Origin of the sequence: Microvirga lotononidis, from assembly GCF_034627025.1 — a bacterium.
Taxonomy (GTDB): domain Bacteria; phylum Pseudomonadota; class Alphaproteobacteria; order Rhizobiales; family Beijerinckiaceae; genus Microvirga; species Microvirga lotononidis.
This window is the reverse complement of record NZ_CP141048.1, coordinates 3,820,001-3,933,892: the sequence shown is the minus strand read 5'-3', so window position 1 is coordinate 3,933,892 and position 113,892 is coordinate 3,820,001. Positions and strand designations below refer to the sequence as shown.

Sequence of the window (113,892 nt, the reverse complement as noted above, 5' to 3'; positions counted from 1 at the left end):
CGGATGTCATCCGCGACTACCATCGTCTTCTGTCGATCTTCGAGCCGAAAGCCGTGCTCACCGACAACATCTGGGGCTATCTCTGGGGCAAGCTCGGCTACGGCTCGCTGCTGTTCGCCACGGCACTGACCAACGCGTCGATGTCGGAGAACCTCGCCTCCGAGCGTCATTTCCCTGTCTACCACCGTCTCGGCCAGGAGGTCATGGCTGTCGCGAAGGCTCGTGGCGTGGAGCCGTTGGGCTTCAATGGGTTCGATCCCGACGCCTTCATGCCCGGAGCCGACGAGGCGGCCGCGCGCCGTTCCGTCGCCGACATGGCCGAGTTCAACCGGCACACGGCGAAGACCCATTCCGGCATCTGGCGCGATCTTGCGGTCCGCAAGCGCAAGACCGAAGTGGATGCGCAGATCGCCATCATCGCAACCCTCGGCCAGGAAGCCGGCATTCCCACGCCTGCCATCAGCAGGCTCGTCGCGCTGATCCACGACATCGAGGACGGACGGCGCGAACAATCCTGGTCCACCCTCGACGAGATGCTGACGCCATGATCCTGGATTTCACCAATCGCCGTGTCGCCGTGACCGGAGCGGCCCAGGGGATCGGGCGAAGCATCGTCCAATGCCTCGCGGCCGAGGGCGCCCATGTCTGGGCGCTCGACATGGATGAGGCCGGCCTGCGCGTGGCCGCGGAGGCCGGAGCCAAGGCGACCCGCACCCTCGACCTCGCCGATCGCGCTGCGGTCGGCCGCGTCTTCGACGAGATGGCGGAAAGCCTCGGCGGCATCGACATCCTCGTCAACTGCGCCGGCGGTGTTCGCGGGCAGGTCGCAAAGCCCATCGAAGAAGTGAGCGAGCAGGATTGGCTCGTGCTCTTCGAAGCCAATGTGCATGGCGCCTTCTGGTGCTCGCAGGCCGTAGCGCCACACATGAAGCGCCAGAAGTCCGGCCGCATCGTCAACATCTCGTCCGGCGCCGGCCTTCGCCCGAGCCTGACCGGCATCCAGGCCTATACGGCCTCGAAGCATGCCCTTGTCGGACTGACGAAGCAGCTCAGCTTCGAACTCGGTCCGCACGGGATCACCGTCAACAGCGTGGCTCCGGGCTTCGTGCTGTCGAATCCGGCAACGCAGCGCCAGTGGGAGAGCTACGGACCGGAGGGCCAAGCTCGCCTGGTGGAGAGCATCCACACACGGCGCCTGGGCTATCCGCAGGACATCGCCAACGCGGTGATGTTCCTGGTTTCCGACGCGGCCTCCTGGATTTCGGGTCAGATCATCTCCGCCGACGGCGGACGCTCCTGAGCCGGGACCAGCGAATAGATTTCGAACGAAAGAATTTAAGGAAGAATCATGGACGATATCAGCAGCCAGCCATGGGGTTGGGACGAGCAGACGTGGCGCAGCAAGGTGGATCATGTGCGCGCCGGCCGCTCCATGAAACCCGCCAAGTGGAAAAACGGTGCCCGCTGCGCCGTCGCGTTCTCCTTCGATTCGGATCACGAGACGAACGAACTGCGCGATGGCGGTAAGTCCATCGGCCGCATGTCACAAGGTCAATACGGCAATCGGCAGGGCGTCCCGCGCATCCTTAACGCGCTCGCCAAATACGACGCTAAGGCGACCTTCTTCGTTCCGGCCGTCGCAGCCCTCCTGTACGAGGACGAGCAGCGCCGGGTCGTCGCGGAAGGCCATGAAATCGGCATTCATGGCTGGATCCACGAACTCAACAGTCAGCTTCCTTACGAGATCGAGCGGGACCTGATGTTCCGCGCGGCGGACACCCTGGAGAAGGTCACCGGCGTGCGGCCCGTGGGCCTGCGCACCCCGTCCTGGGATTTCAGCCCCACCACGTTGCGCATCGAACGGGAGCTCGGGCTCCTCTACGATTCGTCGCTCATGGCCGACGACGACCCTTATGAGCTTGTGGAACAGGGCGAGCCCACGGGCATCGTGGAGCTGCCCGTGGAATGGATCCGCGACGACGCGGTGTATTTCAACATGCACCGCTTCAACGGCCTGCGGCCGCACACGCCGCCGACCGCCGTCTTCGACATCTTCTTCCGCGAGTTCGAACGGGCCTACGAGGAAGGCGGGCTGTTCCTGCTGACCATGCATCCGCACGTCACCGGCTACCGCTCGCGCATCTGGATCCTCGAAAAGCTCCTGGAGGAGGTCACGCGCCGCTCCGACGTGTGGGTCGCCACCCACGCGGAGATTGCAGCCTTCGTTAAGGCGGAATGCGCCTGATGAGCGCCGCCCCCCGCGCTCGGGACCTCGGCTTCGCCTGCGGCAACCTGCCTGCCGGTGCGCTCAACAGCATTGCCGATGTCCCGGGCGTGCTCGTCGGACATCGGACGCTGATCGATGGCGACATTCGCACCGGGGTGACGGCTATCGTGCCCCATGGCGGCAATCTCTATCGGGAGAAGCCTATCGCGGCCGTTCACGTCCTGAACGGTTTCGGCAAAAGCGCCGGCCTCGTTCAGGTGGAGGAGTTGGGCACCCTCGAGACGCCCATTCTCCTCACCAACACCCTGTCGGTCGGCACATGCTGCACCGCCCTCGTGCGCCATGCCATCGAGCAGAACCCGGATATCGGCCGCGAGACCGCCACCGTGAACCCGGTCGTGTTCGAGTGCAATGACGGCTATCTGAACGACATTCAGGCTCTGGCCGTCACCGAGGCCCACGCGCGCGCGGCACTGGCGAATGCGTCATCGCAGTTCGCCGTCGGCTCCGTCGGGGCCGGCTGCGGGATGAGCACGTTCGGGTTCAAGGGAGGAATCGGCACGTCCTCCCGCCGTCTGGACCTCGACGGCCGGCACTATCATCTCGGCGTGCTCGTTCTGTCGAATTTCGGTCGCTCCGGAGACCTTCGATTGCCCGACGGCAGGAGCGTTTCGCCGTCTACCCTCGATGGAAGGTCGACGGAGAAGGGCTCCATCATCATCGTCGCCGCCACGGATATTCCGCTGAGCGATCGACAGATCAAGCGCGTCATCCGCCGCTCCGGCGTCGGGCTGGCGCGCCTGGGATCCTTCTGGGGACATGGCAGCGGCGACATCGCCCTCGGCTTCACCACGGCCAACATCCTGTCCCACGACGAGAAGGCGGCTCTCGTTGGCCTCCATGTTCTCAACGAGGATCGCATCGATCTCCTCTTCGAAGCCATGGCCGATGCGACGCAGGAGGCCGTGCTCGACGCACTCCTCGCCGCGGGCTCCATGACCGGCCGCTCGGGCCATCAGCGTCCGGGTCTCTTCGACACTTTGAAATCCCTCTCACCCGAAGCGTGAACACCATGACCGGCAGCACGACCTCCGACAACGATTTCGCCCTCGCGATCCATGGCGGCGCGGGAACGATCCTTCGCAGCAAGATGACGCCGGAACGGGAGGCCGCCTATCATGCAGGCCTGCGCCGCGCCCTGGACGCCGGCCGCACCGTTCTAGCCGATGGTGGCGCAGCGCTCGATGCCGTCTCGGCCGCCGTCATGGCGCTCGAGGACGAGCCGCTCTTCAATGCCGGGCGCGGGGCCGTCTATACCTCGGCCGGCAAGCAGGAGATGGACGCCGCCGTCATGGACGGCCGAGACCGGTCGGCCGGTGCCGTCGCGGGCATCTGCGGTCCGCGCAACCCGGTTCTCGCCGCCCGCGCCGTGATGGAGCATTCCGGCCACGTGATCCTCATCGGCGAAAGCGCCATGGAGTTCTGCCGCAAGCAGGGCCTTGCCTTCGAGGAACCTTCCTATTTCTTCACCGAGCAGCGCTGGAATGCGCTGCAGGAAACGCTCGCCATGCGCAACAGCGGCGCTGACGACCAGGACGAGTCGCGCAAGCACGGCACGGTCGGCGCGGTTGCCCGTGATCGCCACGGGAACCTTGCTGCAGCGACCTCCACCGGAGGCATGACCGCGAAGGCGCCGGGGCGCGTCGGCGACAGCCCGGTGATCGGCGCCGGAACCTGGGCGGACAACGAGACCTGTGCCATTTCGGCGACGGGCCACGGCGAGATCTTCATCCGCTATGCGGCGGCTCATGAGATCGCCTCCCGCATGCGTTATGCGGGCCAGTCCCTCGAAAAAGCGTCCCACGCCGTGGTGATCGACATGCTGGCGCCGGCGGGAGGTTCTGGCGGCATCGTCGCGGTCGATCACGCGGGCAATGTGTCCCTGCCCTTCAACTGCTCCGGCATGTATCGCGGCATGGTCAAGGGCGACGGTAGGCTGCTGACGGCGATATACGACGAGCCCCTCGTCGATTTCGGACGGATATGAGCACGAGGACCGCGTCGACGCGACGGGAACCGTGGGGTTCCCCTGCCCTGGGAAGCGCCTATATCTCCCCCGTCGCGAACCTGCCCTGAAGAGGAATGTCCCATGCCGCTCAACGAGAATCCCGTCTGGTTCATCACGGGCTGCTCCACCGGATTCGGGCGTGAACTAGCCCAGCTGGTCCTCAAGCGGGGCTGGCGCGCGGTCGTGACCGCACGCGACGTTGGACGGGTCCAGGACCTGACCCAGGGCTACGAGGAGAGGGCGCTCGCCCTGTCGCTCGACGTCACGAGCAATGACGACATCGCTCCCGCCGTCAAAGCAGCCGAAGAGCGTTTCGGCGCCATCGATGTCCTCGTAAACAATGCCGGCTATGGCTATCAGGCCTCCATCGAAGAAGGCGACGACGCGGAGATCCGCGCGCAATTCGAGACGAACGTCTTCGGCCTTGCCGCCATGACTCGTGCAGTGCTTCCCGGCATGCGCGCCCGCCGGCACGGACACATCGTCAACATTTCGTCGCAGGCGGGCTTCATCGGCTATTCGGGCTCCGGCTATTATGCCGCCACCAAGCATGCGGTCGAGGGCCTGTCGGATGCACTCTCCAAGGAAGTCGCTCCGCTCGGGATCAAGGTGACCTGCGTCGAGCCAGGGCCTTTCCGCACCGATTGGGCGGGCCGTTCCCTTCAGCAGCGGCGCCCGACGATTTCCGACTACCAGGACACCGTCGGTGCCCGCCTCGAAACCACGGCGGACTACAGTGGCAAGCAGCCGGGCGATCCCGTCCGCGCGGCACAAGCCATCATCAAGGCCGTCGAAGCTCAGAATCCGCCCAAGCATCTGGTCCTGGGCGCTATCGCGCTCGACGGAGTGCGGGAGAAGCTGAAGGAAACGCTCGCGGAGGTCGAGGCCTGGGCGGAGACGAGCCGCGGCGCCGATTATCCCGAAAGCGAACGCTAGAACTGCTTCTCCTCACGTGGGATCACCTCTCCTCTTTGCGTGGCGGCGGAGCGGCGGCGATCCTGACGTTGTCGCGTCGGGCGCTCACTCATGGTATGTCGCCCGCTCCAGCCTTTCAGCAAAGGAGCCTCTCGACCATGAGCCTTGAATCGGTTCGCGCCTTCCTCGCCCAAAACGCACCGGATATCGAGATCATCGAGATGGAGACCAGCACCGCCACGGTCACTCAGGCGGCGGAAGCCCATGGGGTCGGACCGGAAAAGATCGCCAAGACGCTCTCACTGCGTGTGGGAGAGAAGAGCTTTCTGGTGGTCACGAGCGGCACGGCCCGCCTCGACAATCGCAAGGTCAAGGCGACATTCGGTGGCAAGGCCTCGATGCTGGATGCAGAACAGGTTCAGGCGCTTACGGGACACCCTGTCGGCGGCGTATGCCCCTTCGGATTGGCAACGCCGCTCCCGGTCTATTGCGACATTTCCCTGAAGGCCTTCGACGAAGTGGTCCCGGCGGCAGGCTCGATCCACACGGCCGTGCGGATTCACCCGGAAAGGATGGCAAAGCTCGTGGGCGCCGATTGGGTCGATGTCTGCCAGTAAGCGTAAGGGACGTCCGCTCAACGGACACGCCTGCACCAATCGGGTTTAAAGCCGGCGTTCTAAATGATGTAAAAATCCTTGTCCGTCATGGCGAGACCGGATTTCAGCTTGGAGAAGACGACGGCTTTGGACTTGGATCCGGAGCCGTCAGCATCGTAATACAGGTACCCGGTCTTCTTGTTGTAGATCAGGTAATCGTTCTTGTCCTGTGCCTTGCTGGCAATGGTGAAGAAGTCCGGTTTCAGCTTTCCGGCCTTCCCCAGCTTCTTGAAGATGCCGTTCTCCAGGCGGATCGTATCGTCCTTGACGTCGAAGTCCTTGATCGTATCGACATTGGTTTTGGCGTTCAGCTTGTCTTTGAATATGAAGACATCGCGCCCCCAGCCGCCGTTCAGCGTGTCGTTGCCCGGTCCGCCATCGAGAGAATCATTTCCGACGTCCCCGTAAAGACTGTCGTTGCCATCGCCACCCAGCAGGGTATCGGCGTGCATGCCCCCATACAGCGTGTCGTTGCCGCCCAGCCCCAGCAGGAGATTCCGTCCTGTCCCGCCATAGAGGGCGTCATTGCCGTCGCCGCCGTCGAGCGTATCGTTGCCGACATCGCCGAAGAGATGATCGTTTCCTTCCCCCCCGGAGAGGAGATCGTCGCCCATGCCCCCATAGAGGACATCCTGCCCGCTTCCTCCGGAGATGACATCATTGCCGCCGTCGCCGTAGAGCCGATCATCCCCATCGCGGCCGTCAATGACGTTCGCGCCTGCGTTGCCGAAGATCTCGTTCGAGAGCGCATTTCCGGTGAGGCTGATGGGGAGGTCACCCCCGGCTGCTTTCAGGACTTCGATGTTGTCGCCCAACGCATACGACGCATAGGCAATGACCGTGTCATAGCCCTGACCAGCCTCCTCCACGACGACATCGAAGAAAGAATCGACGAAATAAAGATCGTCGCCGGCGCCACCGATCAGGATATCGACACCTCCCTTGCCATCGAGCGAGTCGTTGCCTGACGTTCCAACAATAAGATTCGAGAAATCGTTGCCGATCAGCGAAAGAGGATTGGCCCCGCTGGCAGCTCTCAGTTCCTCGACCTCGGAATCGGCAGCCAAAGCGAAATTGACGCTCGTCAGGATAACGTCATAGCCGCCGCCGACGGCTTCGAGGACGCGATCATCCGTATTATCAACGATGTAGGTATCGTTCCCCGCCCCGCCGTCCAGCGTATCCGCACCCGGGCCGCCGTTAAGATAATCGTTTCCGGCATGCCCCTCAAGATAGTCGCCATTCGCGGAGCCGTTGAGCTGATCGCTCCCCCACATGATCGAAGCCGCGGCCGCTGCGCCACCTGCATGGAATTCCTTCAGCCCGCCATCGTAGGCGAACAACACCGAGCCGCTCGCATAAGTGAGCAGTGTTTCACCACTGCGCCGCACTTCCAGAGAAGAGACACGCCCCGAAGTCTCGCCGATGGACGGACCCCGATAGACGATGTCGAGGATCGTGTGATCGACGTTGACTTGGAACGTCGCCATCTTCAGCTCGTCCTCCTCTCCATAGGAGATCGAGCCCACGACCGCCGTAAAGAAGTCCTGCAGGCGGAGGCCTTGCCGCATATTGTCGGTGAAGGTGACGAGAGCCATCGGCGCTACCGGAAACTTTCAGGCTAGGTCGGTAAGATTGCCGACTGAACGGAAGAGGCACGGATCGCCTGCTCTCCTCTTCGGAGAAGGCGATCGGCCAAGAAAGATGAAACAAGATTTCATTAATTGATCCTTCTATTTAATCCTAACGCGCGGACAATGCAATAACGGGCAGCCACTTTTCTCCAATCGCTTTCGCCGATCAGGGCACATCCGAGAACAGGCATTGCCGGCACAATGCTGCTATCTATCCGGCGCAGCATAATAGGGGCGCGGGGATGAATTTTTCTGTGAGAAATACTCTTTTGCCCCTAAGTAACTAGCAAAGTAAGCTTGACATTTATTATCCCGACTGATGCGATTTGCATTCACGGAATATCTTCGCGTTGAGACAGTGGAGGGTGTGTGATGGGTCGCATCATGAAAGAGGACGATATCTTCATCTCAGGATTATTCGACCTCATGAATCTTCGCTTCGGCCCCTCTCAAGGCTCGGATGAAGCCTTCGGCGGCATCGAGGAGATGAGGATCCTTCAAAAGGAGTTCCAGATCTTTCGGAAAGGACGCTCCTTCAGGGATTGCGTTGCCGTCCTCAACCTCGGAGGCTTCTGGAATGCCCGGGCGCGCAACCGATGGCTCAAACTGATCGGCGAGCTGGATCAGTACGAGTCCGATGAGCCCCGCATGAACGGCAACGACCGGATCATGAACATGATGGTCGAGAATCTGGAATCCGATCGACCTCTTCCCGTCCTCTTCCAGGCTCACGATTCCCGCAGCGAGGAAGGGCGCAGGGTCGTCGTGAGGGATTCCAGGACGGGCTTCTTCTATATGGAGCAGCCCTACATCATCGTGTCCCTGCCGATGCTGCCGAAGACGGCTCCTCGCATGGCCCGGCAAGCATCGAAGACGGCCCGCAAGGCTCCCGCCAAGTCCGCAAAGACAGCGAAGTCAGCCAAGGCCGCTTCCAAGACCGCGCGGAAGACACCGCGGGGACGGTAAGCTCTCAATCAGGATGGCCAATTTTCGCTTCGGTGAGCTCGACGAGGCCTATCGGCAGGTCGAGCATTACTACACGCAGAAGCTTCGTCGGCATGGTGCCAGCCCCCTGGGCGTGGACTGGAGCTGCATGCCGACGCAAGCTCTCCGTTTCCGAAAGCTTCTGACGCTCTGCGATTTCGCGAGTCCCTTCTCCCTCAACGACCTGGGTTGCGGATACGGTGCCCTTCTCGATTATCTGGCACTCTACCATCCGCAAACCCCCGTCGATTATCTCGGTGTCGACCTGTCGCCCGCAATGGTCCGCAGCGCGAAGAAGCGCTGGGTCGGAGAGCGGATCCGCTTTCTTCAGGGAGTCGAGAGCCCGCGCCCGGCAGATTACAGTATCGCGAGCGGCATCTTCAACGTCATGCTCGATCAGCCGATCCCGCTTTGGGAACAACTCATTGAGACGACATTAACTCATCTCCGGAGCACAAGCCGGAAGGGCTTTGCCGTGAACTTCGTTCATTTGCCCGCATCCGGACTCATCATGACGGCGGGGCTCTATTGCACTCGTCCGGAGCGATGGAGCGCATTCTGCGAAACTCGTTTGAACTCTCGCGTCCGCATCGTCGATGATTACGGGATGCGCGAATTTACCCTGCTCGTCGAGCCTCGCAACCACTGAGCGATCATCGGGAGGTGCTCCCGAAAATGGTTTCCTCCAAGGAGCCACTGATGAGCAGCCTGTCCCGCGCGGCTCGCAGCCGGGGTTCGAGAACGGTCGCTCCTGTCACTCGAATCAGGGCCTCCGCCTGTTCAAAGAGATGAAGGGCGTCCTGTCTGCTCTCCTTTCCACGCCATACGATCATGGCCTCCCCTGCAACGATCAAGGCACGGCACTCGGGGAGACGGGTCGCCCGATCCCGGGACAAGCTAATCGTACGCTCGGCGGTCAGAAGAGCCTCGCCATATTGACCCGCTTGTGCCTGGCATTCGGCCAAACCGGCCATCATGTCCGGTTCGTAATCCAGCGCCGCCCTTGCGGAATGCATGAAGTTCACCCCCTCTTCGAACTCGTGGATGGCTCCCAGAGCGTCGCCTGCGAGACCTTTGGCCATCGCGCCGCAGGCATAAGCGAAGACTTTCAGGTAAGGGGTGCCATGGCGCTCTGCGAGTTGGCTCACGCGCGTCGCGTGCCGTAGAGCGAGGTCCGGATCGCCCGAGAGCCAAGCGAGGTCCACATAGCCGAGATGGCTGATGAACTGAACGGTCGGGTCGATCCGCCCATCCTCGATCCCGAGCATATGGTCGAGCCATGCCCGCCCCTCGTCGATCCGATTGAGATGGATCAGGATCCTCGCTCGCAGGCTGAGCGTCCAATGCTCGACGCTGTAACCCAGGAACCGGTTCTCGAAATCCTGCACATGCTGCAGCAGGGAAAGGGCACGGTCGTTGGCCTCGAGTGCCTCCTTGAAAAGGCCCGCCCAGCCATAGGCCTGGCTCAGCGAGGCATAGAGGGTCGCCGCCCGGCTTTGATCGGCCGCATTGTCCAGTATCGCCAGAGCATCCGTGACACGAGCGACGTAATGATCCGCCGCTCCGCCGCTCGCACCGCTGATCCTGGCTTCCACGAACAGAAGCAAGGGAACCATCGTGTCATCGGTTTTTTTCGCGACAGATAGAGCTTCCTGGATGTAAGGAGCGGCGTCCTTGGCCCCCATTCCCTCCCGCCATCCGAGCCATGCGATTTGAGCGCTCGCAAGGATGAGCAGGGCATTATCCCTCACGGATCGGCTTTGGGCATGGACGAGGCGGCGCACGACCTGCCATTGCCTGATCGCCTGAGCCGGATGCATCGAGCCAATCCATTCGGCCGCCTTGCGGGCATATTCCGCAGCCTTCGAGAGGATGCCCGCCGCCTCGTAGTGAAAGCTGATGAGGCCCGCCACCTCGTCGTGTCGCTCCGCATAATAGTCGGCCAGAGCAGGAGCCACGAAGGCGTGAAGCCTGCTCCGGCGGGACTTCAACTGGCTCGAATAGGCCACTTCCTGAATGAGCGGATGGCGAAAGGAATAATAGCGCCCATCCGGCCTGTCCTGGTCCTGCAGCAACTCGACCGCACATAACCTGATAAGCGCCGGCTCGATTTCAGCGGTCAATTCCTGCGCGCTGACGGCTCCCAAGACGGCATACGGCACCTCTTTTCCGATAACGGATGCCATCTGCAGGATCGTTCGTTCGAAGGGAGAAAGCCTGTCGATGCGCTCGCCGATGACGGCCTGGAGGGTGACTGGAAGCGGATTGTCCTTGATCTCGCCCCCGAGACGGTAATCTCCGGCTTTGCCGATCAGGACTTCGCCTTCGATCAAGGAATGAATGATCTCCTCGGCAAAAAAGGGATTCCCGCCCGACCGTTCGGCAATGCGGTTTCGGATCTCCGCCAAATCCGCATGGCTCCCGATCACCGAAGAAATGAACTGGTCGATCTGAGAGCGATCGAGATCGTTCAGCTCCAGGCGATGAAAATCGTCCCTTCGCATCCATGAAGCCTGGTACGTAGGCCTGAAGTTGACGACCATGAGGGCATGGGATCCCGCAATAGAACCGCAGAGGGCCTCCAGGAAACTCTCGCTCGCTTCGTCCAGCCAATGAAGGTCTTCCAGGATGATGACAATCGGCTCGGAGGCCCGGCTGCGGACCAACCAGGAGATGATATCCAGAAGCGCGGCATGGCGCATCTTCGGGGTCACGGCCTGTTCCGGACCGCCTTCGGCGATGCCCAGAAAATCGTACAGGATCGGCAGCGCGTCCTCGGGAGGAGAGCCAAGATTCTCCAGTCGATCCTCCACCAATCTCCGGGCCAGAGCGGGCTCATCACTCGAGGAAACTCCGAGCAGAAGCCGCACGACTTCGAGAATGGTCTGGATCGGCGCCGACTTGCCATAGGGCTGAGCCCTGACCTCGACGACCGGGATCCGATCCCTTCGGCATCGCTGGGCGAATTCGTAGCAAAGTCTCGACTTTCCGCTGCCGGCCGATCCGCATATCCCCACGATGTGGCTTTCGCCACGCAAGGCAGCCTGGAAGGACGCTTCCAGCTCCGTCATCTCGCGCTCGCGGGCCTGGAAGAGCGTCAGATTGGGGTCCTTGAAGAGCGTCTCGGACGACGAAGGCTGAAAGCCCAGGAGTTCATAGACGCTTATGTCGCCCGGCAAGCCCCGGAGAGAGCGGCGCCCGACCGGTTTGGCCGAGCAGAACCGGTCGACGAGCTGGTAGCAATCCTCGCTGAGATAGATCGTCCCCGGCTCTGCCAGGGATTGCACCCGACTGGCGATATGAATCGCGACGCCGTACGCCTCCCGTTCGTTGACCGGCCAGGAAAATCTCGTCTCGGACACGATCAGGCCGGAGTGCAGGCCGAGCCGGACCGCCGTCGCTCCGAGCAGGCCTTTGATCTCGGCCTGGATGGCCAGGGCAGCCTGACACGCCAGCAAGGCATGCCCCTCCTGGACATGCGGCGCACCGAAGAGCGCCATGATGCCGTCGCCCAGGCTGTGGATGAGGGTTCCACCGAAGCGCTCCGCCTCTCGCCGCATGAGCATGACGGCCGGCGCCAGACGCCTCATCGCCTGCTCGGGATCGAGCTTCGACACCAGCTCCGTGGAAGCGACGATATCCGCAAAGAGAATCGTGACCGGCTTGAACTCTTCCGTGCCGGTTGGTTCCGACGCATGAACGCTTGCCGTAGGCGCATGCGGCGCGAGAGGCGCTCCACACTGGCTGCAGAACCGCGCATTGGCCGGAGCAGGTTGCGCACAGCGTGGACAATTCATCGATAGCCCTCAGTCCCGCACCGCCTCACCATCGCAACGTCTCGCTATTAAACGAGATATCCCAGAGACATTGCAAGCCGGGCGTGCGTTTTCGCCGGGGACACAATGCACCGCTTCAAGACAATAACCTCATCCTGTAACGGATATTGTTTCAATCACGTCGACGAATTCATGCATCCACTTCAGGACCTGAGCGCGAGGAGAACGCTCTGCGCACCAGAACCCGGAGATCACATCGAGAAACGATGTTTCTATTACACTAATTTGACCGCGAGCGTTGGAAGGCGCAGGGCCCTGCATCAAATCGCGCCGGCAGACGTCGGCCTATTGTTTTCCCGTGTCTTGCATCTGCCCAATTCTCCACCCACATTAGCCGGGCCTAGGGGTCCGGGACCCTCTGGCGGGCGGGTCGCCGCTCGCGATGTCGGACACCTCATTTTGCTCATGCGCCGACGAGCGCTCCCGCATTTGGAGGATCCATCGTGGAATACGTTGTTTTCCGCTCACGGCCGACGCCCCCGCGTAGCAGCGGCTTCCTAACCCTTCTCGTGAGGCTGCTGGCCCTGGCAGCGGCAGGCATCGCCATGCTGGCGATCGTACTGGTCGGCCTTTTCGTCGTGCTTCCTGTCCTGTTCGTGGGCGGCGCGGCCCTGTATTTCTACCTCCGGCGCCAGATGCGCCGTGCTCAGTCGCGCCCTCAGGACGATATCATCGACGCCGAATACACAATCGTCGAGCGCCGGGACCCTTGAACGCTGACTGCAACGGCCGTTTGTTGCAACTTATAATGCATTATTAAGGGCATCGGTCGAGACTGACCGGATCGGCGGGCTTCACGCGGAGCCTGCCCGGGTCGGACCCTGCCCATGATTCTTCCCACCGATGCGAAAGACCGGCACGTCGCCAACCGACAGGGGGCGGCCTTTGCCTTCGCCGATATGGTGCTGGTCGTCATCGCGATGGGCGTGATCAAGCAGGCCGGCGCGACGTTTCCCGCGATTCAGCTCGTCTTCTTTCGCGCCATCGTCGGGCTTCTGCTCATAGCCCCGCTCATCTGGCGCTATCGGTCGGACGTGTTCAACAGCCGGCAGATGAAAGGTCATATCGGACGGGTCCTTTGCAGCACCGTGTCCCTGAGCTGCAACTATGCCGCCACGGCCGCCCTGCCCCTGACCCTGGTCACCGTGATCGGCTTCACCCGCCCCTTCGTCATTCTTGGATTTGCCGCCGTTCTGTTGGGTGAGCGCATTCTCCGACGGCATTGGATATCGTCCGCCGTCTGCTTCGCGAGCGTGCTGTTCATCGTGAAGCCGGGTTCGATGAGCTGGGATTGGGGCCTTCTGGCGGCTCTGGGGATGGTCCTGTTCGGCTCCTTCAGCGTTATCCAGACCCGTCGGCTCACCGGAGAGCACGCCGTCGTCCTCATGGTGTTCTATACCATCGGCCTCGCCGTCCTGACGGCCGTCCCGGCAGCGTTCGTCTGGGTGTCCCCTGGCCTGAATGACCTGCCCACCTTCCTCGTCATCGGCGCACTGGCCCAGGTCGGCCAGTTCTGCTTCCTCCGCTCTCACCAGCTGGCAGAAGCGAGCATCCTGGCTCCGCTCAGCTATGTGGTGATCGTGTTCTCTTCGATCGCCGATTATCTCTATTTCGGAATCGTCCCGACGCTGTCTCTTGTTGCTGGCAGCCTGGTGATCGTCGTAGCAGCGTTCATGGGAACCAAGGTCGCCGGGTTTAGACGCTAAGAAACTGAATCTTTTGGAAGATTTCTTGGCACAATCGGCATGTCGTCCACGCAAATGTATCAGCCAATAATGCAAAAATTTGCATTTGCGTGAGGATTGCAACTCTCGCCCCTCTGCGCAACAAATTCATGCAACGAGAAAAGGTGGGAGGATATGACGAGAGTGAGCCTCAGCCGACGTCCGCGCCAGACGGATATCGCCCGCTTCGCCGGTGTCTCGGTGAGCACCGTCTCCCGCGTTCTTGCGAACGAGCCGGGCATCAGCACGAATGTCCGCGATCAGGTGATCCGGATCGCGTCCGAACTCGGCTACAGCATCCGCCCGGTGCCGGCGGTCCAGCCGCAGAACCAGCGGTCGGTGGCGCTCATCCCGGTCGATCATGCGACCGGAGGCCTCGGGGTCTTCTATGAGGGCATTCTCAGCGGCCTCCGGGGCGCGGCGGCCCGTTCGGGCGCCACTCTCCTGCCCCGGCTGGTCCGCTCCTCCTCTCTCAAAGTTTCCGAGCTCGAGCAGACCCTGTCGGAGACCGACGCCACCGGGATTTTCCTGGTCGGCATCGACCCGCCGGAGGATCTGTGCGACTGGCTCCTCGGGTCCAGGCTCCCGGCGGTCTGGGTCAACGGCAACGACCCGAACCTGCAGTTCGATTGCGTATCTCCGGCCAATTTCTACGGCGCCCGACTGGCGACCCAGCATCTCATCGATGCAGGCCATCGCCGGATCCTGCATTTCACCATGTCCCACCGGCATACCATCCGCGAGCGCGTCCGGGGCTTCGAGGCGGCGGCTGCGAAGAATGGCGTAACCGCGCGCATCGTCCAGCTGCCCTCCGCGTCCCGGACCAGCACGGAGGCCTGCGAGGCCATGGAGGCGGTCCTCCTCGAGGACCAGGGCTTTACGGCGGTCTTCTGCATGAACGACATGATGGCGGTCGGCGTCATGGAGGCGCTCACCAACCATCACCTGTCCATCCCCCAGGATTTCGCCGTGATGGGCTTCGACGACCTGCCCTGCGCGGCCATGACCATGCCGCGCCTGACCACCATGCATGTGGACCGGGAGGCGATCGGACAGGAGGCCTATTACCTCATGCAGCGGCGGATCGCCGACCCGAGCGCGGAGCCGCGCAAGGTGGAGCTGGCCGTCAGACTGGTCGAAGGGGCGACCTTGCAGTCTCGCGGCAAGAAGCCCGAAGGCAGGGAGATCTCGGCATGACCTACGTCCCCGTTCATGCCTCTCCCCTGACCGGCAACCCGCTCCGGACTAGAGCCGACGTCGAGAAGGCGCTTCTGGACCTCTTCGCCCCGCTCCTGCCCGCCTTCTCGGAAGGCGGCGCCCGGGTGAGCCTCAGCGCCACGGCGGCGCATTTCGATCAGGCGGCCGCGGATCTCGAAGGTTTCGCGCGGCCGCTCTGGGGCTTGGCGCCCTACGCCGCGGGCGGCGGAGACTTTCCCCATTGGCCGCTCTACGCGAAGGGGCTCGCCAACGGGACGGATCCGGAGCATCCCGAATACTGGGGCAAGGTCACCGACCGCGATCAGCGGATGGTCGAGCTGGCAGCCCTGGGCTTTGCGCTTCGCCTCGTTCCCCAGCATCTCTGGGAGCCCCTGGACGAACGGGCGAAGAAGAACGTCGCGATCTACCTGCTGGAGGCGCGGCCGCACGAATTCGCCGACAACAACTGGAAATTCTTCCGGGTCATGATCGATCTCGGCCTGGAACAGGCCGGGGTCGAGTTCGACCGTTCCATCACCGAGCAATACCTCCGGGAGCTGGAATCCTTCTATCTCGGGGACGGGTGGTACCGCGACGGCAACGTGCCCCGAGTCGATCACTACATCCCCTTCGCGATGCACTTCTACGGGCTGATCTATGCGGCCCTTGCGACCTCCGACGAGGAGCGCAAGCGCCGGTTCCGGGACTGGGCGCGCCTGTTCGCGCCGAACATCCGGCACTGGTTCGCGGAGGACGGCGGCGCGCTCGTCTTCGGCCGCAGCATGACGTATCGTTTCGCCTGCGCGGGTTTCTGGGCCGCGCTCGCCTTCGCCGACGAGGAGGCTCTGCCCTGGGGCGAGGTGAAGGGCTATTATCTCCGGCACCTGCGCTGGTGGGCGAAGCTCCCCATCACGGACAGGAGCGGCGTGCTCACGGTCGGGTTCGGCTATGCCAACCTGCTCATGTCGGAAAACTACAACTCGGCGGGTTCGCCCTATTGGGCCTTCAAGGCCTTCCTCCCGCTGGCGCTGCCGGCTTCGCATCCGTTCTGGACCGCCGAGGAAGCGCCCGCGCCGGCGTTCCCCGAGCCGTCGCCGCAGCCGCAGCCCGGCATGGTGATGATGCACACGCCCGGGAACGTGATCGCGCTGTCGTCCGGTCAGGAAAACCTCCAGATGCGGTTCGGGAGCGAGAAATACGCCAAGTTCGCCTATTCCTCCCGCTATGCCTTCAGCGTCGAGAGCGACGAGCGGATCTTCGAGGGCGCTGCCCTGGACGGGATGCTCGCCTTCAGCGACGACGGCCGGCATTTCCGGGTACGCGAGACGAACGAGGACGCCCGCATCGCCGGGAATGTGCTCTATGCCCGCTGGCGTCCTTGGTCCGACGTCGAGGTCGAGACCTGGCTCCTGCCCGCGTCCCCCTGGCATGTCCGGGTCCACCGGATCAGGACGCCGCGTCCCTTGAGCACCGCCGAGGGGGGCTTCGCGATCCCGCGCGCCGATGCCTACCGGAAGCTGGAACGGATCGACGAACGGAACGGAACCGCACTGGTGATCGGCGCGGAGGATTTCAGCGGAATCGCGGATCTCGGCTCGACGATCGAGAGGCGTGGTATCGGGTTGAAAGCCCCTCCCAACACGAATCTTCTCCACCCGAAGACCTTCGTGCCGCAGCTGCGGGGCGATATCCCAAGCGGCGAAACGATTCTGCTGACGGCTGCCGTTGCGTTGACCGATCGGTTCGATGCGGCGCGGATTTGGAAGGACCTTCCACCCGCACCGGCAATCGAAGAGCTGGAGGCTGCCATAAGGCGGGACGGCCGTCGGGTCGGCGCCCTGGCCTGGAGAATGGGCGAATGACCGGCTTGCAAAAAATTGCATTCGCCATGGACCCTGTCCGTACGGAAGGCGTCCTCACCCCGCCCCTGCTGGACCGGCTGGCCCGCTCGGGCACGATCCTGTCGCCGGAGCCGCTGCGGACATTTACGCAAGGTCACGCCCTGGAGATCCTCCGGCAGACGGAGATCCTGGTCACCGGCTGGGGCTGCCCGGCCATCGGTCGCGACATTCTGGAGCTGGCGCCGAATCTGCGGCTGATCGCTCATGCGGCCGGGACGGTGAAGGGGTTCCTGTCGGCGGATGTGATCGAGGCAGGGATCGCGGTCACGCACGCGGCCGAGGCCAATGCCGTCCCGGTGGCCGAGTTCACCCTGGCGGCGATCCTCTTCGCCAACAAGCAGGTGTTCCGCTTCCGCGACATCTACTGCGCGGACCGCAACCGCTCGCGCACATTCCCCATGACCGCACAGCCGCTCGGGAATTTCCACCGCACCATCGGCATCGTCGGCGCCTCGCGCATCGGACGACGCGTCATCGAGCTCCTGAAGCCGTTCGCGTTCCGCGTTCTTCTTCACGATCCTTATGTCGACGCGTCCGAGGCCGCCGCGCTCAGGGTCGAGAGCGTTTCGCTCGACGACCTGATGCGGCGCTCGGACGTGGTGTCGATTCATGCCCCCGCCCTTCCGTCGACGCAGGGCATGATCGACCGCAGGCACCTGGCGCTCATGCGCGACGGCGCCACGTTCATCAACACGGCCCGCGGCATCATCGTCGAACAGGACGATCTCATCGACGAACTGCGCACCGGCCGCATCGATGCGATCATCGACGTCACCTTTCCGGAAGTGCCGGAGAAATCCTCCGCGCTCTACGACCTGCCGAACGTGTTCCTCACGCCTCACATCGCCGGCGCCATCGGCAACGAGCGCGAGCGTCTCGGCGAGTACATCGTCGAGGAGATCGAGCGGTTCATGGACGGGCGCCCGCTTCGCTCGGCCATCACGGCAAAGGCCCTGGAGACGATGGCATGACGTCGTTCAGACCCGGCCTGTGCTCCGTCACGTTCCGCAAACTTGCGCCGAGGACCATCGTCAGGCTCGCGGCCGAATGCGGCATCGAGGGGATCGAATGGGCGGGCGACGTGCACGTTCTTCCCGGTCAATTCGACCTTGCTCGCCATGTTCGACGGCTCACCGAGAGCGCCGGTCTCGCGGTCGTGTCATACGGCTCCTATATCGCGCCGCCCAGCGACGATGACGAAGCCTTCGCGACGGTCCTCGAAACCGCGCAGGCTCTCGGCGCACCGAACATTCGCATCTGGCCCGGTGTCCGCAACCGGGATTCCGCGACCTATTCGGCGGACGAGCGGAAGCACACCGCCGCGTTGATCCGGCGCATGGCACGGCGGGCGGCGGAGGCCTCGGTCACGCTCGGCCTCGAATACCATCCCAATTCCCTCACCGACGATCTCGCCTCCGCGCAGGCGCTCATGGCGGAGATCGACGATCCGAACGTGTTCCTCTACTGGCAGCCGCGCCCCGGCCTGCCCCTCGCTGAAGCGCTCGACGAGCTTCGCGCCATCGGCCACGAGACATCGCATGTGCATGTCTTCGCGTGGGACAAGGACAAGGCGCGCTATCCTTTGTCGGACCAGAGAGCGTACTGGATCGATATCCTGTCCAACGCCCCGGCGACGCGCTGGCCGGGAGACCGTTTTGCCATGCTGGAATTCGTGCGGGACGACAGCCCCGAGCAGTTCCGCGCCGATGCCGCCGTGTTTCACCGAATGTTGGAAGAGGCAGGGGAGCGCCCGTCCGGCGCCGCCCGATCTCTATAACGACACCCGTCGAGGAGCGCGCTTCTCGCTCCCTCGCCGAAGAACGACCTGAGAAGCGAATGGGAGGAAGCCATGAAGACTGAACTCGATCGTCGTACGTTATTGAAATCGGCCTTGGCGCTGGGTGGCGCCGCAGCCATCGGCGCTCCCGGCGCGAGCTGGGCGCAGACGGAAGGCGGAAGGCTGCGCGCGACCTGGTGGGGATCGCCGGACCGCGCGAAGCGCACCACGGAGGTGGGCAAGCTCTTCACGGAGCGCACCGGCATCGAGATCGCCGGCGAGCCCGTCGGCGCCGATTACTGGACGAAGATCGGCACGCAGATGGCCGGTCGCAACATCGCCGACGTGTTCCAGCTGGAACCGAGCAGCCTCGCCGATTATGCCGGACGCGGCGCGGCGAAGGCCATGGACGAATATGTCGGCAAGCAGCTCGACATTTCGAGCTTCGGCGACAAGATGGTCGATCTCTGCCGGGCGAACGGCAAGCTTTGGGGCGTCGCGCTCGGCCTCAACTCGTTCTCTCTCTTCTATGACCAGACGGTGTTCGAGAAGGCCGGCATCGCGCCCCCGACCCACGAGACCACCTGGAAGCAGTTCGCCGACATGGCGGTCGATCTCACCAAGGCGGTGGGCCGTCCCGATTACTGGGGCGCTCCCTACGGCGCGCGCTATCACTACGTGTTCGACGTGTGGCTGCGCCAGCGCGGCAAGCGGCTTTACACGGAAGACGCCAAGCTCGGTTTCACGGTGGACGACGCGAAGGAGTGGTTCAGCTACTGGGAAGACCTGCGCAAGCGCAACGGCTGCGTACCGGCGGACGTGCAGACGCTCGACCAGTCGCAGATCGAGCGCAACGCGCTTGCGCTGGGCAAATCAGCCATGGGCCTCACCTATTCGAACCAGCTCATCGGCTACCAGCTTCTCACCAAGAACAAGCTCGGGATCACCATGGTGCCGACGAACGGCCCCGGCACGAAATCCGGCCATTACTATCGGCCGGCCCTGATCTGGAGCATCGGCGCGACCAGCAAGAACCCCGACAAGGCCGCGGCCTTCATCAGCTTCTTCGTCAACGACGTCGAAGCGGGCAAGATCCTCGGCGTCGAACGCGGCGTGCCCATGTCGCCCAAGGTGCGCGAGGCCATCCTGCCGAACCTGAATGAGGTCGAGCGCGCGACGGTCGATTACGTCAACCTCCTGGCCGACAAGGTGAGCGACTACCCGCCGCCGGTCCCGGTCGGAGCCGTCGAGTTCGACAACAACGTCATGCGCAAGGTCGCCGACCAGGTCGCCTTCGGACAGATGTCGATCGCCGACGCAGCCCAGCACCTGCTCGACGACGGCAACGCCGTGCTGCGGAAGGTGAATTAGGACACCTTCCGAGTAAGGTGGAGCAGACCCGCTCCACCATGCTCCACGTCATCACCGGCCCTGTGCCGGTGATCTCGATGGATTGATGCGCCGAGCCTCACCGGATCGGGATGGCCGGCACAAGGCCGGCCATGACGCGGGAGGAAGATCAGGCGTTCAGCTCTTCATAGAGATCACGCCAAGTCGGGTTCATCTCAAGGATCAAGTTCGTCTTCCAAACCCGTGGCCAACGCTTGATCGATGTCTCGCGTTGAATGGCATCTGCAATGCTCGGATAGCTTTCGTAATAAACGAGCCGATCAATCCTGTAACGCCGAGCATGATCGCTGCCGTGTCCGGTTTTATGCTCCCATATACGCCGCGCGAGATCATTGGTAACACCCACATAGAGAGCGCCACCGGGTCGGCTTGCGAGGATATAGACGTAATACACTTTCACAAGCTGAAATTGAGCTACTTTCTCGAAAGACACAAGCGGTCATCATCCCCACCACGTCATGGCCGGCCTTGTGCCGGCCATCCCGATGCTGAAGAGCGCCGCGCCTTTCCAATCGGGATCACCGGCACAAGGCCGGTGATGACGTCGCGGGTTGGATTGCGGAGGTGGATCACTGTCACCCCTGACCATCCTCCAACCGCGCCTCGGCACGCTCCTCCAACGCGCCGCAGAGTTCATAGACGCGGACCTTCGCCTCGAAACCCTTCGGTTGAATCGTATCGACCATCCGGAACGCGAAGCGGTCCGCGACATGCTCGCGGACGGCGTCGCTGACCAGGATCTCGGTGCCGTAATCCTTGTTCAGCGGCTCGAGCCGCGCGGCGAGGTTCACGGCTGCGCCGAGGACGGTGTAGGCCATGCGGTCGGCGGATCCGATGGTGCCGACGACGGCCTCTCCGGTATGGAGGCCGTAGCGTGTCCGATAGGCGGGCCAGCCTTCCTTTTCGAATTCCTCGTTGAGCGCCCGGTTGGCCTCCCGGCAGGCCAGGGCGGCCGCGCAGGCATTGGCGACGTGATCGGGATCGTCCGCAGGGGCATTCCAGATCGCCATGACCGCATCGCCGACGAATTTGTCCACCGTGCCGCCATGCTCCATGATCACCGCGGAGAGCGCCGCAAGATAGCGCGACGTCTGAAGCATCACCTGCTCGGGATCGGCCTTCTCGGTGATATGCGTGAAACCGGCGATGTCGGTGAACAGGATCGTGACGACGCGGCGCGACCCGCCGAGCCGGAGGGCGTCGCCGGTCGCGACGAGCTGCTGGACCAGCCGCTTCGGAACGAAGGCCGCGAAGGTCCGCACCACGGTCCGCATGGTGGAGACCGACCGCCCGAGATCGTCGATCTCGCGGATGATCGAACGGACATCCCGCGCCGGCCCATTGGTGTCGAATCGCTGGATGCGGTCCGTTTCGGCCGCGAGCGCCTTCATCGAGCGCGAGAGCAGCAGGCCGATCCCCCCGATGACCGGGAGCGAGGCGAGAACGAAGCCGAGCGCAAGCAGAACGAGATTTTGCCGGCTCTCCTCGATCTCCGCGAAGAATTCGTCAAGCGGCGCCACGACGGCCAGGCGAAGTCCGGATGAGCCGGAGCTCTTGATGGGCCGGAACGCCGCCACATAGGTGCGCCCGTGGGCATCGTCGAAGATCTGCTGCGGCGAGCCGCCCCGCTGCCATGCATCCAGGGGGCGAGAGATGTCGACGTTCAGCATGCGATCGAGAGGCGGCAGGTCGAGCGGAGCATTCGCCCCTTGCGTGGACAGGAATTCCGACATGCGCGGATGCGCGACGACCGTTCCGCTGTCGTCGAAGAGAAACACGACGCCGGATTGTCCGAGCTTCTGGGAGCGAAGAAAGGCTTCGGCATCGTTGAGCAGGATGTCGCCGGCGGCGATCCCGCCCCGTCCCCGCGTGAACGGCGCACGCACCGTGTAGCCGATCAGGTTGGCGATGTCGAAGACGTAAGGCTCCGTGACGGCGCCGGCATCCGGCTTGAACGCATCCTGATACCAGGGCCGCACACGTGGATCGTAATCCGCCTCCCGCTCCTCCTGCGACAGGATCTCGAGACCGGACGACAAGTAGGAGGTGAAGCGCCTTCTCGGACCGCCGTCCTTCGGTGTATCGATGACGGTGAGGCGGAAAACCGCACCCGCCGGAGGCTTGAGCTGGGCGCGCAGCCCCGGCCCTGCGCGATCGATGAGGTCGAGTTCGACGAGGGCGCCGTCCGCATAACCGACATAGAGATTGTAGAGCTGTTCATGCTGGCGCAGGAGCGCCGCCAGGATCGCGGTGAGTTCCGGATTGTCCTGGACCGCGCCGGTCTCGACGGGCTTGAGCTGCCGCAGCACGGCCAGGATGTCGAGCACGTCCTTGAACTGCCCGTCCACCCGGTCCGTCGTCTGGTCCGCGACGCGGTCGATGAAGGACAAGGCGGCCGAACGGGTGATCGCCCGCGCCCGCTCGAAGCTCAGGAACACCAGGGACAGGCCGACGGCCAGGACCACCGCCACGAAGAGCGCGGTGATCGAAGGTTGATAGCCGATCCGGACCCGCATGCTCCCGCCTTCCCGTCGTCCGGTCCAGAGTTATCCGGGATTGTCGATGGAACACAAGGGCCGGCGGCGACCCCATACCCCGCCGTTGTCGCTGACACCGTATCTCAAGCGTGACAGACTGCCCCGGCTGGAGAGACGGGCCATGGCGCAGAACGTGACGGTCTATTTCGCGACCAACCGCATGCCGCTCACCGACGGGGGCGGACAGACCATCGTCGATTTCGGTTCGGAGCCCGGGCCCATCGACGGCACGGCGGTGCGCTTCGGCTCCGCGCAGGCGAGCGTCACGGCCACGCGTTCGAGCTTCATCGCGGGGTCGCTCTACGTGGCGCCCGAACAGCTCATCGGGCCGAGCATCCAGCGGGGCAGCCGCGACATCTTCGAGAAGCTGCGGCAGGACATGCAGGATGGCGGGCGGCCGACCCTCGTGGTGATCCACGGATTCTCGAACACCTTCCAGGACGCCATCGAGCGGGCCGCGGGCATTCTGAATTTCTACGGCATCGACGCCAACGTGTTCTCGTTCACCTGGCCGTCCATCGGCACGCCGCTGCCCACGCCCCTGCCCTACACCGATTACTTCCACGACCGCGGCACGGCGCGCGGCTCGGGAGTCGCCATCGCCCGCACGATGCGCATCCTCTACGACTTCATCGACAACCTGCCCCGCCGGGCCGTCTGCCGACAGCCGCTGCACCTCGTCTGCCACAGCATGGGGAACTACGCGTTCCGCTATGCCGTGCAGGCCCTGATGCAGGTGCCCCAGGGCGAGCCGCGCGAATATGTCCGCACGGCCGACCTGCCCGCGCCGGACGCGGAGGAACGCCCGGTCCCGGCCCTCGTCGCCCTGCCGACCGAGGCGCCCGATCCCAACCGCCTGCGCCGGACCTTCGAGCAGATCGTCCTGGCGGCCGCCGACGAGGACGAGGACGCGTTCGAGGACGTCAAGGAGCTGCGCTACCTGCCGCGCCTCGGCAACCGGGTCACCGTGTACCACACCGGCAAGGACTGGATCCTCTCCACCTTGAGCTCGGTGACCAAGTTCAACGGGCCGCGCCTGGGCGTGAACGGGCCCGAGAACATGGCGATCATCAGCGACAAGGTCACGGCCGTGGACGTGAGCGACGCCATCGATCCGAGCCAGGATTTCGAGAGCCACAATTACTACCGGATCTTTCCGGCCGTGCGGGACGACATCGTCGCCGTCCTGTCCGGCGAGCGGCAGGACAAGATCGCAAACCGCGACCGCAACGACATGCAGCGCTACAGCCTTCGGGCGCCGGCACGGACCACGCGGCGGAAAGGGCGGTAGGGGCATTTGAACGCCAGTGCTCTTCGGGGACGGCTCATCGCACTCTGACCTCATCCCGAGGAGCCCGCGCAGCGGGCATCTCGAAGGATGAGGGCTTGGGGCATTCGCAACCGTGCATTTGATCTGCCTCAATCCCTGGACACCCTATCGTGCCATCATTCCCTATTCGCGCGGCGGGGCGTACGATGTTGCGACCACCCGTCATGGAGCCAGGACGGTATGAGCGGCTTCCCGGCCAGGATCTTCGGAGCGTTGGGCTGCTTCCTGGCGCTGTCCGTCGCCCTTCCGGCCCAGGCGGATCCCTTCTTCGTCAAGGTCTATGGCCGGACCTACAAGATCGATCCCCGGTATCCGTCCGACGAGAAGAACGGTCCCAAGCCGCAGGACGCCATGAAGGACCTTCCCGCCGACCTCGCGCGGGGCCCCGCAATCCGGCCCTCGCACGAGGAGGTTCTGGCGGAAGTCGAGGAAAGGCTCTGGATCGCCAGCAACCAGCTCGACGCGAAGCTCGAGAACGCGGTCAAATCCCGCGACCGGCGCAACGCGGCGTCCGACACGAAAGCCGCCAAGCAGGACATCACGGATTCGCTCGCGTCCGGTACCGGTCCGGGCCGCACTCCGGAACTACAGACGCTCTACGACCGTTACCGGGCCCTGAACCTGCTGGCGCGGGAACTGCGCCGCTCCCTCGACCTGCCGGTCAAGACGCCGGATTCCGGCTTCTCGCGGCCGAAGCTGACGCCCGAGATCGAGGCGAGCTACCGATCCCAGAAGTTCGACCCGTACGCGGCCTATTACGGCTTCCGGCGCGTGAAGGCGGCCTTTCGCTCGGGTGACGTCGAACTGATCGCCCGCGTGACCGATTATCCCCTCAGCATCACGGGCAAGATCAGGCGCACCCTGCGCAACCGCGATCAGGTGCTCGCCGCGAAGGAGACGATCCTGAACGCCGCAATCCGGGACGCAGTCGCCAAATCCACCTTCGAGAGCGTGTTCGTGCGGGACAAGGGGATGATGGTCGGCGGCGGCGCCGTCTGGATCACGCCCGACAAGGCGAGCTTCGGCTTGGGAACCGTCAACCTGGACTAAGCGTTACGAAGCTTGACCATTGTGCCTCAACTTGGCCGGGATGATGCGGCAGCATTCAACCGGTGCAACCGATCCGGAAGGGAAAACGAATGATCAGGGGCTGGCAGTACAGGATCGCCGCTTTCACCGCCTTGGCGTCGCTCGTCGGGATGGCCCACACGGCGCAGGCCGCGCAATGCGGCAACAGCGCGGCCGGGTTCGAGAACTGGAAACGGGAATTCTCGCAGGAAGCGAAAGCCAACGGCGTCGGCCAGACGGCGATCTCCGCGCTCATGAACACGGATTACGCGACCGCCACCATCCGGGCCGACCGGGGCCAGAAGAGCTTCCGGCTCTCGCTCGACCAGTTCATGGCCAAGCGCGGCGCGCCGGTGATCGTCTCGCGCGGGCGCTCGCTCAAGCAGTCGAACGCTTCGCTCTTCGCGTCCCTGGAGCAGCGCTACGGCGTCCCGCCGGGCCCGCTGATCGCCATCTGGGGCATGGAGACGGCCTTCGGAACCCAGCGCGGCAACCAGAACACGCTCTCGGCGGTGGCGACCCTCGCGTATGATTGCCGGCGGTCCGAGTTCTTCACCGACCAGCTCTACGCCGCCCTGGAGCTGATCGACCGCGGCGTCCTCTCGGGCAGCACCCGCGGATCCATGCACGGGGAGATCGGCCAGACCCAGTTCATGCCCAAGAACATCCTGCAGTACGGCCGGGGCGGCAATCTCGACAACACCGCCGATGCGCTCGAGGCCACCGCCAATTTCCTGAAGGCGCATGGCTGGCGCGCCGGCGCCGGATACCAGCCGGGCGAGCCCAATTTCAGGGCGATCCAGGCCTGGAACGCCGCATCGGTCTACCAGCAGGCCATTGCGCTGATCGGACAGCAGATCGACGGCGGCACGCGCAGGTCCGCCGAACGGTAGCGATGAATTCTCTCGGCGCGTCGTGTCGATCCGCACGGCGCGCCGAGCGGCTGCGTCACAGATACCGGACGCCCAGCTCGCCCGTGCCCCGGCGCACGACCTGGCAGGTCCGCGCGGTGTCGTCTCCGTCGACCTTGAGAACGAAGCGATCCGGCACATCGGCGGTCGCCACGCTGATCTTCGCGCCCGTGTCGGACGTGTTCAGCATGATGCATGCGATGTCCCGAGCCTTGCCGCCGATGCCGGAAACCCGGATCTGCGCCGGGCGGCTCACGCGCGTGCGCTCGCTCGAACGGCGCTCCTCCACGCCGACGACCCATTCGTCCAGGCTGCGGGCAATGCCGGCCACGCCCCCGGCGGCGATCTTGATGTTGCGCGAGACTTCGGTCGTCACGGCGCTTTGCCGATCGATCGCATCGGCGGTTTCGACGATGAAGCCCCTCACCTCCGTGACCGCCGCGCTGATCGAGGCGAGCGCCTGCTCCACGTCTCCCGAGACGGTCTGCATCGACAGGATCTCGCCCGAGATGCGCGCGGTCGCCTGCGCGGCCTGGTTGGCGAGGTTCTTCACCTCGCTCGCCACCACTGCGAAGCCCCGGCCCGCGTCGCCCGCGCGCGCCGCCTCGATGGTGGCGTTCAGGGCCAGGAGGTTGATCTTCTCGGCGATGACCGTGATGGCCTGCACGACGCCGTCCATGGCCTGGGCGGCATCGCGCAGTTTGGCCGTCGACGCGTCGGCCCCTTGCGTCCTCACATGGATCCCGTCGACCGCATTGCGCGATTCCTGCATCCGTCCCGAAATCGCTTCCGCCGTGACGTTCATGCCTTCGGCGGCTGTCGCAATCGCCTGAACGTTGCCCAGGGTCTGCTCGGCCATCTGGATCGCGTCGCCACGGACATTCATGCTGCGGGTGATGTCGGTTGCGAACTTGACCACCTTGAAGGGGCGTCCATCCGCATCGAGAACGGGGTTGTAGTTGCCCTGAATCCAGACGTCGCGCCCGCCCTTTGCGACACGCTGGTAGACGGCCGCCGAATACCGGCCCGCGCGCAGAGAATCCCAGAAGCTCGCGTATTCCGCGCTCGCCGCGTAGATGCTCGACACGAACATGCGGTGATGCCGTCCCCGGACCTCGTCGAGGGTATAGCCCATCGTGTCGAGGAAGTTCTGGTTCGCGTCCAGGATGATGCCGTCCATGTCGAAGTGAATGACCGCCTGGGAGCGGCCCATTGCGGCGACCTGAGCGGCCGCCTCGGCGGCTTTCCGCTTGGCAACCGAGATGTCCGAGGCATATTTCACGATCTTGAACGGCCTTCCGGCGTCGTCGAAGATCGGATTGTAGCTGGCCTGCAGCCAGACCTCACGGCCTCCATTCGCGAGGCGCTTGAACTCGCCGGACAGATACTCGCCGCGATTGAGTTTCCGCCACAGCGCTTCGTACTCGGAACCGGCGGCGTATTCGGCGGAAACGAACATGCGATGATGCTTGCCCTTCACGGCATCGAGCTCATAGCCCATCGTCTGAAGGAAGAGCTCGTTCGCGTCGGTGATCGTGCCGTCGAGCGCGAAATGGATTACGGCCTGAGACCGGTTGATCGCGGAGATCTGCCCGATGAAATCCGCCTGACGAAGCCTCTCGGCCGTGATGTCCGTGGCAAATGCGACGATCTGCGTGACCGCGCCGTTTCCGTTGACGGCCGGCACGTAGTTCGCCCGAAGCCAGATGGCGCGCCCGTCCTTGCACCGGTACCGGGTCTCCGCCGAATGGCGCTGGCCCTGACGCAGGTCCTGCCAGAACCTGCCATACGAGGACGCCTCGACGTCGGCCGGATCGACCAGGATGCGGTGGTGCTGGCCGCGCACCTCCTCGAGGCGATACCCGACGAGCGACAGGAAGCTGTCGTTCGCCTCAATGATTTGGCCCGTGGGGTCGAAGGTGATCGTTGCGAATGTCGTGTCGAGCGCCCGAACCTTCGCGTGGGTTGAGCTGAACGGACGCAGACCGAAAGGCATCGGGGACTCCTGACACGAGAGGCCCTTCATCCCACGGCATGCCTAAAAAGATCTTAAGTCAAGCTTCGGGCTTCCATATTTTCTTAGGCATAGTTCGGATTTCGAGATGCACACCTCAAGGCGCTGCGCCCCCTCTCCCCGGCGGGGCGGGGAGAGGTCGGGCGCAGCGAGAGTGAGAGGGAAAGTGCTCTCCGGATAAACCTGTAACCCCTCACCCGCCGCGCTCACGCGCGTCGACCTCTCCCTCAGGGAGAGGTGAGCCAGCGCCACACCTTGCAAGGCCGGAGTTGGACCCATTCCTTTCCTACTGGAGAGCACCTGCCGGGATTGACACGGAGCCTGTTGTGCGAGCTATCGGTTGGCCGCCGGACGGCAGCGTTTTGAGGAGAAGCGGCATGGTGAAGAAGATCGGCTCAAAGGCTTGGCGGGTCCAGGCATCGAATGACGGTTCGATCATTGCCTTGGGTGTCCGCACCGATACGGACCGGGAATACGAAGTTCTCCTCAGCGCTGTGGATTCCACGCCCATCATGACGGATCTGCTCAGCGAGATGGTGCGGACCCACAAGGGCAAGCCGCCACGGGTCTTTGCCGAGAATGCCGGGCCGAACCATTTCAAGAGCGTGCCGGTGCAGCCCTTGAGCACGCGAATCGAGCGTCATGGCGAGACGCCGGTCCTCGTCCTGGATTTCGGCGGAACGATCCTGAAGGTCGCCATCGACCCCGCTCAGCTCCGGCAGGACCTGAGCGGGCTTTAAGGCTTTCTCGGCAACGGCGGGGCCGCTTACGACTTGTCCTTCGACGGCAGGATCGATCCGACGATCTCGCGTGCCGTGTTCGCCAGGACGCTTCCCGTATCCGGATCGCCTCTGACGAGAGCTCCCATGAAGTGGCGCGCCTGTTTCAGGGTGATGTGCGGCGGAAGCGGCGGCACGTTCGGGTCGGTCACCATGTCGAGCACGAAGGGCCGGTCGGCCGCGAGCGCTCGGTCCCAAGCCGGGCCGATCTCGTCCGGATCCTCCACGCGAAGGCCGTCGAGGCCAATGGACTTCGCGAATTCCGCATAGGGCACGTCGGGCAATGACTGTGAGGATTCCCATTTGGGATCGCCCGACTGCACCCTCTCCTCCCAGGTGACATAGGCGAGGTCGCGGTTGTTCAGCACCATCACGACGAGGCGCGGATCGGCCCAGCGGTCGCGGTATTTCGCGATGGTGATGAGTTCCGCGAGGCCGTTCATCTGCATGGCACCGTCGCCGACGAGTGCGATCACAGGACGGTTGGGATGGGCGAATTTCGCCGCAATGGCATAGGGCACCGCGCAGCCCATGGTCGCCAGGGTCCCGGACACGGAGCCCATCATCCCGCGCCGGAACGCGAGGTCGCGCGCATACCACACGGTTGTGGTGCCGCTGTCGGCGGTGACGATGCAGCGGTCCGGCAGGCGCGGCGACAGCTCGGCCGCGACCCGCTGCGGATTGATCGGCTGGGCCGGAGCGGCGGCCATGCCGGCGAGCTGCCTGCGCGATTCCTCGATGTTCGACGCGATGGTGTCGCGCCAGGAGCGGTCGGTTTTTTCGTCGAGGAAAGGCAGGAGGGCCGCCAATGTGGCGGCCGCATCGCCCACGAGGTTGACTTCCATGGGATAGCGCAGGCCCAGCATGCCCGCATCGAGGTCGATCTGCACGCCCCGGGCCTGCCCCTCCTTCGGCAGGAATTCCGTGTAGGGAAAGCTCGATCCGACCATCAGCAGCGTGTCGCACTCCGTCATCAGGTCCCAGCTCGCCTTCGTTCCCAGAAGGCCGATGGACCCGGTGCAGAACGGCAGGTCGTCGGGCACGGCGGCTTTGCCGAGAAGCGCCTTGGCGACGCCGGCTCCCAGCCGCTCCGCGACGGCGATGACCTCGTCGGTCGCTCCGAGGGCTCCCGCGCCGACGAGGATCGCAACGCGCTCGCCCGCATTCAGCACTTCCGCCGCGCGGCCGAGCGCCTCGGCGTCCGGAACGACGGGCGACATCTCGATGCCGACGCCCGAATGGGTCATCCCATGCTCGCGCGCCGGCTGCACCATCGGCTCGGCCTGGAGGTCGTTGGGAAGGATCACGCAGGTGACCCGCCGCTCGGCCTTGGCGATCCGGTAGGCCCGGTCGATGAGATGCCGCACCTGCTCCGGCGTCGAGGCCGTTTCCACATAGGCGCCGGCCACGTCCTTGAAGAGCGTCTGCAGGTCTAGGTCCTGCTGGTAATGAGCCCCGAGTACGGTGCGGGCCTGCTGCCCGACAAGGGCCAGGACCGGCTGGTGATCGAGCTTGGCATCGTAGAGGCCGTTGAGCAGATGGATGGCCCCGGGTCCCGAGGTTGCGATGCAGATCCCGACCTCGCCCGTAAACTTCGCCTCGGCGCAGGCCATCAGCCCGGCCATCTCCTCATGCCGCGCCTGAACGAACTCGATGGAATCCTCCACCCGGGAAAGCGCCCCGATCAGGCCGCCGATGCCGTCGCCCGGATAGCCGTAGACCCGGCGCACGCCCCATTCCTGCAAGCGCTGCCATATGAAATCGGCCACTGTCTCTGCCATAACGGGCTCCTGTCTGGGATCACCCCTTCAACACATGCGGCTCGGGCCCGGTTGCATCGCAAGCGCCTGCGCGCCGCGCCGAACACGGAAGGGGCACAGACGAAACGGCCAGGCTTGAAGCCTGAGCGTGACGACATACAATTGCGCGGAACCGGATCCTCTTTTCCGCAGGATCCGCCAGAGCCACAGTAGCCCGATAAGCCATGCTGATATAGGAGACGGCGGCTGAGCTCCCTTGCGCCCTGACAGGAAATCGAACGTGTTTGCCGTGCCCCAGCCCCCACCGAACGAAGCCGAACGGCTCGATGTCCTCTTTGCCTGCGGGATCCTCGATACGTCTCCGGATGAGCGGTTCGACCGCATCACCCGCCTGGCTGCCCAGTTCTACAAGGCGGACGCCGCGTTCATCGGCTTCATCGACGACCGCTATCAGTGGATGAAGTCGATCCAGGGGGAAGGCGTGGGTCCCTGGATCGAGAGGGAGCGATCGGTATGCCAGCTCGTGATCTCGTCGGGAGAACCCCTGGTCATCGGAGACATGCAGGCCGATTCACGGCTTGAGGGGCATCCGGTCGTTCCCCTCCTGCCCTTCCGCTTCTACGCCGGCGTGCCGCTCCTGACCGATGACGGTGCCGCGGTCGCATCTTTGTGCATCCTCAAGCGCGAGCCGCAGGTCGCCGACGGGTTCGACCTGTCCCCCTTGAAGGATCTCGGGGCGATCGCCGTGGACGAGCTCGAGCTCTGGCGGCTCAACCGGGAGCTGGAACGATCCTCCGCGACCGACGGCCTGACCGGCCTGGCGAACCGGCGCGCCTTCGACACGACCCTCGATCGGGCATGGCGGCGGCTCCAGCGCACCAGAGAGCCCCTTTCTCTCCTGCTGATGGACCTCGACTTCTTCAAGATCCTCAACGACCGGGCCGGGCATCCGGCGGGCGACGAGGCACTTCGGCAATTCGCCAAGATCCTGGCGGCAACAGTCAGCCGGCCCGACGACTTGGCGGCCCGCTATGGCGGCGAGGAATTCGCCCTCATCCTGCCGGATACCGACCATGCCGGGGCCCTGGCGGTTGCGCGGACGGTCCGGGATTCCCTCGCTTCGGCCCGGATCGCGCATGCGGGCGGCATCGGCGGGCGTCTGACCACGAGCATCGGGCTCGCGACCGTCGGCCCGGAGGATGTGGACTGCCCGGATGCCCTGGTGGCCCGGGCCGATGCGGCCCTGTACCGGGCCAAGCAGGAAGGCCGGGACCGCTGCGCCACATGGGGCGCCTGAGCTGGGGCGCCTGATCCGTCAGGCGCCATTCTCCTTTCCGCAGGCGGGCCCTATGATGGCCGCGCCGGCCTTTTCGGGCGGCAGGAGACGGCCATGGCGACGAAGTCCCAGCTCATTCAGGCGACCGGGAGCACGCAGGAGCCGCTCTCGTCGTCTCGGCGGCCTCTCCTGATCGATCCGCGCCGGGGCGACGTGGAGGACGATCTGGCGAGCACCAAGAGCCGCTCTCTCTTCGCCATCGGCGGGCGGCTTCTGGCGGAGATCAGCATCCCGAAGCTGATCCTGGCATGGACCATGCTGATCGGCCTTCCCGCCGTCCTCCTGGGGCTTGCGCCCCTGGTGGTCCTGGGCTGGGCGGCCACGTTCTCCGGGCAGGCCTCGACCGCGCTGGCCGGCATCTGGCCGCTTTTGATCCTCGCCGGCCTCGGCGCCCTCGCCTGGATCGGGGGCAAGCCCGTGCTGCGCGCGGCCGAACGGAGCTTCTGGTCGCTCAACGCCCTGGCCGTCCAGCCCGTCTACACCCTGTTCCGCGAAGGGTTGCGGCATATCGCCGGCAAGCTTGTCCCGGGTCGCCCGCCCCATCGGCTGACGCGCCTCTACGCAGTCGCCGCCCTGTGCGGCGGCCTGCTGGTGAGCGCCCTGGCGGGCTGCCTCGTGCTTCTCGCATGGCCGGAATCGCGCTGGGTCGGCGACGCGTGGGATCTCCTGACCCCGTTCCACCTGATCGTTCCGGCGCTCGCCAACGCGGCCGTCATCGTCGGGTGCTACGTGACCGGCGCCGCGCTCGTCTGGGCCGTGGCCGATGCGGCCCTGGGACGGCCCTCCGATCTCATGGCCTTCGACGCCATGCCGCCCGACGCCCGGACCTGGCGCGTCGCGCATCTGTCGGACCTCCATGCGGTCGGGGAGCGTTACGGGTTCCGCATCGAAAGCGGCCGGACGGGACCGCAGGGCAACGGGCAGATGAGGCAGGTCCTGGACAGGCTGGACGCGGTTCATGCGCGCGAGCCTCTGGATCTCGTCCTGATCACCGGCGACATGACGGATGCGGGCCGGCCCGGCGAATGGGCGGCGTTCATGGATGCCGTCGCCGATCATCCGGCCCTGGCCGAGCGTCTTCTGATCCTTCCCGGCAATCACGACGTGAACGTCGTCGACCGCGCCAATCCGGCCCGGCTGGAGCTCCCGACGAGCCCGGGCAAGCGCCTTCGTCAGTTGCGGACGCTCTCCATCATGGAAGCCCTGCACGGCGGCAGGGTCTTCTGCTTCGACACCGAGAGCGGCCGCCTCGGCACGACCTTGAGCGAGCGGCTCGCACCGTATCGGGACGACATCGCGGCCTTCGCCGACGACGGCGGCCTCCGCCGGTCGATGCGGCTGACGCGGATCTGGGACGACGTGTTTCCCATGATCGCCCCGCCGACGACCGAGGACGGGTTGGGCGTCGTGATCCTCAACTCGAACGCGGAGGCGCATTTCTCCTTCACCAATGCCCTGGGCCTCATCTCGGCCCTCCACGCGAAGGATCTGGCGGCCGCGATGGAGCTCTACCCGCGCGCCGGCTGGATCGTCGCGCTCCATCACCATCTCGTGGAATATCCCACGCCCGCGAAAGCCTTCTCCGAGCGCATCGGCACGGCCCTCATCAACGGAACCTGGTTCGTCGGGCAGCTTCGCCCCTTCGCCGACCGGCTGGTGGTGTTCCATGGACACCGGCACACCGAGTGGATCGGGCAATGCGGCGGCGTGCGGATCGTGTCCGCCTCCTCGCCGGTCATGAGCCCGTCACGGACCGGCGGCGTCTCGTTCTTCGTGCATGAACTTTCGGTCGGCGGCGGGACGCTGAAGCTCGCCTCCCCGGAGCGCATCGAGGTCAGGCTTCCCGACGGGTCCGGTCCGGAATGGGCGGATCCGTTTCCTCCGGCGGACCGAGCAGCATCGCCAGCCACCGGGTCGCCGGATCCTGGGCACAGAAGGTGAGAACGGCGATCGTGATCGGCAGGCCGATGAAGGTTCCCGGGATCCCCCAGAGGAATGTCCAGAGGAAGATGGAGAACAGCACCACGGAGGGAGACATGGCGAGAACGCTGCCCGACAGGCGCGGCTCGATATAGCTCCCGACGACGAACTGAATGACGTTCAGGCAGGCGAAGACGACGATGACCGCCTGCCACGTGTCGAACTCGACCATGGCGAGCAGGGTCGGAAACAGCGTCGCGATGAACGGGCCGATGAACGGGATGTAGTTCAGCGTGAAGGCGATCACGCCCCATTCCTGAGCGAGCGGCAGCCCGAACAGCACCGCGAAGGCCCAGACGAGCGCACCCGTGAGAATGCTCATCAGGGTCCGGACCACCATGTAGCGCCGGATCTTCACGCCGGTTTCCGCGCTTCCGGCGAGCAGGACCCGCGCGATGCGGCGGTTCGGGAGAGCATTGACTTTCCTGGCCGTCGCCTCGACCTCCAGGAGGCCGAGGATCACGTAGACGAGAACGACGAGCCAGAAGCTCAGGGTGGTGTTCACCTGGCTGGTAAGCTTCTGCGTCAGGCCGACGAGCCAGCCGATGTTGAAGTGATCGGCCCAGAGACTCGCCACGGCGACCCCTCTTTCCTCGAGCCAGAACGACATCTGGTTGTAAAGCTCCTGGAAGCGGCCCAGGTTGGACAGGATCCACCGCCCGACGCGTCCGAAGGACCAGACGATGAGAGAGGCGAAGCCGCTGAACGCGACCACGACCAGCAGGATGCTGACGGCCAGGGCGACGAGGCGCGGAATATAGGCCTGAAGCCGGAACTGTAGGGGCCAGACGAGCGCGATCAGGAACAGCGCAAAGGCGAATGGAGCAATCACGGCCTCGGCCACATAGATCGCACCGAGAAGAGCCAGGACCACGAGGGTGATCAACGGCCAATGCATCGACGACCGATGAAGAGGGACGCCATGCGATGATTCCGCGGGAGCCTGCAGCCGATTCATATCGTCCTTCTCCCTTGGTCGGTGGCGCCGCGTCGCGTGCAAAGGACGTCGCGTGTGGTCCTCGTTTGCCGATAGGAAGATGTCCCGATCCCATCGGCAACTCAAGTTCCGCTCATGGCTGGATGGGATCCGCGCGATTCAGCACTCCGCCAGCAGGACATCCAGATCGGCTGTCGAGCGCTCGCCCAGGTCGTCGGCACGCGTGTCCAGGAACTCACTCGCGGCGCGTCGTCCCTCATTCCGCAGCATCAACACGAATTCGCGCTCGCCATTGAGCTTCGACGAGGCGCCGAACTCGGCCAGCATGTCGCTCCGGATCCGGTGCGTGCGCATGCGGGCCCAGCGCGCGCCCTCGCCGGTTCCGGGATCCGCCACCTGGCGCAGCAGGGCGATCATCCGGAGTTCCTTCATCAGGGGAGAGTTGAAGGAAATCTCGTTGAGGCGATTGAGGATGTCGGACGCCGTTCGAGGCATTTCCTTGCGCTCGGGCGGATTGATCTGAACCAGGATGGTGTCGTGCGCATCCGTCTCGCGGACCAGCGGCGTGATGGTGGGATTGCCCACGTAACCGCCGTCCCAATAAAGCTCGCCGTCGATCTCGATGGCCGCGAACATCGTCGGCAGGCAGGCGGAGGCCAGGAGGACATCGGGTGTGATTTCGCCATTGCGGAAGATGCGGCCGCGTCCCGTTCGCACGCTCGTCGCCGTGACGAACAGCTGGATCGGGGACGCGACCAGGCGTTCGAAATCGATGCTCTCGGCCAGGATCCGACGCAGGGGATTGAACCCGGACGGGTTGAGGTCGGAGGGAGCGAGAAGCCGCGAGGCCAAGTCCATCGCCACATAGGCCGGGGACGTGTCGAGGGTCCACCGGCCCATGAGCCGGTCCAGGGGAGACCGCTGCAAGGGACTGAAGGCCGCGGCCCGCGACACGCGATCCCAATACCGGTCGAGGGCATCGCGTGCCCCCTCCGCGCCGCCTTCGAGCCAGCCATCCGCCAGGACCGCGGCGTTCATCGCGCCGGCCGATGTGCCTGAAATACCCGTGATGTGAAGCCAGGACTCTTCGAGAAGCCGGTCCAGCACGCCCCAGGTGAAGGCGCCGTGAGATCCTCCGCCCTGAAGGGCCAGATCCACCAGGACCGGACTCCGTTTCATGCTGCACCTCCGATGCGAGACGGGCTCGCGCAACCTGGGCAGCCATCATGCGAGCGCCGGCTGTCGGAAATGCGGCAGGCAACGGAGCGCCGACACCACGCGCGATGCACCAGTCAAGAGAGCGTGCATCGCCTGCGTCAAATCGGAACGACACGGGACAAAATCGCGAAAAGGTGTCCGGCTCGAACGAACTCTGCACCATATAAGGTCGAGCGCCATGTTTCGGGAAAGGCGGCTTCATGCCTTCGCCCGACCGTCACTTTTTTTAGCAAAGCTCTTGCAACCCGGCCGCTATGTCAACCATATTGGGCGATATCGCGCAAAAGTCGGAGTTTTTGCCCCGCTCCCCACCCGGAAGGAGATCGCTCAATCCATGTCCAGTGGCCTGCCCCTCCTGGCCATCGTCGCCCTTCCTTTCATCGGGAGCCTCGTTGCCACCTTCCTGCGCCAGGATGCGCGTAACGGTGCGGCCTTTCTGGCCGGCGCCGTGGCGCTCTTCGGTGCGATCCTGACGGCCTTCCAATATCCTGCGGTCGGCCGCGGCGGAGTTCTGCACGCCATCATCCCCTGGATACCGAGCCTGGGGCTGGACTTCAGCCTGAGGATGGACGGCTTCACCTGGCTGTTTTCCATGCTGGTGACCAGCATCGGCTTCCTGGTGGCGCTCTACGCGCGCTACTACATGTCCCCGGCCGATCCGGTGCCGCGCTTCTTCGCGTTCCTGCTCGCGTTCATGGGCGCCATGCTGGGCATCGTGCTCTCGGGCAACCTGATCCAGCTCGTCTTCTTCTGGGAGCTGACCAGCCTCTTCTCGTTCCTGCTGATCGGCTACTGGCATCACAATGCCAGCGCGCGCGACGGGGCGCGCATGGCGCTCACCGTCACGGCCACGGGTGGCCTGTGCCTGCTCGTCGGCGTCCTTCTGCTCGGCCACATCGCGGGCAGCTACGATCTCGACAAGGTGCTCGCCTCCGGCGATCAGGTCCGCGCCAGCAGCCTCTATCTTCCGACCCTGATCCTGGTGCTGCTGGGAGCGCTCACGAAGAGCGCCCAGTTCCCGTTCCACTTCTGGCTGCCCCACGCCATGGCGGCGCCGACGCCGGTCTCGGCCTATCTCCACTCCGCAACGATGGTGAAGGCGGGCGTGTTCCTGCTCACCCTTCTCTGGCCGGTGCTGTCCGGCACGGAAGCCTGGTTCTACATCGTCGTCACGGCGGGCCTCAGCACGCTGCTGCTCGGAGCATACTCGGCCATCTTCCAGCAGGATCTGAAAGGATTGCTGGCCTATTCCACCATCAGCCATCTCGGCCTGATCACCCTGCTCCTCGGCCTCGGCAGCCCGCTCGCGGCGGTCGCCGCCATCTTCCACACCATGAACCATGCGACCTTCAAGGCCTCGCTCTTCATGGCCGCCGGCATCATCGACCACGAGACCGGCACCCGCGACATCAGGCGCCTGAGCGGCCTGTTCCGGTTCATGCCGATCACCGCGACCCTCGCGATGGTCGCGGCCGCCGCCATGGCCGGCGTGCCGCTCCTCAACGGCTTCCTGTCGAAGGAGATGTTCTTCGCCGAAGCAGCCGAGTCCCACGTGGATTCGCTGCTGGACGATTCCCTGCCCTACTTCGCCATGCTGGCGAGTGCCTTCAGCGTCGCCTATTCCCTGCGCTTCATCCACGGCGTGTTCTTCGGCCCACCGCCGACAGACCTGCCGCGCATCCCGCACGAGCCGCCGCACTGGATGCGCTTCCCCATCGAGCTTTTGGTCCTGGTGTGCCTGCTCGTCGGCATTCTTCCGGCCATGACCATCAAGCCGTTCCTCGCGGCGGCCGTTTGGGCGGTCCTGGGGCCTGAGACCCCGTATTACAGCCTTGCCGTCTGGCACGGCTTCAACGAGCCCCTGCTCATGAGCGTGATCGCCCTGGCCGGCGGCCTGATCCTGTACTGGCTGCTGCAGGGATATCTCGCCAAGGGCATCGAAGGCCCGCCCCTGATACGTCGCCTCAAGGGACAGCGCATCTTCGAGCGCGTGCTCGTCGAGGTGTCGTGGCGGTGGGCGCGGTCGCTGGAGCGCCTGTTCGCCACCCAGCGCCTCCAGCCGCAATTGCGTCTGCTGGTCGCCTTCGCGGTCTTGGCGGCCCTGTGGCCGCTCTACCGGCACGGGCTCGAGGTCGGGTCACGGCCGGACCTCGCCTTCGACCCTGCCTTTCTCCTGCTCTGGGTCGTCGGCGGCCTCTGCGCCATCGGGGCCGCCCATCAGGCCAAGTTCCATCGTCTCGCGGCCCTGGTGCTCGTGGGCGGCGCGGGTCTCGTCACCTGCATCACCTTCGTGTGGTTCTCGGCCCCCGACCTCGCCATCACGCAGCTCCTCGTCGAGATCGTCACGACGGTGCTGATCCTTCTCGGCCTGCGTTGGCTGCCGAAGCGGATCGAGACGGCGGGCGACGATCTGTCGATGGGGATCCGCGCGAGGGTGCGCCGCGCCCGGGACCTGATGCTGGCCGTCGCGGCCGGCGCGGGCATGTCGCTGGTCGCCTACGCGATGCTCACGCGGCCGCTCCCCGACACGGTCTCGCGCTACTTCGTCGAGAACGCCTATGCGGAGGGAGGCGGGCGCAACATCGTCAACGTCATCCTGGTCGATTTCCGCGGCTTCGACACCTTCGGGGAGATCGTCGTGCTGGCGGTCGTCGCGGTCACCGTCTTCTCGCTGCTGCGTCGGTTCCGCCCTGCGCCGGAAAGCGTCGAGGCGCCGGAGCAGCAGCAGGTCCAGGACGCCTACGACATCGCAAGGCCCGACCGGTCCGTCGGCGACACCCTGGCCGATTACCTGACGATCCCGTCGATCATCATGCAGTGGCTGTTTCCCGTCATCGGCATCGTCGCGATCTATCTCTTCCTGCGCGGCCACGACCTGCCGGGTGGAGGCTTCGCGGCCGGCGTCACGATGTCGATCGCGCTGATCCTGCAATACATGGCGGGAGGCACCCGGTGGCTCGAGGCGCGGCTCAGGATCCTGCCGATCCGGTGGATGGGCTTCGGCCTGCTCTGCGCGGCCTTCACGGGCCTCGGCGCCCTGCTCTTCGGCTATCCGTTCCTGACGTCGCATTTCCAGTACCTGGACCTGCCGGTGATCGGGAAGGTCCCCGCCGCCTCCGCGCTCCTGTTCGATCTCGGCGTCTTCGCGGTCGTGGTCGGCGCCACGGTGCTCATCCTGATCGCCTTGGCGCACCAGTCGCTCCGCGTCCCGCGAGCCGCCCGGCCGCCCGTCCCGACCGCGCCGTCCGGCCTAACGAAGGAGAATGCATGATGGAGCTCATCTTCGCCCTTGCCATCGGCATTCTCACCGCCTCGGGCGTGTGGCTGCTGCTGCGCCCCCGCACATTCCAGGTCATCATCGGCCTGTCCCTGGTCTCCTATGCGGTGAACCTGTTCATCTTCGGCATGGGCCGGCTTCGCATCGGAGCGCCGCCGGTGCTGGAGAGCGCCGAGGCCGTCGATCCGGCCCTCTATGCCGATCCGTTGCCGCAGGCACTGGTCCTCACCGCCATCGTCATCAGCTTCGCGATGACGGCCCTGTTTCTCGTCGTCCTTCTGGCCTCGCGGGGGCTCACGGGAACCGACCACGTCGACGGTCGGGAGGATGTGCGATGAAGGACATGATCGACCACCTGATCATCGTGCCGATCGTGCTGCCGCTCGTCTCCGGAGCGCTGATGCTGCTCCTCGAGGAGCGTCGCCGCGCCCTCAAGGGCGGAATCGGCATCGCCACGACGGTGATCCTGCTCGTCGTTTCCATCTTCCTGCTGCAGCAGGCGGACGAGATGGCTCCGGGATCCGGCGTCCGGACCTACCAGCTCGGGAACTGGCCGGCCCCGTTCGGCATCGTGCTGGTGCTCGACCGCCTCGCCGCGCTCATGCTCGTGCTGACGAGCGTGCTCGGCATCGCGTCGCTGTTGTATGCGCTGGCGCGCTGGCACCGCGCGGGACCGCGCTTCCACACGATCTTCCAGATCCAGCTCATGGGCCTCAACGGCGCCTTCCTGACCGGCGACCTGTTCAACCTGTTCGTGTTCTTCGAGGTCCTGCTCGCCGCGTCCTATGGTCTTGTCCTGCACGGGGACGGGAAGGCGCGCGTGCGCGCGGGCCTTGCCTACATCGCCATCAATCTCACGGCATCCCTGCTCTTCCTGATCGGTGCGAGTCTTGCCTATGGCATCACCGGCACCCTCAACATGGCGGATCTGGCGAGCCGCGTTCCCGGCCTCGCGCCGGGAGACGCGGCTCTCCTGGCCGCCGCCGCGGCGATCCTCGGCACCGCCTTCCTGATGAAGGCCGGCACCTGGCCGCTGAATTTCTGGCTCCCGACCACCTATGCCGCCGCCTCCGCGCCGGCCGCCGCCATGTTCGCGATCATGAGCAAGCTCGGTGTCTATGTCATCCTGCGCCTGTGGAGCCTGGTCTTCGGTCCCGGGGCCGGTCCTCTCGCCGGGTTCGGCGGAGACTGGCTCCTCATCGGCGGCATGCTGACCATCGTGTTCGGCATGGTCGGCGTGCTCGCCTCGCAATCCCTGCCGCGGCTCGCGGGCTGCAGCGTCCTCGTCTCATCCGGAACCCTGGTGGCCGCCATCGGCATCGGGAACGGCTCCGTCATCGGCTCGGCCCTGTTCTATCTCGTCAGCTCCACCCTGGGCATCGCGGCCCTCTTCCTGCTCGTCGAGCTGGTCGAGCGCCTGCGCGATCCAGGCGCCGACGTGCTGGCCGTCACCATGGAGGCCTATGGCGATACCGACGACGACCCCGAGGAGGAGATCGGCGTGGCCATCCCGGCGACCATCGCGCTCCTGGGCGGCAGCTTCATCGCCTGCGCGCTTCTTCTGGCGGGCCTGCCGCCCTTGTCCGGCTTCGTCGCCAAGTTCGGCATGATGGCCGCCATGCTGAAGACGAACGGCGCGGCGGTGCCGGTCTCGGCCTGGGTGCTGATCGCCCTCCTGACGGTGTCGGGACTGGCGACGCTGATCGCCATGACGCGAAGCGGCATCACGTCGTTCTGGGCGCGCATGAGCGACAGCGTTCCCCGGGTGCGGATCATCGAGATGACGCCCGTCGTCGCGCTCCTGCTGCTCGCCCTCGGCCTCACCGTCGGGGGCGGCCCGGCCATGCGCTACATGGAGGCGACCGCGCAGGCCCTGCAGGCGCCCCAGGGCTACGTGGCGGGCGTGCTCGCCGCACCGCGCGCCGGCGAGGGCGTCGAGGAGACCCGCCCATGAGCTGGTTCCTGCCCTACCCGCTCCTGTCGGCCGCCCTGCTCGGCCTGTGGCTCCTGCTCAACCAGAGCGTTTCGCCCGGCCAGATCGTCCTCGGCGCCGTCCTGGCCGTTCTCGGGGCCTGGGCCATGGCGGCCCTGCGGCCCGAGAAGCCGCGCATCCGCCGTCCCGGAGCGGCCCTGCGGCTTGCCGGGATGGTTTTCGTCGACATCCTGCGGTCGAACCTCGCCGTCGGCCGGATCATCGTGCGCTCGCGCCAGCCCGGCGTGAACGCCGGCTTCCTGACGATCCCCCTCGACATGCGCAGCCGGCACGGTCTTGCGGTGCTGTCCATCATCATCACGTCCACCCCCGGAACGATCTGGGTGAACTACGACACCGCCAAGGGCACCCTGTTGCTGCACGTGCTGGATCTGGTCGACGAGACGGCCTGGATCCGCCTCATCAAGGACCGCTACGAGCGGCTGCTGATGGAGATCTTCGAATGAGCGCCCTCATCCTCGCATGGGCCGTCACGGGCGCGCAGCTCCTGCTCGGTCTCGCCATGTGCTGCGCCACCTACCGCCTCGTCGTGGGACCCCGCGCCCAGGACAGGATCCTCGGCCTGGATACGCTCTACGTGAACGCGATGCTGCTGCTCGTCACCTTCGGCATCCGCGCCGGCAGCAGCCTGTATTTCGAGGCGGCGCTGATCATCGGGCTTCTCGGTTTCGTCGCGACCGTGGCGCTCGCCAAGTTCCTCATGCGCGGAGAGGTGATCGAATGAGCATGGCGAGCGAACTTCCGGCCTGGGCCGCCCTGCCGGCGGCCATCCTCGTCCTGCTCGGCGCGGCCGTCACCCTGATCGGATCGGTCGGGCTCCTGCGGCTCGGCACCTTCTATGCGAGGGTCCACGCCCCGACGCTCGGCACGACCTTCGGGATGGGCTGCATCCTGGCCGCGTCCGCCCTGTGCTTCAGCGTCCTTGAAGGAAAGCTCGTCATCCACGAGATCCTGATCGCCGCCTTCGTCACGCTGACCACGCCGGTGACGCTGATGCTGCTCGCGAGGGCGTCCCTCTACCGCGATCGGACGGAGGGCAACAGGGACGTACCGGGTTCCGACGACGTCGAGGACCTGATGCCGCCGAAGGCATGAGCGGAGTTTCGCCTGCGGCGTCCCACAGGCGTGCTTCAGGCGATGGGATTGCGAAGGCGCACCCCGGGACCGGCCTCGTCCGGCGGGATCAGCACGACCCCGCCGCGTTCCAGCGCCGCCACGACCTGGAGCGCCGTCGCCGAGTGGAGATGATGGCGACCGTTCTCGAAATCACGGATGGTGCTGCGCGACACGTCCGCCCGGGCAGCGAGTTCTTCCTGGGTCCAGTCCAGGAGCCCGCGGGCGGCCCGGCACTGTTCTGCGAGTAGTAGCGGCATTCCGGATGCTCTTACCCGGGCGACTCCAAGTCACCCATTATGGTTGAATCTAGAGCATCGACCCCGAAAGTGGAATGCCCCTCGGGATCGATCCGGATTACGGTAAGAGACCTGAGTTCAGAACCGGACGTTGAGGCCGAGGCGGCTGATCCAGCCGTCGTTCCTGAAGCGGTAGCTTGCCTGATCGCCGCCGCGCGCGAGCGTCAGCGTCTCGTCCTGAAGCCGGTAGTACAGCGTCTCGCTCTTGAGCGAGAGCGCCGGCGTCAGCCGGTGCTCCGAGCCGCCGCCGACCACGAACCCGGCCGTCCAGTCGTCGCCGCTCGCCTGCGGGCCCACGCCCAGCGGCACCACCGTGATCCGCGCCGCCCGCTCCACCTGCGCCAGCGCCAGGCCGCCCGTCACATACACCAGCGTCTCCTGCACCATCGGCAGCAGGCTCGGCAGCGTCACGCCGACCCGGCCCTTCACCGTGCCGAACCAGTTCATCTGCGAGCTCAGCTCCGTGCGCAGCCCGAACCCGCCATCGCTGCCGAAGCCGCTGCGGCTGCGGCCCACGTCCATCGCCGTCAGGTCCGCCTCCAGGCCCGCCACCACGCGGCCGACCTGCCACAGATAGCCGAGCTGCGCCCCGCCGCCGAGGCCGGAGCCGCTCAGGCCCGCCCGGGTCGGCAGCGCCGCCGGCGCCACCCCGACCACGCCGGTGCGCTCCGCCTCGCCGCTGTCGCCGATCCAGGCGCCGTGCACGCCGGCATAGAACCCGCTCCAATCGACCGCGAGCGGCGCCGCCGGCGGCACGGGGGCCGAACGGGCCGGCAGGTCGGCCGCCAGGGCCGGGCCGGCGAGCAGGGCGGACAGGGACAACACGAGGCGCTTCATGAGGATCTCCGGACAGAGCAGCGGACGAGAGACGGTTCGGGGCAAAGCCGTCGGGGCGGGAGAAGGCCGGGCGGTTCATGTCCCGCCCGGCCCAGTGGCAGAGGATCCCCGTCAGAGGATCCCCGTCAGAGGATCACGGTCAGAGGATCACGTCGCCGAAGGCGAACTTGCCGACGATCTTGATCTCGAAGTCGGCCCGGCCGTCGCCGTTGACGTCGCCCATCAGGATGCCGCGGTCGAAGCGCAGCTCGCCGGCCTTGCCGGTGAAGCCGGCCTTCAGGACATGCGCGCTTTCCTGCGCGAGCAGGAAGGGACCGTCGGCGCCGGCCCAGACGAACTTCTGATTGCCCTTGCGCAGCGTGTTGGCATCGATGTCGCGCAGGTCGATCCTGTCCCGTCCGGACTGGAAGTCGGCGATGACGTCGCGCTGCGATCCGACCTTGCTGTCCTTGACCGCGCTGAAGACGAACACGTCCTTGCCGGCGCCGCCCCACATCGTGTCGCGGCCGAGCCCGCCGGCGAGGCGGTCGTTGCCCTCGCCGCCGAGCAAAGTGTCGTTGCCGGATTCCCCCAGCAGATGGTCGTTGCCGGCGCCGCCCTCGAGCCGGTCATGGCCGGTGCCGCCGTAAAGCCAGTCATGGCCGCTGCCGCCGAAGAGCCAGTCGTTGCCCTCCCCGCCCGAGACGGTGTCGTTGCCGGCGTCGCCATAGAGCCAGTCGTTGCCGCCATGCGAGCCGATGTAGTCGTCGCCGCCGCCGCCATGCAGCGTGTCGTCGTCGGCGCCGAGCACGATGTGCTGGTTGGCGCTGTCGCCGAACACCACCTGCGCGCCCGCGCCGCCGGTGATCGTCACCGCGCCGATCACCGCGGCGAAGTCGACGTTGTCGAGCTGGAGGTGGGTGCCCGGCGGCAGCCCGCTGGTGTCGATCACCAGGGCGGTCTGGGGCAGGCCGGGCGCGGCCGGGGTGCCGGAGATCAGCAACGGCTGGCCCGGGGCCGAAAGGCTGCCGGGCAGCATCGTGGGCGTGATCGTCTGCACGATCAGCGGGCGGTCGCCCGGCAGCAGGCCGAGGAAGCCGGCCCCGCCCCCGGCAAGCTGCCCCTGATCGGGCGACCCGGCTGGGGTATGGGCCTGGATCTCGCGGATCAGGTCGGAGAGCGAGGTGCCCGCGGTCTTCGGCGCGGCCGGGCCGCTGACCTGCAGGCCGTAGCCCACCGGCAGCTGCGCCAGGAGCACGGTTTGCCCGCCGGACGTCACCAGCGGAATGTCGGCAAGGCCCGCGGTCCCGTCCGTGTCAACACGACCGGACGTCACCACCGGGATCGTGAGGGTCCGACCCGTGCTGCCGTCCGGATAAGTGATGGGAGAGACCACCACGTTCAGGCCGTCGGTTTGGCGCGTATCGACGCTGTAGGGCAGCGAGGCGGTGCCGGCGACCGGTGCATTGCCGGCTGCATCGCTCCAGCCGGTGCCGACCGTGATCAGGTTGTGGCTCGTGGCCTGGTTTCCGTTCGGGGTCAGGATGGCGGTGTAGACGCGCGGATCCGTTCCCGATGCCGTCAGGGCTGAGAGCGTGCCGTTCTCAACCGTCACGTCCGCGATCGAGAAGCCCACCGGCACTTCCGAGAACGTGAAGGTGACGACGGCGCTCTGGCCGAGGGCCAATTGGGTGGAGGACAACGCGATGGCGACCGTCGGCGCCTGACTGTCGAGGGTGAAGCTCAGTGCGTCCGACACCAGCGAGACGTTGCCGGCTTGGCTCGTCTGGCGCACCTGGACCTGATGCGCTCCGTCGCCGATCAGGGTCAGGCTGTTGCCGGTGCCGGTGGTCCAGCTGTGACCATTGTCGGTGGTGTACTGCCAGGCCGCGTCGCTCTCGAGCCCCGAGACGATCACCACGCCGGAATTGGTCAGCCCGTCGCCGTCGATGCCGCTGTCATGCGCCAGAGACAGGCGCGGTGCCGTCGGCGTGCCGGTGTCGAGCGTGTAGGATCGGACTGTGGTCCCACCCTGGTTGCCGGCTAGGTCGACTACCTTGAAATGCAGTGCGTTGCTCCCGGCTTCCAAGGTCACGCCGGTCCAAACGATCGAGGTCCCGTTCACCATGGCGGTGATGTCGGTCCAGTGCCGGCCGCCATCGACCGAGCCGTACAGGGTATCGCCCGCCGCGAGGGCACTGGATAGGGTTGCGGTCACGGTCTGATCGGCGACCGTGGTGACGAAATCGCTGTCCGAGGCTCCTGTGTCGGACGAGAGCATCAGCGCACCGACGGTGATCGATGGCGACGTCGTGTCGAGGACATAGGCATGCGAGAAGACGTTCCCGCTGTTACCCGCCATATCCTCGACCTTGACCAGCAGGGTGCCGCTGCCCGTGAGCATCACGCCGCTCAGCGACCAGCTCATGGTGCCGACGGCATGAGTGGCATGGACCCAGCTCTGGCCATTGTCGAGAGAAACCAAGACGGTGTCGCCATTCTCAGTGGCCGCGTCCAGGGTGCCGCTGATGGTCTGCATGGCGTGGTTCGTCACGAAGTCGGTGTTCGATGAACCGCTGTCGTTCGAGAACGCCGCACTGGCAACTCCCGTCGGCGCCGTCCGGTCGATCGTTATCACCAATGCACCCGACGCCGTACTCGTATTGCCGTTGGCATCGATCGCGACCGCGATGATCGTGTGCGTGCCTTCGGCCAGACCGGCGGCCGCGATGCTGTACGTGCCCCCGGTGGCGGTCACGTGGCCGATCTCGACGACACCGGCGTACAGCCTGACGGTCGTACCGTCCTCGGCGCTGCCGGTGAAGGTCAACACGTTCTTGTTGGTGATCTGGTCGCGGTTCGAGGCGCCCGTATCGTCTCCAGCGGCGAGAGCCGGAGCGCCCGGGGTGCTCGGCGCGAGAGTGTCGAAAGCGAATGACAGGCTGGCATCGGAGCCCGTATTGCCCGCTGCATCCTGGTAGCCGGCACCCTGGACCGAGATGCTGGCGCTGCCATTGTTCGTGTATGCCGCGGGCGTGAAGATCGCCGTCCGTGTGGTGCCCGTGCCCGAGATCGCCGACAGGGTGCCGCCGACGACGACGATGTCGCCGCTGCTGCCATCCCAGCTGAAGCTCGACCCCGGATCCTCACTGAATGTGAACGTGATAGTAGCGGTCTCACCGGCCTTCAGGAACGGCTTGTCGCAGGTAATGCTCACCGTGGGTGGCGACGTGTCGACAATGATCGACGGAGAGGCGCCAGCGCCGCCCAGATTGCCGGCGGCATCCGCATAGGAGCCGGCCGCGACCGTTATGCTCGCAGGGCCGTTGTTGGTGTTCGTATTCGGCGTGAAGGTGGCCGTTCGTACGGTTCCCGAACCCGACAGCCCGGACAGGGTCCCGCCGCTGACGGTGATATCGGCCCCCGTGAAGCTGCCCCCCGGATCCTCGCTGAACGTGAAGGTTATGGTGGCCGTCTCACCGGCCTTAAGGGACTGCGCGCTGCTGGAGATGGTGACCGTCGGTGCGACGCCGTCAACGAGGACATTCGCGGTCGACCCTACATTGGTCAGGGTCGTCGAAGCATTGTTGCCTGCTGCATCCTTGATCGTTCCACCGTTGAGCTGGAGGGAGCCGATCATGATGCCATCGACATCGACCTGTCCCGGCAGGACGGTGTAGCGGAAGGTCAGCGCACTTGTCCCGGAGCCGCTCACGTAATCGGCATAGACCGTCTGGCTCCCGATTGTGAGTTGGATTCTCGGATGGCCGCCCGTGACGTCGACGGTTGCGGCCTCGTTGAAATTCACAGTGAACATCAGAGCCTGGCCAGAGGCATAGGTCTTGGTCGCAGGCACGGTGACTGAGATGATGGATGGCCCCGTCACATCCGCAGGCTGGATGTTCTCCAGGACGATGTTGTCAACCAATCCACAGAACTCACCCGGCGTGGCGTTGTTGGGTGTAATATCGGTGTCGGCCGTAATCGTGAAGGACCGGATGCCGAGGAATCCCGATCCGAAAAATGTGACGAAGGCACCTTCATCGAGAAGGTTGACTGTCTGGTAGGAACCGTTATCGGCTGTAATTCTAAGGATCTGTGTGGTCCCGGGGTTCGGATTGAACAGGTAAAGGGACCTCAAATCGAAGGTGTGGGGCTGCAGGCCGTTAGCGCTGTCGGTCGCATGAATCCTGAGTGACGTCTCCGGGACGTTAGTACCAAGGGGCAGACCTTTGCCCATTGGAACGTTGTCAAAATAGACAGGCTCCGTGAGAACCCCACTCTCGGTCTCGAACACCAGCCGCACACTGGCAGCAGAGTTCAAGACATAGCTGCCTGTCTTGCTTACCCAGTCGAAGCCGGTCAACGTTCCGCTGCCAGGTTCGAAAGAGTAGGTGCCGTTGACCATTGGTGCCCCCTTGGCGCCTGCGCACCCCATCGGATGGGGATCCTCTCGGAGCCGGTGGACCAAGGGCGCAGATGGTAATTACGTTTCACATGTTGGGAACTGCCCGCCACCGCACAGGTTTCGGCAGGAAAACTGTGAGCCAACAAGCCCAAGTTCCGCAGAGGAACCTGCTCAAGACGGAGGGTTAGTGTCAATGCGACGAGGGATACATTCTTAACAGGGGCGACAGAAACAACAGGGGTGTTGCATTTGTGCGCATCGTTCCAGGGACGGACCAGGACCGGCTGTCGGTTCGGATCGAAAGCGCTCGCCGCTCCACGGCAATGAAGGCAAGAGCGGGAACCGGTTTTGCGGGTGACGATGCTCTAGGCGACCGCCCGTGCCGCGCCCTGCTCGTCACGTGCCCTCGGCTGGGACTTCTGTGCATCCACGATGAAGCTCGCGATGGCTTCGCGGGACATGGGCTTGGCGATCAGGTAGCCCTGAGCCTGGGAGGCACCGGCGAGACGCAGCGCATTGAGCTGCTCTTCCGTCTCGACACCTTCCGCCGTCGTGCTCATCTTCAGGTCCTTCGCGAGGCCGATCGTCGCCTTGATGATCGCGCGACTGTCGGACGAATCGAGCATGCTGCGCACGAAGGACTGGTCGATCTTGATCTTGTCGAAGGGAAAGCTCCTGAGATAGCTCATCGACGCGTAGCCGGTGCCGAAATCGTCGAGGGCGATCGAGACGCCGAGAGCCTTGAGGCGCTTCAGGGTCGCGGTGGCTTCCTCCGTGAGCTTGACGGATTCCGTGATCTCCAGGGCCAGGCGCTGGGCGGGTATCCCGGAGATGTCCAGGGCCCGCTTGACGCTCGCGAACACGTCCCGGTTCCGGAACTGCACCGGCGAGAGATTGACCGCGACCTTGAGCGGCACCTCCCACGACATGGCGGTGACGCAGGCCTCCTCGAGGATCCAATCCCCGATGGGACCGATGAGGCCCGATTCCTCGGCCGCCGGAACGAACTGCAACGGCGAGATCATGCCCTTCGACGGGTGCTTCCAGCGCACCAGGGCCTCGCAGCCCCACATCCTGTTCGTCGTCAGGTCGAGGATGGGCTGATAGAACAGCTCGAACTCCCGGTTGTCATGGGCGCTCCTCAGAGCTCCCTCGAGGGCGCGGCGCTCCGCCCGCGTATCCTTGATGTTCGAGTCGTAGATCCTGTAGCTGCTGCTGGAATCCGACTTGGCTGCGTAAAGCGCGACGTCGGCAGCCTTCATCAGATCGGTCGAGGTCTTGCCGTCGGTGGACGCGATGGCGACGCCGATGGACAGGCCGATCTCGATCTCGGTGTTGCCGGCTGTGCACGGGACCTGCATGGCGGCCTGGATCGACGCGATGAAATCGACCACATGCTGCCGGTTCCTGATCGGCCGCTGGATGATGGCGAACTCGTCGCCGCCGATGCGGGCGATGAAGTCGGTCTTGCGGAGCCGCTCGCGCAGACGCCGCGCCACGGCCTGGACGATCTCGTCGCCCACCCCGTGGCCGTGATTGTCGTTGATGTCCTTGAACCGGTTGAGATCGATCAGGTGCAGCGCGAAATCGGTGCTGGAGCGCTGGGCGGCAAGAAACGTCCGCTTCAGGTTCTCGACGAAGAGAAGCCGGTTGGGAAGCTTGGTCAGGACATCGTGCCGCGACAGGTAGCTCTCGCTGGCCGCCCGCAGGATGCCGGTTCTCACATGCCTCAACCCGAGCAGGCTCGCCGCCTCGATCCCGATATCCATCACGTAGGCGAAGAACGAGATCAGGCGGCTCTCCAGTCGCCGCCCCGCCATGAGTTCGGCCACGGTCCGGCTCACGGCAAGACCAGCCGGATAATGGGCGAGCGGACGAAGCGCGACCACCCGCTCCTTCCGGTCGATCCAGCTGAGATCGCGGATGATGGTCGGAACATTCTTGCCGATCAGGCGCTGCAACGGCGTGTTGGGCCGCCAGACGCGGCGCCCGAGCGCTCGCTCGGAGAATGGGCAATGGGTGAGGATGACCCCGTCGCGGCGATAGAGCGTGATCGCCAGCGAAAGGGTCCTCAGATGATCCTTGTAGATCCTCTCGAAATGGCCGAGATCGATGGTGGACACGACGAGGCCGAGAAACTGTCCCTCGGCGCTCTCGATCTTCCGGGCGAGCGACAGAACTCTCTTGCCGGTCGCGAGGATCCGCATCGGCTCGCCCAGGTACAGGGTGAGAGACGGATCGGTCGAGAGAGCCCGGTAATAGGTCGTGTCCCGGACATAGATCGGATCGGACATCGGGCGCGGCGTCGAGGAGCCGACGATCCGGCCGCGGGCATTGACGAGGTCGATGCGGACGATCTGGGACAGGGAATGACACGCGCCGACGAGAATGGCCTTCGTGGCCTGCGAGGCGGCGAACCCGTCGAATTCATGCGCCTGCAGGCAGTTCTGCGGAATCCGGCCCACCACGTCCCGCAGGACGCTCTCGACGGATTGGAGGACCTCGTCCGTCCTCTCCTGCAGCGACAGCGCGAGGTTCGCCAGTTCGCCCTCGGCCTTCGCGAGATCGCCGTCGTAGCCGCGTGCGAAGAGCAACGCGACGCCGATGATTCCCGTCGCGGCGGTCAGGACAATGAGGAGGATGATCACATAATCAGGCAAAACGGGTTTCGATCCGAGCTCTCGGGCGACGATCTCCGCCAGATTTCGCCGCAAGTCGTCGTTAATCCGTTAACTCCGGCAGGAATTCTGTCCAGACCGGGCAAAAAGGCAAAGCTTCGGTCCATGCAGGTACCGCCATGGCCCGCCCGCTCTGTGGTGGAGGCGGTTGCGGCGTGATACATTGATGAAGGGCAGAGCAAGCCGGGAGCGCCCGGAAGACCCTTTGTGGTCAGACGCATGGGCGCATCGCGCGAACCCGCAGGGGATCGACCCGATGACCAAGACAGTCACGTCCCTCTTCCACAGCGAGCGACATGCCAACGAAGCGGCAAGCCGCATGAGGCAGGCCGGCATTCCGGCGAGCGCCATCGACATCTGGACGACCCCTCACAACCTGGCTCCTCTCCTGGAGGATCTGGGGGTGTCGCGCACCGATGCCCATGCCTATGCGGAGGGCGTGATCCGGGGCGGAACGGTCGTCATCGTCAAATGCGACGCGTCCGAGGTCGAGACGGCGGTCGGCATTCTGGACCAGGAAGGCGTGCTCGACCTCGACGAGCAGCAGGCTGCCTGGCGCTCGGAAGGCTGGGAGGGTCCGCCCGAACAGGCGTCGGAGCTCGCGGGATCGTCCGCGCCTGCCCGTGCGACGTCGGAGACGGAGCCTGCCGAAGTGATCATCCAGGGACGGATCCGCATCCAATCCGTCCGGGTGGAGCCTCCGCCCCAGGAATGAGCCTGCGCGGAGCGTCGTAGCCCCGCGGCACCCGATTATTGCGCCTCCTTGGGAAGAAGCGCGTCGAACTGCTCGGCCGTGAGATAACCCGTGACGGATGCGTTGCGGCTCTTCTGGTAACCCATGATCGCTTCCCGCGTCAGAGGTCCCATGATGGCGTCGATCGGCCCCGTGTAGAGGCCGAGATCGCGGAGCTTCTGCTGAATCAGGCGGCGCTGCTTCTGCCCAAGCTGCGCATCGTCGACGGGCGTTGCCACGGATGCGTGCCGCAATTCCTCCGCCTGGGCGGCGGCGATCTGGGCCTGGGCCTCGACCCGCTTGGCTTCCTGCTTCGCCCGTTCCGCGTCGGCCTGAGCCTTCTCGACATCGGCCTGCGCCTTCTTGGCATCCGCCTGCGCCTTCAGAACCTCGGCCTGTGCCCGTTCGGCGCGAAGCTGCTCGTCCCGCGCGCGCGCTTCGGCCTGCTCGCGGGCACGGCGCTCAGCCTCCAGCTTTCCGTCGGCTTCCTCGTTCTTCTGGACGGCCGGCGCCTGCTGCAGGGCGACCGGCGCGACCGGCCGTTCTGCGACCACGGGAGTCGGCGCCGGCTTGGTCAGGCTGACGTCGTCCACGCGCCCGAACACGGCTCCCATGCCGCCGCTCGAAGCGACTTTGATCAGCTCGCTGAGCGACGGGCTCGGCTGTTGAAGGAGTTTGGCCGTGGCTTCCGCCGCCTGCTCGCCCGCGAGGTCGATGCGCGAAACCGGGATGCGCGCAGAACTGGCGAAAACGGTAACGGCATTCTTCGGAACCTCGCTGGCGAATTGCGGCCTCGCATCCAATCCCTCGATGGGATTCTCGAAACTCGGCGACGTCATGAAAAAGAAGACGCCGCCGGTCTGAGCCCGTCCGACGATCTGCGCGATGTTGGTCGCCGAGAGCGCACGCGACAGCAGGTCGGCGGCCCGGCCGATTTCCGTATTCGTCGTCAGGAAGAAGGTCTGGCCGCCCCATGACACGCCGTGACCGATCAGCACGACGAAGGCCAGATCGGCTCCTTCCGCCTTCGCGGCGAAGTCCCGCAGATTCGCCCGCGCGATCGCATTGCTCGGGTTGGGAGCGACGATCACCTCGAAGCCATGGTCCTTGAGCGCCTCCGCGATCTCGCCTCCCCGCTTCGCACCGACGCTGGATTTCGGCAGCTTCTGATAATCTTCCGCCACTAGGACTAAAGCGACACGTCCGGCAGCCTGAGCAGAGAGAGTGCTCGTCAGCAGCAAGGAAATCGTAAAGGTGATGCTCCCAAAAAGGAGTATCGCGTATGTTCTCCCAAGCTCAGCCCATGTGCTCTTGCGCACAGCCGATATCCCCACCAACCTGCCTGCTTGATCGAAATGCATGGCACGTCTCCAAGACTTGCACTAGTATGGAATTTGGTAGTTGTAACGCGAACTAACCTCACCAGCCGTTGGAGATCTCCCGTGGGATTACGGCTAAAATTCAACATCATTCTCGCCGTTTGCTATCTGATAGGGCTCGGCTTATCGATTTATCCATTTTATCAAATCTCCCGCCGAGAAGCCATGGAACAGCTGCAGTCGCAGATCGATGTTCTGCGGGCTCAAGCGCTTTCCGTGCGCCGGTATACCTCGGAAGAGATACAGCCGTTGCTGGCCGAGCATTCGAGCATCCAGTTCCTGCCGCAGACGGTCCCGTCGTTCTCCGCGCAGACGTCGTTCCGCAATTTCCGCGGCTTCTATCCGCAATTCTTCTACAAGGAGGCCGCGCTCAATCCGACCAATCCGGCGGATCTCGCCCGTGACTGGGAGCGCGAACTGATCGAGAAGCTCCGCGCCAATCCCGACCTCGCCAAGGACATCAGCTTCCAGACGATCGACAACCGTTCTCACTACACGGTCACCTATCCTCTCGTCATCAAGGACGAATCCTGCCTGACCTGTCACTCGACGCCGGATCGGGCGCCGACGTCGATGGTCGCGCTTTACGGCAACAAGAACGGCTTCGGCTGGAAGCTCAACGAGACGATCGGCGCACAGATCATCTCCGTGCCCATGGATATCGCGGAAGGCTCGATCTGGCGGAATCTCGGATTGTTCGTGGGAACCTCGAGCGTCATCTTCCTCGTTCTGCTGGTCCTGCTCAATGTCCTGCTGAACCGCTACGTGATCAGCCCGGTGACCCGGATGGCGAAGACCGCGGAAGCCGTCAGCATGGGCGACGCCACCATTGCCGAGTTCGAATATCCCGGATCGGACGAGATCGCCTCTCTCTCCCGGTCCTTCAACCGCATGCGCAGGAGCCTGGATAGCGCACTGAAGATGCTCGAAAAGTGATCGATACGATTGATCCCTGGCCTACCAGAACCAGATGATCGTTCGTCAGGGGAAGTTCTCCGATGACCGCAGACAAGGATCTGAGGACAGGCGGCAGCCAAGCTGGAACCCGCGGCACCATGCCCTCCAGGGTCGGCAAGTATCGCGTCGATCACGTCATCGGCCGCGGTGCGATCGGCGTCGTCTACAAGGGCTACGACGAGCAGATCGACCGGCCCCTGGCGATCAAGACGCTTCGTCCGGAGATCCTCGAGAACCTGTCCGAGAACGACGAGCTTCTCCGCCGCTTCGCCACCGAGGCGCGGTCCGCGGCGCGATGCCTGCATCCGAATATCGTCACCGTGTTCGATTTCGTGGAGCAGGACGGCGCGCCCTACATCATCATGGAATACGTCAATGCGGGAACGCTGGAGAACGTGATCCGGCGGGGCACGCTGCTGCCGATCCGGCAGGTCGGCGAGATCATGGCGCAGCTCCTGTTCGCCCTGGGCTACGCCCATTCCAAGGGCGTCATTCACCGCGACGTCAAACCCGCGAACATCCTCTGCCCGTCGGCGGCCTCCATCAAGGTCTCGGATTTCGGCGTGGCCCATGTGGAAGCGCTCGACCTCACCAGGCCCGGCGGCATTCCGATCGGCACCCCGAACTACATGGCTCCCGAGAGATTCCTCGGCCGACCGGCGGACATCCGGGCGGACCTCTTCTCGGCCGGGGTCATCCTGTTCCAGATGCTGACCGGCGCGAAGCCGTTCATCGCCGCCGACCTGCCGGAGCTGATGCGCAAGCTCATGAACGACCCGCCTCCGTCGATCATCAATTACCGGCCCGAGCTTTGGCCGGAGATCGACACGGTCGTGCAAAAGGCCCTCGCCCGCAACCCCGAGGACCGCTACCAGACCGCGGACGAGTTCGTCGTCGCGCTCAACGCATCCATCGAGATGCGTCCCAGTGCCGACCTTCCGCCCCTCGACCTGACCGAGCTCTCGCATACCCCTGCGAAGGAGCCTCCGGCGCCGGTCAAGGAGCAGCTCAACCAAACCATGGCGGAAGTCCTCACGCCGGGTGCGATCGATGCGCTCGGGCGATCGCTCGCGCATTCGCTCGGCCCCATCGGCCACCTGCTGGTGAAGCAGGCCTCTCACGAGACCATGGACGTCGATACGTTCCTCGAATGGCTCGTCGGGAAAATCACCACCGAGGCTGAAGCGGCCACGTTCCGGAAGACGGCCCAGCAGGTGCTGCGCGACGACAAGGGCTTCAAGATTGCCCAGATGGAAGCCGTGATCTCGCAGACGGAGATCCGCGCCGTCACCGAAGTTCTGTTGCCTCTCATAGGACCGGTTGCCCCGACGCTCGTCGCGCGACAGGCGGAGAAGGCGGTAGGCCGGGACGACTTCTATCGCCGCCTTTCAGACTTCATTCCCAGCGAGCGGGATCGCGCGAGCTTTCTCAAGATCCGTGGTAAACTCAGCGAGACCAAACAGTGACGTGTAGGTACGCGATGAAAGAATGATGGACAATCCGGCACCCGATGCTCCGCAGCCTGCAGGCAAGCGTGTCCGACGCCTAAGAGCGGTCTTCGCAGCCGATATGGCGAATTTTGGTGGCTTGGTTTCCGTCGATGAGACCAACACCCTCGATGCGCTGTGGGCGACGCGGCGCATCGCGCGGGAGGAGCTTGCGGCCCACGGCGGCTGGCTCTTCGGAATGCCGGGAGACGGAATCTTCGCGCTCTTCGAGAGCGCCGTGGACGCGGTCCGCTGCGCGCTTGAGACCCAGGCGCGCCTCGCCGCCATGACGAAGTTCGACGCGGTCCGCATGAGGATCGGCATTCATCTCGGCGATGTCCTGTTCCATGACGATCTGCCGTTCGGCGAAACGCTGGTCATCGCGGCGCGCCTGGAGAGCCTCGCCGATCCCGGCGGGATTCTCGTCTCGGCCGCCGTCATGGAAGCCGTGGCGCCCCGCATCTCCGCGACCTTCGGGGAGAAAGGCGTGTTCGACCTCAAGCACAGCCCGCGCCGGATCACGACGTTCAGCGTGTCGATGCCGCCCTCCGCGACCGACATGAACGCGACCGTGAGCCGGATCGAGCCCCTCGACCGCACCGTGTTTTCGGTGGCACCGGCAAGGCCTGAGGAGTGGAACGGCCCCGCATCGCCTCCCCCGCCCGTTCCGGAAGCGCGAGCGCTGTCGCTGCCGAAGGCTGCGCCGCTGGTCGTTCCCTCACACCCGATGGACGCGGCTCCGGCGCCCGTCGAAGACCCGGCCCCGGACGTCCCGCGTTCCTCGCCTCCGATGGATTCCGCCGCCTCCGAGGCCTGTCTCGCCGACATCGCCCATGCCCTGACGATCTATCTCGGCCCCGTCGCCGGGCTCCTCGTCAAACGGCACGCCACGCAGATGACCGATCTCGCGGCTCTCGTCGAGGATCTTGCCCGCGAGATCCCGGCGCGGGAGGAGCGCCTGCAGTTCCTGAGCCGCGCGCAACAGCTCGTGGCGCGGCGGCGCCATTGAGCCCTCTCCCATCGGGTCCGAGCCCGCGCGCACGTCCGATGCTCTATTCGCCGAACTCGGCGATGTCGTCGATCCGTTCGAGATCGTGGACGATCAGACTGCCCCGGTCCTGGGTCAGGAGGCGTTCCTCGGCCCAGCGGTTGAGGAGCTTGTTCAAGCCCTCCCGCGACATCGCCGTCCATTGCGCCATCTCGCTCTGCGTCAGCTTGAGGGCGATCTCGGTGCCCTTGGGCGTCGCCTTGCCGTGATCCCGCGCCAGATGACCGAGAATGCGCGCCAGGCGCTGCGGAGCCTGGCGCAAGGTCGCGTCCTCCATGCGGGCGCTGGTCCACCTGAGGCGCCGGCACAGCAGATCGATCACGTTGCGCACCAGTTGCGGGTCGCGGTCGAGCGCCTCATAGAAGGTCCGTCGGGCGATGCTGGTCAGGCGCGTTCGGAGCATGGCGGTCGCGCCGGCGGTCCGCACGCCTCCGTCGAGCATGCCGATCTCGCCGAAGACGGCCCCGTTCGTCAGGACGTTCAGCGTCACCTCGGCGCCAGCGGCCGAGACGGTCCAGATCCGGATGCGGCCGTCGGCGATCACGTACAGCGCGTCGGACACGTCCCCGACATTGAACAGCAACTCGCCTTTTTCGAGCGTCCGTGTCTGAGCCTTGCGCGCAATCTGCTCGACGGTCGGCGGATCGATGGCCTTGAAGATGTCGAGCAGTTCGAGCTTCACGGACTTGTCCGCGCCGGTCGCGGCGTTCGAGGATTGAGCCTCCGCCATGGTCGAGTCCTCACAACGATGGGGCAAGGACCGCCCAGCATATCGTCCGGAGGGCGACGTGCAAAGACCGGTCGCCTTCATGAATGGATCGGGCGGAATGTGAAGCACGTCACAGCCTGCCTTCGGACAAGGTTATATACCCGGTGCACCGGGCCCGATTTCCGCCGAACGATCAGCGTGGTCGACCGATCGGCCCGGGATCGAGGAGAGCCCGATGCACGATCAAGGATGGCATGGCGACTGGAACGGCCCGGGAGGAAGCGATCCGGGCGGGCAGCCCCATGGTCCGCAATCCTTCCATCAAGACGAACCTTACGAGCGGATGCGCGGTGGACGGAGCGATATCCATGACGGCGCGGATCGGGGCAATCTGTCCGACGAGCACCTGACAACCGACCTCGGCGGACGCGGGCCGCATCATGGCGACGGCCCCGGCGCGTCCGTGCGACCGCACGATTCTCCACAGCCCCATGATCCGGTACAGCCGCATGACCCCGTGCAGCCTCAGGACCCGGTGCAGCCCCACGACGGCGGCAACCTCGGCTGGGATGCGGCCGCTTGGGACGAGGCCGGGGGCTTCGACAAGGTGCTCTTCGGCCACCTGTCCGACGGCCTCGGCCATGCGGGCGCGATGCCGCCGGTCATCGTCTTCGCCATCGACCATCTCGACGTGAGCTTCAATACCGTGATCCAGACCACCCAGATTCAGAACACGCTCGTGTTCCTGAACGCGACCGACGGCGGCTCCATCGATGTGGGCGGCGACGTCAGCGCCATCGGCCTGCAATCGGCATCGACGGATCAGTTGACCGTCATCCCGCACGAGCCCGTCCTCAGCTGAGCCTTTCGAGCGCGGCAGCCCTTTTACGGTCCATGCGAAGGGTCCCTCCCGGGACCCTTCTTCTTTTCCAGCGCCAGGGCAGAAGAACGAGCCGTTCGATTTTATTTTCGCTTCGTTTCAAAAAAATTCGTGGGTGTGATCCGGTTCACAGTCCCGCCCGGCAAAGTGGTTCAAAGTCTAATCATCGCCAACGGAGATGGAACTTCAGGCGGTACTGAACGCAACACTCAGCATAGATAGGACAAGCCCATGTCTCTCAACGTCAATGCCAGCCCGATCACCCAGGTTGCCACCACTGTTGCTGAAGGCGGCGCCGGCATCGGCGGTCACGGCGGCGATGCGACCGCGGTGACGAACCAGAACGCCGAGAGCCTCAACTACCAGTCCATGGATTCCTCCGACTATTTCGGTGGCGTGAGCCCTAGCCTGAACGTGAATGCCAGCCCGATCTCGCAGACTGCGGTCACGGATGCCCATGGCGGACCGGCCCTGTTCGGCCATGGCGGCGATGCCTTCGCGATGACGAACCAGGACGCCCATCTGCTCAACGACCAGTCTTCGTACGACCACTCGTTCCCCATCTTCTACTAAGCGCCTCCTCCCTCCCAGAGCGCCATCGGCCGAAAGCCGGTGGCGCTCTTCCTTTTGCGCGGCTTCGACGATCCCGTCATCGCCATTGCTTCATCCCCAGGACGGGCCGCCATTTCGTCGGATGCTTGTGAAGCATGTCACAGCGCCCGGAGCGCGGATCACGCATGATCACGTCCAGACGCCGACAGGAAGCCGCCTCGCAGACCGCAGGGTTCGACCGCGCGAAGGCGGCACGCAGCAAGGATGCTCGCGATGAGGAATGGAATGAAGACCAGCGCCGAAGTGCAGCTTCGCACCGCTCTTCGCACCCTGAGACGACCGCTCATCGGCATCAGCGCCATCAGCTGTCTCGGTAACGTCCTGATGCTCACCGGCCCCATGTTCATGATGCTGGTCTACAACAAGGTCCTGTCGAGCAAGAGCCTTCCCACCCTGGCGGCGCTCACCCTGCTGGCCCTGCTGCTCTACGGTTTCTACGGCCTGCTGGAAGGACTTCGCGGCAAGCTCATGGCCCGGGTCGGCATCACGTTCGATCACCGGCTGGCGCCGACCCTTTTCGAGGCGACCCTGAAGCTGCCGCTCCATTTCGGCCCCCATGCCCGCAACCACGATCCGCTCCAGGACCTGGCGGCCATCCGGAACTACCTGATGGGCCCCGGCCCGGTCGCCCTCCTCGACTTGCCCTGGATGCCGATCTACTTCGCGATTCTGCTGATCGTGAACCCGATCCTGTTTCTTGCGGCCGCGGGCGGCGCCCTGTTCCTCGTGATCCTCAGTCTCGTCAACGAATGGGCGACCAAGGGCACGGTCAAGGTCGCCACCCAGGCCCATGCGGCGACCATGACCCTGCTCCTGGATGCGAGGCGGAATTCCGAAGCCGCCGCCGCCATGAGCATGGGTGACGATCTCTGCAAGCGCTGGGGCAGCGGCTATGTGAACTCGATCTCGCACGCTCGGGATCTCGCGGATCATGCCAGCGTCTTCGGCGCCATCTCCAAGACGGTCCGCCACGTGCTGCAATCCGCGATGCTCGCCCTCGGAGCCTATCTGGTCATCGAGGCGCAGATGTCGCCCGGCGCCATGATCGCGAGCTCGGTCATCCTGGCCCGGGCGCTTGCTCCCATCGATCAGGTCATCGGCAACTGGCGCAGCACGTCGACAGCCTGGCAGGCTCTGCGGCGCCTGCGGGCCCTCGCCGCCAAGCTTCCCAAGGCCACGCAGCAGCAGCACGGCATGCCGCGCCCGCGCCACACGCTCTCGGTGCGCGACATCGCCATCGTTCCGCCCGGCGGAGCCATCGCAACCGTCTCCGGCGTGTCGTTCGAGATCGAGGCGGGCGACGCCCTCGGGATCATCGGGCCGAGCGGCTGCGGCAAGTCCACCCTCGTCCGGGCCCTCGTCGGCGCATGGCCGACCGCCCGTGGCGAGGTGCGCTTCGACAACGCGCTGATCGGCCAGTATTCGCCGGACGCCCTCGCGGACGCCATCGGCCACCTTCCTCAGAGCATCGAGCTGTTCGACGGAACGATTGCCGAGAACATCGCGCGCTTCCGCAAGGATGCGACCTCCGAACAGGTGATCGAAGCCGCCCGGATGGCGGGCGTGCACGACATGATTCTCGCCTTTCCCATGGGCTACGACACGCCGGTCGGAGAGGGTGGCGCCACCTTGTCAGGCGGCCAGCGCCAGCGCATCGGCCTCGCCCGCGCCCTGTTCGGCAATCCGTTCCTGGTTGTCCTCGACGAGCCCAACTCGAACCTCGATCCGCTCGGCGAGCAGTCGCTGAACGATGCCATTCAACAGATGCGTCAGGCGGGAAAGATCGTCGTCATCGTGGCCCATCGTCCGAGCGCCATATTCGCGGCCAACAAGATCCTGTCCGTCCGCGGCGGCCGCGCCGAGATGTTCGGCCCGAAGGAGCAGGTGCTCGCAGCCCTGTTCCCGCGCATCGGCCAGCCGCACAAGCCCGGCCCGGCGGCAAGCGCGCCATCCGTCGCGGCCCCGGTTGCGCCGGCGCCGACCCCGCAGGCGGAATCCGACGCCCCTGCCGCCTCGGCGACAGTGACCAACCTGGATGCGACCCGGGCGCAGCGGGCCAGCGGCCTCGTGAGCTAGCTACGCCCCTTTCTGAAACTGTGGCCTGGGTCACAGCGCGAGAGTGAGCACCATGCGACTCTGAGGCCGGAGCGAACGTCCAGCCCCTGCAACCAACCGGATCGGCCGGTCGCCTGCAGCGCCGAGGCCTAGACAGCGGAGCCCGCCATGACCGAATTCGAAGACGATCTTGCCGCCAATTCCTCATCCATGCGCCGGCTCATGCGCTGGTTCGTCCTGAGTTCCTTCATCGTGTTCTTCGGGATCGGAGGCTGGTCCGTCGCCGCCAAGGTCGACAGTGCCGTCGTCACGGCCGGCACCTTCGCTGTACAATCCAGCGCCCAGGCGGTCCAGCATCTGGAAGGCGGCGTCATCGGCGCCATCCTGGTCAAGGACGGCGACCTGGTGCAGGAGGGTCAGGTCCTCGTCCGGCTCGATGCCGCCAAGGTGACGGCGGATGCGAGCATCCTGGAGCGCAAGCTGATCGACCTCACCGCGCAGAAGGCGCGTCTCGAAGCCGAGAACCAGGATCGCACGACGATCGCGCGCACCGAGAGTCCATTCTCGTCCAGGCAGATGGAGAGCGCCCTGAGGGCGGCGTTCGCCTCCGAGGAGAGCTTGATGAACGAGCGGCGCTTCACGCGCCTGAACCAGCTCTCGCAGCAGCAGGAGCGGAAAGTCCAGGTCGAACGGCAAATCGACGGCTTCAACGAGCGCTACAAGGCGCTCAAGGAAGAACTCGCCCAGGTGACGGCCGAGCTCGCCGACCAGCGAATGCTCGACAGCAAGGGATTGATCCGGCGCCCCGTGCTGCGCCAGACCGAGCGCGAGGTCAGCCGCCTGAAGGGCGAGATGGGGGATATGGAGGCCAAAGTCGCCGGCGCCCACTCCCAGCTCACGGAGATCGAGTTCAAGATCGCCGAGCTGACCCGGAATGCGCGTTCCGAGGTTCTGAAACAGCTGCAGGCCGTCACGGCCGGTCTCGCTGAGACGGAAGAACAGCTCTCCGCCGCGCAGGACCGCCTCCAGCGGCTCGACATCCGGGCGCCGCGGAAAGGGCTGGTCCATGAGCTCGCGGTCCATACGATCGGCGGCATCGTCAGCCCGGGCCAGAAGCTCATGTCGATCATCCCGAACGACGAACCCCTGATCGTGAACGCGAAGATCCGTCCCGACGAAGTGGAGCAGGTCCACGTCGATCAGCGGGCGAGCATCCGCATCAGCGCCTTCAAGCTGCCGACGCCGCTGGAACTGGAAGGATGGGTCACCAACGTGTCTCCCGACCAGGTGGTCAGCAGCCAATCAGGGCAGGCCTATTTCACCGTCAGGATCGCGATCGCCCCGGGAGAGCGGAGCAAGCTGGAAGGGAAGGAGCTCACACCCGGGCTTCCGGCGGAAGTCCTGATCCTCGGCGACGCACGCCGCATCATCACGTACCTGACGCAGCCGCTGACCGACCGGCTCGCCGTCACCTTCCGCGAGTGAAGACACGCTCCCCCAACCCGTTCGGCGAGGTGATGCAGGGCCGGCTCCGTCATGCGGAGCCGGCTTCGGCGCGTCCTACCCAGTTCGCTCCCTCGCCACCGCCAATCGAAGCCATATAGAATTCAACCGGACAGGACGCTGGGCCATCGCGATGCCGAGAGGCGATCATGGACAAGGCTGACCGCCGCGCCTCCCGCCGCAACCGCTCCGCGCGGCGGCAGGCGGTGAAGCGGGTCAATCTGGCGCTTCAGGGCGGCGGTGCTCACGGGGCCTTCGCATGGGGCGTTCTCGACCGCCTGCTGGAAGAGGACGGCATCGCCTTCGAGGGGATCAGCGCCACGAGCGCGGGCGCGGTGAACGCCGTCGTTTGCGCCCACGGACTCGCCAAGGGCGGGCGCGAGGGCGCCCGTCACTCCCTGAGGGAGTTCTGGCAGCAGATCTCTCGCATTGCGTGCCTCAGCCCCATCCAGCCCTCCTTCTTCGACCGCCTCACTGGGAACCATCGCCTGGAGGCTTCGCCGGCTTTCCTCGCCTTTCACATGCTGACGCAGGTGGCCTCGCCCTACGAGCTCAATCCGCTCAACTACAACCCGCTTCACGACGTGATTGAACAGTCGGTCGATTTCGAGCTGCTGCGCCGCTCGCCCCAGGTCAAGCTGTTTCTCTCCGCGACCAATGTCCGCTCGGGCAAGATCAGGGTGTTCGAGAACCCGGAGATGAGCGCCGATGTCGTGCTCGCGTCGGCCTGCCTGCCGTTCCTCTTCCAGGCGGTCGAGATCGACGGCGAGCATTACTGGGACGGCGGCTACATGGGGAACCCTGCGCTCTTCCCGCTCATCTATCGCTGCGAGCAGCCCGATATCGTGGTGGTCCATATCAACCCGATCAGCCGGCCCGACGTCCCGAGGACGGCCGCCGACATTCTCAACAGGATCAACGAGATCAGCTTCAACTCGTCCCTGATGCGGGAGGTGCGCGCGGTCGAGTTCCTGAACAGGCTCGTCGCGGAAGGGCGCGCTCCCTCGCCCGACATCAGGCAGGTCCGCCTGCACGCCATCGAAGCCGACGACGTCATGCAGCACCTCGGAGCCGCCTCGAAGCTGAATGCCGACTGGGCCTTCCTGACCGATCTGCATGCCATCGGCCGCAGGAGGGCGGAAGCGTGGCTGCTCGACGACTTCCCGAAGGTCGGCCTCCAATCCTCCATCGATATCCAGGGCCGGTATCTCTAGAAGCGGACGATACGGTTCGACCAAGCCGCACGGAACTTTGTGACCGTGTGCACAGAACAGGACCATGAAAGAGCGCAGCCTGAATCCCATCAGCAGATCAGGCCCATGGGACCCCCATCCGGTCTGACCACCACTCCCACGGGAGGTTGCAATGGGAAGACGGACGTGGATCGTTCTGGCATGGTTCCTCTCGGCGGCGAGTTCCGTGAATGCCGGCCCGCATCTCTTCCGCCATGACGAAGCCCCGCCCCTCCCGGCCTGGGTGGAGTTCTGCCATCGAAACCCCGACGAATGCACCATCGATCTCCGGCAGCCCGAGATGATCCCATTGACCGATGGCCTTTCAGCCCTCCTGTCCTCCGTGAATGTCTCCGTCAACCGCTCCCTCATCCCGGTGACCGACCAGGACCATTGGGGCGTCGTGGACCTGTGGAGCTATCCGACCGACGGCATGGGCGATTGCGAGGATTACCAGCTTCTCAAGCGCAAGATGCTCGTCGAGGCCGGGTTGCCGCGCCGGGCCCTGCGCATGACCGTCGTGCTCGACGAGAACGGCGAGGGTCATGCGGTCTTGACCGTCCGCACGAATCGGGGCGATCTCATCCTCGACAACAAGACGGACAACGTGCTGGAGTGGTCCCGGACGAACTACCGGTACATCAAGCGCGAAAGCGCCGAGGCGACCGGTTGGGTCTACCTCACGCCCGATCCGGCCGGCACGTCGCTCACGGCCTCGTCCGGCCAATAGCCGGTCGCGGTCAGTCGGCTCCGCCGTCGCGCGCGACCGCTTCCTGCTGCAGGCGCGCGAGATCGACGATCCTGACGCGGGCCCGACCGAGATCGACGACCCCGCCCTTGCGCCACTTCTGCAGTTGCCGGTTGACCGTCTCCCGGCCCGCGCCGACGAGCACGCTCAGCTCCTCCTGCGTGATCTCGATGTCCTCGCCGAAATCATCGGCGAGCTTGAGCAGGCGGCGCGCCAGCCGGGTCTTGAGCGACAGGAGCGACGCCTCCTCCAGTCGCTCGCTGGAGAAGCGCAGGCGTTCGCACAACAATTCAATGATCCTGGTCGTGATGTCCGGCTGTCTCTTGAGAAGATCCTGGAAATCGCTTCGCCGGATCACGAACAGCTCGACATTGCCCGAGGCGACCGCATCGGCGCTCCTGGCATGGCCGTCCAGCAGGGCGATCTCGCCGAAGACGTCTCCGGGACCGAGGATGTTGAGCGTGAACTGGCGGCCCGTATCCGTCGTCGTCGTGATGACGATCTGGCCTCGCCTGACGCCATAGAGAGCATCACCGGGATCGCCTTTGAGAAACAAGGTTTCCCCATCGAGCATCTTCCGGGATGTGCACAGGGCGGCGATCTGCGCGATCGCATCCGGCCCCAGCGCGGAGAAGAAGGAATTGACGGAGAGCGCCGAGACGAACGGCAGGTCTCTCTGGATGTGTTCCCCACCGGGGTGCACCGCCGCGCCTCCCAAGAATGCTCCGCCCCAACTGAAAGCCAAGCAATTATATCGGAAACGGGGATCGTCTCAACCGGAGAAGGCATCGTTTCGCAGGGCGGACGGCAGGGCGGGCTCTTGGCCGAGAAGTGGAAGTGCCGGACCACCGGCGCGTCATCGATGAAGCGGAAGCCCGGCTATTGCTTGACTCCCGTCATCCCCTGGAGGACCCAGCGCCGCGCGCGGCGCATGGCGGACCGTTTCGAGCGTTTCATGACTGCCTCCTGCCGCCGAACTGGCGCGGGTGAATCACGATGGCGGGCTCCGCCTTGCGGACGGCGGGCCGGACCGGGACGGAAACGATCAACGGCTGATCGGTCAGCCGGTCCAGAACGATGAGAACCATGACGACCTCCTGATTACGTTTCCATGATGCGCGATGCGGGAATGACCGTCCGTGACCAAGGTCACAGAAGCCGGGGCTTTCAGACCGAAGGTGACACCTGCAGGCGGGACTGGCGGGTCACGTCGAGCGTCTCCTTGCCGGACAGCACGATGGGCCTCGGCGCGCGGCCGTTCACGGCAATGGCGTCTGCCACGAACAGGAGAGCAAGAACACAAAGGATGCGACGGGACATGATCGGCCTCCATGTAAAGCCGACCTTGTCATCGGATGCCGCATGAAACCGTGATGATGAGCACAGAACCCCGGGAGAGCCCATGCGAAAGTGAAGCCATCGAGATGGAGGTCCCTATGTTCTATCTGTACTTTCACTGCGCAGGTCCCGGCGAGATCCTGATCGACCGCGACGGGGCAGAGGTTCTCGATCTGGTGGAGGCTCGCGACCGGGCTCTCGCCCTGGCGAAGATGCTCGTCGAGCAGGCCTACGGCACACGCGACTTCACGGATTGGCACGTCTATGTGAGCGACGACGAAGACGACGAGATGATGCTGATCCCGTTCTCCGCCGTCATGCCGACCATTCATTGAAGGAGGCGCAGGGTTGCTCGATGCCCTGCCCGGCAAGCCCGAAAGCTTGGAGCGGTCGTCATCGCCCTCCGGAACGGCCCTCCCGACACAATACGTATCATTCCTGACCTCACGACAATTCAGCGGCGCGCCTTGAAGAACTGCGAGGAGCGGACAAGCCAGTCGGCCTGCTCGGCCATATGCCGCCACCGACGCGCCATCGAACGCAGTTCCGCGCGCATGTCCGCCCGGTGGGGCGGCTCGTCCGAAAGACGCTCCGCCCTGGCGGCCTTTTCCCGATAGTGCTGATCCAGATTCATGTGCGTCTCGCATCGACCGTGGTCCGGCAGCCGGACCAGGGCTCTCGCAACATCGTCTTCAGGTCCTGACGGGGACTTTCGGCCTGTCGGGAAGCGAAATGGTCACCTGCTGACCGGATCGGGGATCAAGAATGGTGAGTGTCATCGCGGGCTCCTTGGATTGAGCCCATCATGGCGAAGTGCGCGCCGTCGTTCCGTGACGGGTATCACACAAACCGAGCGCAGGATGACGAACGGATGTCGCTGGCGCTCCCGCGACGCGCGGGGCTCCGAGCTGTGCGCGAATGGCTGCTCGAAGTCAGCGTTCGCGCCGGTAGTGCACGGCGACCGCGCCGTTGCGGAGCGGCTTCGCCGAAACCAGCTCGAGCCGTCGCGCGCTGGGCAGCCCGCCCTGGTACAGGGTCGGGCCGTGGCCGGCGATCCTTGGATGGACGAGGAGCTTGTACTCGTCGATCAGATCCAGCCGGTCCAGCTCGGTCGCGAGTTTGCCGCTACAGAGGAGCACGCCCGCCGGCGTCGCGTCCTTGAGCCTCTGCACGCCGGTTCGCAGGTCGTCGCCGATGTGGCGGCTGTTGGTCCACGGGAAGTCCGTCCGCGTCGACGACACCACGTATTTCGGCTTGGCCTCCAGCTTGACCGCCCACTCGCGTATCGCCGCCGGCGCCTCCACGTCGCCGCGGGCGACCGCAGGCCAGTAGCTCTCCATCATCTCGTAGGTGATGCGGCCCCACAGCATCGCCCCGCTCTCTTCCATGAGCCGGGTGTAGAATGCATGCGTCTCGTCGTCGGCGATGCCTTCCTGGTGGTCGACGCAGCCATCCAGGGTGACGTTGATGGTGAAGGTCAAGAGTCCCATGGGGCGAGCCTAGGCCATACGCTCGAAAAGGCCTAGGGCTCTTATGCGTAGGCGAGGTTCGACTTTCGCCATAGGTCGAACGCGGAACCTCGCCGCTCGGGTGGCTCAGTCCAGACCGTACGGCACCGGAGCCGGAGGTGGGTCCACTTTTCCGCACGATGCTCTCGTGTGACGCGGCGCACAGATCGGTGGAGCGGCCCGCGCTAACGTGGAAGCGTTCCTCCCTGTCAACTCAGCGCCTCGATCAGCGATCAGGCGCTTTTCTTTTGGCTGCCTCAACTCCCGCGGCCCAGTCTCTGTGATCAACCCCACATCGGCGGATCCTCGCCCGATGTAGCGTCGAGGCGTGCAAAACACCTCTCATAGGAGAATGATCATGACCAAGACCCAACGAACCCGGCTCGGCGCAGCACTCTCTCTCACCCTCCTGATCGGATGCGGCGCGACGGGCGTCGAAGCCTGCGACTCTCGGGTCACGACACGTCCCGGAGACCTGTGGGATCGGCCGGCGCCTGTGGTGCGGGACCATCGAGGCCCTTCCGGCTCCGCTCCCGGCGGCGTGATCGTCACCAGCACGTCCGGCGGTCCGATCGTGCGGGATCACCGCTCGCCTCCGATCGTGCGCGATCATCGCCGGTAAGGCCCGTGGCCGGGATCCGAGCTCCGGCGCATCGTGCGGATGATCCATTCTGCACGATGCCATCGGATTCTCGTTCGGCCGCTCGGACCGGTTCCAACGATGCCTGAACTGTGACGGCCGCCACAGTCCCCGGAGGCCTCCTGGACTACAACGATGACAGCCTTGATTGGAGACATCTCATGAAACAGCACCGGAAGTCGTTCGTGTTCGTCCGCAAGAGCGATTGCAAGGCCGTCTTCGACTCGATCTATCTCCGCGAAGCCGTCTTCCGCAAAGCCGTCACGGCGTCCGAGGTCAAAGCGGGGCTTCTGCCGAGACGCAATGGCTGACGCGCCTGACGGAAGAGTGACGATCGGCCATGAGTTCCGGTTCACGTTCGATGCTCTCCGAAGGCCCTGCCCTGTCGCGAACAAGCAGGACCTGATCCATCAGGTCCTGTTCGATACTCCCACGGATATTCTTCGAGCCGGACAGGAGACGTTGCAGCCATTGTCGCCGATGCCTTGCCGAGCCTGCGCCAAGAACCGGACGTGAAGTCGGATTCACGCCCGGTTCATCGAATTCATACGCACCGTTTCACCGAAGTCCTCATCCGCTTTCGCGCATGTTGCCCCAACTTTTTCGTTTGACGCATCCTTCCACGCAAAGCCGGTTCCCGCTTTTGCGTTCGGTTCCTGAGAGCCTTTTATCGGCGAAGTGGATCCGGTTCGCCGTCAAAAAGCGGCTCGGCAAGGAAGAGAGATGATTCCACGCCCGTGGAAACAGCTCTAGCCGACGCGGCGCCAATATCCTTCGATCGGAATGGCGACGGCGCAGCGCTCGTCGGTCGAGAACCGGGGATAATCGTCTCCTTGCGTCCAGCCGCCGTTTCCACCGGGGATGAAGTGCAGATAGACGAAAACGATATGAGAGATGACCCACATGTCGGCCTCCTGATCTGCTCCGATGGTATCCCGGATCGGCAGCGCGCTCTGAGACGGAAGTCACAAAGCGCGCCGATCGTCTGTCACATGGACAGGGGTGGACACGCCCCTTGGATCGTGCGACCGAATTTGCATACGTCTCTGCTCGTAGAGCAGCCCGGCCCATCGCTTTCGGGCGGGCCAAGGCTATGGGGAGCCGCCTGCCATGATCATCCTGTCCGACAAGGAAGTCCGTTCGCTGCTGCCGATGAGCGATGCCATCGAGATCGTCGAGAAAGCGATGATCGCGGTCTCCGAGGGCGCCGCCAACCTGCCCCTTCGCTCCGCCATCGATGTCGGCGGCCCCAACAAGATGGGCGTCATGCCGGGCGCGCTCATGCCGGGCAACGGCCGCGTCGACGCCTGTTTCGGCGTGAAGCTGGTGAGCCTGTTCCCCGGCAATCCCGACGCGGGATATTCCTCGCACCAGGGCGCGGTCGTCCTCTTCGAGCCCGAGCACGGCTCGGCTATCGCCATGATGAATGCAGGTCTTCTGACCGCCATCCGCACGGCGGCCGCCAGCGCGGTGGCGACCCGGGCGCTGGCCCGGCCCGACTGCGCCACGCTTGCCATGATCGGCGTCGGCGAACAGGCCGAGCACCATCTCGAAGCCATGCTCTGCGTCCGGCCGGAGATCCGGGAGCTGCGGCTGGCCGGACGCCGGCGCGAGAAGGCGGAAGCCTTCGCGACCCATGCGGCGGAACGCTATCCGGGCCTCGCAGTGAAAGTCTTCGACGATGTCCGCTCCGCCGTCGAGGAAGCCGACCTCGTCTGCACGGTCACGGCCTCGGCCGAGCCGGTCCTGATGGGCGAATGGGTGGCGACGGGCGCCCATCTCAACGTGGTCGGGGCCTCGATCCCGTCGAAGCGCGAGATCGACGAGGAGACGGTGGCCCGATCGAAGCTCTATGTCGATTATCGCCCGTCCACCTTCGCGCAGGCCGGCGAAGTCATCTGCGCCATCGAGAGCGGCCGCATCCGCCGCGAGCACGTGCTGGCCGAGATCGGCGAGGTTCTGGCGAGGCAGGCCACTGGCCGCGAATCCGCGGCCGACATCACGCTCTACCGTTCGCTCGGCGTCGCCGCGCAGGACCTCGCCTGCGCGAGTCACTGCCTGCGCGAGGCGAAGGCGCGGGGCCTGGGCGTCGAGGCATCGCTGGACTGATCCGGTCTCATGCTATCGCTGGCGGTCCCACACCAGGGCCGCCAGCGGCATGACGTGGTTGCGTCTCAAGGTGATGATCAGGACGCCGCAAAGCGCGACCCCGGTCCCGGCCGCCATCCGCAGGTCGAAATGATCCCCCGTGACGAGCAGCCCGAGCGCCACGGTCATGAGCGGGTTCATGATCGTCAGCGGGGCGATCAGGTTGGCGGGATATTTGCCGATGAGCCCGTAATAGATGGTGTGGGCCACCAGTGACACGATCAGGGCGGAGAACAGCAGCGCCGCCAGGAAGGCCCAGCCAGCCTCCATGGCCCTGGGGAGCTGATCGGCTTCGAGACCGGCGGAGAGAAAGGTCAGCGGCAGCACGGAGGCGAGGCCGATCCAGGCCTGGAACCGCAGCGGCTTCACGCCCTCCATCTGCTTCATCAACACGGCCGCCAGCGAGCCCGCCGCTGCAGAGCCCAGAATGAGGGCAAGCCCGACGGAAATCGGAAAGCCCCCGGCGGGATCCCACATGACGAGGACGCCGCCGATGAATGTGAGTGCGATGCCCAGGCCCCGTCTCCAGTAGACCCTCTCTCCGAGAATGGCGACCGACAGGAGGGTCGTGATCGGCAGGCCGAGCTGCCCGACGATGGCGGCGCTCGACGGGCTTGCCGTCCGGATCCCCAGGAAGAAGAGGGCAAAGCCGCCTCCCCCCATGAGAAAGCCCACCAGGAGGATGCGCCAAGTCGGCTTGGGCATGGGCAGGAGCCAGGGCAGCGCCAGCATGGCGACGATGCCATAGCGAATGGCCGCGTAGAACAAGGGAGGGATCGCCATGTCGGAAACGACGATCTTGCTCACCACCGTGTGGGCTGCCCACAGGAGACAGACCAGAATCATCAGGGAGAAATCACGCAGGGCCATGATACTGGATAGCTCGGCCTCGACGGGCGCCACAAATGCCGCGTGCGTAGGGCTGGCATGCTCCCAAAGGTTGGGGACGTTCACGCGATGGAAAGGATCGCATGAAGCGCCCTCGGTGTCATTCCCGGCCGGAGCGTCAGCGGAGGGGAAGGGAATCCACGATCAGGCGCAACGCTATGGATCCCCTTCCCGCCCTTCGTGCGCCGGGGATGACAGAGGAGCCCTGCTCGCGACCTCAGCCGACATGATCCCAGATGTCGTCCTGCGGATCGTAGCCGATGAGACGGCGCGTGCTCTCGATGTCCCACGCCATGCCCCGGTTCTTCGACATGCCGTTGACGACGATGCCGGGCTGCGGCCAAGCTCTCGCATCTGCGAGAAGCGCCCGTTCGATCACGGCCGCGAAGTCCCGGTTCGAGAGCCACATGTTGCGGAACCACGCGAGATCGCGCTCCGTATCCGGACCGGCGCTCGTCTCCTCACCGGGCAGGCCCGACGTGTTGATGGTCTCCGGCCTGTTCTCGCCCGGCTGGCACCAGCCGATCCGGACGCAGACGGCCGTCAGCACGCCGTTCGAGCGGTGGGCCTCGGCCAGGCAGGCGCGCTCGCCCATCAGCTTCGACGCCGCATAGGCGAAGCCCTGGACCGTCTCCCGGCCGTTGAACCAGCGCGTCCCCGGCCCGGGCGGCAGGGATGTGGTCAAGGCGCCGGGCGTCAGGCTATCGGCGAGGGGCGTGTCCTTGTATTGGCCCATCACGTGGTTGGAGGAAGCGAACACACGATCCGCTGAAGACCTGCCCGGGCGGCTGCCGCCAGAAGGGCGAGCGTCATGTCGAAGGACGCGCAGGCATCGCTCCAGGGCGCATCGGGATAGGGGTTCTGGGCGGCGAAATGGACGGCGGAATCGACCCCGGCCAGGGCCGCGTGCCACTGCCCGTCGGACGGGTCCGCGAGATTGCCTGCCACCCATTCCACGCGATCGGACGCGCCAGCCCCCTGCGGCACCGCGCGGTCGAGCGCGACGATGCGCTCGCACCAATCCTGCGCCAGCAGGTGGGCGATCAGCTTCCGGCCGAGATTGCCTCCCGCGCCTGTGACGAGAACGGATCGGATCGGGTTCAGGGAAGACATGATCGGACTGATGCTCCACGATGATGATCGTGAGGCAGTATTGCGCCGCCGGCGCCGGCTGTCACCCAAGGTCAACCGGGCCCGGACATGGAAAGGCCCAGGCTCCGGGGCGAACGGACAGGATGCCTTCGCATCTCTGCCTCGCGCACTACGGGCCTGGGCCAATGGGGTCCAGACGGGCACCTGCATCGTCAGGCAAGCGCAGGAACAGACCATGCCGGAGTACATCCGTCCTGGCACGGTCTCATCGACGCTGGCGGTGACGCCCGCCGCTGTCGAAGTCCACAACAATGTCCGCTGGGTCAGCCTGATATGGGGATCGGATTCCGGTCCGCAAGGGGCACGGCGAATTCTTCTTCCGGAGGCGTGTCGGGGTCGATGGCCCGCCGCCTGGCCCGCGCGGCGGCCTCCCCGGCGCATTTCTCCAGATGAGCCGTCCTGTTGATCACCTGAAGGTTGGGAGCGCCCCAGAAGGCGAGGAGCTCCGGCCAGGGCCGCGCGCGGTGCTCCGCCCAGACGGCGAAGAGCGGAACGCGGTGGTCCACCTCGGCCGTCTTGAGCAGGCGGCGCCCGCTCGTTGCGCATCGCCGCTGCTGGCGCAGCTTCAGCATCCGCAGGTGATCGGGCGGCACGGTCCAGAGCTGCCACGCCACCACGCAGGCCGCATGCCACGTGGCGTTCCTGTTCGGCTTGCCGTCGTCCCAGAGGTCGCAATGCCAGCCCAGCCGGTAGACGGGCTGGCCGCAGACGCAGCAATGTCCCGGCCCACGGGCGAAGGCCGCCTCGCGGTAGGGAGCGGGCGGGACGCGGAAGGACATGGGAAGCCCGCTGTCCTTGCCGGTGCCGAGCCGCCACTCCCATCCCGCCGGCTGGCCGCTCCGCGCCGCGAGCGCCCGCGCCAGACGGTCGGCCAGGAGCGGCCGGTGCCGCCAGTAGGATTCCACCGCGCGTCGCTGGGTCGGCGGGATCAAGGGCTGCCGAAGCGCATGGGACAGGACGCAGCCCGGGAACAGGGCGGAGAGACGCTTCTCGAGCCGGGCCCGGGCCTTCTGGTTCTTCTCGTCTCGCCAGGTGGACATTCGATCAGCCGCGCGCTCGTCCCGTGTGAATCGTCATCACGGCCTATAGCGCACCGGAGGTAAACATCGGCTTTGCGCTTTCGCCTTCCCACCCTAAGCTTCCCGTGACGAACCAGAATCCGTTGGGAGAGACGCCGATGAAAGCCCTGCGATGTGACGAGCCCGGCCGCTTGAGCGTGATCCAGCGCGACGTTCCGCGCGCCGGTCCGGGCGAGGTGCTGGTGCGCATCCGTCGCATCGGGATCTGCGGCACCGATTATCACATCTTCCACGGCAACCAGCCCTATCTCGAATACCCTCGGGTGATCGGTCACGAGCTCGCGGGCGAGGTCGTCGAGGCGCCGAGCGGGAGCGCGCTCAAGAGCGGCGACATCGTCTGCATCGAGCCCTATCTCTGGTGCGGCACCTGCCGCGCCTGCCGGCAGGGGAAGACCAATTGCTGCCGGCACCTGCAGGTCCTCGGCGTGCACCGCGACGGCGGAGCCTGCGAATACATCGCCGTGCCGGAGCGCAATGTGGTGTCGGCATCCGGCCTGAGCCTGGACGAGGCCGCGATGGTGGAATTCCTGGCCATCGGCGCCCACGGCGTGCGGCGCTCCGGCGCGAACGCGTCGAGCCGCGTCGCCGTGGTGGGAGCCGGGCCGATCGGGATCGCGGCGGCGATCTTCGCCAAGGTGCGCGGCGCCCACGTGTCCGTCCTCGACATGAATGCCGGCCGCCTCGCCTTCTGCCGCGACAAGATCGGCGTCGATCATGTCTTCGAGGTCTCGCCCGACATCGACGACCGTCTCAACGCGGCCACGGACGGCGACTTCTTCGACGTCGTGATCGACGCGACCGGCAGCCCCAAGGCCATGATGAAGGGCTTTTCCTATGTCGGCCACGGCGGCACCTACGTTCTCCTGTCCATCGTGCGCGCGGACATCACCTTCAACGATCCGGAGTTCCACAAGCGCGAGACCTCGCTTCTCGGCAGCCGCAACGCCACGCGGCAGGATTTCGAGACCGTCCTCGACGTCATGCGCGGCGGCGGAGTGCCGACGGCCGCGCTCGCCAGCCATCATGGCAGCATCGACGACGCGCCGGATCTCATTCCCCGATGGTCGGCGCCCGAGGCGGGCGTTATCAAGGCGCTGGTCGAGGTTTAGCTGCTCGTCTCACGCATTCCCTTGACAACCTATTGTGACAGGCAGAGCCTCTATCAGGCGAGCAGATGTCTTTCCTGTCCGCTCACGTTTGCGTCCGCCACATCACCCTTTTCGGGAGGTCGCGATGCAGTCATTCATCCCTCAGGTCACAATTTGCGCTTCGGCCGTTCTGCTCATGCTGGCTCCAGCTCTTGCGCAGCAGCAGCCCCAGCACGTCATGGTCAACCCGTCCGACATCAACTGGACGGCTGCGCCTCCTTCGCTTCCCAAGGGAGCGCAGATGGCGCTTCTTTACGGTGATCCGACAAAGGACGGCGTGTTCGTGATGAGGCTGAAATTCCCGGCCAATTACAGGATTCCACCGCACACCCATCCGAACGATGAGATCGTCACCGTCTTGAGCGGCGAAGTCGGTTTCGGCATGGGCACCACGTTCGACCCGGCGAAGACGAAGGCGATTGAGGCCGGCGGTGTCATCGCCATGCCGCCGGGCACGCAGCATTTTGTGCAGAACGATCAGGAAACCGTCGTTCAGCTGAGCTCGCGCGGGCCGTGGTCCATCGCCTACGTGAATCCCGCGGACGACCCGCGCAAATCGCAATAGGCTCAACCGGTCACTTGAAGACCCGGCACTTCGGCGGGTCGAACTCGATCGGGGTCTTGCCCTCGGCGGCGAAGAACTCGTCGAAGGCCTGCTTCACGCCGGGCCAGTGCGGATAATCGTCGCCGATGAGCACGCCGCCCGGCCGGATCATCGGCCACCATTCGCGCAGGTCCGACGTGACGGCGTGAACGTCGTGGCCGCCATCGATGTGGACGACGTCCGGCCGCACGTCGTAGTGGCGCAGGACGTTGGCCGCATTGACGGAGTCGAGCGGCAGCGGCAGCACGTAATCGGCGAGCCCCTCCCCGACGATGTTGGCCGCGAAGGTGTGATAGAGCGCGGGAAAGCCGTTGATGAAGTTGAGGTGAGCGAACCACTCGTCGTTGGTCCAGTGGTCCCAGGCGCCGAGCCACGTATCGACGGCGATCACGACGCCGTCATGGTTCATCTCTTTCATCCTGGAGGCGAGGGAAATCACGGAGCCGCCCTTCCAGACGCCCACCTCGACCACGACCGACGGTCCAAGCGCCTCGACCGCCTCGGTCAGGTAGGGATGGGTCGAGCCCCAGCCCTGCCGGTCCTGCCGGTACAGGCGCTCGGGATAGGCCTGGAGCGGATCCCGGCCGCGCCACATCCTGCTCACCAGTGCTTCACGGACCTTCGTCATCCTGGGCCTCGCTCCGTTCCGGATGCGGACGGGATGGCCCCGCCACGCCGGATCAACCGCTCGCCTGCCGATAAGGTTCGCGGGACCGCGCCCGAGTGCTTCGTGACGAGCGTCAGATGCTCAATCGCCCGGCATTTTGCTGCCGAATTAGGCGCTTTGTGCATAACAAGAGAACATTTACCTTTATGGCATGCGTTTTAGGCATGAGACGCATTCGCTCAAACGGTCTTTTTGCACCGCACAAGAACGCTCATATTGCTAGACGAAAGTATAAGACCGGCCGAGCCGGACCACCCGTTCAGGAGACCGCCATGATCATCGTCAGCATCCTCCGCCTCGTCCGCAGCATCGTGTCCGACACCCGCCGGATGCAGCGCGAGGCAGCCCGCCGCTACCCGAACCTCAATTGGTAATCCGCGTCTAAAGCATCGGACGCAACAGTGGGAACCGGTTTTGCGTGGAAAGATGCGTCCAACCAAAAAGTGAGAGCATCGGGCGAGCGTTCGATTGCACGTCCAATGCTCCGGAATTCCCCCATTTCAAGGAGACATTTTCATGATCACGTCCATGATTCTCGCCCGCCTCGCCTCCTGGCGCCGCTACCGCCAGACCTTCCGCGAACTCGAAGCGCTCAATGACCGTGAGCTGGCCGATCTCGGCATAGGCCGCCGCGACATCCGCGCCGTCGCCCGTCAGGCCGCCCAGTAAGCCGGGCGGCAGAGACACGCTGCCGCAACGCCTATGCCTGCGCCACGCCCTGGCACAGGAAGCCGACCGGCCGCGGTGCTCCGTCGAGGTAATAGGATTCGATGCGCTGGATGGTGAATCCGGCCTCGTCGAGCAGCTTCTGGACAGGACGGGTCAGGTTGCACCCCACGGCAAGCTTGCGCCAGATCGGGTTGAGCCGATGCTGCCACATCGCCACGTTGGCATCGCTCGACAGGCCATGCTCCAGGAACAGCACGCGCCCTTTCGGCTTCAGCACGCGGCGCACCTCGCGCAGAGCCTGTGCCGGATCGGCCACAGAGCACAGGGTATAGGTGATCACTGCCGTGTCGATAACGTCGTCATCGAGCGGCAGAGCCTCCGCCGGAGCCTGGATGATGTCCAGCGGGACAGGTGAGCGCCGGCGGCGCTCGCGGCCGAGATCCAGGAACTCCGCGATCGGATCGACGCCGATCACCCGCGTGACGCGGGCCGGGTCATAGAGCGGCAGGTTCAGGCCCGGACCGATGCCGATCTCCAGCACCGTGCCGGCGGCGTGCGGAACGACCTTCTCGCGCTCGGCCGCTATGCCTTCCATCGCGCACAGGCAGCTGACGAAGCGTGGGCCGATATGGCGTGCATAGAACCCCATCCCGAGGTCCTCCTGTTGCATAAACCGAGAAAGCTCCCCCTTTTCCCGACCATAGCCCGCGCCGCTGCGGCGATCTGTGAGCCAGCGCACCCCGTCTCGGCATTCGCTACGGTTTCTCCCGCAAGCAGCGTGTCCGATTATCCTTAATTTAACCAAGCCGACGTTACGTTGGACCTCGTGAAAGTATTGCTTCACGCATGAAGGCTTCGACCGTTCTGGCCTCTTTCCTCCGGCCTCCGACGAACAACAGGCATGTCATGCGCGATCGTGTTGTTGCGTAGAGTTCGCCATGTTGCACAGTTCCTATCGTTCCGGCGTCCGTGCCCCGCGCAAGAAGCGGCGCAGTCTTTTCCCAACGGCGCTTCTCGTGGCGATCTCGATGAGCCCCCTCGCGTATTTCGTCGATTTCCAGCATCGGAGCGATGAGCTTCGCGGCGAACAGGCGAGCAGCGTCGCAGCTCCCGCGCCCACCCACGTCGCAGCCGCGACTGCCTACGACCCGACGCTGGTCGACCCGACGCCGGCCATGAAGACCGAGGCGCTTCGCTTCGCACGCAATGCCCCGCTGCAAGCGGCGTTGCAATCCCCCCAAGCGCCGCGGCAGGCCCTCATGACGCCCGTTGCGCCTGCGACGGCCCCGCCGCCCGACGCGCCGCCATCCGCGCCTGTTCTCGCGATGGCGGAAGCGCCTCAACCGGCTCCCGCACCGGTGCCCCTGCCCGTGCCGCGCCCTGCCGACCTGATGCCGCCGAGGGCCGCCGCGCCCGTCCAGGCCGCAAGCGCCCCTGCACGTGTGCCGATGACGCAAAGGGCCGTGGTCGCGGCCAGCGCACCGGCCGACAACCGGTCCTTCATCGAAAAGTTCTTCGGCATCAAGCCGGCCACCCCGCCCGAGGCGGCGCTCAGCTATGCCTCGCTCGACAACGGCACCGGCAGCATTTCTCCGACATCGCGCTTCGTCCCCTCGCCCGGGGCCGGAAGCGGCGGGACCGCCGTGTACGACATCACCGCCCAGGTGGTCATCATGCCGAACGGAGAAAGGCTGGAGGCGCATTCGGGCCTCGGCGACATGATGGACAATCCGCGCCACGTGAACGTGCGGATGAAGGGCGCCACGCCGCCCGGCACCTATACGATCACAGAACGCGAAGCCCTCTTCCACGGCGTGCGCGCCCTGCGCCTCACGCCGGTCGGCGGCAGCGCGGCCATCTACGGCCGCGACGGCATTCTCGCCCACACCTACATGCTGGGCCCGCGCGGCGACTCGAATGGATGCGTGTCGTTCAGGAACTACGACCGCTTCCTCCAGGCCTATCTCAGAGGCGAAGTAAAACGCCTCGTGGTCACCGCCGGCAGCGGACAAGACCTCCTCCCCCGCACCGCCCGCCGCTCCGACCGCTCGATCTGACCGGGAGCGGAGCGCAGAAGAAGGACGCTCACCGCGCGGAGCTGGAACGTAGATCCCCTTCCCGGCCTCCACCCGCCGGGGATGACCCCCTCCGCCGTCATGGCCGCACTTGGTGCGGCCACCCACACCTTGGCCACCTCGCCACCCTCATCCCGAGGAGCAGCGCAACTGCGTCTCGAAGGATGGTCCTGGCGAGAACGGGGATGACATTCTCCACGTCATGGCCGGCCTTGTGCCGGCCGTCCCGCTTGGCTGAAGCGCCGCGCCTCTCCGACCGGGATCAACGGCACAAGCCCGGCCATGACGTAAAGAGGTGGCGAGGGCAACGTTATGTTCTCACTTTGTTCTTGACAGGAGTGTGGACCTTGGCTATATCGTTGCACAGCCTGATCCGACGAGGGGCGCGCTTCGCGAGGCGTCGCGCGGTGTGGGATCCGGCACGGTCCTGTCCGCCGGTCACGCAGCCGGCGGCAGGAGGCCCTTGGCAGCCCTGCGCTGGTCCAAGTCTCAACGCCTAAAAGAACCGTGCGCGAAGCGGCCTTCCGGCTCTTCCAGCTAACTTAACACAGCGAGCCGGACGGCCCGTCGCGCCACCCTCGATCTCCTGTAAAGGCTCGCAGCGCAAGCTGCGGGCCCCAAGGTGCTGGCTCTTTGACAGGAACCGATCAGCCACCCACGCCATGGCCGGGCCTATCCCGGCCATCCCGATCCTCTGAAGCACCGCGCCTCTTCAATCGAGATCACCGGCACAAGCCCGGTGATGACGTTGCGGATGTCATCCCGGGGCCGCGTCGGCGGGACCCGGCACCAGAACCTGCCGGCGCAGTCGAGCGAGGTGCGACGCCGCTCGCCCCGTCCGCGGCCCTTGGCAATTCCGCCCGCACGGAAACGACAACCGCAAGGCTCCGGCGCCACATCGATCCGCCTCGGATCGCCGATGCCATCCAGAAGCGCGGGAGCGGGAATCGGCCCTCATGTCGCGGCGGCCGGAAAGCGATGGCTCGCCGATAATGGAAAGTTGCCCGTTCACGCTCGACAAGCGCGACAAGCTGGGGAAGATTTGCGCGGGTGCGACACCTGGGGAATGGGAACCGAATGCGACGGTCAGAACGAGAAGGCGGCGGTCACACGCGCCTCATGAAGGCTTCGATGAGGACCATGTCCTGCATCGTGGCCGCCGCCGTGATCCTCGGGCTCGCCGGATGCGCGAGCCCCAAGGGTGTCCTGCTTCCCGTGGCCGAGACGGTCCCCGGCGCCAGCAAGGTCGACATGCTCGTCGCCACGACCCGCCTGCGGGCATCCGACCCGCAGGAATTCTATTCGGGCGGCCGTGGGCCGGAACTGTCCTTTGCCCAGTTCACGGTTTCGATCCCGCCCGCGGCGAGCCGGACGGCCGGCGAGGTGCAATGGCCGCAGAGCGTCCCGGGCAATCCCGCCACGGATTTCGTGACCCTGAAGGCGGACATCATCGACCGCAAGCAGGCGACCGCATGGTTCAGCCGCACGGTCCGGACCGTGCCGCAGCGGCGGGTGCTCGTATTCATCCACGGCTTCAACAACCGCTTCGACGATGCGGTCTTCCGCTTCGCCCAGATCGTGCACGATGCCGGCACGCCCGTGGTGCCGGTGCTGTTCACCTGGCCGTCGCGCGGCAGCGTGCTGGCCTACGGCTATGACCGGGAGAGCAACACCTATTCCCGCAACGCCCTCGAGAGCACCCTGCGGACGCTGGCGAGCGACCCGGCCGTCGGCGAGATTTCGATCCTCGCGCATTCCATGGGCAATTGGGTGACCCTGGAGGCGCTGCGCCAGATGGCGATCCGCGACGGCCGCGTGGCGCCGAAGATCCGCAACGTGCTGCTGGCTGCTCCCGACGTGGATGTCGACCTGTTCCGCGAGGCGGTGCTCGACATGGGCAAGGCCCGCCCCTCCTTCACGCTCTTCGTGTCCCAGGACGACCGGGCGCTGGCGATCTCCCGGCGGATCTGGGGCGATGCGGTGCGGCTCGGCGCCATCGACCCGGAGCAGGAGCCCTATCGCAGCGAGCTGGACAAGTCCGGCATCACGGTCCTGAACCTGTCCAAGCTCCGGACCGGCGATCCGTTGAACCACTCCAAGTTCGCCGAGAGCCCGGAGGTCGTGCGCATCATCGGCCGGGAGCTGGCCGAGGGCCAGACCCTGACGGATGCCCGGGTCGGCATCGGCGACAGGATCATCCAAGTCACGGCGGGAGCCGCCGCCGCCGTCGGCACGGCGGCGGGCTTGGCCGTCTCGGCGCCGGTCGCGGTCGTCGATCCGCGGACCCGCGAGAATTTCCAGGGTCAGGTGGAAGGCCTCGGACAGGCCGTGTCGGGAACGCTCACGCCCTAGGGCAAAGCCGCCCTTACTCCGAAGAACATCCTCTTTCGGTGTTTTCCTGACCGTCCCTCAGGTGTTCCCCTAATTCCGCTTTTGCATCGGCTCCCTAAGCTCAATCGCATGGGATCGGATCCTGCGCGAGGCGACGGCACGATGGGCGGCGTTGCCCGGAGGCTTCGGCACGTCCGCGCACCGACAGGACGGAGGACATCATGGATCTCCACAACAGCCGAAACATCCACAAATGCGTTGCCGAAGGCATCGGCACCTTCTGGCTCACCTTCGGCGGCTGCGGCAGCGCGGTGATCGCCGCGAGCTTTCCCGAGGTCGGCATCGGCCTGCTCGGCGTTTCGTTCGCGTTCGGATTGACCGTGCTCACCATGGCCTATGCCATCGGCCACATCTCGGGCTGCCATCTCAACCCGGCGGTCACGGTCGGCCTGGCGGCGGGAGGGCGCTTTCCGAAGCAGGACATCGCGCCCTACATCGTGGCCCAGGTGATCGGGGCGATCATCGCGGCCTTCGTACTGTACCTGATCGCCTCCGGGGCTCCCGGCTTCGACCTGACGAAGGGCTTTGCCGCCAATGGCTACGGCGCTCACTCGCCCGGACAGTACAGCGTGATTTCCGGCTTCGTGGCCGAAGTCGTGCTGACCATGATGTTCCTGTTCATCATCATGGGCGCAACCCACGGCAAGGCGCCGGCGGGCTTCGCTCCGATCGCCATCGGCCTCGGCCTGACGCTGATCCACCTGGTCGGCATTCCGATCACCAACACCTCGGTGAACCCGGCGCGCAGCACCGGCCCGGCCCTCATCGTCGGCGGCTGGGCGCTGGCGCAGCTCTGGCTGTTCTGGGTGGCGCCGCTCATCGGCGGAGCGCTCGGCGGCGTGCTCTATCGCTGGCTCAGCGAGGAACCGTCCGAACAGGTCACCGGCGTCACGCCGCCCGCGCCGGCCGAATGAGGGCGACGAACCCATGAGCTTAGCCGAACCCGACACGACCGGAGCGGCCGCGTCCCGCGACGATGCTCCGGCACCTAACATGGTCCTGATCCCCGGCGGCACGTTCCGCATGGGCTCGGACCGCCATTATCCGGAGGAAGCGCCGGTCCACCGCGTCACGGTCGACGGCTTCTGGATCGACCGGACCCCGGTCACCAACAGGGAGTTCCGGCGCTTCGTCGGGGCGACCGGGCATGTCACCGTCGCGGAGCGCACACCCGACCCACGCGACTATCCCGGCGCGCGGCCGGAGATGCTCAAAGCCGGCTCCCTCGTCTTCAGCCCGCCGGATTATCCGGTGAACCTGAAGGACTGGAGCCAGTGGTGGTCCTTCACCTTCGGGGCGAACGGGCGTCGCCCCTACGGCCGCGGATCGTCCATCAAGAGCCTCGACGATCACCCGGTGGTGCATGTCGCTTACGCGGATGCCGAGGCCTACGCGGCCTGGGCCGGCAAGGACCTGCCGACGGAGGCCGAATGGGAGTTCGCGGCGCGCGGCGGCCTCGACGGCGCGGAGTTCGCCTGGGGCGACGAGTTCACGCCGGACGGGCGCCACATGGCCAATACCTGGCAGGGTGCGTTCCCGTTCCAGAACACGAAGCTCGATGGCTTCGAGCGCACCTCGCCCGTGACCGCTTTCCCGCCGAATGCTTACGGTCTGCACGACATGATCGGCAATGTGTGGGAATGGACCTCGGACTGGTACGCTCCGAAGCACCCCGCCGACGCGCCGAAGGCCTGCTGCATCCCGGAGAACCCGCGCGGCGGGCGCGAGGCGGATAGCTACGATCCGTGCCAGCCGGAGATCCGCATTCCGCGCCGGGTGCTCAAGGGCGGCTCGCATCTCTGCGCTCCGAGCTACTGCCGCCGCTATCGGCCTGCTGCACGCCACGCCCAGCCCGTCGACACATCGACAAGCCATGTCGGCTTTCGGTGCGTGGTCCGACGAAGGCCGTGAACGGGAGCGCGCATTCTCAAGCGCATGTGACGAGGGGACATTGGTGGCAGACCGCAGGGCCCAGGCGACATCTCGAAATGCCCGGTTGATCGCCTGGCTCGCGGTCGGACTCATGGCGATCCTGATCATCCTCGGAATGGCGTGGTACGGCCTGTCGGCCGAAGTCGAGCGACGGGTCTGGCATAACATCGCGGAACGCCCGAGCGGTCCCATGGCGTTCCGGTTCCTGCTTCAGCCCGCGATGGCCTTCCTGGCAGCGCTGCACGACGGCATCAATGACGCGCGGCTCGGGCGCCCGCCTTATTTCCGGACGCTCATGCGCGACCCCGCGCGGCGCAACGAGCGGATCCGCGAAGCCTTCCTGTCGACCGGCCGTATCCTCCTGCTCGGTCTGGGGATGGACGCGATCTACCAGTACAGGGTCCTGAATACGTTCTTCCCCGGCGAGATGGTCCTGGTGGCGCTTCTGCTGGCCTTCCTTCCCTATCTCGCCTTTCGGGGCCTCATAACCCGGATCGCCCGCTGGCGGATCCTCCAGCATCCGCACCCCGGACCATCAAGGTGACGTATCATGGACCCGGTCGTTCCAAAGCCTCCCGTCGATGCGCATTCAGCCTCGGACACGATATCGGTGGAGTTGTCGTCACGGCGCACCGGAATGTCGTTCCAGCGCACCCGGATGAGCGCCGACCGGACCTTGATGTCCGTGATCCGCACGTCGCTGTCGCTGATCAGCTTCGGCTTCACGATCTATCAGGTCTTCGAGAAGCTCCGGGACCAGCAATTGCTGACCGGAGCCGGACCGGCGCGGAACTTCGGCGTCGCCCTCGTGGCACTCGGCATCGCAATGCTGGTGATCGGGATCGTCTACCACGTCCAGTTCATGCTCGAATTGCGCAAAGAGCGCACGGCGATGAAAGCCGCAGGTCTCGTTCGGGCAGAAAGCAGGTTTCCGCCATCGCTCACGCTGATCACCGCCGTCGTTCTTCTCGTGATCGGCATTGCGGCGATCGTGAGCATGGTGTTCCAGGTCGGGCCATTCGTTTGAAGAGGAACCGGCGCATGCCCTTGAACACACGCTTGAGCACTTGCGCATCCAAGGAGCCATGCATGCTACCGCAGCCCCGAGAACCACCCGAAGAACAATGGGAAATCACGCCGCGTCCCGGCTCGGACCTACCACCCTGCCCAGGGGTTGAAGTTGATCACGCTTGCCAGCGAGGCGAAGGGCCTGCTGCAGGCCAGGTGATAGTCGCCCGTCAGGCCTTTCGTTCCGCTGGGATCATTCTGAAACTCCACTCGCGTCACCCGATCGCTCGGCAGAATCGGCTGCTTGCAGGCCCGGCACGATGGACCGCTCCATCCGCCATAAGAAAACTTATCATCGAGAAACACGCCACTCTCCAAACTCTTCACGCGCCTCGCCTGTCCAAGGACATGCTGCAGCGAGGCCAAACACCAGATGCCGACAACGTTGCGTCACGCCTCTTGTTCCGGCCTTCCCGCCATCGGCGGGGAGGAAAACAGCCAAGTGCACCAAAGCTTTACAAGGAGGAGCACCGTCATGGCCAAGTCGCCTAAAGACCGCAAACCGAACATCCTCGTCATCTGGGGAGACGACATCGGCATCTCGAACCTGAGCTGCTACTCGCATGGGGTGATGGGCTACAAGACGCCCAATATCGACCGTCTTGCCAAGGAAGGCATGATGTTCACCGACTCCTACGGCGAGCAATCCTGCACCGCGGGGCGTTCCTCCTTCATCACCGGTCAGAGCGTCTACCGCACCGGCTTGTCCAAAGTCGGCATTCCCGCCGCGCCGATCGGCATGAACGACAAGACCGTCACCATCGCGGCTCTGCTCAAGGAGCAGGGTTACGCGACAGGCCAGTTCGGGAAGAACCACCTGGGCGACCTCAACCATATGCTGCCGACCAATCACGGCTTCGACGAGTTCTTCGGCAATCTCTACCACCTCAATGCCGAGGAAGAGCCGGAGATGGACGATTATCCGCCTGAGAAGGACTTCCCGAACTTTCGAAAGACCTTCGGGCCCCGAGGAGTCATCCACTCCTGGGCGACCGACAAGGACGACCCGACCGAGATGCCCCGCTGGGGCAAGGTCGGCAAGCAGAAGATCGAGGACACGGGCCCGCTCAACAGAAAGCGCATGGTGACCTGCGATGACGAATTCGCCGCAGCGGCGAAGGACTTCATCAAGCGTCAGACCGATGCCGGCACGCCGTTCTTCGTCTGGCTCAATACGACACACATGCATTTCATCACCCACCCCAAGCCGGAGAGCAAAGGGCAGGCAGGCCGGTGGCAATCGCCCTATCATGACACCATGGTCGATCACGACAAACTCGTCGGCGATGTTCTGAACTATCTCGATGAACTCGGTATCGCCGACGACACCTTCGTTATGTACTCGACCGACAACGGGCCGCACAGGAATACGTGGCCGGACGGCGCCACGACTCCGTTCCGGAGCGAGAAGAACACCAACTGGGAAGGCGCCTTCCGCGTACCGCTGATCGTGCGTTGGCCGGGCAAGATCGAGGCCGGGTCGATCTCCAACGGCATCGTGCAGCATCATGACTGGCTGCCGACGTTCCTCGACATGGTGGGTGCCTTGGATGTCGTGGAAAAGCTGAAGACCGGCTACAAGGCCATCGGGCGGACCTATAAGAACCACATCGACGGGTTCAGCCTGCTGCCGTATCTCACGGGCGAGACGAAGGAGAGCCCGCGCAACTTCTTCTTCTACTTCAGCGATGACGGCGACATGCTCTGCATCCGGTACGACAACTGGAAGCTCGTCTTCATGGAGCAGCGCATGCAGGGCACGCTGGGTGTGTGGGCGGAACCGTTCACGAGGCTGCGGCTGCCCAAGATCTTCAATCTCCGCACGGACCCGTTCGAGTTCGCCCCTATCACCTCGAACTCCTATTACGACTGGATGATTCACAACGCCTATTTCGTCTATGCGGCCCAGGCCGCTGCGGCGCAATTCGCCGAGACTTTCAAGGACTTTCCGGCCGTACAGAAGCCGAACTCCTTCACCATCGATGACGCCTTGGCGAAGATGTCGGAGGGGGCAAGCGGCGATTGACCAACAGGCCGGGCGGCAATCCTGCCGCCCGGCAACCCAGGGCATCGGACGTGGGCTCGAACTTGTGCCCGATGGATCGCCTCAGGGCTCGACCAGCTTGTTGCGGATCGCATAACGCACCAGGGTGGCCGTCGAATTGACGTTGACCTTGCGCATGGCGGACGCCCTATGGCTCTCGACGGTCTTCAGGTTGAGGCCGAGGATCTGGGCTACTTCCTTGTTGCTGTGGCCTTCCGCGATGAGCTGAACCACGCCCCTCTCCCGGGCCGTCAGGGCGCCGTCGGCGGCATGTCCCTGCGACAGGAAGGCATTCAGAAGGGCCAAGGAGATGCGTCCGGTGAAGAACGGCTTGTGCTGCGACAGGGATTCAACCGCCGCGATGAGAAACTTCCGGGCATCGGATTTCAGGAGGTAGCCGCGAGCCCCGGCTTCGAGCGCTTCGCGCAGCAGCAACTCGCTCTCGTGCATGGTGAAGATCAGGACTTCCGTCTGCGGCCTCACCGCCCGGATCTCCCGGGTCGCGTCCACGCCATTGAGGGAGGGAAGCTGATAATCGAGAATGACAACGTCCGGTTTCGTTTCGACGACCAGTTCGACGGCCTTGCGGCCATCCTCGGCCTCGGCGACGACCTCCCACCCGGATTGGCCGCTCAGGATGGCATTGAGCCCCGAGCGGACCACGTCATGATCGTCGGCAATCAGGATGCGCGTCATGAGCCCTTGCGCCCTCCCCAGGCTGAGTTTTATATCCAAAAGCGCGACGGTGAAACCGGGGCAAACCCTGAAAGTCGCCTGGGCGATCCCCCAATGGACGGATGACCGTCCTGTCGCGACCTTGCCTCATGCCCCGAGCGCCATTGCCTTGGGGGCGCAGCGAGGCGCAGCCGCCCGGATGATGGTGCCGCGCCTGCCGCTGCGGATCCGGAGGTTGCCGCCGAACTGACCGAGGCGGATACGCATGCCAGGGATCCCGACACCGAGGCTGGCCTGCCGCGTTCCGATCTCTCCCCGATGCCGCCGCATCCCGCGTCCATTGTCGGCTATGGACAGGATCACCTGATCGGACGTCAAGCGCAGATTGAGGACGACGTGGGACGCCTCGGCATGGCGATGGACATTCGCCAAGCCTTCCTGAACGATGCGAAACAACGCGCGCTGCAGGTCCACGGCCAGCTCGTCGGCGGCCCGATCGAGCCGCAGGATCGTCTCAAGATCCGTCCGCTTGGCGAAGCCCTCGGCGAAATCCTGAACCGTGCTCACGAGGCCGTCTTTCTCCAATCTCGGCGGATGAAGCAGGTACGTGAAGATGCGCAGTTCCTTCAGGGCCTCTTCCAGCGAACGGTCGATCTCGTGGAGGATGCGGCGCCCGGAGGGAGGCAGACGGAGGCTTCCGACCTGCATCAAGTTGAGGCTGACGGCCACGAGATGCTGCGCGGTCGAGTCGTGCAACTCGACGGCGATCCTCTCTCGTTCCTCCTCCTGAACGGTCAGCAGACGCTCCGACAGGGCGTTGATTTCGGCCCGAACCGCGACAACCTCGGTGATATCTTCGTGAGCCACGATGGTGCGGGACAGCTTCCCCGCGATGAAGCGGGTCGCGCGCATCTGGAACCAGCGCGGCCGATCCGGGCCGTCGCACCGGTATACACCGCGATAATCCCGGCTTCGCCCTGCAACGACGGCGGCGAGACCGTCATGGATCTGTCCGACATTCGGGTCAGCCTGCCTCGCGTGAAGGCAGACATCAAGATAGTTCATGCCAAGGCCAAAAGAGGCGCCGCCGTAACCATTGTCCCTGGCGAACCTTCGCCATGCTGCATTCAAGGAAACGATCGTTCCCATTTCGTCGAGGACCGCAATGTGAGCGGAGAGGGCATCCAGGGAGGCCTGGAGGAACTCCCGCTCCTGCATGACCGAGAGCCTGGCCCGGTATCGCGTCCGGGTCGACACGGCAGCGGACGTCAAGGCATTGGCCGAACCGATACTCCTGAGCGCAAAGCCCGCCGACACGGTCCCCATCAGGACCAGCATCACTCCCGCATACCAGAGCCATCGATCCGCTGAGGAGATCGGCTTATCGATCAGGGCAGATGGGATCGTCGACAGAACGGTGTAACCGGTGCTGCCGGAGTGCTCGAAGGCGACAAGCCTATCGCCCTTCTGTCCATCGACCTCGAACTGCCCGGACCGGGCACCCCGACCCAGGGCATCGGTCAGTCGGGCGCGCAGCGGCGGCGTCAGCGGCAGGTTCGCCTCGTCCCATTTCACCTGCTGCAGGTTCCGGTCCAGGATGAATATCGTCCAGCCGGCCGGCGGACCGCTTTCGCGGACGATCCTGCCGAAATACGCCTCCGGCACCGCAAGGGTGAGAATGCGTTCGCCTTCCCGGGCCGAGCCTGTCAGCCGAAGGCTCAGCGCGATGATCCAGTCTCGCGTCAGCGGCGCATAGAGGCGCTCGGAGAGGGAGACGCCGTCATGCGGGAACGGCTGAGCGATCTGATCGGCGAAGGGAAAGAGATCGAGCGCAGGCAGGTGCCCGCCGTATCCGAAAGCCGAACTGAGGAGCACGCGCTCGCGGTTCCAGAGGACGAAACGGGATCCTTCGGGACGAGGCGTTGCCTGGAGCTGCCTGTGGAAGGGCGCCAGATCGTCGGACGCGAGAAGCGGCGATGCCGCAAGACCTTTCAGGACGCGACCGAGTGCATCGCTTTCGCGCTCAATCCCACGAGAGACAGCCGCCGACATGGACAGGCCACGTTGAATGACCTCGTGGCGATCCTGGACGCCATGCCAGTAGATGACGGAAGCGGCCAAGAGGAACGACAGGCCGGACGCGAGAGCGGCCGCAAGGACGATCCGGTTACGGTTTCTGGACGATGAGGCTCCCAACGCAACACGAGGCTCAACTGCAGTCGCAGCAGACATGTCACCTCCCTCGCAGGGATGGCCCGCCAGTGTAGCCGAGGCGTCGCTCCGGGACGGAGAGACTTAAGGTTTGGCCCCTGATTGCGAAGCGCGGCTCATTACGACGTCTAGCAAGCCGGCGTACCGATACAGACCTGTCCGCGCTCGCTCGTGCCTTCGACCATGAGAATAAACATATGTTATCGGCCGGATGAACACCCGAGTGGATCGCTACTCCTTCTGAGATGGGGTCAGGGCTTCTCTCCACCTCCAGCGCCCTCAGGCTCTTGCAACATTCTTGCCTTGAAGCTCTCGCAGAGATTCGGCATTGGGACAGTACTCGCCATAGCGCGCCGACGCGTGGCCCTGAGAGAGGTCCTCCCTGCACCGGACCGCCGCCGTGCATCCCGAGCAGGTCAGGCTCATGTCGCGCATCAGCGCTGCATGGATGTGCCTGATATGATTCATATCGAGCGAGAGTTCAGTCATGAGACGTGGAAGTTCCTGTCCGGCGTCAGGCCCCCCTGCGGCGAGAATGGGAAGCATGTCAGCCGGCACGGCGATATCGCGTGCCATGGCCTCCCGCTGGTCACGATCGAGCGCGGCAAGTTCATCCATACGCATCCAATTCGCTTTCCAGCGTCTGATCGCCGTTCCCAAATCCATGAAGACCTCCACGCTGTCGCACAATCCTATGAGGGGGACCCGCCTCGGCATTGATCCAGCTCAATCTGGCGGCACGTCGGACCTCCCGGGCATTGCGGCAGGACCAACCTTTCGGCATATCCTCTGTTCAGAACGGTCGAAGGGTGGTGCGAAGACATGGAGCCGGGAGCAAGCAGGATCATCTGCATCGGCGGCGCAGCCGTCGACCGCAAGTATCGCGGCATGGCGACGATCCGGCCGGGGACATCCAACCCCGTCGTGTCGGAACGCTCATTCGGCGGCGTCGCCCGCAACGTGGCGGAGAACATCGCGCGGCTTGGAACCCAGGTATCCTTGGTCTCCATCGTCGGCGACGACGACAACGGCCGCGCTCTGCTCGACCACCTGAACCGCCTCGGCATCGACACCAGGCCGGTTGTTCTCTCGAGCACGCACGCCACGGCCGAATACGTGGCCGTGCTCCAGCCAGACGGGGAGCTCGCCATCGGTCTCGCCGATATGGCGATCCTCGACGGGATCAGCCCCGCCCTGCTCCACCGCGCGCGACCGGGTTTCGGATCGGCCTGGATATTCGCCGATTGCAACCTGCCGCCGGAGACCCTGCACGAACTCATCGGACTGGCCCGGCAGCATGCCCTGATGCTCGCCCTGGACGCGGTGTCGACGCCCAAGGTCGCGCGCCTGCCGCAGGATCTGAGCGGCATCGGCGTGTTCTTCCTCAATCTCGACGAAGCCCGGGTTTATCTAGACCGGCCCGAGATTTCGCCCGAGGCGTCCGCGCAGGCCCTGCTCGCCCGGGGAGCCGAACAGGTGATCCTGACGCTCGGAAGCAGAGGACTCGTCGCGGCGGACTCGTCCGGGATTGCCACGATCGATGCGGTCGAGGCCGAGACCATCGACGCGACCGGTGCGGGAGACGCCCTGATTGCGGCGACGCTCGTGGCTCTGCTGAGGGACGCCTCCCTGGCCGACGCAGCCCGGCTCGGCACCGTTGCGGCGGCCCTGACCGTGGAGAGCCCTGTCAGCGTTCGGCCCGATCTGTCTCTCGCCTTGCTGGATTCCACCCTGTCGCTTAGATCAGGGCCGACTTTTCAACGGGAGCCCTCATGAAGCACGACATCGCCGGCCGGTTTCTCGATATCGCTCCCGAGGTGCAGGCGACGCTCGCCGCAGGCAGAGCGGTCGTGGCCCTCGAATCCACCATCATCACCCATGGCATGCCCCATCCGCATAACGTCGCCACGGCGCGAGAGGTCGAGGCGGTGGTGCGTGAGAACGGCGCCGTTCCGGCCACGATTGCCATCATCGGAGGCCGCATCAAGGTCGGCCTTTCGGATGCGGAGCTCGACTGGCTGGGCACGGCCACCGATGTCATGAAGCTGAGCCGCGCCGACCTGCCCTATGCGGTCGCTTCCGGGCGGCATGGGGCGACGACCGTGGCCGCGACCATGCTCTGTGCCCATCTGGCCGGCATCCGCGTGTTCGCCACGGGCGGCATCGGCGGGGTGCACCAGGGCGTCGAGGACACGATGGACATATCGGCCGATCTCGACGAGCTCGCCCGTACGCCCGTGGCGGTGATCTGCGCCGGCGCCAAGGCCATTCTCGATCTGCCCCGTACCCTCGAATATCTCGAAACCCGGGGGGTCCCGGTGGTCGGCTACGGGACGGACCGTTTCCCGGCCTTCTGGAGCCGGACGAGCGCGCTGTCCGTGCCCCTGCGCCTCGACAGCCCGGATGCGGTGGCAGACCTGATCCGCACCAAGGAGGCCCTTGGCCTCGATGGCGGCGTTCTGGTCGCTAATCCCGTTCCGGCCGCGGACGAGATCCCCGCCGACGAGATGAAAGACTTTATCGACACAGCCGTGGCCGAAGCGAAAGCTCGCGGCGTCGCCGGAAAGGCCGTGACGCCCTTCCTGCTGTCACATCTGTTCGAGAAGACGGCCGGGCGAAGCCTCGCGACCAATATCGCTCTGGTGAAGAACAACGCCGCCCTGGCGGCGCAGCTTGCGGTGTCGCTGGCGCGCTGAGGGCCTTATTCCCTTTCGCCCCAGGCTGCCATCGCCTCGAACACGGTGGCGTGTCGCCGGGCTAGGGCTTCAACGTCGGGGGAGTAGCCGCCGCCGATGACGGCGACGAGGGGGATTTGGCGGCTGCGGGCCTGCTCGATGACGTAATCGTCGCGCCGGCGCAGGCCCTCGTCGGAAAGTGCAAGCCGTCCGAGCTTATCGTCCCGGTGCGGATCGACGCCGGCGTTGAAGAACACGAGATCCGGCTCGATCGCATCGAGAAGGCGCGGCAGGTGCGCTTGGAGCGCCTCCAGATAGGCGTCATCCTCCATGGCATCGGGCAACCCGACATCGAGATCGCTCGGGATTTTGCGGAGGGGATAGTTCTTCTCCGCGTGCATGGAAAAGGTGAAGAGATCCGGCTCGTCGCGCAGGCAATCGGCCGTGCCGTCCCCCTGGTGCACGTCCAGATCGACGATGAGCGCATGTCGGATCGCGCCCTCCGCATGGAGCGCCTTGGCCGCGATGGCGACATCGTTGAAGACGCAGAAGCCGGCTCCCGTCTCCCGCTGTCCATGATGGCTGCCGCCCGCAGTGCTCCCCGAAAGACCGTGCTGAAGGGCCAGCCGGGCCGCAAGCAGCGTCCCACCGGCGGATGCCCGTGCGCGCCGAACCACGCTTTCGCTCATGGGAAGGCCGATCCGCCGCTCGATCTCGTGGGGAACGGAGCCGGCGAAGACCTGGTCGACGTAAGCGCGGTCATGCGCCAGCGCGATCAGTTCGGCCGAAGCTTCTTCCGGCTTGGCGAAGCCACCGGGCGCCAGCCCCTTCTCCGCGATGATTTCGGCGAGACGACCGTATTTCCGCATGGGAAAACGATGGCCGTCGGGCATGACGGCCTGATATGCGGGATGAGAGACGATCGGCACCTGCTTCATGGCTCAACCCCGACGGCGAGGCCCGGATTACGGACCGCCGGCAATCGCCTTCTCGGCCAACCGAACCGCGGATTCCTGCGAACGCGCCCCGCAGATGAAACCGCTCGGGTGACAGAAGACGCCGTCGTCGATCCCGGCCACGCGGGAGAATTCCTCCTCCTGCAAGCCGCGCCATGCTTCCGGTAGGGACAGCCTCTGGCCGAAGGAGTTTGGCTCAGGCGGGATCGTCCGGCAATACCAGGCGGTGGCATCCTCGTTCGGGTAGATGATGAACAGTAGGTCGCGCAAACCACCCTCGAAAACGGCCTTCTCCCAGGGCAGTTTACGATTGAGAACGATCACGCGGGGGTCGCGCGCCTTCCTGGCGGCGGCCAGGACCAAGGATTGGGCCTGGGCCTCCGCATGGGCCTGCCGGCACGCCCGAACCAGAATGTCCCTGGCGAAATCGGCCGCCTCGAGGAAAGCATCATCATAGGATTGGTCGCTGGCCCAGGTGGGATTGAAGGCCTCGATCAGGAGCGAAAGGTGGCCCTGGCTGATCGACGCTACGCCGTTGTCGGCTTGGTCTATGGCAAGGATGAAGCCGGTATCGATGTCCTGCCAGATCGCGTCCAGGAGGTCCTCGTCGATGCCCTGAATGAAGTTCGGCAGGGCGTTGCGGCCGAAATCGCGCCAGATCAGGCCGACCGAGCTATAGGGCGTTCCGTCGGGCCGCCGGGGCAGATCCCGCATGTGATGGTCGTAGCGTCCGCGCGCGACGTCGTAAGTCCCGCCGACGTCGAAGACCAGGTCGGCCGACTCGATGAGAGCGGAATCGCGGGTTCGCGCAAACTCGAAAGGCCCAAGCGCCTCCCGCAGGATGGAGAAAGCGAAGACATCGTCGGCATGAAACGTGCCGCTATGGGTTACAACCTTCATGCCCTTCGCACCGGCCACATTCGGCCACTCCTGAACCGTGTTGTATCGTTATCCGCGATACCAGAGCTACTCGAAGAAGATAAGCTCCCGCAATCACATCCTTTAAGTTGATGGCGACATAGCCTGAATAACCCGCCCGCCCTCCTGCTTGACCTTCCCATCGTGGCAAGGCCTAGACCCTTTAGGACCCTGAAACAAAGGATCCTGACCATGTATCGTTTTCACGTTCCGGACATGAGCTGCGGCGGTTGCCTGAGAAGCGTCGAACAGGCCATCCGGACGATCGACCCGCAAGCCGAGGTCGACGGCAATCTGGAGAACCATGTCGTTACGGTTGCCTCGAGCCAAGGAGAAGCGCGCCTGCTCTCCGCCTTGGAGATGGCCGGTTTCCCGGCCCAACTCCTGTCCCAGCAAGAGGCCTGAAGGCCGAACGGCTTCCAGACAGCCCCGCGTTTGCTACCGCTTCCGAGAGAAACAATGATGAAGATTCAATCCCTTGCCTTGATCCTTGCCCTGTCCGCCCTTCCCGCTTCCGCCCAGGCTCAGGGAATGCATGGCGGACATTCCGGCCACTCGACGCCGGCCCAGACCACCCAGAGGGTGGATACTCCCGCCACGCAGGCCTACCGCCAAGCCAACGAGGCGATGCACCGGAATATGGACATCGTCTTCAGCGGCGACCCGGACGTGGATTTCGTGCGCGGCATGATTCCCCATCACCAGGGCGCCATCGATATGGCGAACGTGGCGCTTCAGCACGGCAAGGACGAACAGGTCCGCAAATGGGCGACCGACGTGATCCGAGAGCAGGAGCGGGAGATCGCCGAGATGCGGGATTGGCTCAAGAAGAAGGGCGTCGAGTAAGCGGGAGATTGCCGCGTTCACGGCCGGGCCAACGTCCGGCCTTTTTCCTATCGCTTCATGTGCAGAACCTCTGCCACGAACGTGCAGGGTCGAGCGTTTACGAGTATCCCTTGCGGGCGAATGGAAAGGAAGAATCATGTTCACGCTCACCATCAGCGACAAACCTGTTGCCATCACCAATGCAGATGAGGACGAAGCCCGCGAACTCCTCATGAGCGAGGATTTCAAAGACGATCTCAAGGTTCTGGAGAGCGAGGGCGCTCCCCTTTGGGACGGGTTCGCGACCCTCACCGTCCGGGCCGCGACGGAAGAGGAAAAGAACGAGTTCGAGAACGCCGATTTCGACGATGACGAGGATGACGACGACGGGGAAGAAGGCCCCTACATCATGTTCCTGGTCGACGTGACCGATCCCGATGAGTTGGAGGAAGAGCCCTGAGCGGCTTTGTCCTGAGCGGCCTCGGCCCATAGGTTGAACATGAGGGCGGGTCCATGGAACGGGCCCGCCCTCATCGCATCGGAACCGGCCGGGACCGGAACCGTTGGGTCGGGATGAGTTGGCTTGTTCAACCCCGTCTCGTGAACGATCCTTTCAGCGATCCAGGCCTTTATCTCGATTTCCGGTACGGCCGCCGGGCCATTCTCTTCGACTTGGGCGATGTGGCCGCTCTCTCCTCCCGTGAATTGCTGCGGGTGAGCCATGTCTTCGTCTCGCACACCCATGTCGATCACATGGCCGGCTTCGACCGGCTGTTCCGGCTCTGCCTCCATCGCCCGCTCCCGCTCACCCTGATTGGTCCACCGGGCTTTGCCGCGCAGGTCGAACACCGAATCCGGGGCTTCACCTGGAATCTTCTGGATGAGAACTCCGTCGATTTCTGCATGAGGGCCATGGATTACGACGGCGCGGGCCTGACGAAGGCCACGGAGTTTCATGCACGAGAAGCCTTTACCCGGCACGACATCGCGCCGCCCGGGTTCCCGCAGGGCGTCGCCTGGATGGAGGACGAGTTCAGCATCGAGGCCGTCGCCCTGGACCATGGCATCCCCTCGCTCGCCTTCGCCCTGAGGGAGGTCCTCCAGGTGAATGTGTGGCGGGGCGTGCTGGATGACCTGGGGCTCCCCCCAGGTGCATGGCTCAACGAGGCCAAGCGCGCGGTTCGCCTCGGCCTGCCCGACGACCATCCCATTACGGTTCCTTCAGGGGGCAGCGTCCGGCTCAGCGATCTGAAAGGCCGGGCCTTGCGCGTCGCTCCCGGGCAGGTGGTCGCCTATGTGACGGATGCCGCACCCCATGCCGAAAACCGCGCAAAAATTCTTCGGCTCGCCCACCGGGCCGACCAGCTCTTCATCGAGGCCGTCTTCCTGGAGCGCGACCGGCCCCTTGCCGTCGCTTCCCTCCACCTGACGGCTCACGAGGCCGGGTCCATCGCCCGCGAAGCCCGCGTCAGGCATGTAACGCCCTTCCACCACTCGGCACGCTACCTGTCGGAGCCGGAGGCTCTGCGGGAGGAGGTCATCGAGAGCTTCCATGCCGAGAATCGGGAGGCAATGCCGGACCAATCTCTTAGTGAGATTGGAAGACGGCCTCGTGAATTTGCCACGGATCGGGCCTGCGGCTCGAACTGAACCGGACCACGCGATAGCCGCACGACTTCAGAACCTTGTCGCGCTGCGCATCCTTCCGAGCGTCGTGGGAGCGATCGTCGAGCTCGACGACGGCGACCACCTCGAGGTCCCGGACCACCACCCAATCGACTCGCGTGTTCGAGACCTTCTTGAAGGCCATCCAGAACGCGCGGCTGCCTTCCTTGGCATCGAGCCGGACGAGCGCCAGGATCGGAACCTGGGGCCAGATCTGGCAATCGGGGCAGGCCGCGAGCAGGCGTTGGTAAAACTCCCTTTCGTTGTCCGTCATGATCGAGTGGCGCCGGTAGCGCGGCTTGCGGGTCCAGAGGAGGACCAGAACGAACAGGATGCCGAGCAGCCCGACGCCGGCGAACCACGACCAGGAGAGATTTTCCAACACCATCACACGCTGCCCCTACCCTGAACCGTCCCACATATGAACGGCCGGGCTTTCCCTTGTCTTCGAAGCATAGCAGCTACCATGAAACCGACACCGAGGGTCCTGCGTCTTCTTATTGTCGAGTTAAGAATGCCGGGAGAGCACAATGGATCTCAGCCGCCGAACCTTCATGCTCGGAGCCTCAGCCGCTGCCGCCGGCGCCGCTCTGCCCACCAGAAGCGCCCTCGCCCAGTCGATGCGGGAGGCATCCGCCTACCAGCGCATATACGGCCCCGTCGACGACGATCTCTTTCCGATCCCTGGCATCCAATTGTCCAGGATCAATCCCGCCTTCCTGCGGCGTGTGGTCGAGTACCAGACTGCGGAGGCGCCGGGGACGATCGTGATCGATCCACGGTCGCGCTATCTCTATCTCGTCATGCGCGACGGCATGGCCGTGCGCTACGGGGTCGGGGTCGGCCGGTCGGGATTCAGCTGGTCCGGAACCGCGACCATCCGGGACAAGCAGGAATGGCCGGACTGGTATCCGCCCAAGGAGATGTTCGGCCGGCAGCCCGAGCTCTTGGAGCAGATGGGCGAATTGCCCGGTGGTCCCGGCATGCCGGGTGGCCCCGGCAATCCGCTTGGGGCCCGCGCCCTCTACCTCTGGCAGGGCAACAAGGACACCCTCTATCGCATCCATGGCACGTTCGAGCCCTGGACCATCGGCACCAATGTTTCGTCCGGCTGCATCCGCATGATCAACCAGGATGTGATCGATCTCTACAACCACACGCCGACCGGAACGAAGGTGATCGTCCTGTCCTCGCCGTCGAACCGGCCGAAGCGCAACCAGGCGACCGCGCAGGTCTATTAAGCAAAAAGGTAAGTTTTGCGCCTATTTTTGCCATGGTTAACGGCCACACGTCGCTCAAGGGACGCGGGAACCAACAACCATGGCGCGAATTTTCGCCCGATCCGAACGATCGGATGGCGGATGCAGGTCGATCTCTGCATCCGGACGCAGAGGCCTGCTCGGCAGGAAGGCGGCTTCGTATCTGGCATTCGGTTTCTTGAGTGCGACCTCCGTTCTCCTGATGGCGACCGCCCGGACGCAGGATGCCGCCGCCTTCGGAGATACCCGCACTCTCAGCTTCTATCATACCCATACCCGTGAAAGCTTGACGGTCACCTTCCGGCGCGACGGGCAATATGACTCGGGTGCCCTGCAACAGCTCAACTGGTTCCTGCGGGACTGGCGCGTCGAGAAGCCGGCGCAGATGGACCCGCGCCTGTTCGACATCATCTGGGAAGTCTATCGCGAATCCGGCTCGTCGCAGCCCATCAACATCATTTCCGCCTACCGGTCGCCGGAGACGAATGGCGCCCTGCGCCGCCGGTCGAGCGGGGTGGCCGAGCACAGCCAGCACATGCTCGGCAAGGCCATGGATATCCGTCTGCCCGACGTCGATACGGCGCGCCTCCGGGCCATCGCCATGAAGATGCAGTATGGCGGCGTGGGATATTATTCGTCCTCGGCCTTTGTCCACGTGGACACCGGCAATGTCCGGGCGTGGCCCCGCATGACGCAGCAGCAATTGGCGCAGCTGTTCCCGGACGGGAAGACCCTTCACCTTCCCTCCAACGGCAAGCCCCTTGCTGGCTATGAACTGGCGAAGGCCGAGATCCTGCCTCGGAATGCCGCTCTCGCCACCCAGGCCTCGGCCAGCGCCGGCCCCTCCATCGGTGGCGTGCTCGCCAATCTTTTCGGCCGCAAGAACTCTGCGCCGCCGCAGCCGGAGACGCCGGCCCCGAGCCCATCGACGACGGTTGCCTCTGCCGACCCGGAAAGCGTCAAGGAGGTCGTGGTTTCGACCATTCCACTCCCACCGAAGCGTCCCGTGGAGATCCAGGTCGCGGCAGCCGGGATGCCGGATACGGCATCGGATGCTCTGGCGGCGCTTGTCCCCGCGCCCGCTCAGAAGCCCGTTCCCGAGTTGAAGCCCATCCTCGGGTATGATGCGACGGCCGCGGCAAAATCGCTCTTCGAACCGAAGACGGCTTTTCTCGATCTCGGCTTCAGATCCGCGGCGAAGAATGAGCTGAGCGTCACGCATTTCAGCGGACCGGCCGTGAAGCCGCTTCCCCTGATAGACGACGCCCGGGCCGAACTCTGAATTCCGCGGATGTCGTCAGACGCCCAGCATTTTGACAATGCCGACCAGCAGCGCCAGCACAAGCAAGCCGGAAACGGCGACGGCCCAATGGGCGGCTCGGCTCTTCTGACCTGGGGATTTGGCAGGCGCCGGGGCTGAGGCGGGCGCCTTCTGAAGGGGGGCCTTGCGTTGCTTCATCCGCGCAGCCGCGGCGCGATCCGGGAAGGGAATGATGACGGCGCTTCTGACGGGAGCCGGGCTCGGCTTCGGATCTGGTGAAACGAGGCTGGCGTCCAGTTCCACCGAAACGCCTGTCTCCTCGAGCTGAACGACGATGAGAGCGATGTCCTCCGCGCTCATGGATGCGATTGGCAGATTGTCTTCGAGATCCCGGTTCGTCAGATGGCCTTGCTGACGTCCGAGGGCGATCAAGCGGTCCAGGGTGTTGCTGTCTAGCGCCGGCTGCATGAGGGCACGACCCCATTTGGTCTGGTGGGCGGAGAAGCGGGCCGAAGCCGCTTCGTGGAGCTTCGCCGAGCTAACGCGACAATAACTCCAGATGTTGCACCCGGACATAGCCTGACGAGCAATTTTGCCGGCGCTTTAGCCGTAAGTCGAATGGCCCCTTCCGGGCGGCTAATTCTTTGTCGCGCCCGAGGCCTCCTGCAGGGCTTCCTTCTCCTGCCTGACCTGTTCGGACAATTGCTCGGCGATGGCCACGAGCTTGCCGGCCATCATGTGCTTGCCCTGAAGCTCGACCTGACCGGCCAGCCCGACCGTCAGGAGCGACTCGAACACGAGATCGGCCGGAATGCCTTTCCGGATCAGATCGATGGCGACCTTCTGCCATTGATCGGACAATTGCTCTCGGAGTGCAGAAACATCGTTGCTCATCGCGCGACCATATACGATCCGCCTCGGAATGTCCCCTCCCGAACTCCAGCGCCGCACGACTGTCACCAAGCTTACATAGAACCGTTCTAACTCGGCTCTGTCCCCCTAAGAGACGGAGAAGCCGATATGGACGAGCACAAGGCCCGCCTTCGCGCAAGCGATCTGGAAGATTCAGGCGATATCGGGGTGAACCCGACGCACAACCTCACGATGGGCGAGATCATCGCCACACGTTTCAACCGCCGCGACCTTCTGCGCGGCTCTCTGGCCGTTGCGGCGATCTCCGCGACCGTCGGTACCCGTGCCCTTGCGGCCAACGAACAACCAACCAAGAAGGGCGCTGCCGCCTCCTTCGACTTCAAGGAAATCGAAGCCGGTGTCGACCAGACCCATCACGTGGCCGAAGGCTATGATGCGAAGGTGCTCCTGCGCTGGGGCGACCCGCTCTTCCCCGGCACGCCCGAGTTCGATCCGCAGAACCAGACGGCCGAGCGCCAAGCCCGCCAGTTCGGCTACAACACCGATTTCGTCGGCTATATTCCGATCGACGGCTCCAGCGACCACGGCCTTCTCGTGGCGAACCACGAGTACACCAACGAGGAACTGATGTTCCCGGGCGTCGGGGTCCAGGACGCCAAGGACGTTGCCTTCGCGAAGATGACCAAGGATCTGGTGGACATCGAAATGGCTGCCCATGGCGGCGCCGTGGTCGAGATTCGTCGGGTGAACGGCGAGTGGCAGGTAGTCAAGGATTCCAAGTACACCCGCCGCATCACGGCCGAGACGCCCATGGAGATCACCGGCCCGGCCGCCGGCCACGATCGCATGAAGACCTCGGCGGACGCGACCGGCCGCAAGGTGAACGGCATGGTCAACAACTGCGCCGGCGGCGTGACGCCCTGGGGCACCTGGCTCAGCTGCGAAGAGAACTTCAACGGCTATTTCTGGGGCGCGCTCGGCGACACCCATCCCGAGGCCAAGAACTACAAGCGCTACGGCATCGGGACGCCGGCTTATGCCTGGGGCAAGTTCCACGACCGTTTCGATCTCGCCAAGGAGCCGAACGAGGCAAACCGCTTCGGCTGGGTCGTCGAAATCGACCCGTTCGACCCCAATTTCGTGCCGAAGAAGCGCACCGCGCTCGGCCGCACGAAGCATGAAGGCGCCGCCGGCATCACCAACAGCGATGGCCGCTACGTGATCTATCTCGGCGACGACGAGCGCTTCGACTACGTCTACAAGTTCGTCAGCGCCGGCAAGGTCGACAAGCAGAACCGCGCCGCCAATTTCGGGCTGCTCGACGAGGGCACCCTCTACGTCGCCAAGTACAATCCTGACGGCAAGGGTACGTGGCTGCCGCTGATCCACGGCCAGGGCCCCCTGACCGAAGCCAACGGCTTCAAGAGCCAAGCCGACGTGCTGATCGAGACCCGCCGCGCGGCGGATCTTCTCGGAGCCACCAAGATGGATCGCCCTGAGGACATCGAAGCCAATCCGCAGACCAACCGCGTCTACGTCATGCTGACGAACAACACGCGCCGCAAGGAAGACCAGGTCGATGCCGCCAATCCGCGGGCGAACAACGCCTTCGGCCACATCGTCGAGATGATGCCAGAGGGCGGCAACCACGCCTCGACGGCCTTCACCTGGGAAGTGCTCGTGAAATGCGGCGATCCCTCGGTGGCGTCGGTCGGCGCGACCTTCTCGTCGGACACGACCAAGAACGGCTGGTTCGGCATGCCGGACAACTGCGCCATCGACAACCAGGGACGTCTCTGGATCTCCACCGACGGCAACAACGCCAAGGCGACCGGACGCGCGGACGGCTTGTGGGCGCTGGAAACGGAAGGCGAGATGCGCGGCACGTCCAAGCACTTCTTCCGGGTTCCGGTCGGAGCGGAGATGTGCGGCCCGTTCTTCACGCCCAACGACGAGACTCTCTTCCTGGCCGTGCAGCATCCCGGCGAGGCGGAAGAAGGCGCTCCCGTCAGCTTCGACAATCCGATCACGCGCTGGCCGGATTTCAAGGACGGCATGCCGCCCCGCCCCTCCCTGCTCGTGGTCACGAAGAAGGGCGGCGGCAAGATCGCCTGACGGGTCGATCCAAGGCTGATGACCAAGATTGCGAGGGAGCCCGCTGCGGCTCCCTTGTACTTTCAAGCGCGCTGTCATGCGCATCTTGAAGCCGTGCCGAATTTTCTGGGATCGAGTGCCACCCTTGCGGCGTGAGGAGAGTGGCGCGGGCGACGGGGCTCGAACCCGCGACCTCCGGCGTGACAGGCCGGCACTCTAACCGACTGAGCTACGCCCGCGCATTTCCTCGCATCGCCCGCAGCCCGGTCGGGCGTTTCTTGCGATGGAGGCGCGCAAGTACCGGTGAATGCGCGCGCTGTCAAATGGTGTTTGGCTTATCCCCAGCGGTTCCTGCGCCGATGCCAGGAATCGGATCCGTGAACGCCGCTATTAATCCCTGGTGCTGATCGAAAAAACCTCATGGCCGGCTCCGTTCAGGACGCGGACGGCCTCGACCTCGGGATCGCGGGATTGTGGACGGCGGGCCAGCGAGAAGACTTTCAGGGCCCGCTCCTTTGCCTTGTCGAGCGAGTCGGTACGCACCATGATCCGGCGGATGACACCTCCGCCCGCCCCTTCCGAGGCGACGGTTTCAATACGGTAGATTTCGAACACGGCTTACAAACTCCAACATCAGAGCCCCTCCACCATCAGGCCCTGATGCGATGGAGCTTTTCGAACCGCTTGATCAAGCGGTCCCGCTTCAACTTCGACAGACGGTCGATCCAGAAGATGCCGTCGAGCTGGTCGATTTCGTGCTGAAGGCAGACAGCCATCAGGCCTTCCGCCTCCTCCTCACGTTCCGTGCCGTCGATGTCCCTGTAGCGGACCCGCACGCGGGCGTGACGTTCCAACTCATCCGTGACGCCCGGCATCGAGACGCTTCCTTCCACATGACGGATCATGTCGGAAGAGGACCAGACGACATCCGGATCGACATAGATGTGGGGCGCATGATCGGATTCCAACTGGATCACCACGAGCCGCCGGAGGATGCCGACATGCGGCGCCGTGATCCCGATGCCGGGAGCCGCGTGCATGGTTTCCACCAGATCGCGGGCGAGCGTCCGCACATCCTCATCGATGGAGCCGACGGGCTCCGCCTTCCGGCGCAGGCGAGGATCGGGGAAGCGGACAATCGGTCGGATGGCCAAGTGTGGTCTCTCAGGCAGGATCGATTTGGGCTGATCGACAGGTTCAGGCTACTTGTAGCGACCGCCGCGCTGAAGCACTTCGATCTTGTACCCGTCCGGGTCCTGCACGAAAAAGAACCGCGCGGGCGGCTTCCCTTCGAGCTTCAGTTCCTTGAGCGGCGTAGGGCTCAGGCCAAGCGTTTCGAAACGGGCATGCTCCGCCTCGAGATCGTCCACGGAAAAAGCGAGATGCCCATAGCCGTCACCGAGGACATGGGGCTCGGTCCGGCCATGATTGATCGTCAGCTCCAGCTCGAACTCGCTGTCCCCATTGCTGAGATAGACCAGCGTGAAGCCCTCGAACGCCAATCGCTCCGCTACCTTGAGGCCGAACGCCTTCTCATAGAATGAGAGGGAGCGCTCCTCGTCGAGCACCCGGATCATCGAATGAATGGCCTTGGCCATGGAAGGGTACCTTTACTGCAGCGGCCGACACCCGGCGGGTGACGGGACCTGGAAAAATCCGACAACGGGTTCGGGAGATAACAGTGCCGGCCGCCGAACGAAAGAGCGCCGGGAATAGTCGCGAACATCTGTTCGCCCTTCGCACAAAAAAAGCCTTCCCTGGCAGGACCAGGGAAGGCAAGTTCGGGAGGAAGAAACGCTGACTGCCGGCCCCAACAACCTCGGAAGGCGATTGTTACTCCTGTGCGGCGTTCCACCACACCTGTCATCAGTGATCCAGAGGGTGAGGGAGGTCTTCGAACGTGGCGCAATCAAGGAAATTTGATGCTTGCCAAGGTTCGGAAACGACGTTTTCCAAGGAACATTGATCAAGCTGAACGCTTGATCTGGTACGGAGGCACCATTCCCCGCAACCCCTTGTCGCCTCCGCACACTCAGCAGCCCCGTTCGGCCTAACTGGAACGGGGCTTTTTCGTCTGCATATCACTGCATTTATTGCTCCAACTGCCCGGCGATGGCGCGGATGCGGTTGCGGACGTAATCGGGAAGCCCGGCACTGATGGAGCTGCCGGAGTTGAACGAACTTTTGCCCATCAGAACCTGCGCAGGAATGAGGTTCCTGAGCACGGGAACGTTCTCGAATTCCTTCTTGCGCTCCAGGACGTCGGTCTCGACCCCAAGGGTCATGAACATGGTCACGACCGTCTTGCCCGTCTCGCCGGGATAGGGCTGCAGGACAGCCACCAGCTTCCCGAACTGCATGACCTGATTCACGTGGAAGATCGTCTGTTCCAGCACCCCGGCTACCGGAGCGTCCAGGCCGGTGAGCTTGGCATAGCCAGCCCGTTCGATCTCCTCAGGCGGAAGCGTACGGATCTCCGTCTGGAAATCCATGAACTCGGAGATTTTCTTACCGCCCTCCTCCAGCTTGTTGGCAAGCCGGATGCCGACCGGGAGCTTGCCTTCCAGCGGATAGCGGGACTCGATGCACAGGCTTCCCTCCGGCTCGCACCAACGCCGGTTCGGATGGCGCTGATAGGCGCTCTCCGGGTCCGCCTGCGGAGCGGCCTGATCCGCCGTGATGCGGCGATGCTTGATGGCGGGATCGATCTTTTCGAGCACCTCGACCTGCGTGTAGCGCTTGAGATCGATGGCGTCGGGCGCCTTGTCGATCAGGAACCGCGCCTCCACCACGTACATGTGGAGCTTCTCGGTATAGGCTTTCGGGATGCCGTGGACCGAGATCGTAATGGTCGGTTCGACGTAATCCGGATAGGGGCTCAGGAGCCGCTTCTGCAGGGGTCTCTCGCGCGCCCAGTCCTCGAACCGCATCAGGCCCGTCCCGGCATCGGCCAGCTTGTCGTCCCGATGATCGCTGAAGAGGATGATCCCGGGCTTCAGCCTAGCCGGCGCCACCGTCGTCACGGACGCGACCTCGTCGATCTTGAAGCCCTGCGCTTCCAGCGCGCCCGCCGAGGCAACAAGAGTGGCCAGGACGGCCAGAGCCAGTCCGAAAGGCTTTATCGATATCATCAGTAAACCTGTCCGTTGCGCCAGAAGTAATCCGGGTCCACCCTTCGGGGGCGTTGCGGTGCATCGTCCTCCCACCACCAGCGGAAGCCCCGCTCGGGCTCGGCCTGACGGCGGGACGGCGGAGCGGACTGGCGCAGGCTCTCCAGCCAGCCCGGTCCCTGCGCGTATGGACCATCCTCGTAATAATCCGGCCCGCCTCTCTCCTCGCCGTCGCTCCACGGATCGGGATTACGGAAGGCATACACTTCCGATTGCGGCACGAGACGGTACTGCGTCTCGTTCAAGCGCCCGAACCAGCTGAGCCGGAAATGCTCCGTGAAGCCCTTGCCCTGCCCGTCGGTCAGCCTGTCGCCGGTGTTGAGGTCGATCGGAAGGGCAATCATCTGCTTGGCCGTCTGAGGCGAAGGCGGGCTGAGCGGCGCCTTCGGCACGTGGTTGTCCCAGGCGGCCTGGAGAATGGATTGAAAGATGGGAGCCGCCACCTTGCCGCCGGTCTGCCCGCGGCCGAGCGTCCGGCGCTTGCCGTCGGCATTGTCATGCCCCACCCACACGGCAATGGTGACGTCGTTGGTGAACCCGACGAACCAGGCGTCGTTCTCGTTGTCCGACGTTCCCGTCTTACCCCCGGCATAAGGCGCCAGCGCCTTGAGCGAGCGGGCGGTCCCACGTTCCAGCACGCCCTGCAACATGGTCTTCAACTGATAGAAGGCGACAGCGTCGGCGGAGCCGAGCCGGGCGAGCGCGTTGGCTTTGCGGCTGTAGACCGGGCGCCCATCCTGTTCCACGCTCTCGATGGCATGCGGCACCGGCATTGCGCCCTCATTGGCGACCGCCGCGTAGAAGGCGGCCAGATCGAGGATCCGCACCGGCTGCGCTCCCAGGACGAACGGATAATACGGCGAGCATTCCAGATAGAGCTGCGCTTCGAGCGCGAGCTCGCACACGCGCTTCAGGCTCTGCTCCGGCGTGGCCTCGATGCCGCCGTCGAGCAGGCGCGCCGTCACGAGATTCTTGGAGTTTTCGAGCGCCCGACGCAGAGTCACGATGCCGGAACGGCCGCCGTCGAAGTTCTTCGGGCTCCAGGAATCGCCAGCGCCCGCATTCGCCCCTCCGCCCACGGGCGGCAGCGTCACCGGTGCATCCCAGACCAGCGTGTTGGGCTGCAGCCCCTTCGACAAAGCAGCGAGATAGGTCAAGGGCTTGAACGCCGAGCCCGGCTGTCGCTGCGCCTGCGTGGCCCGGTTGAGCTGGCTCAACGGATAGGAGAAACCGCCCGTCATGGCGAGGATCCGACCGGTCCTGTTCTCCAGAACGACCGCACCGCCCTGAACGGCGGGAGGCGTCCGAAGATCGGCACGAACCGCGCCCTTGCCCTTCTGCTCGATCACCTGGACGCGCACCACGTCGTAGAGCTTGAGGTCTCTTCTCGCCGCTTCCCAGGCGCTCAACGGCAGAACGCGGCCATCCGCGAGGCCGACCCGCAGGACGTTGGCGCCCGTTTTCCGATCCCTTCCCTTCTCGACGACGACGGCCGCGGGCCAATGCACGTCATAGAGGGGCAGCCGTACAGCCTCCAATGCGCGCTTCCAGGATGGAGAATTGCCCGTCGTGGCTTCGAGCGATTTGACGGCCTGCGTAAGATTGGCCTCGGCACCCTGGTAGCGTTGCCGCCCGACGCTCAGTTCATAGCGGGCAAGACCTTCCTGCAAAGCGGCTTCGGTGGCCTCCTGCAGGACAGGGCTGATGGTGGTCCGCACCGTGTAGCCGCCGGCGCTCAGCTTCTCGATATCGGCAAGCGTCCGGGCGTCCCGGTTCACGTGATCGACGAAGTAGAATCCCGTGTTTCGCCGGATGCGTTCGAACGGCACCCGCGCCGGCAGAGATGCGATCGCCTGCTGCACCTGATCGGGCTTCAGAAATCCATCGTCCTGCATGCGGCTCAGGACGTAGGCCATGCGTTCCTGGGCGCGATCCGGCTTCGTGTCGGGATTGTAATAGTTCGGGCCTTTCGTCAGCCCTGCGAGGAGCGCCCCTTCGGAAACGGACAATGCCTTGGCGCTCTTCCCGAAATAGCTCTGGGCCGCCATCTCGATGCCCCAGGAGGAGCGGCCGAGATAGATGGAATTGAGATAGATTTCGAGAATCTCGGCCTTGCTGAGGACGCGCTCGATCCGCGAGGCGACAATCATTTCGCGCATCTTGCGATCGTAAGTGACATCGTCGCCGACGAGGAGATTTTTCGCCACCTGCTGGGTGATCGTGGAACCGCCCGCGGGCCGCCCGGGATTCGTCAGGTTGCCCATGAAGGCGCGGATCACTCCACGCTCGTCGACACCCTTATGCTGATAGAAGCGCTTGTCCTCAGCCGACACGAAGGCCTGCTGCACGCTTTTCGGAATGTCCGACAAAGGAACCCAGATGCGCCGGTGATCGGGTTCATAGACTTCAGCGAAGCGCTTGCCGCTTCCATCCAGGATCACGCTGACGCCCGGAAGCTTCAGGCCCTTCAGCTTCCCGGCATCGGGAAGCCCGGCGACGGCCGCATTGTAGTATGAGATCACCTCGCTCAGATCGACCGGCGACGGCTCGACCTTCTCGTCCTTGCAGAACTGGCGGTAGCTCGCCTGCAAGTCGTTGAAACTCAGGCCCTGCAGCACCTTCAGCTCGCCCGCGATGGCCTGCGGATCGTCCATGGCCGTCGCGATCAGATCATCGAGATTGATGTCCTCGATATCGAAGGCGCGCCGCATGTGGGTGCAGCCGTCCTTCAGGATCTGCGAGACCTGCTCCTGGTCCCGCGCGGGATCGAAGCTCGTCTTGACGGTCGCAGGATCGACGAGAACCTGACTCAATGTCAGGGCCGTTGCAAAGATCTTGACGAGAATCGCGCTCATTCCGCCGCCGTCATCGGGAACTTAAACTCCATGGGAAGACAACCGGCACGACCTGCCGAGGCTCGCATTCTGCTCCGGACAAGCTGAATGGAAGCCGTCCATCGCGGCTGATCCGGGACCGGCCATTTCCATGAGATGGGGCGGTTCAGCTTACTTCCCAGATGGGGGCGTGCCTTTCACGGCAATGTGTCTCACCCTCGCCCGACGAACGGCATCTTGGTCGCCATGACGGTCATGGTGAGCACATTCGCATCGAGAGGCAGTCCGGCCATGTAGACCACCGCATCCGCCACGTGCATGGGATCGATCCTGGGCTCGGGCGCCAGCGTTCCGTTGGGCTGCAGAACACCTTCCGTCATCCTGGTCGTCATGTCGGTGGCTGCATTGCCGATGTCGATCTGCCCGCAGGCGATGTCATAGGCGCGCCCATCGAGGGCGGTCGACTTGGTCAGCCCCAGCACGGCGTGCTTCGTCGCCGTATAGGGAGCCGACAACGGGCGCGGAGCGTAGGCGGAAACGGAGCCGTTATTGATGATCCGCCCGCCCTGCGGGTCCTGATCCTTCATGATCCTGAACGCCTCCTGCGTGCACAGGAAGGTCCCCGTCAGATTGGTGTCGACCACCTTCCGCCACTGCTCGAAGGGGATATCCTCCAAGGGGACGGCAGGCGAGCCCGTTCCGGCATTGTTGACGAGAAGATCGAGCCTCCCGAAAGACCGTTTGGTCGCGGCGAACAGGGCCGCGACGGAGGCCGGATCCGTCACATCGGTCGGCACGAGAAGCGTCGAGCCAGGTTCTGCCGCGATATCCCGCTCGGCCGCCTCGAGGGCATCCCGCCGCCGCCCCGCCATGACGACGCTGTAGCCGGCTTTCAGGAGCCCGGCGGTGATCGCCTTGCCGACTCCCGTTCCCGCTCCCGTCACGATCGCAACCTTGGAACGCTCAGCCATCCTATCCTCCCGCCCTGCTCCTATCCGTCATGACAGATGCATTTGAGGGCGGGAACGGCAAGGACAAAAGACCGGCTTGCTCACACCTTTCAAGTTTGAGGTGCGTCGTTAGGAAGATAGGGAACCGGCCAAGCTTTCCTGCGTTCGCATGGTGCCAATCGGAAAAGGAATCCGTCATGCGCAACTACTTCCCAGTCTCGGCCGCCCTCCTGACTCTTCTGGCTCTTCCCCTGGCCGCCTGCCAGAGCAACACTGAAGCCGGCGCGGCCACCGGAGCCGCGGGCGGTGCCCTGACGGGCGCCGTCGTCGGCGGGCCTGTGGGCGCCGTGGTCGGCGGCGTCGCCGGTGCCGCTGTCGGCGGCGCTCTTACTGCTGAGGAGCAGAACCGAGTCCACACCTATGTCGTCGCCCAGCGCCGTCCCACGATGCGTGTGGCGGAGGAAGTGACTGTCGGCCAGCCTCTGCCGCCGCGGGTCAGGCTCTATCCGGTTCCGCAAAGCGTCGGCCTCCGGAATCCCTACAGCTATACGATCGTGAACGACCAGACCGTCCTGGTCGATCCGCAGACGCGGACGGTCGTTCAGGTCATCCAGTAATTCAACCGCTCTCACAAAGGGAAGAAAGGCGGCCTGCAAGGGCCGCCTTTTCCATTGTTGGAGTTCGGGCGCGAGATCAATCGTCCATGTCGAGATGGTTGATCAGAATCTCGCGTTTACCGGCATGGTTTGCGGGGCCGACGATGCCCTCGTTTTCCATGCGCTCCATCAGGGAGGCGGCGCGGTTGTAGCCGATCTGCAGCCGGCGCTGGATGTAGCTCGTCGACGCCTTCTTGTCGCGCAGCACCACCGCCACCGCCTGGTCGTACAGATCCCCGCCCGGCGCCCCGAACTCGCCCTGGTCGAACACCGGCGCATCGGCGCCGGCCCCGCCGCCCTCGTCCTCCTCGGCCGTGACCGCCTCCAGGTACTGCGGCCGGCCCTGGCGCTTCAGATGCGCCACCACCTTCTCCACCTCCTCGTCCGAGCAGAACGGCCCGTGCACGCGGGTGATCCGCCCGCCGCCGGCCATGTACAGCATGTCGCCCTGGCCCAAGAGCTGCTCGGCGCCCATCTCGCCCAGGATCGTGCGGCTGTCGATCTTCGAGGTCACCTGGAACGAGATCCGGGTCGGGAAGTTCGCCTTGATCGTGCCGGTGATCACGTCGACCGACGGACGCTGGGTGGCCAGGATCACGTGGATGCCGGCGGCGCGCGCCATCTGGGCCAGGCGCTGGATCGCGCCCTCGATCTCCTTGCCGGCCACCATCATCAGGTCGGCCATCTCGTCGACGATCACCACGATGTAGGGCAAGGCATCGAGATCCATCACCTCGTCCTCGTACACCGCCTCGCCGGTCTCGCGGTCGAAGCCGGTCTGCACCGTGCGGGTGATGGTCTCGCCGCGCGCCTTGGCCTCGACCACGCGGGCGTTGAAGCCGTCGATGTTGCGCACGCCGAGCTTCGACATCTTGCGGTAGCGGTCCTCCATCTCGCGCACCGCCCATTTGAGCGCCACGACCGCCTTCTTCGGGTCGGTGACCACCGGGGTGAGCAGATGGGGAATGCCGTCATAGACGGACAGCTCGAGCATCTTCGGGTCGACCATGATCAGGCGGCACTCGGCGGGCGAGAGCCGGTAGACCAGGGACAGGATCATGGTGTTGATCGCCACCGACTTGCCCGAGCCGGTGGTGCCGGCCACCAGCAGGTGCGGCATGCGGGCGAGATCGGCGATCACCGGCTCGCCGCCGATGGTCTTGCCCAGGCACAGGGCGAGCTTCTGCTTCGAGGTCTCGAAGTCCTGGGAGGCAAGCAGCTCGCGCAGGTACACGGTCTCGCGCTTGTGGTTGGGCAGCTCGATGCCGATGGCGTTGCGGCCCTGGACCACGGCGACGCGGGCCGAGACCGCGCTCATCGAGCGGGCGATGTCGTCCGCCAGCGAGATCACCCGCGACGACTTCGTCCCAGGCGCCGGCTCCAACTCGTACAACGTCACAACAGGTCCGGGCCGGACGTTGATGATCTCGCCCTTGACGTTGAAGTCCCACAGCACGTTCTCGAGGGTCGCCGCATTCTCCTGCAGCACTTCGACCGGCACTTCGGCACTGTCCCAGATCTTCGGCTCGGCCAGAAGTTCCAGAGCCGGGAGCTCGAACTCGAACGAGGCTCTTACGGGCGCAGAGACGCCGATCGACACCGAGGCATAATTGTCGCGGCCCTCACGACGGAAGCTGTCATTGGCGGCAGCGGGAACGGGCGGATTGGCGGTGAGGCGCGGCTTCGGCGCGACGACTGCAGCACGCCGCGTCGGCCCCTCGATGACATCGTCGTCCCCTGCGAGGTCATCGACATGCTCCATGTGCATGTCGACTTCGGCTTCAACGTCGTCCTCATCCTCTTCCCACGGCAGAATCTCGGGTTCCACCGGCGGTGCAGGGGGAGCCGGCGGAACACGCGGCCTAGCCGCCGCCGGAGGCGCCGCTTTCTTCACGACCGGCACATTCTTCTCCTGCTCGGCCCGAACGGGTGCGACCGAGGCGGAGCGCATCGGCGCGGGTGCCGCCGCCGGGACCGGCTCCACGGGAGCAGGCAGAGTCGGATCCAGGAGATATGTCCCTGGCTGCCACATGAAGCTGTAGGTTTGCTGGACGGTAGACAGCTCGAATGGAGCGGGGCTGCTCTTGGCCGGAGTTTCGGCCGGCGTCACGACCTTCGGGGTGGGAGCAGGCTCGGCAGTCGCGGGAGCGGGCGCGACCTGCGCCCGCTGAGATACGTCTGCACGCGGCCGCACGGGCGGCACCCGCTTGGCCGGGTCCGGCACATGCGAAGGCGCGCGGGTGAAGGCGCGCGGCGCGCCGTTCCCAACCTCCTGGGACGCGGCCTTGTTCTGCAACGCAAGCAGTCTTTCCTGGACGGCCGGCGCAGGATCCGCAGCCCGGGCCGACGCGATTTCCTTGGACTGGCGGCCGAGAGCATCGGGCGTCGCTTGAGCAGGCGTCTGCATCCGGCGCTCTTTCAGCACCCGTTCAGGCGTGCGCGTGAAGCGGACCTCCGGCGACATGGAGAACGACTGTTCCCAGACCTCCCCGCGCGGAGCGCCGTTGGGGCCCCTGTCTCGCGAGGTCCGGTCCCCAACACGGGCCCGATCCTCCGCCGTTCTCGGCCGCGACGGCTCTCGCCCACGCTCAAACTCGTTCATCGATCCGCGCCCATTCTGCCTGTGTGGTTCGAGATATGAAGCCTGCCGTCCTCCCGGCGCGGGAGCCTGCGGAAGCCCGACAGACGGGCCCTTCTGGCCTTGATCGGCGAACCCGGAATTCTGTTCGTCGTCCCGAGGGAGAGAGCCATAACCGTGGGCGGCGGAAGGCGGAGACCGTCGTTTGAAATGCATTGTCTGTTATGGTGTTGGGGCCGACCCGGTCAGCCCGAGAGGAGGTTCTCTCCGATTACGCCTGCCAAAGGTAAAAAGAGGATTAGGAGGCGAACACGAGGCAGGCTGCGGGCGATTTGTCCCCAGCCGGAAACTTTGTTCCCACACCTTCAAAAGCGGCCCGGCTCTCCCTATATCCCTGAGGCACCAAGGCACTCCCCTCCCCTACTGCCCATTTCCCGACGAGAGACTTTGAAGATGTCTCTTGCCAAACGGTGTGGAGGGTTTATAGGAGCGCCTCCCTGGCGGGGCGTGTTCGCGAGAGCGTGGCCTTGGCGGGGGTGATTTCCACCAGGATGGCGGCTGCTGCGGATCCGGGCCCTTTGTCGGGGCCGGGGCGGCGGGCTGCCGGGTGGGGCGGAGCGGGCGCGGCCCGGTCCGGGTCACGAGCGTCGGCGGTTCGAGGGATCGGGCCGGCCGGGCGGCTCCTCTGACGCCGATCTTATCCAGCAACGGCTGGGATGTGTTGCAGCATTCCGGTGCGGCGGCGCAGAAACGACAGCGTTTCTGCGGGGGCTGTTGCTTGGCCTTTACTTCGGTAGGGCCATGGAAGATCTCTGCCGATCGCGACGAAAGCTTGCAAAAACTTTCAGGAAGGCGGTTGACAGGGCGGCGGCCAGGGACTAGATCAGCGTCATCGGCGGCGCGGTTCGAACGAACCCTTCGCCAGGCCCTTTCGGGGTTCTGTTCTTTGACATTGTTGAGAGGGAAGAGAAGCGTAGGCGGCGGTGTCCTTGCGCCGGACCTTTTGGGGTTCGGGTGGATAGACATCGACCAGTTCTATGCTTTGGTGAGTACACCGCTTCAGGGCGACCTGGAGTGAGATGGACTCTGTCAATTTGCGTAGTGACTACAGTCGAGATCAAATTCTTCAACTTGAGAGTTTGATCCTGGCTCAGAACGAACGCTGGCGGCAGGCTTAACACATGCAAGTCGAACGGGCCCTTCGGGGTCAGTGGCAGACGGGTGAGTAACGCGTGGGAACGTGCCCTTCAGTTTGGAATAACCCAGGGAAACTTGGGCTAATACCGGATACGCCCGCAAGGGGAAAGATTTATCGCTGAAGGATCGGCCCGCGTCTGATTAGCTGGTTGGTGAGGTAATGGCTCACCAAGGCGACGATCAGTAGCTGGTCTGAGAGGATGATCAGCCACATTGGGACTGAGACACGGCCCAAACTCCTACGGGAGGCAGCAGTGGGGAATATTGGACAATGGGCGCAAGCCTGATCCAGCCATGCCGCGTGAGTGATGACGGCCTTAGGGTTGTAAAGCTCTTTCGCACGCGACGATAATGACGGTAGCGTGAGAAGAAGCCCCGGCTAACTTCGTGCCAGCAGCCGCGGTAATACGAAGGGGGCTAGCGTTGTTCGGAATCACTGGGCGTAAAGGGCGCGTAGGCGGCTTTGTAAGTCGGGGGTGAAAGCCTGTGGCTCAACCACAGAATTGCCTTCGATACTGCATGGCTTGAGACCGGAAGAGGTTAGTGGAACTGCGAGTGTAGAGGTGAAATTCGTAGATATTCGCAAGAACACCAGTGGCGAAGGCGGCTGACTGGTCCGGATCTGACGCTGAGGCGCGAAAGCGTGGGGAGCAAACAGGATTAGATACCCTGGTAGTCCACGCCGTAAACGATGAATGCCAGCCGTTGGCGAGCTTGCTCGTCAGTGGCGCAGCTAACGCTTTAAGCATTCCGCCTGGGGAGTACGGTCGCAAGATTAAAACTCAAAGGAATTGACGGGGGCCCGCACAAGCGGTGGAGCATGTGGTTTAATTCGAAGCAACGCGCAGAACCTTACCAGCCTTTGACATGTCCCGTATGAGGAGTGGAGACACGCCTCTTCAGTTCGGCTGGCGGGAACACAGGTGCTGCATGGCTGTCGTCAGCTCGTGTCGTGAGATGTTGGGTTAAGTCCCGCAACGAGCGCAACCCTCGCCCCTAGTTGCCATCATTGAGTTGGGCACTCTAGGGGGACTGCCGGTGATAAGCCGCGAGGAAGGTGGGGATGACGTCAAGTCCTCATGGCCCTTACGGGCTGGGCTACACACGTGCTACAATGGCGGTGACAAAGGGCAGCGAACCCGCGAGGGGGAGCTAATCCTCAAAAGCCGTCTCAGTTCGGATTGCACTCTGCAACTCGAGTGCATGAAGGCGGAATCGCTAGTAATCGTGGATCAGAACGCCACGGTGAATACGTTCCCGGGCCTTGTACACACCGCCCGTCACACCATGGGAGTTGGTCTTACCCGACGGCGCTGCGCCAACCGCAAGGAGGCAGGCGACCACGGTAGGGTCAGCGACTGGGGTGAAGTCGTAACAAGGTAGCCGTAGGGGAACCTGCGGCTGGATCACCTCCTTTCTAAGGATGTTCTCTTACGAGGTGGCGTCATGCCGCTTCTATCGGAACACTTGGAACACTAGGGTCAGTCAGACCCTGCTATGCGGGACGCTGCCGTCTTCGCTTCTCTTCTCAATCCGGATACATCGACCGGGGCGTTGGCGCTGCTTCAGCGCGCGCTTTGGTTGGGGCCTGTAGCTCAGGTGGTTAGAGCGCACCCCT

103 protein-coding genes, 2 tRNA genes and 1 rRNA gene (2 of these 106 only partly in view) are annotated in these 113,892 nt (G+C 64.7%); 64 read left to right on the top strand and 42 right to left on the bottom strand.

The features are described from left to right. The 7 genes from U0023_RS18625 to U0023_RS18595 form a co-directional block, all read left to right on the top strand. On the top strand, positions 1-548 hold the 3' portion of the coding sequence (locus U0023_RS18625) for a ketopantoate reductase family protein (RefSeq protein WP_009492495.1). Its footprint begins 469 nt before the window's first position; only the last 548 of its 1,017 coding nucleotides appear in the window; the start codon falls outside the window, past its left edge; it ends in the stop codon at positions 546-548. Next, positions 545-1,300, top strand: a complete 756-nt coding sequence (locus tag U0023_RS18620) for an SDR family NAD(P)-dependent oxidoreductase (protein WP_009492493.1) — start codon at positions 545-547, stop codon at positions 1,298-1,300. Before U0023_RS18625 ends, U0023_RS18620 begins: the two co-directional genes overlap by 4 nt. Positions 1,301-1,348: 48 nt before the next feature. Next, on the top strand, positions 1,349-2,245 hold the full coding sequence (locus U0023_RS18615; RefSeq protein ID WP_009492491.1) for a polysaccharide deacetylase family protein: 897 nt from the start codon (positions 1,349-1,351) through the stop codon (positions 2,243-2,245). Then, positions 2,245-3,294, top strand: coding sequence for a DmpA family aminopeptidase (locus tag U0023_RS18610; RefSeq protein ID WP_009492489.1), 1,050 nt, complete (start codon positions 2,245-2,247; stop codon positions 3,292-3,294). The genes U0023_RS18615 and U0023_RS18610 overlap by 1 nt, the downstream gene beginning before the upstream one ends. 5 nt (positions 3,295-3,299) lie before the next feature. Further along, the gene (locus tag U0023_RS18605; RefSeq protein ID WP_009492488.1) at positions 3,300-4,274 is read left to right on the top strand and encodes an isoaspartyl peptidase/L-asparaginase family protein; all 975 of its coding nucleotides are present in this window, start codon (positions 3,300-3,302) and stop codon (positions 4,272-4,274) included. 102 nt (positions 4,275-4,376) lie between these two features. Beyond that, a complete protein-coding gene (locus U0023_RS18600; RefSeq protein ID WP_009492486.1) occupies positions 4,377-5,231 on the top strand; it encodes an oxidoreductase in 855 nt (284 codons plus the stop codon). Between the two features lie 137 nt (positions 5,232-5,368). Further along, positions 5,369-5,827 carry a YbaK/EbsC family protein gene (locus tag U0023_RS18595; protein ID WP_009492484.1) on the top strand — a complete coding sequence of 153 codons (459 nt, stop codon included), beginning with the start codon at positions 5,369-5,371 and terminating at the stop codon, positions 5,825-5,827. A gap of 59 nt (positions 5,828-5,886) precedes the next feature. On the opposite strand, the gene U0023_RS18590 is transcribed toward U0023_RS18595, so the two are convergent. Then, positions 5,887-7,464: a calcium-binding protein gene (locus U0023_RS18590; protein WP_009492482.1), complete on the bottom strand. Its 1,578-nt coding sequence runs from the start codon at positions 7,462-7,464 to the stop codon at positions 5,887-5,889. Positions 7,465-7,872: 408 nt separating this feature from the next. Here U0023_RS18590 and U0023_RS18585 point away from each other — a divergent pair, with 408 nt between their 5' ends. Continuing rightward, on the top strand, positions 7,873-8,466 hold the full coding sequence (locus tag U0023_RS18585; RefSeq protein WP_009492480.1) for a hypothetical protein: 594 nt from the start codon (positions 7,873-7,875) through the stop codon (positions 8,464-8,466). 13 nt (positions 8,467-8,479) lie between these two features. Continuing rightward, the gene (locus U0023_RS18580; RefSeq protein ID WP_009492478.1) at positions 8,480-9,133 is read left to right on the top strand and encodes a class I SAM-dependent methyltransferase; all 654 of its coding nucleotides are present in this window, start codon (positions 8,480-8,482) and stop codon (positions 9,131-9,133) included. 4 nt (positions 9,134-9,137) lie between these two features. Here U0023_RS18580 and U0023_RS18575 read toward each other — a convergent pair whose 3' ends face one another. Further along, positions 9,138-12,281 carry an ATP-binding protein gene (locus tag U0023_RS18575; RefSeq protein ID WP_009492476.1) on the bottom strand — a complete coding sequence of 1,048 codons (3,144 nt, stop codon included), beginning with the start codon at positions 12,279-12,281 and terminating at the stop codon, positions 9,138-9,140. A 482-nt stretch (positions 12,282-12,763) separates the two neighbouring features. On the opposite strand from U0023_RS18575, the gene U0023_RS18570 reads away from it, so the two are divergent. The 7 genes from U0023_RS18570 (at position 12,764) to U0023_RS18540 (ending at position 20,290) form a co-directional block, all read left to right on the top strand. Then, complete coding sequence (locus tag U0023_RS18570) at positions 12,764-13,033, top strand: hypothetical protein (protein WP_009492474.1); 270 nt, start codon at positions 12,764-12,766, stop codon at positions 13,031-13,033. A 114-nt stretch (positions 13,034-13,147) separates the two neighbouring features. After that, on the top strand, positions 13,148-14,026 hold the full coding sequence (locus tag U0023_RS18565) for a DMT family transporter (protein ID WP_009492473.1): 879 nt from the start codon (positions 13,148-13,150) through the stop codon (positions 14,024-14,026). Positions 14,027-14,179: 153 nt separating this feature from the next. Next, positions 14,180-15,241: a LacI family DNA-binding transcriptional regulator gene (locus U0023_RS18560; RefSeq protein WP_009492471.1), complete on the top strand. Its 1,062-nt coding sequence runs from the start codon at positions 14,180-14,182 to the stop codon at positions 15,239-15,241. Continuing rightward, the gene (locus tag U0023_RS18555; RefSeq protein WP_009492469.1) at positions 15,238-17,103 is read left to right on the top strand and encodes a DUF2264 domain-containing protein; all 1,866 of its coding nucleotides are present in this window, start codon (positions 15,238-15,240) and stop codon (positions 17,101-17,103) included. Before U0023_RS18560 ends, U0023_RS18555 begins: the two co-directional genes overlap by 4 nt. Continuing rightward, on the top strand, positions 17,100-18,113 hold the full coding sequence (locus tag U0023_RS18550; RefSeq protein ID WP_009492467.1) for a hydroxyacid dehydrogenase: 1,014 nt from the start codon (positions 17,100-17,102) through the stop codon (positions 18,111-18,113). Before U0023_RS18555 ends, U0023_RS18550 begins: the two co-directional genes overlap by 4 nt. Further along, positions 18,110-18,919, top strand: a complete 810-nt coding sequence (locus U0023_RS18545; RefSeq protein ID WP_009492465.1) for a sugar phosphate isomerase/epimerase family protein — start codon at positions 18,110-18,112, stop codon at positions 18,917-18,919. The genes U0023_RS18550 and U0023_RS18545 overlap by 4 nt, the downstream gene beginning before the upstream one ends. Positions 18,920-18,991: 72 nt before the next feature. Beyond that, complete coding sequence (locus U0023_RS18540; protein WP_009492463.1) at positions 18,992-20,290, top strand: ABC transporter substrate-binding protein; 1,299 nt, start codon at positions 18,992-18,994, stop codon at positions 20,288-20,290. Between the two features lie 148 nt (positions 20,291-20,438). Here the strand turns inward: U0023_RS18540 and U0023_RS18535 are convergent, their stop codons facing one another. Continuing rightward, positions 20,439-20,762 (bottom strand): GIY-YIG nuclease family protein, encoded by a 324-nt coding sequence (locus tag U0023_RS18535; RefSeq protein WP_245273078.1) that lies wholly within the window; start codon positions 20,760-20,762, stop codon positions 20,439-20,441. Positions 20,763-20,904: 142 nt separating this feature from the next. Further along, complete coding sequence (locus U0023_RS18530) at positions 20,905-22,845, bottom strand: adenylate/guanylate cyclase domain-containing protein (protein ID WP_009492459.1); 1,941 nt, start codon at positions 22,843-22,845, stop codon at positions 20,905-20,907. Positions 22,846-22,987: 142 nt separating this feature from the next. On the opposite strand from U0023_RS18530, the gene U0023_RS18525 reads away from it, so the two are divergent. From U0023_RS18525 to U0023_RS18515, 3 genes are all read left to right on the top strand, one after another. Next, a complete protein-coding gene (locus tag U0023_RS18525) occupies positions 22,988-24,157 on the top strand; it encodes an alpha/beta fold hydrolase (RefSeq protein ID WP_040639246.1) in 1,170 nt (389 codons plus the stop codon). A 219-nt stretch (positions 24,158-24,376) separates the two neighbouring features. Further along, a complete protein-coding gene (locus U0023_RS18520; protein WP_009492455.1) occupies positions 24,377-25,246 on the top strand; it encodes an SPFH domain-containing protein in 870 nt (289 codons plus the stop codon). An 89-nt stretch (positions 25,247-25,335) separates the two neighbouring features. Beyond that, positions 25,336-26,157, top strand: a complete 822-nt coding sequence (locus U0023_RS18515) for a lytic murein transglycosylase (protein ID WP_009492453.1) — start codon at positions 25,336-25,338, stop codon at positions 26,155-26,157. A gap of 55 nt (positions 26,158-26,212) precedes the next feature. Here the strand turns inward: U0023_RS18515 and U0023_RS18510 are convergent, their stop codons facing one another. Then, the gene (locus U0023_RS18510) at positions 26,213-28,171 is read right to left on the bottom strand and encodes a methyl-accepting chemotaxis protein (RefSeq protein ID WP_009492451.1); all 1,959 of its coding nucleotides are present in this window, start codon (positions 28,169-28,171) and stop codon (positions 26,213-26,215) included. A 395-nt stretch (positions 28,172-28,566) separates the two neighbouring features. Here U0023_RS18510 and U0023_RS18505 point away from each other — a divergent pair, with 395 nt between their 5' ends. Next, positions 28,567-28,929, top strand: a complete 363-nt coding sequence (locus U0023_RS18505; RefSeq protein ID WP_009492447.1) for a hypothetical protein — start codon at positions 28,567-28,569, stop codon at positions 28,927-28,929. A 26-nt stretch (positions 28,930-28,955) separates the two neighbouring features. Here the strand turns inward: U0023_RS18505 and U0023_RS18500 are convergent, their stop codons facing one another. Then, complete coding sequence (locus U0023_RS18500; RefSeq protein WP_009492445.1) at positions 28,956-30,749, bottom strand: thiamine pyrophosphate-requiring protein; 1,794 nt, start codon at positions 30,747-30,749, stop codon at positions 28,956-28,958. Positions 30,750-31,008: 259 nt separating this feature from the next. On the opposite strand from U0023_RS18500, the gene U0023_RS18495 reads away from it, so the two are divergent. Then, positions 31,009-32,025 carry a sensor domain-containing diguanylate cyclase gene (locus U0023_RS18495; RefSeq protein WP_009492443.1) on the top strand — a complete coding sequence of 339 codons (1,017 nt, stop codon included), beginning with the start codon at positions 31,009-31,011 and terminating at the stop codon, positions 32,023-32,025. A 93-nt stretch (positions 32,026-32,118) separates the two neighbouring features. Continuing rightward, complete coding sequence (locus U0023_RS18490; protein WP_009492441.1) at positions 32,119-34,005, top strand: metallophosphoesterase family protein; 1,887 nt, start codon at positions 32,119-32,121, stop codon at positions 34,003-34,005. On the opposite strand, the gene U0023_RS18485 is transcribed toward U0023_RS18490, so the two are convergent. Both U0023_RS18485 and U0023_RS18480 read right to left on the bottom strand, forming a co-directional pair. Continuing rightward, positions 33,899-34,942, bottom strand: a complete 1,044-nt coding sequence (locus tag U0023_RS18485) for an AI-2E family transporter (protein WP_040639405.1) — start codon at positions 34,940-34,942, stop codon at positions 33,899-33,901. The genes U0023_RS18490 and U0023_RS18485 overlap by 107 nt on opposite strands. Positions 34,943-35,140: 198 nt before the next feature. Further along, a complete protein-coding gene (locus U0023_RS18480; RefSeq protein WP_009492437.1) occupies positions 35,141-36,160 on the bottom strand; it encodes a patatin-like phospholipase family protein in 1,020 nt (339 codons plus the stop codon). 373 nt (positions 36,161-36,533) lie between these two features. Here U0023_RS18480 and U0023_RS18475 point away from each other — a divergent pair, with 373 nt between their 5' ends. From U0023_RS18475 to mnhG, 6 genes are read left to right on the top strand one after another with little or no spacing between them, the layout of a single operon-like run. After that, positions 36,534-39,470 carry a monovalent cation/H+ antiporter subunit A gene (locus U0023_RS18475; RefSeq protein WP_052600665.1) on the top strand — a complete coding sequence of 979 codons (2,937 nt, stop codon included), beginning with the start codon at positions 36,534-36,536 and terminating at the stop codon, positions 39,468-39,470. After that, on the top strand, positions 39,470-39,814 hold the full coding sequence (locus tag U0023_RS18470; RefSeq protein WP_040639245.1) for a Na+/H+ antiporter subunit C: 345 nt from the start codon (positions 39,470-39,472) through the stop codon (positions 39,812-39,814). Before U0023_RS18475 ends, U0023_RS18470 begins: the two co-directional genes overlap by 1 nt. Beyond that, positions 39,811-41,430, top strand: coding sequence for a monovalent cation/H+ antiporter subunit D (locus tag U0023_RS18465; RefSeq protein ID WP_009492430.1), 1,620 nt, complete (start codon positions 39,811-39,813; stop codon positions 41,428-41,430). The genes U0023_RS18470 and U0023_RS18465 overlap by 4 nt, the downstream gene beginning before the upstream one ends. Then, positions 41,427-41,915 (top strand): Na+/H+ antiporter subunit E, encoded by a 489-nt coding sequence (locus tag U0023_RS18460; protein ID WP_009492428.1) that lies wholly within the window; start codon positions 41,427-41,429, stop codon positions 41,913-41,915. The genes U0023_RS18465 and U0023_RS18460 overlap by 4 nt, the downstream gene beginning before the upstream one ends. Further along, a complete protein-coding gene (locus tag U0023_RS18455) occupies positions 41,912-42,193 on the top strand; it encodes a K+/H+ antiporter subunit F (RefSeq protein ID WP_009492426.1) in 282 nt (93 codons plus the stop codon). The genes U0023_RS18460 and U0023_RS18455 overlap by 4 nt, the downstream gene beginning before the upstream one ends. Next, the gene (gene mnhG / locus U0023_RS18450) at positions 42,190-42,564 is read left to right on the top strand and encodes a monovalent cation/H(+) antiporter subunit G (RefSeq protein WP_009492424.1); all 375 of its coding nucleotides are present in this window, start codon (positions 42,190-42,192) and stop codon (positions 42,562-42,564) included. The genes U0023_RS18455 and mnhG overlap by 4 nt, the downstream gene beginning before the upstream one ends. 35 nt (positions 42,565-42,599) lie before the next feature. Here mnhG and U0023_RS18445 read toward each other — a convergent pair whose 3' ends face one another. From U0023_RS18445 to U0023_RS18430, 4 genes are all read right to left on the bottom strand, one after another. Next, a complete protein-coding gene (locus U0023_RS18445) occupies positions 42,600-42,842 on the bottom strand; it encodes a helix-turn-helix transcriptional regulator (RefSeq protein ID WP_009492422.1) in 243 nt (80 codons plus the stop codon). Between the two features lie 117 nt (positions 42,843-42,959). Then, positions 42,960-43,718 carry an outer membrane protein gene (locus U0023_RS18440; RefSeq protein ID WP_009764408.1) on the bottom strand — a complete coding sequence of 253 codons (759 nt, stop codon included), beginning with the start codon at positions 43,716-43,718 and terminating at the stop codon, positions 42,960-42,962. A gap of 139 nt (positions 43,719-43,857) precedes the next feature. After that, positions 43,858-48,105, bottom strand: a complete 4,248-nt coding sequence (locus tag U0023_RS18435; RefSeq protein ID WP_322883757.1) for an Ig-like domain-containing protein — start codon at positions 48,103-48,105, stop codon at positions 43,858-43,860. A gap of 365 nt (positions 48,106-48,470) precedes the next feature. Further along, positions 48,471-50,819 (bottom strand): putative bifunctional diguanylate cyclase/phosphodiesterase, encoded by a 2,349-nt coding sequence (locus U0023_RS18430; protein WP_009492419.1) that lies wholly within the window; start codon positions 50,817-50,819, stop codon positions 48,471-48,473. A gap of 220 nt (positions 50,820-51,039) precedes the next feature. Here U0023_RS18430 and U0023_RS18425 point away from each other — a divergent pair, with 220 nt between their 5' ends. Beyond that, entirely contained in the window at positions 51,040-51,498 is a 459-nt protein-coding gene (locus U0023_RS18425) for a hypothetical protein (RefSeq protein WP_009492417.1), read from the top strand. Positions 51,499-51,533: 35 nt separating this feature from the next. On the opposite strand, the gene U0023_RS18420 is transcribed toward U0023_RS18425, so the two are convergent. After that, positions 51,534-52,757, bottom strand: coding sequence for a peptidoglycan-binding protein (locus U0023_RS18420; protein WP_195904236.1), 1,224 nt, complete (start codon positions 52,755-52,757; stop codon positions 51,534-51,536). Positions 52,758-53,060: 303 nt separating this feature from the next. Between U0023_RS18420 and U0023_RS18415 the strand changes: the two genes are divergently transcribed. From U0023_RS18415 to U0023_RS18405, 3 genes are all read left to right on the top strand, one after another. Continuing rightward, positions 53,061-53,831: a c-type heme family protein gene (locus U0023_RS18415; protein WP_052600664.1), complete on the top strand. Its 771-nt coding sequence runs from the start codon at positions 53,061-53,063 to the stop codon at positions 53,829-53,831. A gap of 62 nt (positions 53,832-53,893) precedes the next feature. Then, positions 53,894-55,318: a serine/threonine-protein kinase gene (locus tag U0023_RS18410; RefSeq protein WP_009492410.1), complete on the top strand. Its 1,425-nt coding sequence runs from the start codon at positions 53,894-53,896 to the stop codon at positions 55,316-55,318. A gap of 22 nt (positions 55,319-55,340) precedes the next feature. Then, a complete protein-coding gene (locus U0023_RS18405) occupies positions 55,341-56,348 on the top strand; it encodes an adenylate/guanylate cyclase domain-containing protein (protein WP_009492408.1) in 1,008 nt (335 codons plus the stop codon). 43 nt (positions 56,349-56,391) lie between these two features. On the opposite strand, the gene U0023_RS18400 is transcribed toward U0023_RS18405, so the two are convergent. Further along, positions 56,392-57,117 (bottom strand): Crp/Fnr family transcriptional regulator, encoded by a 726-nt coding sequence (locus U0023_RS18400; protein ID WP_009492406.1) that lies wholly within the window; start codon positions 57,115-57,117, stop codon positions 56,392-56,394. A gap of 214 nt (positions 57,118-57,331) precedes the next feature. On the opposite strand from U0023_RS18400, the gene U0023_RS18395 reads away from it, so the two are divergent. The 6 genes from U0023_RS18395 (at position 57,332) to U0023_RS18370 (ending at position 64,108) form a co-directional block, all read left to right on the top strand. Then, positions 57,332-57,958, top strand: coding sequence for a hypothetical protein (locus U0023_RS18395; RefSeq protein ID WP_009492404.1), 627 nt, complete (start codon positions 57,332-57,334; stop codon positions 57,956-57,958). 249 nt (positions 57,959-58,207) lie between these two features. Next, entirely contained in the window at positions 58,208-58,549 is a 342-nt protein-coding gene (locus U0023_RS18390; protein WP_009492403.1) for a hypothetical protein, read from the top strand. A 264-nt stretch (positions 58,550-58,813) separates the two neighbouring features. Then, complete coding sequence (locus U0023_RS18385) at positions 58,814-60,664, top strand: type I secretion system permease/ATPase (RefSeq protein WP_009492401.1); 1,851 nt, start codon at positions 58,814-58,816, stop codon at positions 60,662-60,664. A 147-nt stretch (positions 60,665-60,811) separates the two neighbouring features. Continuing rightward, positions 60,812-62,128, top strand: a complete 1,317-nt coding sequence (locus U0023_RS18380) for an HlyD family type I secretion periplasmic adaptor subunit (RefSeq protein ID WP_009492399.1) — start codon at positions 60,812-60,814, stop codon at positions 62,126-62,128. Between the two features lie 167 nt (positions 62,129-62,295). Beyond that, positions 62,296-63,360 (top strand): patatin-like phospholipase family protein, encoded by a 1,065-nt coding sequence (locus U0023_RS18375; RefSeq protein WP_009492397.1) that lies wholly within the window; start codon positions 62,296-62,298, stop codon positions 63,358-63,360. Between the two features lie 151 nt (positions 63,361-63,511). After that, on the top strand, positions 63,512-64,108 hold the full coding sequence (locus U0023_RS18370) for a transglutaminase-like cysteine peptidase (protein WP_009492394.1): 597 nt from the start codon (positions 63,512-63,514) through the stop codon (positions 64,106-64,108). A gap of 10 nt (positions 64,109-64,118) precedes the next feature. Here U0023_RS18370 and U0023_RS18365 read toward each other — a convergent pair whose 3' ends face one another. The 3 genes from U0023_RS18365 to U0023_RS18355 all read right to left on the bottom strand — a co-directional run bounded on the left by U0023_RS18365 (position 64,119) and on the right by U0023_RS18355 (position 65,446). Next, entirely contained in the window at positions 64,119-64,829 is a 711-nt protein-coding gene (locus tag U0023_RS18365; protein WP_009492392.1) for a Crp/Fnr family transcriptional regulator, read from the bottom strand. 250 nt (positions 64,830-65,079) lie between these two features. Beyond that, positions 65,080-65,214, bottom strand: coding sequence for a hypothetical protein (locus tag U0023_RS18360; RefSeq protein ID WP_009492390.1), 135 nt, complete (start codon positions 65,212-65,214; stop codon positions 65,080-65,082). A 79-nt stretch (positions 65,215-65,293) separates the two neighbouring features. Next, positions 65,294-65,446: a hypothetical protein gene (locus U0023_RS18355; protein WP_009492389.1), complete on the bottom strand. Its 153-nt coding sequence runs from the start codon at positions 65,444-65,446 to the stop codon at positions 65,294-65,296. A gap of 116 nt (positions 65,447-65,562) precedes the next feature. Here U0023_RS18355 and U0023_RS18350 point away from each other — a divergent pair, with 116 nt between their 5' ends. Next, positions 65,563-65,799: a DUF6894 family protein gene (locus U0023_RS18350; RefSeq protein WP_009492386.1), complete on the top strand. Its 237-nt coding sequence runs from the start codon at positions 65,563-65,565 to the stop codon at positions 65,797-65,799. A gap of 119 nt (positions 65,800-65,918) precedes the next feature. Here the strand turns inward: U0023_RS18350 and U0023_RS18345 are convergent, their stop codons facing one another. Then, positions 65,919-66,098, bottom strand: coding sequence for a hypothetical protein (locus tag U0023_RS18345; RefSeq protein WP_009492384.1), 180 nt, complete (start codon positions 66,096-66,098; stop codon positions 65,919-65,921). Between the two features lie 298 nt (positions 66,099-66,396). Next, a complete protein-coding gene (locus tag U0023_RS18340) occupies positions 66,397-66,954 on the bottom strand; it encodes a dihydrofolate reductase family protein (protein ID WP_009492382.1) in 558 nt (185 codons plus the stop codon). 376 nt (positions 66,955-67,330) lie between these two features. On the opposite strand from U0023_RS18340, the gene U0023_RS18335 reads away from it, so the two are divergent. Together U0023_RS18335 and U0023_RS18330 are read left to right on the top strand one after the other, a co-directional pair. Next, positions 67,331-67,594 (top strand): hypothetical protein, encoded by a 264-nt coding sequence (locus U0023_RS18335; protein WP_009492381.1) that lies wholly within the window; start codon positions 67,331-67,333, stop codon positions 67,592-67,594. A gap of 179 nt (positions 67,595-67,773) precedes the next feature. Beyond that, positions 67,774-67,923 (top strand): hypothetical protein, encoded by a 150-nt coding sequence (locus tag U0023_RS18330; RefSeq protein WP_009492379.1) that lies wholly within the window; start codon positions 67,774-67,776, stop codon positions 67,921-67,923. 438 nt (positions 67,924-68,361) lie between these two features. Here the strand turns inward: U0023_RS18330 and U0023_RS18325 are convergent, their stop codons facing one another. Then, on the bottom strand, positions 68,362-68,517 hold the full coding sequence (locus U0023_RS18325; protein ID WP_009492377.1) for a hypothetical protein: 156 nt from the start codon (positions 68,515-68,517) through the stop codon (positions 68,362-68,364). Between the two features lie 205 nt (positions 68,518-68,722). Between U0023_RS18325 and U0023_RS18320 the strand changes: the two genes are divergently transcribed. After that, complete coding sequence (locus U0023_RS18320; protein WP_009492376.1) at positions 68,723-69,721, top strand: ornithine cyclodeaminase family protein; 999 nt, start codon at positions 68,723-68,725, stop codon at positions 69,719-69,721. Between the two features lie 12 nt (positions 69,722-69,733). Here U0023_RS18320 and U0023_RS18315 read toward each other — a convergent pair whose 3' ends face one another. The 4 genes from U0023_RS18315 to U0023_RS18300 all read right to left on the bottom strand — a co-directional run bounded on the left by U0023_RS18315 (position 69,734) and on the right by U0023_RS18300 (position 72,840). Next, entirely contained in the window at positions 69,734-70,630 is an 897-nt protein-coding gene (locus U0023_RS18315) for a DMT family transporter (protein WP_009492374.1), read from the bottom strand. A gap of 235 nt (positions 70,631-70,865) precedes the next feature. After that, positions 70,866-71,408, bottom strand: coding sequence for an NAD-dependent epimerase/dehydratase family protein (locus U0023_RS18310; protein ID WP_210161040.1), 543 nt, complete (start codon positions 71,406-71,408; stop codon positions 70,866-70,868). Continuing rightward, positions 71,384-71,761, bottom strand: coding sequence for an NAD-dependent epimerase/dehydratase family protein (locus tag U0023_RS18305; RefSeq protein WP_009492371.1), 378 nt, complete (start codon positions 71,759-71,761; stop codon positions 71,384-71,386). Before U0023_RS18305 ends, U0023_RS18310 begins: the two co-directional genes overlap by 25 nt. Positions 71,762-72,063: 302 nt before the next feature. Continuing rightward, a complete protein-coding gene (locus U0023_RS18300; RefSeq protein WP_009492369.1) occupies positions 72,064-72,840 on the bottom strand; it encodes a hypothetical protein in 777 nt (258 codons plus the stop codon). 137 nt (positions 72,841-72,977) lie between these two features. On the opposite strand from U0023_RS18300, the gene U0023_RS18295 reads away from it, so the two are divergent. Next, entirely contained in the window at positions 72,978-73,988 is a 1,011-nt protein-coding gene (locus U0023_RS18295) for a zinc-binding alcohol dehydrogenase family protein (protein ID WP_009492367.1), read from the top strand. A gap of 124 nt (positions 73,989-74,112) precedes the next feature. Next, positions 74,113-74,592: a cupin domain-containing protein gene (locus U0023_RS18290; RefSeq protein WP_009492365.1), complete on the top strand. Its 480-nt coding sequence runs from the start codon at positions 74,113-74,115 to the stop codon at positions 74,590-74,592. Positions 74,593-74,602: 10 nt separating this feature from the next. Here the strand turns inward: U0023_RS18290 and U0023_RS18285 are convergent, their stop codons facing one another. Then, a complete protein-coding gene (locus U0023_RS18285) occupies positions 74,603-75,259 on the bottom strand; it encodes a class I SAM-dependent methyltransferase (RefSeq protein ID WP_009492364.1) in 657 nt (218 codons plus the stop codon). Positions 75,260-75,826: 567 nt separating this feature from the next. Between U0023_RS18285 and U0023_RS18280 the strand changes: the two genes are divergently transcribed. Next, entirely contained in the window at positions 75,827-75,967 is a 141-nt protein-coding gene (locus tag U0023_RS18280) for a DUF1127 domain-containing protein (protein WP_083861542.1), read from the top strand. Positions 75,968-75,998: 31 nt separating this feature from the next. Here U0023_RS18280 and U0023_RS18275 read toward each other — a convergent pair whose 3' ends face one another. Then, a complete protein-coding gene (locus U0023_RS18275) occupies positions 75,999-76,616 on the bottom strand; it encodes a class I SAM-dependent methyltransferase (protein WP_009492358.1) in 618 nt (205 codons plus the stop codon). Between the two features lie 289 nt (positions 76,617-76,905). On the opposite strand from U0023_RS18275, the gene U0023_RS18270 reads away from it, so the two are divergent. The 7 genes from U0023_RS18270 (at position 76,906) to U0023_RS18240 (ending at position 85,459) form a co-directional block, all read left to right on the top strand. Further along, positions 76,906-78,024: a DUF2778 domain-containing protein gene (locus tag U0023_RS18270; RefSeq protein WP_009492356.1), complete on the top strand. Its 1,119-nt coding sequence runs from the start codon at positions 76,906-76,908 to the stop codon at positions 78,022-78,024. A gap of 1,149 nt (positions 78,025-79,173) precedes the next feature. Continuing rightward, positions 79,174-80,394 (top strand): alpha/beta hydrolase, encoded by a 1,221-nt coding sequence (locus U0023_RS18265; protein WP_009492354.1) that lies wholly within the window; start codon positions 79,174-79,176, stop codon positions 80,392-80,394. Positions 80,395-80,594: 200 nt separating this feature from the next. Further along, the gene (aqpZ, locus tag U0023_RS18260) at positions 80,595-81,347 is read left to right on the top strand and encodes an aquaporin Z (protein WP_009492352.1); all 753 of its coding nucleotides are present in this window, start codon (positions 80,595-80,597) and stop codon (positions 81,345-81,347) included. Positions 81,348-81,426: 79 nt separating this feature from the next. After that, on the top strand, positions 81,427-82,344 hold the full coding sequence (locus U0023_RS18255; RefSeq protein WP_245273124.1) for a formylglycine-generating enzyme family protein: 918 nt from the start codon (positions 81,427-81,429) through the stop codon (positions 82,342-82,344). A 43-nt stretch (positions 82,345-82,387) separates the two neighbouring features. After that, positions 82,388-82,909 (top strand): hypothetical protein, encoded by a 522-nt coding sequence (locus U0023_RS18250; protein WP_009492348.1) that lies wholly within the window; start codon positions 82,388-82,390, stop codon positions 82,907-82,909. Between the two features lie 6 nt (positions 82,910-82,915). Continuing rightward, complete coding sequence (locus U0023_RS18245; RefSeq protein ID WP_009492346.1) at positions 82,916-83,392, top strand: YidH family protein; 477 nt, start codon at positions 82,916-82,918, stop codon at positions 83,390-83,392. A 516-nt stretch (positions 83,393-83,908) separates the two neighbouring features. Beyond that, the gene (locus U0023_RS18240) at positions 83,909-85,459 is read left to right on the top strand and encodes an arylsulfatase (RefSeq protein ID WP_009492342.1); all 1,551 of its coding nucleotides are present in this window, start codon (positions 83,909-83,911) and stop codon (positions 85,457-85,459) included. Positions 85,460-85,540: 81 nt separating this feature from the next. Here U0023_RS18240 and U0023_RS18235 read toward each other — a convergent pair whose 3' ends face one another. The 3 genes from U0023_RS18235 to U0023_RS18225 all read right to left on the bottom strand — a co-directional run bounded on the left by U0023_RS18235 (position 85,541) and on the right by U0023_RS18225 (position 89,029). After that, positions 85,541-86,173, bottom strand: a complete 633-nt coding sequence (locus U0023_RS18235; protein ID WP_009492341.1) for a response regulator — start codon at positions 86,171-86,173, stop codon at positions 85,541-85,543. 126 nt (positions 86,174-86,299) lie between these two features. Next, positions 86,300-88,384, bottom strand: a complete 2,085-nt coding sequence (locus tag U0023_RS18230; RefSeq protein WP_009492337.1) for a sensor histidine kinase — start codon at positions 88,382-88,384, stop codon at positions 86,300-86,302. Between the two features lie 258 nt (positions 88,385-88,642). Then, entirely contained in the window at positions 88,643-89,029 is a 387-nt protein-coding gene (locus U0023_RS18225) for a DUF6455 family protein (RefSeq protein ID WP_009492335.1), read from the bottom strand. A 156-nt stretch (positions 89,030-89,185) separates the two neighbouring features. Between U0023_RS18225 and U0023_RS18220 the strand changes: the two genes are divergently transcribed. Both U0023_RS18220 and U0023_RS18215 read left to right on the top strand, forming a co-directional pair. After that, positions 89,186-90,139: a carbohydrate kinase family protein gene (locus tag U0023_RS18220; protein ID WP_009492333.1), complete on the top strand. Its 954-nt coding sequence runs from the start codon at positions 89,186-89,188 to the stop codon at positions 90,137-90,139. Next, positions 90,136-91,059 (top strand): pseudouridine-5'-phosphate glycosidase, encoded by a 924-nt coding sequence (locus U0023_RS18215; RefSeq protein WP_009492331.1) that lies wholly within the window; start codon positions 90,136-90,138, stop codon positions 91,057-91,059. Before U0023_RS18220 ends, U0023_RS18215 begins: the two co-directional genes overlap by 4 nt. 5 nt (positions 91,060-91,064) lie before the next feature. On the opposite strand, the gene U0023_RS18210 is transcribed toward U0023_RS18215, so the two are convergent. Together U0023_RS18210 and U0023_RS18205 are read right to left on the bottom strand one after the other, a co-directional pair. Further along, positions 91,065-91,976 (bottom strand): histone deacetylase family protein, encoded by a 912-nt coding sequence (locus U0023_RS18210; protein ID WP_009492329.1) that lies wholly within the window; start codon positions 91,974-91,976, stop codon positions 91,065-91,067. Positions 91,977-92,003: 27 nt separating this feature from the next. Further along, a complete protein-coding gene (locus U0023_RS18205; RefSeq protein WP_009492327.1) occupies positions 92,004-92,912 on the bottom strand; it encodes an MYG1 family protein in 909 nt (302 codons plus the stop codon). Between the two features lie 192 nt (positions 92,913-93,104). On the opposite strand from U0023_RS18205, the gene U0023_RS18200 reads away from it, so the two are divergent. The 4 genes from U0023_RS18200 to U0023_RS18185 all read left to right on the top strand — a co-directional run bounded on the left by U0023_RS18200 (position 93,105) and on the right by U0023_RS18185 (position 95,387). Beyond that, a complete protein-coding gene (locus U0023_RS18200) occupies positions 93,105-93,317 on the top strand; it encodes a heavy-metal-associated domain-containing protein (protein ID WP_009492325.1) in 213 nt (70 codons plus the stop codon). 57 nt (positions 93,318-93,374) lie between these two features. Beyond that, complete coding sequence (gene copM, locus U0023_RS18195; protein WP_040639236.1) at positions 93,375-93,758, top strand: CopM family metallochaperone; 384 nt, start codon at positions 93,375-93,377, stop codon at positions 93,756-93,758. A gap of 136 nt (positions 93,759-93,894) precedes the next feature. After that, positions 93,895-94,197: a hypothetical protein gene (locus U0023_RS18190; protein ID WP_009492321.1), complete on the top strand. Its 303-nt coding sequence runs from the start codon at positions 93,895-93,897 to the stop codon at positions 94,195-94,197. A gap of 53 nt (positions 94,198-94,250) precedes the next feature. After that, positions 94,251-95,387 (top strand): ribonuclease Z, encoded by a 1,137-nt coding sequence (locus U0023_RS18185; protein WP_009492318.1) that lies wholly within the window; start codon positions 94,251-94,253, stop codon positions 95,385-95,387. Here the strand turns inward: U0023_RS18185 and U0023_RS18180 are convergent. After that, the gene (locus U0023_RS18180; RefSeq protein WP_009492316.1) at positions 95,326-95,790 is read right to left on the bottom strand and encodes a DUF2726 domain-containing protein; all 465 of its coding nucleotides are present in this window, start codon (positions 95,788-95,790) and stop codon (positions 95,326-95,328) included. The two genes, U0023_RS18185 and U0023_RS18180, sit on opposite strands and share 62 nt — an antisense overlap. 142 nt (positions 95,791-95,932) lie before the next feature. Here U0023_RS18180 and U0023_RS18175 point away from each other — a divergent pair, with 142 nt between their 5' ends. Together U0023_RS18175 and U0023_RS35570 are read left to right on the top strand one after the other, a co-directional pair. Continuing rightward, positions 95,933-96,643 (top strand): L,D-transpeptidase, encoded by a 711-nt coding sequence (locus tag U0023_RS18175; RefSeq protein ID WP_009492314.1) that lies wholly within the window; start codon positions 95,933-95,935, stop codon positions 96,641-96,643. Between the two features lie 196 nt (positions 96,644-96,839). After that, positions 96,840-97,943 (top strand): DUF882 domain-containing protein, encoded by a 1,104-nt coding sequence (locus U0023_RS35570; protein WP_407667359.1) that lies wholly within the window; start codon positions 96,840-96,842, stop codon positions 97,941-97,943. Between the two features lie 15 nt (positions 97,944-97,958). On the opposite strand, the gene U0023_RS18165 is transcribed toward U0023_RS35570, so the two are convergent. Together U0023_RS18165 and U0023_RS18160 are read right to left on the bottom strand one after the other, a co-directional pair. After that, positions 97,959-98,390, bottom strand: a complete 432-nt coding sequence (locus tag U0023_RS18165; protein ID WP_040639387.1) for an RNA polymerase sigma factor region1.1 domain-containing protein — start codon at positions 98,388-98,390, stop codon at positions 97,959-97,961. A gap of 168 nt (positions 98,391-98,558) precedes the next feature. Continuing rightward, a complete protein-coding gene (locus U0023_RS18160) occupies positions 98,559-98,816 on the bottom strand; it encodes a hypothetical protein (RefSeq protein ID WP_154661247.1) in 258 nt (85 codons plus the stop codon). A gap of 126 nt (positions 98,817-98,942) precedes the next feature. On the opposite strand from U0023_RS18160, the gene U0023_RS18155 reads away from it, so the two are divergent. Further along, the gene (locus U0023_RS18155) at positions 98,943-100,910 is read left to right on the top strand and encodes a PhoX family protein (RefSeq protein ID WP_009492310.1); all 1,968 of its coding nucleotides are present in this window, start codon (positions 98,943-98,945) and stop codon (positions 100,908-100,910) included. Between the two features lie 141 nt (positions 100,911-101,051). On the opposite strand, the gene U0023_RS18150 is transcribed toward U0023_RS18155, so the two are convergent. The 7 genes from U0023_RS18150 to U0023_RS18120 all read right to left on the bottom strand — a co-directional run bounded on the left by U0023_RS18150 (position 101,052) and on the right by U0023_RS18120 (position 107,864). Then, a tRNA-Asp gene (locus tag U0023_RS18150) sits at positions 101,052-101,128 on the bottom strand. A gap of 151 nt (positions 101,129-101,279) precedes the next feature. After that, complete coding sequence (locus tag U0023_RS18145) at positions 101,280-101,504, bottom strand: hypothetical protein (protein WP_009492309.1); 225 nt, start codon at positions 101,502-101,504, stop codon at positions 101,280-101,282. A gap of 35 nt (positions 101,505-101,539) precedes the next feature. Further along, complete coding sequence (locus U0023_RS18140) at positions 101,540-102,043, bottom strand: peptide deformylase (RefSeq protein WP_009492308.1); 504 nt, start codon at positions 102,041-102,043, stop codon at positions 101,540-101,542. 48 nt (positions 102,044-102,091) lie between these two features. Beyond that, on the bottom strand, positions 102,092-102,487 hold the full coding sequence (locus U0023_RS18135; RefSeq protein ID WP_009492306.1) for a VOC family protein: 396 nt from the start codon (positions 102,485-102,487) through the stop codon (positions 102,092-102,094). Between the two features lie 492 nt (positions 102,488-102,979). Further along, positions 102,980-104,020: a hypothetical protein gene (locus tag U0023_RS18130; protein WP_009492304.1), complete on the bottom strand. Its 1,041-nt coding sequence runs from the start codon at positions 104,018-104,020 to the stop codon at positions 102,980-102,982. Further along, on the bottom strand, positions 104,020-106,914 hold the full coding sequence (locus U0023_RS18125; protein WP_009492302.1) for a penicillin-binding protein 1A: 2,895 nt from the start codon (positions 106,912-106,914) through the stop codon (positions 104,020-104,022). The genes U0023_RS18130 and U0023_RS18125 overlap by 1 nt, the downstream gene beginning before the upstream one ends. A 191-nt stretch (positions 106,915-107,105) precedes the next feature. Next, positions 107,106-107,864: an SDR family oxidoreductase gene (locus tag U0023_RS18120; protein ID WP_009492300.1), complete on the bottom strand. Its 759-nt coding sequence runs from the start codon at positions 107,862-107,864 to the stop codon at positions 107,106-107,108. Between the two features lie 176 nt (positions 107,865-108,040). Here U0023_RS18120 and U0023_RS18115 point away from each other — a divergent pair, with 176 nt between their 5' ends. Beyond that, positions 108,041-108,460, top strand: a complete 420-nt coding sequence (locus U0023_RS18115) for a DUF1236 domain-containing protein (protein WP_009492298.1) — start codon at positions 108,041-108,043, stop codon at positions 108,458-108,460. A gap of 76 nt (positions 108,461-108,536) precedes the next feature. On the opposite strand, the gene U0023_RS18110 is transcribed toward U0023_RS18115, so the two are convergent. Further along, positions 108,537-110,963, bottom strand: a complete 2,427-nt coding sequence (locus U0023_RS18110) for a DNA translocase FtsK (protein ID WP_322883756.1) — start codon at positions 110,961-110,963, stop codon at positions 108,537-108,539. Between the two features lie 1,241 nt (positions 110,964-112,204). Between U0023_RS18110 and U0023_RS18105 the strand changes: the two genes are divergently transcribed. Continuing rightward, a 16S ribosomal RNA gene (locus U0023_RS18105) occupies positions 112,205-113,691 on the top strand. Positions 113,692-113,858: 167 nt separating this feature from the next. Beyond that, positions 113,859-113,892 (top strand) — tRNA-Ile (locus U0023_RS18100) (it continues 43 nt past the right edge of the window).

What these genes read in the sequence shown, in the direction of transcription:
- U0023_RS18620 (WP_009492493.1), top strand. Translation starts at nt 545, where the DNA reads ATGATCCTGGATTTCACCAATCGCCGTGTCGCCGTGACCGGAGCGGCC.
- U0023_RS18615 (WP_009492491.1), top strand. Translation starts at nt 1,349, where the DNA reads ATGGACGATATCAGCAGCCAGCCATGGGGTTGGGACGAGCAGACGTGG.
- U0023_RS18610 (WP_009492489.1), top strand. Translation starts at nt 2,245, where the DNA reads ATGAGCGCCGCCCCCCGCGCTCGGGACCTCGGCTTCGCCTGCGGCAAC.
- U0023_RS18605 (WP_009492488.1), top strand. Translation starts at nt 3,300, where the DNA reads ATGACCGGCAGCACGACCTCCGACAACGATTTCGCCCTCGCGATCCAT.
- U0023_RS18600 (WP_009492486.1), top strand. Translation starts at nt 4,377, where the DNA reads ATGCCGCTCAACGAGAATCCCGTCTGGTTCATCACGGGCTGCTCCACC.
- U0023_RS18595 (WP_009492484.1), top strand. Translation starts at nt 5,369, where the DNA reads ATGAGCCTTGAATCGGTTCGCGCCTTCCTCGCCCAAAACGCACCGGAT.
- U0023_RS18590 (WP_009492482.1), bottom strand. Translation starts at nt 7,464, where the DNA reads ATGGCTCTCGTCACCTTCACCGACAATATGCGGCAAGGCCTCCGCCTG.
- U0023_RS18585 (WP_009492480.1), top strand. Translation starts at nt 7,873, where the DNA reads ATGGGTCGCATCATGAAAGAGGACGATATCTTCATCTCAGGATTATTC.
- U0023_RS18580 (WP_009492478.1), top strand. Translation starts at nt 8,480, where the DNA reads ATGGCCAATTTTCGCTTCGGTGAGCTCGACGAGGCCTATCGGCAGGTC.
- U0023_RS18575 (WP_009492476.1), bottom strand. Translation starts at nt 12,281, where the DNA reads ATGAATTGTCCACGCTGTGCGCAACCTGCTCCGGCCAATGCGCGGTTC.
- U0023_RS18565 (WP_009492473.1), top strand. Translation starts at nt 13,148, where the DNA reads ATGATTCTTCCCACCGATGCGAAAGACCGGCACGTCGCCAACCGACAG.
- U0023_RS18560 (WP_009492471.1), top strand. Translation starts at nt 14,180, where the DNA reads ATGACGAGAGTGAGCCTCAGCCGACGTCCGCGCCAGACGGATATCGCC.
- U0023_RS18555 (WP_009492469.1), top strand. Translation starts at nt 15,238, where the DNA reads ATGACCTACGTCCCCGTTCATGCCTCTCCCCTGACCGGCAACCCGCTC.
- U0023_RS18550 (WP_009492467.1), top strand. Translation starts at nt 17,100, where the DNA reads ATGACCGGCTTGCAAAAAATTGCATTCGCCATGGACCCTGTCCGTACG.
- U0023_RS18545 (WP_009492465.1), top strand. Translation starts at nt 18,110, where the DNA reads ATGACGTCGTTCAGACCCGGCCTGTGCTCCGTCACGTTCCGCAAACTT.
- U0023_RS18540 (WP_009492463.1), top strand. Translation starts at nt 18,992, where the DNA reads ATGAAGACTGAACTCGATCGTCGTACGTTATTGAAATCGGCCTTGGCG.
- U0023_RS18530 (WP_009492459.1), bottom strand. Translation starts at nt 22,845, where the DNA reads ATGCGGGTCCGGATCGGCTATCAACCTTCGATCACCGCGCTCTTCGTG.
- U0023_RS18525 (WP_040639246.1), top strand. Translation starts at nt 22,988, where the DNA reads ATGGCGCAGAACGTGACGGTCTATTTCGCGACCAACCGCATGCCGCTC.
- U0023_RS18520 (WP_009492455.1), top strand. Translation starts at nt 24,377, where the DNA reads ATGAGCGGCTTCCCGGCCAGGATCTTCGGAGCGTTGGGCTGCTTCCTG.
- U0023_RS18515 (WP_009492453.1), top strand. Translation starts at nt 25,336, where the DNA reads ATGATCAGGGGCTGGCAGTACAGGATCGCCGCTTTCACCGCCTTGGCG.
- U0023_RS18510 (WP_009492451.1), bottom strand. Translation starts at nt 28,171, where the DNA reads ATGCCTTTCGGTCTGCGTCCGTTCAGCTCAACCCACGCGAAGGTTCGG.
- U0023_RS18505 (WP_009492447.1), top strand. Translation starts at nt 28,567, where the DNA reads ATGGTGAAGAAGATCGGCTCAAAGGCTTGGCGGGTCCAGGCATCGAAT.
- U0023_RS18500 (WP_009492445.1), bottom strand. Translation starts at nt 30,749, where the DNA reads ATGGCAGAGACAGTGGCCGATTTCATATGGCAGCGCTTGCAGGAATGG.
- U0023_RS18490 (WP_009492441.1), top strand. Translation starts at nt 32,119, where the DNA reads ATGGCGACGAAGTCCCAGCTCATTCAGGCGACCGGGAGCACGCAGGAG.
- U0023_RS18485 (WP_040639405.1), bottom strand. Translation starts at nt 34,942, where the DNA reads ATGCATTGGCCGTTGATCACCCTCGTGGTCCTGGCTCTTCTCGGTGCG.
- U0023_RS18480 (WP_009492437.1), bottom strand. Translation starts at nt 36,160, where the DNA reads ATGAAACGGAGTCCGGTCCTGGTGGATCTGGCCCTTCAGGGCGGAGGA.
- U0023_RS18475 (WP_052600665.1), top strand. Translation starts at nt 36,534, where the DNA reads ATGTCCAGTGGCCTGCCCCTCCTGGCCATCGTCGCCCTTCCTTTCATC.
- U0023_RS18470 (WP_040639245.1), top strand. Translation starts at nt 39,470, where the DNA reads ATGGAGCTCATCTTCGCCCTTGCCATCGGCATTCTCACCGCCTCGGGC.
- U0023_RS18465 (WP_009492430.1), top strand. Translation starts at nt 39,811, where the DNA reads ATGAAGGACATGATCGACCACCTGATCATCGTGCCGATCGTGCTGCCG.
- U0023_RS18460 (WP_009492428.1), top strand. Translation starts at nt 41,427, where the DNA reads ATGAGCTGGTTCCTGCCCTACCCGCTCCTGTCGGCCGCCCTGCTCGGC.
- U0023_RS18455 (WP_009492426.1), top strand. Translation starts at nt 41,912, where the DNA reads ATGAGCGCCCTCATCCTCGCATGGGCCGTCACGGGCGCGCAGCTCCTG.
- mnhG (WP_009492424.1), top strand. Translation starts at nt 42,190, where the DNA reads ATGAGCATGGCGAGCGAACTTCCGGCCTGGGCCGCCCTGCCGGCGGCC.
- U0023_RS18445 (WP_009492422.1), bottom strand. Translation starts at nt 42,842, where the DNA reads ATGCCGCTACTACTCGCAGAACAGTGCCGGGCCGCCCGCGGGCTCCTG.
- U0023_RS18440 (WP_009764408.1), bottom strand. Translation starts at nt 43,718, where the DNA reads ATGAAGCGCCTCGTGTTGTCCCTGTCCGCCCTGCTCGCCGGCCCGGCC.
- U0023_RS18435 (WP_322883757.1), bottom strand. Translation starts at nt 48,105, where the DNA reads ATGGTCAACGGCACCTACTCTTTCGAACCTGGCAGCGGAACGTTGACC.
- U0023_RS18425 (WP_009492417.1), top strand. Translation starts at nt 51,040, where the DNA reads ATGACCAAGACAGTCACGTCCCTCTTCCACAGCGAGCGACATGCCAAC.
- U0023_RS18415 (WP_052600664.1), top strand. Translation starts at nt 53,061, where the DNA reads ATGGAACAGCTGCAGTCGCAGATCGATGTTCTGCGGGCTCAAGCGCTT.
- U0023_RS18410 (WP_009492410.1), top strand. Translation starts at nt 53,894, where the DNA reads ATGACCGCAGACAAGGATCTGAGGACAGGCGGCAGCCAAGCTGGAACC.
- U0023_RS18405 (WP_009492408.1), top strand. Translation starts at nt 55,341, where the DNA reads ATGATGGACAATCCGGCACCCGATGCTCCGCAGCCTGCAGGCAAGCGT.
- U0023_RS18400 (WP_009492406.1), bottom strand. Translation starts at nt 57,117, where the DNA reads ATGGCGGAGGCTCAATCCTCGAACGCCGCGACCGGCGCGGACAAGTCC.
- U0023_RS18395 (WP_009492404.1), top strand. Translation starts at nt 57,332, where the DNA reads ATGCACGATCAAGGATGGCATGGCGACTGGAACGGCCCGGGAGGAAGC.
- U0023_RS18390 (WP_009492403.1), top strand. Translation starts at nt 58,208, where the DNA reads ATGTCTCTCAACGTCAATGCCAGCCCGATCACCCAGGTTGCCACCACT.
- U0023_RS18385 (WP_009492401.1), top strand. Translation starts at nt 58,814, where the DNA reads ATGAAGACCAGCGCCGAAGTGCAGCTTCGCACCGCTCTTCGCACCCTG.
- U0023_RS18380 (WP_009492399.1), top strand. Translation starts at nt 60,812, where the DNA reads ATGACCGAATTCGAAGACGATCTTGCCGCCAATTCCTCATCCATGCGC.
- U0023_RS18375 (WP_009492397.1), top strand. Translation starts at nt 62,296, where the DNA reads ATGGACAAGGCTGACCGCCGCGCCTCCCGCCGCAACCGCTCCGCGCGG.
- U0023_RS18370 (WP_009492394.1), top strand. Translation starts at nt 63,512, where the DNA reads ATGGGAAGACGGACGTGGATCGTTCTGGCATGGTTCCTCTCGGCGGCG.
- U0023_RS18360 (WP_009492390.1), bottom strand. Translation starts at nt 65,214, where the DNA reads ATGGTTCTCATCGTTCTGGACCGGCTGACCGATCAGCCGTTGATCGTT.
- U0023_RS18355 (WP_009492389.1), bottom strand. Translation starts at nt 65,446, where the DNA reads ATGTCCCGTCGCATCCTTTGTGTTCTTGCTCTCCTGTTCGTGGCAGAC.
- U0023_RS18350 (WP_009492386.1), top strand. Translation starts at nt 65,563, where the DNA reads ATGTTCTATCTGTACTTTCACTGCGCAGGTCCCGGCGAGATCCTGATC.
- U0023_RS18345 (WP_009492384.1), bottom strand. Translation starts at nt 66,098, where the DNA reads ATGAATCTGGATCAGCACTATCGGGAAAAGGCCGCCAGGGCGGAGCGT.
- U0023_RS18340 (WP_009492382.1), bottom strand. Translation starts at nt 66,954, where the DNA reads ATGGGACTCTTGACCTTCACCATCAACGTCACCCTGGATGGCTGCGTC.
- U0023_RS18335 (WP_009492381.1), top strand. Translation starts at nt 67,331, where the DNA reads ATGACCAAGACCCAACGAACCCGGCTCGGCGCAGCACTCTCTCTCACC.
- U0023_RS18330 (WP_009492379.1), top strand. Translation starts at nt 67,774, where the DNA reads ATGAAACAGCACCGGAAGTCGTTCGTGTTCGTCCGCAAGAGCGATTGC.
- U0023_RS18325 (WP_009492377.1), bottom strand. Translation starts at nt 68,517, where the DNA reads ATGTGGGTCATCTCTCATATCGTTTTCGTCTATCTGCACTTCATCCCC.
- U0023_RS18320 (WP_009492376.1), top strand. Translation starts at nt 68,723, where the DNA reads ATGATCATCCTGTCCGACAAGGAAGTCCGTTCGCTGCTGCCGATGAGC.
- U0023_RS18315 (WP_009492374.1), bottom strand. Translation starts at nt 70,630, where the DNA reads ATGGCCCTGCGTGATTTCTCCCTGATGATTCTGGTCTGTCTCCTGTGG.
- U0023_RS18305 (WP_009492371.1), bottom strand. Translation starts at nt 71,761, where the DNA reads ATGTCTTCCCTGAACCCGATCCGATCCGTTCTCGTCACAGGCGCGGGA.
- U0023_RS18300 (WP_009492369.1), bottom strand. Translation starts at nt 72,840, where the DNA reads ATGTCCACCTGGCGAGACGAGAAGAACCAGAAGGCCCGGGCCCGGCTC.
- U0023_RS18295 (WP_009492367.1), top strand. Translation starts at nt 72,978, where the DNA reads ATGAAAGCCCTGCGATGTGACGAGCCCGGCCGCTTGAGCGTGATCCAG.
- U0023_RS18290 (WP_009492365.1), top strand. Translation starts at nt 74,113, where the DNA reads ATGCAGTCATTCATCCCTCAGGTCACAATTTGCGCTTCGGCCGTTCTG.
- U0023_RS18285 (WP_009492364.1), bottom strand. Translation starts at nt 75,259, where the DNA reads ATGACGAAGGTCCGTGAAGCACTGGTGAGCAGGATGTGGCGCGGCCGG.
- U0023_RS18280 (WP_083861542.1), top strand. Translation starts at nt 75,827, where the DNA reads ATGATTCTCGCCCGCCTCGCCTCCTGGCGCCGCTACCGCCAGACCTTC.
- U0023_RS18275 (WP_009492358.1), bottom strand. Translation starts at nt 76,616, where the DNA reads ATGGGGTTCTATGCACGCCATATCGGCCCACGCTTCGTCAGCTGCCTG.
- U0023_RS18270 (WP_009492356.1), top strand. Translation starts at nt 76,906, where the DNA reads ATGTTGCACAGTTCCTATCGTTCCGGCGTCCGTGCCCCGCGCAAGAAG.
- U0023_RS18265 (WP_009492354.1), top strand. Translation starts at nt 79,174, where the DNA reads ATGAGGACCATGTCCTGCATCGTGGCCGCCGCCGTGATCCTCGGGCTC.
- aqpZ (WP_009492352.1), top strand. Translation starts at nt 80,595, where the DNA reads ATGGATCTCCACAACAGCCGAAACATCCACAAATGCGTTGCCGAAGGC.
- U0023_RS18255 (WP_245273124.1), top strand. Translation starts at nt 81,427, where the DNA reads ATGGTCCTGATCCCCGGCGGCACGTTCCGCATGGGCTCGGACCGCCAT.
- U0023_RS18245 (WP_009492346.1), top strand. Translation starts at nt 82,916, where the DNA reads ATGGACCCGGTCGTTCCAAAGCCTCCCGTCGATGCGCATTCAGCCTCG.
- U0023_RS18240 (WP_009492342.1), top strand. Translation starts at nt 83,909, where the DNA reads ATGGCCAAGTCGCCTAAAGACCGCAAACCGAACATCCTCGTCATCTGG.
- U0023_RS18235 (WP_009492341.1), bottom strand. Translation starts at nt 86,173, where the DNA reads ATGACGCGCATCCTGATTGCCGACGATCATGACGTGGTCCGCTCGGGG.
- U0023_RS18230 (WP_009492337.1), bottom strand. Translation starts at nt 88,384, where the DNA reads ATGTCTGCTGCGACTGCAGTTGAGCCTCGTGTTGCGTTGGGAGCCTCA.
- U0023_RS18225 (WP_009492335.1), bottom strand. Translation starts at nt 89,029, where the DNA reads ATGGATTTGGGAACGGCGATCAGACGCTGGAAAGCGAATTGGATGCGT.
- U0023_RS18220 (WP_009492333.1), top strand. Translation starts at nt 89,186, where the DNA reads ATGGAGCCGGGAGCAAGCAGGATCATCTGCATCGGCGGCGCAGCCGTC.
- U0023_RS18215 (WP_009492331.1), top strand. Translation starts at nt 90,136, where the DNA reads ATGAAGCACGACATCGCCGGCCGGTTTCTCGATATCGCTCCCGAGGTG.
- U0023_RS18210 (WP_009492329.1), bottom strand. Translation starts at nt 91,976, where the DNA reads ATGAAGCAGGTGCCGATCGTCTCTCATCCCGCATATCAGGCCGTCATG.
- U0023_RS18200 (WP_009492325.1), top strand. Translation starts at nt 93,105, where the DNA reads ATGTATCGTTTTCACGTTCCGGACATGAGCTGCGGCGGTTGCCTGAGA.
- copM (WP_040639236.1), top strand. Translation starts at nt 93,375, where the DNA reads ATGAAGATTCAATCCCTTGCCTTGATCCTTGCCCTGTCCGCCCTTCCC.
- U0023_RS18190 (WP_009492321.1), top strand. Translation starts at nt 93,895, where the DNA reads ATGTTCACGCTCACCATCAGCGACAAACCTGTTGCCATCACCAATGCA.
- U0023_RS18185 (WP_009492318.1), top strand. Translation starts at nt 94,251, where the DNA reads ATGGAACGGGCCCGCCCTCATCGCATCGGAACCGGCCGGGACCGGAAC.
- U0023_RS18180 (WP_009492316.1), bottom strand. Translation starts at nt 95,790, where the DNA reads ATGGTGTTGGAAAATCTCTCCTGGTCGTGGTTCGCCGGCGTCGGGCTG.
- U0023_RS18175 (WP_009492314.1), top strand. Translation starts at nt 95,933, where the DNA reads ATGGATCTCAGCCGCCGAACCTTCATGCTCGGAGCCTCAGCCGCTGCC.
- U0023_RS18165 (WP_040639387.1), bottom strand. Translation starts at nt 98,390, where the DNA reads ATGCAGCCGGCGCTAGACAGCAACACCCTGGACCGCTTGATCGCCCTC.
- U0023_RS18160 (WP_154661247.1), bottom strand. Translation starts at nt 98,816, where the DNA reads ATGAGCAACGATGTTTCTGCACTCCGAGAGCAATTGTCCGATCAATGG.
- U0023_RS18155 (WP_009492310.1), top strand. Translation starts at nt 98,943, where the DNA reads ATGGACGAGCACAAGGCCCGCCTTCGCGCAAGCGATCTGGAAGATTCA.
- U0023_RS18135 (WP_009492306.1), bottom strand. Translation starts at nt 102,487, where the DNA reads ATGGCCAAGGCCATTCATTCGATGATCCGGGTGCTCGACGAGGAGCGC.
- U0023_RS18130 (WP_009492304.1), bottom strand. Translation starts at nt 104,020, where the DNA reads ATGATATCGATAAAGCCTTTCGGACTGGCTCTGGCCGTCCTGGCCACT.
- U0023_RS18125 (WP_009492302.1), bottom strand. Translation starts at nt 106,914, where the DNA reads ATGAGCGCGATTCTCGTCAAGATCTTTGCAACGGCCCTGACATTGAGT.
- U0023_RS18120 (WP_009492300.1), bottom strand. Translation starts at nt 107,864, where the DNA reads ATGGCTGAGCGTTCCAAGGTTGCGATCGTGACGGGAGCGGGAACGGGA.
- U0023_RS18115 (WP_009492298.1), top strand. Translation starts at nt 108,041, where the DNA reads ATGCGCAACTACTTCCCAGTCTCGGCCGCCCTCCTGACTCTTCTGGCT.
- U0023_RS18110 (WP_322883756.1), bottom strand. Translation starts at nt 110,963, where the DNA reads ATGTCGCCGGAGGTCCGCTTCACGCGCACGCCTGAACGGGTGCTGAAA.